The organism is Halorussus amylolyticus (assembly GCF_004143485.2).
Lineage (GTDB): Archaea > Halobacteriota > Halobacteria > Halobacteriales > Haladaptataceae > Halorussus > Halorussus amylolyticus.
In genome coordinates this window covers 170,917-281,524 of sequence record NZ_ML974130.1, presented here as the reverse complement: position 1 = coordinate 281,524, position 110,608 = coordinate 170,917, and the positions used below count along the sequence as shown (strand labels likewise).

General features: G+C 65.4%; 116 protein-coding genes, 1 tRNA gene and 2 pseudogenes (1 of these 119 cut by a window edge). 64 read left to right on the top strand and 55 right to left on the bottom strand.

What is annotated here, in order from left to right; genetic code table 11:
• The 3 genes from cca to EKH81_RS01420 all read left to right on the top strand — a co-directional run.
• Positions 1–1,050 carry the 3' portion of a CCA tRNA nucleotidyltransferase gene (gene cca, locus EKH81_RS01430; RefSeq protein ID WP_132058109.1) on the top strand. The gene continues 354 nt to the left of window position 1, outside the view, so only the last 1,050 of its 1,404 coding nucleotides appear in the window; its start codon lies beyond the left edge, outside the window; it ends in the stop codon at positions 1,048–1,050.
• A gap of 511 nt (positions 1,051–1,561) precedes the next feature.
• Complete coding sequence (locus EKH81_RS01425) at positions 1,562–2,464, top strand: cation diffusion facilitator family transporter (RefSeq protein WP_132058110.1); 903 nt, start codon at positions 1,562–1,564, stop codon at positions 2,462–2,464.
• 27 nt (positions 2,465–2,491) lie between these two features.
• On the top strand, positions 2,492–3,529 hold the full coding sequence (locus EKH81_RS01420; protein WP_238392092.1) for a matrixin family metalloprotease: 1,038 nt from the start codon (positions 2,492–2,494) through the stop codon (positions 3,527–3,529).
• A gap of 105 nt (positions 3,530–3,634) precedes the next feature.
• On the opposite strand, the gene EKH81_RS01415 is transcribed toward EKH81_RS01420, so the two are convergent.
• Both EKH81_RS01415 and EKH81_RS01410 read right to left on the bottom strand, forming a co-directional pair.
• Positions 3,635–4,732 carry an aminopeptidase gene (locus EKH81_RS01415; protein ID WP_132058112.1) on the bottom strand — a complete coding sequence of 366 codons (1,098 nt, stop codon included), beginning with the start codon at positions 4,730–4,732 and terminating at the stop codon, positions 3,635–3,637.
• Between the two features lie 85 nt (positions 4,733–4,817).
• On the bottom strand, positions 4,818–5,324 hold the full coding sequence (locus EKH81_RS01410) for a DUF7344 domain-containing protein (RefSeq protein WP_162224337.1): 507 nt from the start codon (positions 5,322–5,324) through the stop codon (positions 4,818–4,820).
• On the opposite strand from EKH81_RS01410, the gene EKH81_RS01405 reads away from it, so the two are divergent.
• On the top strand, positions 5,316–5,501 hold the full coding sequence (locus EKH81_RS01405) for a hypothetical protein (RefSeq protein ID WP_162224336.1): 186 nt from the start codon (positions 5,316–5,318) through the stop codon (positions 5,499–5,501). The two genes, EKH81_RS01410 and EKH81_RS01405, sit on opposite strands and share 9 nt — an antisense overlap.
• A gap of 251 nt (positions 5,502–5,752) precedes the next feature.
• On the opposite strand, the gene EKH81_RS01400 is transcribed toward EKH81_RS01405, so the two are convergent.
• The 3 genes from EKH81_RS01400 to EKH81_RS01390 all read right to left on the bottom strand — a co-directional run bounded on the left by EKH81_RS01400 (position 5,753) and on the right by EKH81_RS01390 (position 10,114).
• Positions 5,753–8,428, bottom strand: a complete 2,676-nt coding sequence (locus EKH81_RS01400; RefSeq protein ID WP_132058114.1) for a valine--tRNA ligase — start codon at positions 8,426–8,428, stop codon at positions 5,753–5,755.
• Between the two features lie 484 nt (positions 8,429–8,912).
• Positions 8,913–9,749: a hypothetical protein gene (locus tag EKH81_RS01395; protein WP_132058115.1), complete on the bottom strand. Its 837-nt coding sequence runs from the start codon at positions 9,747–9,749 to the stop codon at positions 8,913–8,915.
• 134 nt (positions 9,750–9,883) lie between these two features.
• Positions 9,884–10,114, bottom strand: a complete 231-nt coding sequence (locus tag EKH81_RS01390; protein WP_132058116.1) for a type II toxin-antitoxin system HicB family antitoxin — start codon at positions 10,112–10,114, stop codon at positions 9,884–9,886.
• 133 nt (positions 10,115–10,247) lie between these two features.
• Here EKH81_RS01390 and gnd point away from each other — a divergent pair, with 133 nt between their 5' ends.
• Positions 10,248–11,153 carry a phosphogluconate dehydrogenase (NAD(+)-dependent, decarboxylating) gene (gene gnd, locus EKH81_RS01385; protein WP_132058117.1) on the top strand — a complete coding sequence of 302 codons (906 nt, stop codon included), beginning with the start codon at positions 10,248–10,250 and terminating at the stop codon, positions 11,151–11,153.
• A 38-nt stretch (positions 11,154–11,191) separates the two neighbouring features.
• On the opposite strand, the gene EKH81_RS01380 is transcribed toward gnd, so the two are convergent.
• Positions 11,192–11,806 carry a DJ-1/PfpI family protein gene (locus EKH81_RS01380; RefSeq protein WP_132058118.1) on the bottom strand — a complete coding sequence of 205 codons (615 nt, stop codon included), beginning with the start codon at positions 11,804–11,806 and terminating at the stop codon, positions 11,192–11,194.
• A 156-nt stretch (positions 11,807–11,962) separates the two neighbouring features.
• Here EKH81_RS01380 and EKH81_RS01375 point away from each other — a divergent pair, with 156 nt between their 5' ends.
• From EKH81_RS01375 to EKH81_RS01365, 3 genes are all read left to right on the top strand, one after another.
• Positions 11,963–12,262 carry a DUF7562 family protein gene (locus EKH81_RS01375; RefSeq protein WP_132058119.1) on the top strand — a complete coding sequence of 100 codons (300 nt, stop codon included), beginning with the start codon at positions 11,963–11,965 and terminating at the stop codon, positions 12,260–12,262.
• An 89-nt stretch (positions 12,263–12,351) separates the two neighbouring features.
• Positions 12,352–13,632, top strand: coding sequence for a ribonuclease catalytic domain-containing protein (locus tag EKH81_RS01370; RefSeq protein ID WP_132058120.1), 1,281 nt, complete (start codon positions 12,352–12,354; stop codon positions 13,630–13,632).
• A gap of 75 nt (positions 13,633–13,707) precedes the next feature.
• Positions 13,708–14,985, top strand: a complete 1,278-nt coding sequence (locus tag EKH81_RS01365) for a hybrid sensor histidine kinase/response regulator (RefSeq protein WP_132058121.1) — start codon at positions 13,708–13,710, stop codon at positions 14,983–14,985.
• 14 nt (positions 14,986–14,999) lie between these two features.
• On the opposite strand, the gene EKH81_RS01360 is transcribed toward EKH81_RS01365, so the two are convergent.
• Positions 15,000–15,491, bottom strand: coding sequence for a GNAT family N-acetyltransferase (locus EKH81_RS01360; RefSeq protein WP_132058122.1), 492 nt, complete (start codon positions 15,489–15,491; stop codon positions 15,000–15,002).
• Positions 15,492–15,568: 77 nt separating this feature from the next.
• On the opposite strand from EKH81_RS01360, the gene EKH81_RS01355 reads away from it, so the two are divergent.
• On the top strand, positions 15,569–16,195 hold the full coding sequence (locus EKH81_RS01355; RefSeq protein WP_132058123.1) for a uracil-DNA glycosylase: 627 nt from the start codon (positions 15,569–15,571) through the stop codon (positions 16,193–16,195).
• A 23-nt stretch (positions 16,196–16,218) separates the two neighbouring features.
• On the opposite strand, the gene EKH81_RS01350 is transcribed toward EKH81_RS01355, so the two are convergent.
• Positions 16,219–16,749: an NUDIX hydrolase gene (locus EKH81_RS01350; RefSeq protein ID WP_132058124.1), complete on the bottom strand. Its 531-nt coding sequence runs from the start codon at positions 16,747–16,749 to the stop codon at positions 16,219–16,221.
• A gap of 392 nt (positions 16,750–17,141) precedes the next feature.
• Here EKH81_RS01350 and EKH81_RS01345 point away from each other — a divergent pair, with 392 nt between their 5' ends.
• Positions 17,142–17,693, top strand: a complete 552-nt coding sequence (locus tag EKH81_RS01345) for a DUF1684 domain-containing protein (RefSeq protein ID WP_132058125.1) — start codon at positions 17,142–17,144, stop codon at positions 17,691–17,693.
• Positions 17,694–17,741: 48 nt separating this feature from the next.
• Here the strand turns inward: EKH81_RS01345 and EKH81_RS01340 are convergent, their stop codons facing one another.
• The 3 genes from EKH81_RS01340 to EKH81_RS01330 all read right to left on the bottom strand — a co-directional run bounded on the left by EKH81_RS01340 (position 17,742) and on the right by EKH81_RS01330 (position 20,614).
• Complete coding sequence (locus EKH81_RS01340; RefSeq protein WP_132058126.1) at positions 17,742–18,986, bottom strand: cation:proton antiporter; 1,245 nt, start codon at positions 18,984–18,986, stop codon at positions 17,742–17,744.
• Positions 18,987–19,424: 438 nt separating this feature from the next.
• Positions 19,425–19,892 (bottom strand): Lrp/AsnC family transcriptional regulator, encoded by a 468-nt coding sequence (locus EKH81_RS01335; protein WP_132058128.1) that lies wholly within the window; start codon positions 19,890–19,892, stop codon positions 19,425–19,427.
• A gap of 41 nt (positions 19,893–19,933) precedes the next feature.
• Positions 19,934–20,614, bottom strand: a complete 681-nt coding sequence (locus tag EKH81_RS01330; RefSeq protein WP_132058129.1) for a class I SAM-dependent methyltransferase — start codon at positions 20,612–20,614, stop codon at positions 19,934–19,936.
• A gap of 424 nt (positions 20,615–21,038) precedes the next feature.
• Between EKH81_RS01330 and EKH81_RS01325 the strand changes: the two genes are divergently transcribed.
• Both EKH81_RS01325 and EKH81_RS01320 read left to right on the top strand, forming a co-directional pair.
• Entirely contained in the window at positions 21,039–21,479 is a 441-nt protein-coding gene (locus EKH81_RS01325; protein WP_132058130.1) for a DUF2391 family protein, read from the top strand.
• 85 nt (positions 21,480–21,564) lie between these two features.
• Positions 21,565–22,152, top strand: a complete 588-nt coding sequence (locus tag EKH81_RS01320) for a DUF7090 family protein (RefSeq protein ID WP_132058131.1) — start codon at positions 21,565–21,567, stop codon at positions 22,150–22,152.
• A 363-nt stretch (positions 22,153–22,515) separates the two neighbouring features.
• On the opposite strand, the gene EKH81_RS01315 is transcribed toward EKH81_RS01320, so the two are convergent.
• Positions 22,516–22,625 (bottom strand) — tRNA-Lys (locus EKH81_RS01315).
• A 105-nt stretch (positions 22,626–22,730) separates the two neighbouring features.
• Between EKH81_RS01315 and EKH81_RS01310 the strand changes: the two genes are divergently transcribed.
• Complete coding sequence (locus EKH81_RS01310; RefSeq protein ID WP_132058132.1) at positions 22,731–23,996, top strand: ArgE/DapE family deacylase; 1,266 nt, start codon at positions 22,731–22,733, stop codon at positions 23,994–23,996.
• Here the strand turns inward: EKH81_RS01310 and EKH81_RS01305 are convergent.
• A complete protein-coding gene (locus EKH81_RS01305; RefSeq protein ID WP_132058133.1) occupies positions 23,988–24,653 on the bottom strand; it encodes a DUF7119 family protein in 666 nt (221 codons plus the stop codon). The genes EKH81_RS01310 and EKH81_RS01305 overlap by 9 nt on opposite strands.
• Positions 24,654–24,797: 144 nt before the next feature.
• On the opposite strand from EKH81_RS01305, the gene pepF reads away from it, so the two are divergent.
• The 3 genes from pepF to pan2 all read left to right on the top strand — a co-directional run bounded on the left by pepF (position 24,798) and on the right by pan2 (position 29,753).
• Entirely contained in the window at positions 24,798–26,588 is a 1,791-nt protein-coding gene (gene pepF, locus EKH81_RS01300; RefSeq protein ID WP_132058134.1) for an oligoendopeptidase F, read from the top strand.
• A gap of 130 nt (positions 26,589–26,718) precedes the next feature.
• Complete coding sequence (locus EKH81_RS01295; protein WP_202935029.1) at positions 26,719–28,431, top strand: methyl-accepting chemotaxis protein; 1,713 nt, start codon at positions 26,719–26,721, stop codon at positions 28,429–28,431.
• An 83-nt stretch (positions 28,432–28,514) separates the two neighbouring features.
• Positions 28,515–29,753: a proteasome-activating nucleotidase Pan2 gene (pan2, locus tag EKH81_RS01290; protein ID WP_132058135.1), complete on the top strand. Its 1,239-nt coding sequence runs from the start codon at positions 28,515–28,517 to the stop codon at positions 29,751–29,753.
• A 106-nt stretch (positions 29,754–29,859) separates the two neighbouring features.
• On the opposite strand, the gene EKH81_RS01285 is transcribed toward pan2, so the two are convergent.
• Positions 29,860–31,371 carry an Hvo_1808 family surface protein gene (locus EKH81_RS01285; RefSeq protein WP_132058136.1) on the bottom strand — a complete coding sequence of 504 codons (1,512 nt, stop codon included), beginning with the start codon at positions 31,369–31,371 and terminating at the stop codon, positions 29,860–29,862.
• 142 nt (positions 31,372–31,513) lie between these two features.
• On the opposite strand from EKH81_RS01285, the gene EKH81_RS01280 reads away from it, so the two are divergent.
• Together EKH81_RS01280 and EKH81_RS01275 are read left to right on the top strand one after the other, a co-directional pair.
• On the top strand, positions 31,514–32,086 hold the full coding sequence (locus EKH81_RS01280; RefSeq protein ID WP_132058137.1) for a cysteine hydrolase family protein: 573 nt from the start codon (positions 31,514–31,516) through the stop codon (positions 32,084–32,086).
• 108 nt (positions 32,087–32,194) lie between these two features.
• The gene (locus tag EKH81_RS01275) at positions 32,195–33,340 is read left to right on the top strand and encodes an outer membrane protein assembly factor BamB family protein (protein ID WP_132058138.1); all 1,146 of its coding nucleotides are present in this window, start codon (positions 32,195–32,197) and stop codon (positions 33,338–33,340) included.
• Here the strand turns inward: EKH81_RS01275 and EKH81_RS01270 are convergent.
• From EKH81_RS01270 to EKH81_RS01255, 4 genes are read right to left on the bottom strand one after another with little or no spacing between them, the layout of a single operon-like run.
• Positions 33,321–34,571 (bottom strand): outer membrane protein assembly factor BamB family protein, encoded by a 1,251-nt coding sequence (locus tag EKH81_RS01270; protein WP_132058139.1) that lies wholly within the window; start codon positions 34,569–34,571, stop codon positions 33,321–33,323. The genes EKH81_RS01275 and EKH81_RS01270 overlap by 20 nt on opposite strands.
• Positions 34,568–35,113, bottom strand: coding sequence for a PH domain-containing protein (locus tag EKH81_RS01265; protein ID WP_162224335.1), 546 nt, complete (start codon positions 35,111–35,113; stop codon positions 34,568–34,570). The genes EKH81_RS01270 and EKH81_RS01265 overlap by 4 nt, the downstream gene beginning before the upstream one ends.
• A 19-nt stretch (positions 35,114–35,132) precedes the next feature.
• Positions 35,133–35,930, bottom strand: a complete 798-nt coding sequence (locus EKH81_RS01260; protein ID WP_132058141.1) for a hypothetical protein — start codon at positions 35,928–35,930, stop codon at positions 35,133–35,135.
• Between the two features lie 55 nt (positions 35,931–35,985).
• On the bottom strand, positions 35,986–36,894 hold the full coding sequence (locus tag EKH81_RS01255; RefSeq protein ID WP_132058142.1) for a DUF8155 domain-containing protein: 909 nt from the start codon (positions 36,892–36,894) through the stop codon (positions 35,986–35,988).
• A gap of 54 nt (positions 36,895–36,948) precedes the next feature.
• Between EKH81_RS01255 and EKH81_RS01250 the strand changes: the two genes are divergently transcribed.
• The 4 genes and pseudogenes from EKH81_RS01250 (at position 36,949) to EKH81_RS01240 (ending at position 38,852) form a co-directional block, all read left to right on the top strand.
• The gene (locus EKH81_RS01250; RefSeq protein ID WP_132058143.1) at positions 36,949–37,638 is read left to right on the top strand and encodes a lipoate--protein ligase family protein; all 690 of its coding nucleotides are present in this window, start codon (positions 36,949–36,951) and stop codon (positions 37,636–37,638) included.
• Positions 37,639–37,710: 72 nt separating this feature from the next.
• Positions 37,711–37,905: pseudogene (gene samp2 / locus EKH81_RS19530) on the top strand (ubiquitin-like small modifier protein SAMP2); the annotation flags it as partial.
• A complete protein-coding gene (locus EKH81_RS01245; RefSeq protein ID WP_238392112.1) occupies positions 37,882–38,463 on the top strand; it encodes a peroxiredoxin family protein in 582 nt (193 codons plus the stop codon). The pseudogene samp2 and the gene EKH81_RS01245, both read left to right, overlap by 24 nt.
• Complete coding sequence (locus EKH81_RS01240; RefSeq protein ID WP_132058144.1) at positions 38,460–38,852, top strand: GNAT family N-acetyltransferase; 393 nt, start codon at positions 38,460–38,462, stop codon at positions 38,850–38,852. The genes EKH81_RS01245 and EKH81_RS01240 overlap by 4 nt, the downstream gene beginning before the upstream one ends.
• Here EKH81_RS01240 and EKH81_RS01235 read toward each other — a convergent pair whose 3' ends face one another.
• Together EKH81_RS01235 and EKH81_RS01230 are read right to left on the bottom strand one after the other, a co-directional pair.
• Entirely contained in the window at positions 38,853–40,235 is a 1,383-nt protein-coding gene (locus tag EKH81_RS01235) for a phosphoglucomutase/phosphomannomutase family protein (protein WP_132058145.1), read from the bottom strand.
• 43 nt (positions 40,236–40,278) lie between these two features.
• Entirely contained in the window at positions 40,279–40,938 is a 660-nt protein-coding gene (locus EKH81_RS01230; RefSeq protein WP_132058146.1) for a helix-turn-helix domain-containing protein, read from the bottom strand.
• Positions 40,939–41,021: 83 nt separating this feature from the next.
• Between EKH81_RS01230 and EKH81_RS01225 the strand changes: the two genes are divergently transcribed.
• A complete protein-coding gene (locus EKH81_RS01225; RefSeq protein WP_132058147.1) occupies positions 41,022–42,335 on the top strand; it encodes a cytochrome P450 in 1,314 nt (437 codons plus the stop codon).
• Positions 42,336–42,417: 82 nt separating this feature from the next.
• Complete coding sequence (locus EKH81_RS01220) at positions 42,418–42,987, top strand: NADPH-dependent FMN reductase (protein WP_132058148.1); 570 nt, start codon at positions 42,418–42,420, stop codon at positions 42,985–42,987.
• A 75-nt stretch (positions 42,988–43,062) separates the two neighbouring features.
• Here the strand turns inward: EKH81_RS01220 and EKH81_RS01215 are convergent, their stop codons facing one another.
• The 3 genes from EKH81_RS01215 to larB form a co-directional block, all read right to left on the bottom strand.
• Positions 43,063–43,311 carry a GIY-YIG nuclease family protein gene (locus EKH81_RS01215; protein WP_132058149.1) on the bottom strand — a complete coding sequence of 83 codons (249 nt, stop codon included), beginning with the start codon at positions 43,309–43,311 and terminating at the stop codon, positions 43,063–43,065.
• 59 nt (positions 43,312–43,370) lie between these two features.
• Positions 43,371–43,520 (bottom strand): DUF7563 family protein, encoded by a 150-nt coding sequence (locus EKH81_RS19985; RefSeq protein ID WP_449405099.1) that lies wholly within the window; start codon positions 43,518–43,520, stop codon positions 43,371–43,373.
• A gap of 198 nt (positions 43,521–43,718) precedes the next feature.
• Positions 43,719–44,501 (bottom strand): nickel pincer cofactor biosynthesis protein LarB, encoded by a 783-nt coding sequence (larB, locus tag EKH81_RS01210; RefSeq protein WP_132058150.1) that lies wholly within the window; start codon positions 44,499–44,501, stop codon positions 43,719–43,721.
• Between the two features lie 192 nt (positions 44,502–44,693).
• Here larB and EKH81_RS01205 point away from each other — a divergent pair, with 192 nt between their 5' ends.
• Positions 44,694–44,861 carry a DUF1931 family protein gene (locus EKH81_RS01205; protein WP_132058151.1) on the top strand — a complete coding sequence of 56 codons (168 nt, stop codon included), beginning with the start codon at positions 44,694–44,696 and terminating at the stop codon, positions 44,859–44,861.
• A 114-nt stretch (positions 44,862–44,975) separates the two neighbouring features.
• Here the strand turns inward: EKH81_RS01205 and rpiA are convergent, their stop codons facing one another.
• Positions 44,976–45,662, bottom strand: coding sequence for a ribose-5-phosphate isomerase RpiA (rpiA, locus tag EKH81_RS01200; RefSeq protein ID WP_132058152.1), 687 nt, complete (start codon positions 45,660–45,662; stop codon positions 44,976–44,978).
• A gap of 114 nt (positions 45,663–45,776) precedes the next feature.
• On the opposite strand from rpiA, the gene EKH81_RS01195 reads away from it, so the two are divergent.
• The 5 genes from EKH81_RS01195 (at position 45,777) to EKH81_RS01175 (ending at position 49,265) form a co-directional block, all read left to right on the top strand.
• Positions 45,777–46,535, top strand: coding sequence for an ABC transporter ATP-binding protein (locus EKH81_RS01195; protein WP_132058153.1), 759 nt, complete (start codon positions 45,777–45,779; stop codon positions 46,533–46,535).
• A complete protein-coding gene (locus EKH81_RS01190) occupies positions 46,535–47,776 on the top strand; it encodes an ABC transporter permease (RefSeq protein WP_132058154.1) in 1,242 nt (413 codons plus the stop codon). The genes EKH81_RS01195 and EKH81_RS01190 overlap by 1 nt, the downstream gene beginning before the upstream one ends.
• A 519-nt stretch (positions 47,777–48,295) precedes the next feature.
• Positions 48,296–48,655, top strand: coding sequence for a MarR family transcriptional regulator (locus EKH81_RS01185; RefSeq protein ID WP_132058155.1), 360 nt, complete (start codon positions 48,296–48,298; stop codon positions 48,653–48,655).
• A complete protein-coding gene (locus EKH81_RS19810; protein WP_132058156.1) occupies positions 48,652–48,993 on the top strand; it encodes a PemK-like protein in 342 nt (113 codons plus the stop codon). Before EKH81_RS01185 ends, EKH81_RS19810 begins: the two co-directional genes overlap by 4 nt.
• Before the next feature lie 5 nt (positions 48,994–48,998).
• Complete coding sequence (locus EKH81_RS01175; protein ID WP_132058157.1) at positions 48,999–49,265, top strand: DUF7718 family protein; 267 nt, start codon at positions 48,999–49,001, stop codon at positions 49,263–49,265.
• On the opposite strand, the gene EKH81_RS01170 is transcribed toward EKH81_RS01175, so the two are convergent.
• From EKH81_RS01170 to EKH81_RS01155, 4 genes are all read right to left on the bottom strand, one after another.
• Positions 49,262–50,395 carry an ORC1-type DNA replication protein gene (locus EKH81_RS01170; protein WP_132058158.1) on the bottom strand — a complete coding sequence of 378 codons (1,134 nt, stop codon included), beginning with the start codon at positions 50,393–50,395 and terminating at the stop codon, positions 49,262–49,264. The genes EKH81_RS01175 and EKH81_RS01170 overlap by 4 nt on opposite strands.
• Positions 50,396–50,483: 88 nt before the next feature.
• Positions 50,484–50,642 (bottom strand): DUF1059 domain-containing protein, encoded by a 159-nt coding sequence (locus EKH81_RS01165; protein WP_132058159.1) that lies wholly within the window; start codon positions 50,640–50,642, stop codon positions 50,484–50,486.
• Positions 50,643–50,740: 98 nt separating this feature from the next.
• The gene (locus EKH81_RS01160) at positions 50,741–52,777 is read right to left on the bottom strand and encodes a helix-hairpin-helix domain-containing protein (protein ID WP_132058160.1); all 2,037 of its coding nucleotides are present in this window, start codon (positions 52,775–52,777) and stop codon (positions 50,741–50,743) included.
• Between the two features lie 57 nt (positions 52,778–52,834).
• A complete protein-coding gene (locus EKH81_RS01155; protein WP_132058161.1) occupies positions 52,835–53,116 on the bottom strand; it encodes a hypothetical protein in 282 nt (93 codons plus the stop codon).
• A 224-nt stretch (positions 53,117–53,340) separates the two neighbouring features.
• Here EKH81_RS01155 and EKH81_RS01150 point away from each other — a divergent pair, with 224 nt between their 5' ends.
• Both EKH81_RS01150 and larE read left to right on the top strand, forming a co-directional pair.
• Positions 53,341–53,589: a winged helix-turn-helix domain-containing protein gene (locus EKH81_RS01150; RefSeq protein ID WP_132058162.1), complete on the top strand. Its 249-nt coding sequence runs from the start codon at positions 53,341–53,343 to the stop codon at positions 53,587–53,589.
• Positions 53,590–53,664: 75 nt separating this feature from the next.
• Complete coding sequence (gene larE / locus EKH81_RS01145; RefSeq protein WP_132058163.1) at positions 53,665–54,561, top strand: ATP-dependent sacrificial sulfur transferase LarE; 897 nt, start codon at positions 53,665–53,667, stop codon at positions 54,559–54,561.
• A gap of 331 nt (positions 54,562–54,892) precedes the next feature.
• Here the strand turns inward: larE and tatC are convergent, their stop codons facing one another.
• Positions 54,893–55,732 (bottom strand): twin-arginine translocase subunit TatC, encoded by an 840-nt coding sequence (tatC, locus tag EKH81_RS01140; RefSeq protein WP_132058164.1) that lies wholly within the window; start codon positions 55,730–55,732, stop codon positions 54,893–54,895.
• A gap of 211 nt (positions 55,733–55,943) precedes the next feature.
• Between tatC and EKH81_RS01135 the strand changes: the two genes are divergently transcribed.
• The 5 genes from EKH81_RS01135 to EKH81_RS01115 all read left to right on the top strand — a co-directional run bounded on the left by EKH81_RS01135 (position 55,944) and on the right by EKH81_RS01115 (position 60,412).
• Positions 55,944–58,178 carry a twin-arginine translocase subunit TatC gene (locus tag EKH81_RS01135; RefSeq protein ID WP_132058165.1) on the top strand — a complete coding sequence of 745 codons (2,235 nt, stop codon included), beginning with the start codon at positions 55,944–55,946 and terminating at the stop codon, positions 58,176–58,178.
• A 72-nt stretch (positions 58,179–58,250) separates the two neighbouring features.
• Entirely contained in the window at positions 58,251–58,628 is a 378-nt protein-coding gene (locus tag EKH81_RS01130; RefSeq protein WP_132058166.1) for a DUF6176 family protein, read from the top strand.
• Positions 58,629–58,690: 62 nt separating this feature from the next.
• Complete coding sequence (locus EKH81_RS01125) at positions 58,691–58,864, top strand: ribbon-helix-helix domain-containing protein (RefSeq protein ID WP_132058167.1); 174 nt, start codon at positions 58,691–58,693, stop codon at positions 58,862–58,864.
• Complete coding sequence (locus EKH81_RS01120; protein WP_132058168.1) at positions 58,857–59,588, top strand: queuosine precursor transporter; 732 nt, start codon at positions 58,857–58,859, stop codon at positions 59,586–59,588. Before EKH81_RS01125 ends, EKH81_RS01120 begins: the two co-directional genes overlap by 8 nt.
• Before the next feature lie 59 nt (positions 59,589–59,647).
• Entirely contained in the window at positions 59,648–60,412 is a 765-nt protein-coding gene (locus EKH81_RS01115) for a DUF7537 family lipoprotein (RefSeq protein ID WP_132058169.1), read from the top strand.
• 1 nt (position 60,413) lies between these two features.
• Here the strand turns inward: EKH81_RS01115 and EKH81_RS01110 are convergent, their stop codons facing one another.
• Positions 60,414–61,172, bottom strand: a complete 759-nt coding sequence (locus tag EKH81_RS01110) for a 23S rRNA (uridine(2552)-2'-O)-methyltransferase (RefSeq protein WP_132058170.1) — start codon at positions 61,170–61,172, stop codon at positions 60,414–60,416.
• Positions 61,173–61,448: 276 nt separating this feature from the next.
• Here EKH81_RS01110 and EKH81_RS01105 point away from each other — a divergent pair, with 276 nt between their 5' ends.
• From EKH81_RS01105 to EKH81_RS01075, 7 genes are all read left to right on the top strand, one after another.
• Positions 61,449–62,468, top strand: coding sequence for an ABC transporter substrate-binding protein (locus EKH81_RS01105; RefSeq protein ID WP_132058171.1), 1,020 nt, complete (start codon positions 61,449–61,451; stop codon positions 62,466–62,468).
• A 30-nt stretch (positions 62,469–62,498) separates the two neighbouring features.
• Complete coding sequence (locus EKH81_RS01100; protein WP_132058172.1) at positions 62,499–63,221, top strand: ABC transporter permease; 723 nt, start codon at positions 62,499–62,501, stop codon at positions 63,219–63,221.
• Positions 63,222–63,399: 178 nt separating this feature from the next.
• Positions 63,400–64,101 carry an ABC transporter ATP-binding protein gene (locus EKH81_RS01095; protein WP_394352033.1) on the top strand — a complete coding sequence of 234 codons (702 nt, stop codon included), beginning with the start codon at positions 63,400–63,402 and terminating at the stop codon, positions 64,099–64,101.
• 3 nt (positions 64,102–64,104) lie between these two features.
• The gene (locus EKH81_RS01090) at positions 64,105–64,878 is read left to right on the top strand and encodes a TOBE domain-containing protein (protein ID WP_132058173.1); all 774 of its coding nucleotides are present in this window, start codon (positions 64,105–64,107) and stop codon (positions 64,876–64,878) included.
• Positions 64,879–64,955: 77 nt separating this feature from the next.
• Positions 64,956–65,699, top strand: coding sequence for a DNA polymerase sliding clamp (locus EKH81_RS01085; protein ID WP_132058174.1), 744 nt, complete (start codon positions 64,956–64,958; stop codon positions 65,697–65,699).
• A gap of 65 nt (positions 65,700–65,764) precedes the next feature.
• Entirely contained in the window at positions 65,765–65,995 is a 231-nt protein-coding gene (locus EKH81_RS01080) for a DUF7317 family protein (RefSeq protein WP_132058175.1), read from the top strand.
• Positions 65,970–66,512 (top strand): PIN domain-containing protein, encoded by a 543-nt coding sequence (locus tag EKH81_RS01075; RefSeq protein WP_132058176.1) that lies wholly within the window; start codon positions 65,970–65,972, stop codon positions 66,510–66,512. The genes EKH81_RS01080 and EKH81_RS01075 overlap by 26 nt, the downstream gene beginning before the upstream one ends.
• On the opposite strand, the gene EKH81_RS01070 is transcribed toward EKH81_RS01075, so the two are convergent.
• Positions 66,509–67,099, bottom strand: a complete 591-nt coding sequence (locus tag EKH81_RS01070; RefSeq protein WP_132058177.1) for a DUF7474 family protein — start codon at positions 67,097–67,099, stop codon at positions 66,509–66,511. The genes EKH81_RS01075 and EKH81_RS01070 overlap by 4 nt on opposite strands.
• Before the next feature lie 599 nt (positions 67,100–67,698).
• Here EKH81_RS01070 and EKH81_RS01065 point away from each other — a divergent pair.
• From EKH81_RS01065 to hisH (EKH81_RS01050), 4 genes are all read left to right on the top strand, one after another.
• Positions 67,699–68,220, top strand: coding sequence for a DUF367 family protein (locus EKH81_RS01065; protein ID WP_132058178.1), 522 nt, complete (start codon positions 67,699–67,701; stop codon positions 68,218–68,220).
• Between the two features lie 59 nt (positions 68,221–68,279).
• Positions 68,280–68,429: a 50S ribosomal protein L40e gene (locus EKH81_RS01060; RefSeq protein WP_132058179.1), complete on the top strand. Its 150-nt coding sequence runs from the start codon at positions 68,280–68,282 to the stop codon at positions 68,427–68,429.
• Between the two features lie 69 nt (positions 68,430–68,498).
• Positions 68,499–69,005 carry a cupin domain-containing protein gene (locus EKH81_RS01055; RefSeq protein ID WP_132058180.1) on the top strand — a complete coding sequence of 169 codons (507 nt, stop codon included), beginning with the start codon at positions 68,499–68,501 and terminating at the stop codon, positions 69,003–69,005.
• A 105-nt stretch (positions 69,006–69,110) separates the two neighbouring features.
• Entirely contained in the window at positions 69,111–69,749 is a 639-nt protein-coding gene (gene hisH / locus EKH81_RS01050; protein ID WP_132058181.1) for an imidazole glycerol phosphate synthase subunit HisH, read from the top strand.
• 15 nt (positions 69,750–69,764) lie between these two features.
• Here hisH (EKH81_RS01050) and EKH81_RS01045 read toward each other — a convergent pair whose 3' ends face one another.
• A complete protein-coding gene (locus tag EKH81_RS01045; protein WP_132058182.1) occupies positions 69,765–70,373 on the bottom strand; it encodes an MBL fold metallo-hydrolase in 609 nt (202 codons plus the stop codon).
• 84 nt (positions 70,374–70,457) lie between these two features.
• Between EKH81_RS01045 and EKH81_RS01040 the strand changes: the two genes are divergently transcribed.
• From EKH81_RS01040 to EKH81_RS01030, 3 genes are all read left to right on the top strand, one after another.
• Positions 70,458–70,646: a DUF5786 family protein gene (locus tag EKH81_RS01040; protein ID WP_132058183.1), complete on the top strand. Its 189-nt coding sequence runs from the start codon at positions 70,458–70,460 to the stop codon at positions 70,644–70,646.
• Between the two features lies 1 nt (position 70,647).
• A complete protein-coding gene (locus EKH81_RS01035; RefSeq protein ID WP_132058184.1) occupies positions 70,648–71,208 on the top strand; it encodes an endonuclease dU in 561 nt (186 codons plus the stop codon).
• 280 nt (positions 71,209–71,488) lie between these two features.
• Positions 71,489–72,079, top strand: a complete 591-nt coding sequence (locus EKH81_RS01030; protein WP_132058185.1) for a uracil-DNA glycosylase — start codon at positions 71,489–71,491, stop codon at positions 72,077–72,079.
• A 49-nt stretch (positions 72,080–72,128) separates the two neighbouring features.
• Here the strand turns inward: EKH81_RS01030 and EKH81_RS01025 are convergent, their stop codons facing one another.
• From EKH81_RS01025 to EKH81_RS01010, 4 genes are all read right to left on the bottom strand, one after another.
• Complete coding sequence (locus tag EKH81_RS01025; protein WP_132058186.1) at positions 72,129–74,213, bottom strand: outer membrane protein assembly factor BamB family protein; 2,085 nt, start codon at positions 74,211–74,213, stop codon at positions 72,129–72,131.
• Between the two features lie 110 nt (positions 74,214–74,323).
• Positions 74,324–75,256, bottom strand: a complete 933-nt coding sequence (phnE, locus tag EKH81_RS01020; RefSeq protein WP_368407694.1) for a phosphonate ABC transporter, permease protein PhnE — start codon at positions 75,254–75,256, stop codon at positions 74,324–74,326.
• On the bottom strand, positions 75,253–76,068 hold the full coding sequence (gene phnC, locus EKH81_RS01015; protein ID WP_132058188.1) for a phosphonate ABC transporter ATP-binding protein: 816 nt from the start codon (positions 76,066–76,068) through the stop codon (positions 75,253–75,255). Before phnC ends, phnE begins: the two co-directional genes overlap by 4 nt.
• A 52-nt stretch (positions 76,069–76,120) precedes the next feature.
• Positions 76,121–77,104, bottom strand: coding sequence for a PhnD/SsuA/transferrin family substrate-binding protein (locus tag EKH81_RS01010; protein WP_132058189.1), 984 nt, complete (start codon positions 77,102–77,104; stop codon positions 76,121–76,123).
• Positions 77,105–77,264: 160 nt separating this feature from the next.
• Between EKH81_RS01010 and hisH (EKH81_RS01005) the strand changes: the two genes are divergently transcribed.
• On the top strand, positions 77,265–77,930 hold the full coding sequence (gene hisH / locus EKH81_RS01005) for an imidazole glycerol phosphate synthase subunit HisH (RefSeq protein ID WP_132058190.1): 666 nt from the start codon (positions 77,265–77,267) through the stop codon (positions 77,928–77,930).
• A 23-nt stretch (positions 77,931–77,953) separates the two neighbouring features.
• On the opposite strand, the gene EKH81_RS01000 is transcribed toward hisH (EKH81_RS01005), so the two are convergent.
• From EKH81_RS01000 to ahaH, 10 genes are all read right to left on the bottom strand, one after another.
• Positions 77,954–78,349, bottom strand: a complete 396-nt coding sequence (locus tag EKH81_RS01000) for a DUF6276 family protein (protein WP_132058191.1) — start codon at positions 78,347–78,349, stop codon at positions 77,954–77,956.
• 65 nt (positions 78,350–78,414) lie between these two features.
• A complete protein-coding gene (locus EKH81_RS00995) occupies positions 78,415–79,101 on the bottom strand; it encodes a V-type ATP synthase subunit D (protein WP_132058192.1) in 687 nt (228 codons plus the stop codon).
• A 139-nt stretch (positions 79,102–79,240) separates the two neighbouring features.
• Positions 79,241–80,665, bottom strand: a complete 1,425-nt coding sequence (locus EKH81_RS00990) for an ATP synthase subunit B (RefSeq protein WP_132058193.1) — start codon at positions 80,663–80,665, stop codon at positions 79,241–79,243.
• 2 nt (positions 80,666–80,667) lie between these two features.
• Positions 80,668–82,428 carry an ATP synthase subunit A gene (locus EKH81_RS00985; protein WP_132058194.1) on the bottom strand — a complete coding sequence of 587 codons (1,761 nt, stop codon included), beginning with the start codon at positions 82,426–82,428 and terminating at the stop codon, positions 80,668–80,670.
• Positions 82,425–82,766: a V-type ATP synthase subunit F gene (locus EKH81_RS00980; RefSeq protein WP_132058195.1), complete on the bottom strand. Its 342-nt coding sequence runs from the start codon at positions 82,764–82,766 to the stop codon at positions 82,425–82,427. The genes EKH81_RS00985 and EKH81_RS00980 overlap by 4 nt, the downstream gene beginning before the upstream one ends.
• A complete protein-coding gene (locus tag EKH81_RS00975; protein WP_132058196.1) occupies positions 82,763–83,824 on the bottom strand; it encodes a V-type ATP synthase subunit C in 1,062 nt (353 codons plus the stop codon). The genes EKH81_RS00980 and EKH81_RS00975 overlap by 4 nt, the downstream gene beginning before the upstream one ends.
• On the bottom strand, positions 83,821–84,402 hold the full coding sequence (locus EKH81_RS00970; RefSeq protein WP_132058197.1) for a V-type ATP synthase subunit E: 582 nt from the start codon (positions 84,400–84,402) through the stop codon (positions 83,821–83,823). Before EKH81_RS00970 ends, EKH81_RS00975 begins: the two co-directional genes overlap by 4 nt.
• Before the next feature lie 23 nt (positions 84,403–84,425).
• Positions 84,426–84,707 (bottom strand): F0F1 ATP synthase subunit C, encoded by a 282-nt coding sequence (locus tag EKH81_RS00965; protein WP_132058198.1) that lies wholly within the window; start codon positions 84,705–84,707, stop codon positions 84,426–84,428.
• Between the two features lie 193 nt (positions 84,708–84,900).
• Positions 84,901–87,069: a V-type ATP synthase subunit I gene (locus EKH81_RS00960; protein ID WP_132058199.1), complete on the bottom strand. Its 2,169-nt coding sequence runs from the start codon at positions 87,067–87,069 to the stop codon at positions 84,901–84,903.
• Positions 87,056–87,388 carry an ATP synthase archaeal subunit H gene (gene ahaH, locus EKH81_RS00955; protein ID WP_132058200.1) on the bottom strand — a complete coding sequence of 111 codons (333 nt, stop codon included), beginning with the start codon at positions 87,386–87,388 and terminating at the stop codon, positions 87,056–87,058. The genes EKH81_RS00960 and ahaH overlap by 14 nt, the downstream gene beginning before the upstream one ends.
• A gap of 349 nt (positions 87,389–87,737) precedes the next feature.
• Here ahaH and EKH81_RS00950 point away from each other — a divergent pair, with 349 nt between their 5' ends.
• Entirely contained in the window at positions 87,738–88,361 is a 624-nt protein-coding gene (locus EKH81_RS00950) for a methyltransferase domain-containing protein (protein ID WP_132058201.1), read from the top strand.
• A 255-nt stretch (positions 88,362–88,616) separates the two neighbouring features.
• On the opposite strand, the gene EKH81_RS00945 is transcribed toward EKH81_RS00950, so the two are convergent.
• Both EKH81_RS00945 and EKH81_RS00940 read right to left on the bottom strand, forming a co-directional pair.
• Positions 88,617–89,078: a type IV pilin N-terminal domain-containing protein gene (locus EKH81_RS00945; protein ID WP_132058202.1), complete on the bottom strand. Its 462-nt coding sequence runs from the start codon at positions 89,076–89,078 to the stop codon at positions 88,617–88,619.
• Positions 89,079–89,105: 27 nt separating this feature from the next.
• Positions 89,106–90,416 carry a DUF7094 domain-containing protein gene (locus tag EKH81_RS00940; RefSeq protein WP_132058203.1) on the bottom strand — a complete coding sequence of 437 codons (1,311 nt, stop codon included), beginning with the start codon at positions 90,414–90,416 and terminating at the stop codon, positions 89,106–89,108.
• 154 nt (positions 90,417–90,570) lie between these two features.
• On the opposite strand from EKH81_RS00940, the gene EKH81_RS00935 reads away from it, so the two are divergent.
• From EKH81_RS00935 to EKH81_RS00915, 5 genes are all read left to right on the top strand, one after another.
• Positions 90,571–91,752, top strand: coding sequence for a helix-turn-helix transcriptional regulator (locus EKH81_RS00935; RefSeq protein ID WP_132058204.1), 1,182 nt, complete (start codon positions 90,571–90,573; stop codon positions 91,750–91,752).
• A gap of 102 nt (positions 91,753–91,854) precedes the next feature.
• Entirely contained in the window at positions 91,855–92,646 is a 792-nt protein-coding gene (locus EKH81_RS00930; RefSeq protein WP_132058205.1) for an electron transfer flavoprotein subunit beta/FixA family protein, read from the top strand.
• Positions 92,643–93,593 carry an electron transfer flavoprotein subunit alpha/FixB family protein gene (locus EKH81_RS00925; protein ID WP_132058206.1) on the top strand — a complete coding sequence of 317 codons (951 nt, stop codon included), beginning with the start codon at positions 92,643–92,645 and terminating at the stop codon, positions 93,591–93,593. The genes EKH81_RS00930 and EKH81_RS00925 overlap by 4 nt, the downstream gene beginning before the upstream one ends.
• Positions 93,594–93,823: 230 nt before the next feature.
• The gene (locus tag EKH81_RS00920; protein ID WP_132058207.1) at positions 93,824–95,107 is read left to right on the top strand and encodes a S8 family serine peptidase; all 1,284 of its coding nucleotides are present in this window, start codon (positions 93,824–93,826) and stop codon (positions 95,105–95,107) included.
• A gap of 63 nt (positions 95,108–95,170) precedes the next feature.
• Entirely contained in the window at positions 95,171–95,785 is a 615-nt protein-coding gene (locus EKH81_RS00915; protein ID WP_132058208.1) for an ArsR/SmtB family transcription factor, read from the top strand.
• 31 nt (positions 95,786–95,816) lie between these two features.
• On the opposite strand, the gene EKH81_RS00910 is transcribed toward EKH81_RS00915, so the two are convergent.
• A complete protein-coding gene (locus tag EKH81_RS00910; protein ID WP_132058209.1) occupies positions 95,817–97,088 on the bottom strand; it encodes a BGTF surface domain-containing protein in 1,272 nt (423 codons plus the stop codon).
• Between the two features lie 216 nt (positions 97,089–97,304).
• Here EKH81_RS00910 and EKH81_RS00905 point away from each other — a divergent pair, with 216 nt between their 5' ends.
• Positions 97,305–98,147 (top strand): polyprenyl synthetase family protein, encoded by an 843-nt coding sequence (locus EKH81_RS00905; RefSeq protein ID WP_132058210.1) that lies wholly within the window; start codon positions 97,305–97,307, stop codon positions 98,145–98,147.
• 43 nt (positions 98,148–98,190) lie between these two features.
• Here the strand turns inward: EKH81_RS00905 and EKH81_RS00900 are convergent, their stop codons facing one another.
• Both EKH81_RS00900 and EKH81_RS00895 read right to left on the bottom strand, forming a co-directional pair.
• Positions 98,191–99,285, bottom strand: a complete 1,095-nt coding sequence (locus EKH81_RS00900; protein ID WP_132058211.1) for a DUF373 family protein — start codon at positions 99,283–99,285, stop codon at positions 98,191–98,193.
• Positions 99,286–99,572: 287 nt separating this feature from the next.
• Positions 99,573–100,319: a hypothetical protein gene (locus EKH81_RS00895; RefSeq protein ID WP_132058212.1), complete on the bottom strand. Its 747-nt coding sequence runs from the start codon at positions 100,317–100,319 to the stop codon at positions 99,573–99,575.
• Between the two features lie 140 nt (positions 100,320–100,459).
• On the opposite strand from EKH81_RS00895, the gene EKH81_RS00890 reads away from it, so the two are divergent.
• The 3 genes from EKH81_RS00890 to EKH81_RS19705 all read left to right on the top strand — a co-directional run bounded on the left by EKH81_RS00890 (position 100,460) and on the right by EKH81_RS19705 (position 102,485).
• Entirely contained in the window at positions 100,460–101,452 is a 993-nt protein-coding gene (locus tag EKH81_RS00890) for a radical SAM protein (protein ID WP_132058213.1), read from the top strand.
• Positions 101,453–101,678: 226 nt separating this feature from the next.
• Entirely contained in the window at positions 101,679–102,263 is a 585-nt protein-coding gene (locus EKH81_RS00885; RefSeq protein ID WP_132058214.1) for an NUDIX hydrolase, read from the top strand.
• 99 nt (positions 102,264–102,362) lie between these two features.
• Positions 102,363–102,485, top strand: coding sequence for a hypothetical protein (locus EKH81_RS19705; RefSeq protein WP_274380457.1), 123 nt, complete (start codon positions 102,363–102,365; stop codon positions 102,483–102,485).
• A gap of 3 nt (positions 102,486–102,488) precedes the next feature.
• Here EKH81_RS19705 and prf1 read toward each other — a convergent pair whose 3' ends face one another.
• The gene (gene prf1 / locus EKH81_RS00880) at positions 102,489–103,730 is read right to left on the bottom strand and encodes a peptide chain release factor aRF-1 (RefSeq protein ID WP_132058215.1); all 1,242 of its coding nucleotides are present in this window, start codon (positions 103,728–103,730) and stop codon (positions 102,489–102,491) included.
• A gap of 466 nt (positions 103,731–104,196) precedes the next feature.
• Between prf1 and minD the strand changes: the two genes are divergently transcribed.
• Both minD and EKH81_RS19700 read left to right on the top strand, forming a co-directional pair.
• The gene (gene minD, locus EKH81_RS00875) at positions 104,197–105,783 is read left to right on the top strand and encodes a cell division ATPase MinD (protein ID WP_132058216.1); all 1,587 of its coding nucleotides are present in this window, start codon (positions 104,197–104,199) and stop codon (positions 105,781–105,783) included.
• A gap of 41 nt (positions 105,784–105,824) precedes the next feature.
• Positions 105,825–105,959 carry a hypothetical protein gene (locus tag EKH81_RS19700; RefSeq protein ID WP_274380456.1) on the top strand — a complete coding sequence of 45 codons (135 nt, stop codon included), beginning with the start codon at positions 105,825–105,827 and terminating at the stop codon, positions 105,957–105,959.
• A 16-nt stretch (positions 105,960–105,975) separates the two neighbouring features.
• On the opposite strand, the gene argS is transcribed toward EKH81_RS19700, so the two are convergent.
• From argS to solA, 3 genes and pseudogenes are all read right to left on the bottom strand, one after another.
• Positions 105,976–107,748 (bottom strand): arginine--tRNA ligase, encoded by a 1,773-nt coding sequence (gene argS / locus EKH81_RS19525; protein WP_132058217.1) that lies wholly within the window; start codon positions 107,746–107,748, stop codon positions 105,976–105,978.
• A gap of 245 nt (positions 107,749–107,993) precedes the next feature.
• Positions 107,994–109,208, bottom strand: a pseudogene (locus tag EKH81_RS00865) (outer membrane protein assembly factor BamB family protein); the annotation flags it as partial.
• 125 nt (positions 109,209–109,333) lie between these two features.
• On the bottom strand, positions 109,334–110,467 hold the full coding sequence (solA, locus tag EKH81_RS00860; protein ID WP_132059347.1) for an N-methyl-L-tryptophan oxidase: 1,134 nt from the start codon (positions 110,465–110,467) through the stop codon (positions 109,334–109,336).
• Positions 110,468–110,608 lie beyond the last annotated feature (141 nt).

Sequence of the window (110,608 nt, the reverse complement as noted above, 5' to 3'; positions counted from 1 at the left end):
GACGTTGACCTCGTGCCGTGCTATCGACTCGACTCGGCGACCGACATCCAGTCGGCGGTGGACCGCACGCCGTTCCACAACGACTACGTGGCCGAGCGTCTCCGCTCGGAATCAGCCTCCGATTCGGATGTGGATTCGAGCCCCGACGCGGGCCTCGCTGGGGAGGTCCGACTGTTCAAACAGTTTCTGAAGGGCATCGGCGCGTACGGGAGCGACCTCCGGACGCGGGGCTTCTCGGGCTACCTGACCGAACTCCTCGTCCTCGAACACGGCGGCTTCCGCGAGACCGTCGAGGCCGCGGCCGACTGGCACCCGCCGGTTCGCTTCGACCCGGAGGACCACGGGCGAGCCGAGTTCGACGACCCGCTCGTGGTCATCGACCCGACCGACCCCGAGCGCAACGTCGCCGCGGTCTGTTCGCCAGAGAAGGTCGCCACCCTCCAACACTACGCTCGCGAACTGCTCGAAGCGCCACGCGAGGACCTCTTTTTCCCCGAGCCGACCGACCCACTCTCTGCTGACGGCGTTCGCGACCACGTCCGGACCCGGGGCACCACGCCGGTCGCGGTGCGATTCGACGCGCCCGACATCGTCGAGGACCAACTCTACCCCCAACTCCGGAAGTCTCTCTCGGGGATTCGGGACGCGCTCGACCGCCGGGGATTCGACGTGCTGCGGGCGGCGGCGTTCGCCGACGACTCCGCGGTGGTGCTCGCGGAACTCGAAGTCGCCGAGCGCCCCGCAGTCGAGCGCCACGAGGGGCCGCCGGTCCACGTCCGCCAGCACGCCGCGGGCTTCTACGGGAAGTACGCCGATTCGGACGACTACGGCCCGTTCATCGACGGGGAGCGGTACGTCGTGGAGCGCGACCGGGAGTTCGAGAGCGCAGTTGACTTTCTGGAGAGCGAGGCCATCTTCGACGCGGCGCTCGGCGTCCGGGTCGAGAGGGCGCTCGAAGACGGCTACGAGGTGCTGGTCGGCGACGAGGTGGGGGAGTTGGCCGGTGAGTTCGGGGTGGAACTCGCGGAGTATTTCGACCCGAAGCCGTGAGCGAGTGGGGTGTTGGGGTTCGCCTGGTTTGGACGTGTCAGGGGGACTGCGAACCGGGTGACTCACCGCAAGACGGTGACGCTAGCTACTCCCGGTACATTTGAAACCGCACCGCGACCGCCCTGCACCGCCCCGCGCCCCCGTGCCTCCCCGCGTGCGCTTGCGCCCTCGTGAGGGCGCAAGCGCGGCGCGTCCCGTGGTCCGGTCGGCCTCCGAAAACGCCGTCCCCGTTCGGGCCTCGCGGTCGGATGCACCGCGCACCGGAGGTGCGCGCGTGGGGAGGTGTGGGGACCCTGGGGGATGAAGGGCGAAGGAGGCGCGAGCGACCGATAGGGAGCGAGCAACGACTGAGGGCTTCTTTTCATAGGTACCGGAAGTAGCTAGCTTCAGCCTGCCATTCATCCGTGTCATCGCTTCGACCTCGACTTCAGAACACATCCGATTATCCCAACCCCCTCGCCACGAGACCCAAGGCGACTCGCGTCGTAGTCCACCCGAATCAAATCCCGAAATGTCACACGACCACGCACACGACACCGGACTCCGGGCGCTCGCGGTGGCGCTCACTATCAACACCGTCTTCCTCGTCGTGGAAGTCGTCGGCGCGCTCTACGCCGACTCGCTCACCCTGCTCGCCGACGCGGTCCACATGCTGACCGACAGCGCCAGCCTCGGTCTCGCCCTGTTCGCGGCGTGGGTCACGGCCCGCCCCGCCGACGCCAAGCGGACCTACGGCTACCAGCGCGCCGAGGTCGTGGCGGCGTTCGTCAACGCCATCTTCCTGTTCGCGACCGTAGGGTACATCCTCTACGAGTCGGTCCAGCGATTTCAGGACCCGCGGCCGGTTCGCCCGCTGGTCGTGGTCGGCGTCGGCCTGCTCGGACTCGCCGCCAACCTCGCGGCGGCGTGGGTCCTGCGCGAGCGCCGCGACGTGCTGAACGTCGAGGGCGCGTTCGTCCACCTGCTCGCCGACGCGCTGGGGAGTGTGGCCGCGATTGGCGTCGGCATCGCGCTCGTCTTTACCGACCTGCTGATTCTCGACCCGCTGTTCGCGCTCGTCGTGTCGGGTCTCGTGATATACTCCGCGAAGGACCTGCTCGCCGACAGTCTCAACATCCTCCTGCAGGGGACCCCGCGGGGCGTGTCAGTTGCGGAAGTGACGGAGTACCTCCGGGACCTTCCGGGCGTTCTCGACGTTCACGACGTTCACGTCTGGGCACTGAGTTCGACTGACTACTCGCTGTCGGCCCACATCGTCGTCGCCGAGGACGCCGACCCCGACGAACTCCTCGGGGTGTGTCGGACCCGATTAGGTCGGGAGTTCGACATCGACCACGCGACGATACAGGTCGAGTCGGCGTCGTTCTCGCACGTCGCGGACTTCGACTGTTATCAAATAGACGGGAAACATTGATACAGAAGGCCGTCGTTCTCGGTTGTGATGTGGCGTCCACTCCTCGTCGCGGCGCTCCTCGTCCTCTCGGGGTGTGCGACGACCGGCCCGGAACTCGCCGATTCGACGACGGCCGCCGAATCCGGGGGCGATGCTCCAACCGACCGGGCGCTCACGCCGGAGGACGCCGACCCGTCGAACCCGTGGGGCGACTCGAATCTGACCGTCGCGGTCAACAACACCGCGAACGACTCGCGGAACTTCCACCCGCTCGTCGAAACCGCGCTCGACTTCTGGGCGAACAACAGCACGGAGTACGTCCCGTACTCGGTCGGCTACGACCTCGAACCGAACGCCTCCGACCCCGACATCGTGGTGCGGTTCGTCGAGCGAATCGACTCGTGTGCGAACGTGACCGACGCCGCGGGGTGCGCGCCGTTCGTCACGGCCGAGAGCGGCGTCTCCCCGCCGGTCAGCGTGGAGGTCGCCGAGTCGTACTCGAACGAGTCCACCCTGCTCATCCTCAAGCACGAACTCGGCCACACCCTCGGGCTGAATCACTCGGCCGAACCCCAGTCGGTGATGTCCCCGACTTCGCAACTCACGACCCTGCCCCGGCCCAACGCGACCGAGCGCGACCTGCCGTGGGACGATTCTAACTTCACGGTGTACGTCGCCGACGAAACGGCCGACGGCGACGCCGACCGACTCCGCGAGCAGGTCGGACGCGCGCTCGACTACTACGCCGGCGGCGCGAACGGCACCGTCCCGGCGAACGTCACCGCCGAGTTCGTGACCAACCGGACCGACGCCGACGTGGTAGTGAACGCCTCCGAGGAGCTATCGTGCAGGGAGGCCGAAACCGGGTCGTGCGGTGAGGTGCGGGGCACCGACCCCGACGGCGACGGCGCGCTCGAACAGTACGACGAACTGCACGTCACGCTCTCGGACGTGGACCCCGATGCGGTCGGGTGGCACGTCGGCTACTGGCTCGGCTACGGATTCGGCTTCGAGGACGAGTCGGAGTGGCCCGAACCGTTCCGAAACGCGACCGACGACGAGCGACAGGGTGAGTGGTGGGAGTGAGTCGGACCGTTCGCGCTCGTCCCGGACTCGGCGGTCGTCGCGGACTTGGCGCTCGTCGCGGGCGCAACTGCGCCCGCGACGACCGGCGTCCAGTTCCTTGCTGGGCTACCCCTCGAAGCCGTCCTCCCACCGGAACCGCCCGTTCCGCTGGACGACTTCGCCGTCGATTTCCAGTCGCGAATCCTCGCTCACGTCGGTAATCATATCGACGTGGACCGCCGATTGATTGCCCTCCTCGCCCTCCGGGAGGCAGGACCCGTACGCCCGGCCGACCGCGAGGTGGACGGTGTTGCCCATCTTCTCGTCGAAGAGGATGCTGTCGGTGAAGCGGTCGATGCCGCGGTTCATCCCGATGCCGAGTTCGCCGAGTCGGCGCGCGCCGTCGTCGGTCGCGAGGATGTCTCCGAGTGCCGACTCGCCGACTTCGGCCGACCAGTCCACGACCTCGCCGTCCTCGAAGGTCAGGTGAACGTCGCGGATTCGCGCGCCATTGTGTGTCATCGGCACGTCGAAGTGGACGGTTCCCTCGGGGTCTTCGGGCGCGGTGAACACCTCGCCCGACGGGAGATTGTGCGACCCGTAGGCGACCGACGCCGCGCTGTTGACCGCGGTTCGGTCCTCGATGGACATCGTGAGGTCGGTTCCCTCCTTGACGAGTCGGACCTCGCTCCCGGCGTCGAGGAGGTCCTTCATGTTCGCCATCTCGTCGGCCAGACTCTCCCAGTCCCGGAGGACGGCGTCGTAGACGAAGTCCTTGTACTCGGCGTAGCCCATGCCCGCCTGCTGAGCGTGTGCACGGGTGGGGTGTTGGGTCGCGACCCAGTCGGTGTCGAGTCGGGCGGCCTTGATTCCGGTTCGGGACTTCTTGTACGCCGACCGCCGCCCGCCCGGCACCGAGGCCTCCTCGGCGACGTTCGACTTGCCGCGGAGCGAGAGCACGCTGTCTGCGCGTTCGAGCATCGCCAACTCGAAGTCGGGGTCCTGCTCGAAATCGGCGTCGTGGCCCCGGAGGAACGCCGCCTCCACCTCGTCGGAGATGTAGGTCGCGAGGTAGTTCGCGCCGCGGTCGCCGAGACGCTCGGCGACCGCGACCGCGAGGTCGTGTGCGCCGTCGTCCACCCGAATTACCACGTCGTCGCCCGCCTCGATTCGCGCGCTCCAATCGACCAACACCTCGGCGTGGTCGTAGATTCGCTGGTCCATATCCCACCCTCGGAGCGGGCGGTGAAAACGGCGACGGTTCCCCGCGCCTCGTCGGCGGTCGAGCGAAAAATGCGCCAATCGAGGCTCAGTGCGCGAGCGTCTCCGGACCGGTGTACCGGACGAGCTTCGTCGCCCGGTCGAACTCGATTAGTCCGGTGTCTGAGAGAGCCGGGAGGAAGTGATGGTACAGATGAATTTTCACGTGGTCGCAGTCGGCGACAAACGAATTACGAGGGTCGCGAGCCAGCATCGTCGCGAGTTCGTCGAGCGAACAATCACCGCACTCTGCGACCGCTTCCACGGTCGCCCACTGGCGAGTGAGCGACTGCTCTTCCGCCCGGTCCCGGAGGAGTTCCGGGCCAGCAACGTCGGCGGAGCCAGTTCGGGCGTCGATGTCGTCGGTCGCTTCAGACTCCGAGGACCGAGAGTCGTCGTCCCGGTCGGACTCAACCGAGGATTCGGCGGCCACGCGCGTCCCGTGGAGTTGCGTGACCGCCGTCGCGAAGCCGACGACGCCGCCGACCATCGAGAGCACCGCCACGAGGAAGACGGGTTCGACCAGTCCGGCCCCCTCGAAGCGCCGGTGGAGCAAGACGAATCCCGCGACGCTGTCAGCGAAACGATGCCGCCGACGGTCCACCAGAGCGTGCGCCAGAGTTCGTCGGTCGTGAACTCCCCCGTCGCCAGCCAGAATGCGCCGTACATCAACGCTGCGGGGAGTGCAAAGGTGAGACCGTACTCGACGACCATCCACACCGGCGGGGAGTAGGTGTCGGCCATGAGTCTGACCGCGGCGACCACCCCGAGCGAGAGCGCGAGCAACGCGAGCAGGAGGGCGGGGGCTTCCACCCGGCGGTTCCCGTCGCGATTCGGTGGAGCGTACATTACACAATGTCTCGGGAGGGACTCGTATATGTCTATCCCTCTAAACTATCGTCGAAGGGCGACCGCAACCACGAAACGCCTGCACGCAGAGGCGCGCGAACGAGTACAACGCTTCGAAAATCGATGCCGATTCCGCTAGGGGAACACCAGAATCGTCGCCGAGTCGGTCTCGACCACTTCGACCTCCTCGCCGCCCTCGGCGCGATACTCCTCCTCGATTTCGACCGCGTCGCCGTCGATGGTCACCGTCTCGCCGTCGAGTTCGAGCGAGATTTCGCCCTCGATTTTCTTCTGGTTCTTCAACTGCGTGAAGTCCGACGACTCCAACGCCGCGACGACCTGTCCGGCCTTGTCGCGGAACTGCGGGCCGATGACGCTGTGGTCGGGGTCGACGCCGACCGGGACGAGTTCGACGTTCGGCGACCCGGTTTCGAGGTAGACCGGGGCGTTGACCGCCTCGCTCAGGTCGTAGGTGTCGTAGCCTCGGCCGTGGTCGGAGTAGACCTCGATGCGCTGCAAGTCGGCGTTGAGCGCCATCCCCTCGTCGGACTTCCACGCCCGGACCGTGCTGGCGACTTCGGCGATAACGTCGCCTTTCGCCTCGGCGTCCTCGTCCTCGATGCCGAAGTCGGCGTCGGGCCACGGCGCGACGTGGACGCTCCCCTCGGTGCCGGGCAGGTGGTGGTACACCTCCTCGGCGAAGTGGGGGGAGAACGGCGCGAGCATGCGCATCGACGCCGAGACCGCGGTGTAGAGCGCGTGACGCGCGGCGTCTCGCTCGCCGGGGCGACCCTCGTAGAGCCGCCCCTTCACGAGTTCGAGGTAGTCGTCGGCCAAGTCCTCCCAGACGAACTCCCGGAGTTTGCGGAGCGCCGAGTCGAAGCGGTACTCGCGCATGTCGGCCTCGACTTCTTCGATTGTGCTGGCGAGCTTCGTCAGAATCCACTTGTCGGCGTCCCGGTACGCCGGAGCCGAAATATCGGGCGTGGACTCGTCGAAGTGGCCCGACGAGAACTGGAAGATGTTCCAGCACTTGGTGAGGAATCTGGATGCCGACTTGACCTCCTTCCACTGGAACTGGATGTCGCTTCCCGGTTGGCCGCCGAGCGCGAGCGCCTGGCGAACCGAATCGGCGCTGTACTCCGCGACCGCCTCCTCGGGGCCGACGGCGTTACCGCGGGACTTGCTCATCTTGTGGCCGTCGTCGCCGAACACCATGCCGTTGACGAGCGCCTCGTCCCACGGAATCTCGTCTTCGAGCGCGGTGACCCGGAGGAGGGTGTAGAACGCCCACGTCCGGATGATGTCGTGGCCCTGCTCGCGGAGCGTGGTCGGCGTGAACTCCTCGTCGGGCCACCCCTGGACGTGCATCGGCGAGATGGACGAGTCCATCCACGTGTCCATCACGTCGGTCTCTCCCTCCCAGTTCTCGGCACCGCATTCGGGACAGCTTCCGACTTCGGGGTCTTGCTCGGTCGGGTCGAGCGGGAGTTCCTCGATTTCGGCGACGTGGACGTGGTCGCACTCGCGGCAGAACCACGCCGGAATCGGGGTCGCGAAGACGCGCTGGCGGGAGATGACCCAGTCCCACTCCATCCCCTCGGTCCAGTCTTCGAGGCGGTCGTACATGTGGTCGGGAATCCACTCGACCTGCTCTGCCTTCTCCAGAATCTCGTCCTGTCGGACCTCCACGAACCACTGCTCCTTGCTCAGGATTTCGATGGGCGTGTCGCACCGCCAGCACGCGCCGACCGACTGGTCGGTGGGTTCGGTGTCTTCGAGGTAGCCCGCCTCGTCCAAGTCCTCGGCGATGGTCGCCTTCGCCTCCTCGACGGTCAGGCCCTCGTACTCGCCCGCGAGTTCGCCGAGGCGGCCGTCCTCGGTGAACACCGGCCGGAGGTCGAGGTCGTGTTCGGCCCACCAGGTCACGTCCTGCTTGTCGCCGAACGTGCAAATCATGACCGCGCCGGTCCCGAAGTCGCCGTCAACGTCGTCGTCGGCGAGAAGTTCGACCTCTTGGCCGAACAGCGGGACCTCGAAGGTGTCGCCGATTCGGTCCGAGTATCGCTCGTCGTCGGGGTCCACGGCCATCCCGACGCAGGCCGCGAGCAGTTCGGGGCGGGTCGTCGCGATTTCGATGTCATCGGACGACGTCCGATTGCTCGACGAGCTTTGCTCGTCGGTGTCGTCGTTGTCCACGCCGGAGAAGGTGATGTAGTGGAGCGTGCCCTCGCGGTCGATGTTCTCGACCTCGGCGTCCGCAATCGCGGTCTCGCACCGCGGACACCAGTTCACGGGGTGCTCGTCGCGGTAGACGTAGCTTTCCTCGCCCTCGCCCGCCTCCATCTCCACGAACGACTGCTGGGTCTTCGCCCAGTACTCGCTGTCCATCGTCCGGTACTCCGCCGACCAGTCCTGCGAGAAGCCGAGCGCGTGCATCGTGTCCTTCATGCTGTCGATGCGTCGCTCGGACAGTTCGACGCAGAGGTCGCGGAACTCCTCGCGGGGCACGTCGGTCCGGTGGATGTCCTCTTCCTCCTCGACTTTCACCTCGGTCGGCAGGCCGTGGCAGTCCCATCCCTGCGGGAAGAGGACTTCCTCGCCGAGCAGGCGGTGGAATCGCGCCGCGAAGTCCATGTAGCTCCAGCCGAGCGCGTGGCCGATGTGGAGCTGGCCGGTGGGGTACGGCGGCGGGGTGTCGATGACGTAGTCGGGTTCGCCCTCGTGGTAGTACACCTCCGACTCGCGCCACTCTTCTTGCCACTTCGGTTCGACTGTCTCGGGGTCGTAGCTGTCGGGAACGTCGGTCATGATGGAAGTGTAGCTGACTCTATCGGTGGAAAGTTGGTCCGTCGAGAAAGACGCGCCGCTGCGCTGAACTGTTCAACGTACTACCGACGCGGTCAGCCTCATACGACAACGGAATCGGGCGGGACTGATAAAGGTTCTCGTTGTAGAAGAGAGTTCAGTGGCCATATTTTCAGAATCGAATCTAAGGAGACGAGTGCCATCTCTGTACGCCGTTACAGTAGGGAGAAAAGCGCTCCTCTCTGACCACGGGGTAGATCACCGGTACACTTAATAAGTAAGTAATTATTATAAGGAGGTAGTGGCGTTGGAGTGTCAGTTCGAGCCAAGCAACGCCCAACTCCCGTCCCGACACTCCAAAACGGGTGACAGTATGAAGGAAAAAGCACTCAAAATCATGCAGCAGGATGTCAAGGAAAATCGTGCTGCGTACACCAAAATGGCTGAAGCTGAATCGACCGGTCGTGACGAACAGTAAGTGTTACTCTTATCCCTGCTTCCGTGCCGCATCGAGCGCATTCCCTAACCTTGTAGTCGAATGTTTGTGTACCGAAGTCGGTTCTAAGTCGAAGAAGAGGTTACGGAAGTGGCGGTGCCAGAGGTGATAGAGTTCGTCTTTCTCCCACAGAGTATCGAACCGAACATCAACCACGAAGTTTCGAATGAACTTCGCTTTGAGTATCGTTCGGTTGATTTCGTGACCCGGCCATTCGTCCGGAGCCGAGATATCGTTGAGGTATAGGAGTGCTCGAAGACTCCCCATCGCAGTACGGTGATTTGCATCCGGAAAAAAGTGGAGACCAGAGATAGCTCGCACCCAGTGCGCACACTGTTGCACCAGCGGTTCCTGCCGTGGGAATTCACGAAGTACTCGGTCAACGTCTCGCTCCGAGACGTTTCCAATCCGTCGTTTCGTGATACGACGCGAATTTTGGACTAATCCGTACTGGTCTACTTCGTCCTCGTACCGTTCGAAATTGAATGCGATTATCGTCTCGGCGTCAATGCCGTCAACATCGGTGATGCGGTCGTCGTCCCTTTGCCACCGTGGGGCGATACGTGATAACTCGACTGGTAGGTCGCCGTCGGTTTCGGGGAGGTCGAGTTCACCGCCGACATGTTTTCGCCCCCGTTGTGTTAATTCGTACACGTCGTGAGTGACCTGTTGGAGGAGTCCACAATCACGGAGTTGCCTGCACTGGAGTCGGATGACGTTTTCTCGACGACGGCTTTCCGCAATGTCGCGAGGGGCCGCAGGCTCACAATTAGACAGCCACTCCAAAAGCTCGGTATCCGTGAGGAATGCCTGCTCCGGAGAGTCCATCATCAGTACTCAGCCAACCAACTGTTTCAATCTTTTCGACTTCCGTTCGATTAGCGTCTCTTGTGAAGTGGACGGTCACAGCTCTCGTTTCGCTCGTATCGGGCCTCTACCGGAGAAATCGCGCGTCGGCACAGTTAGGTATCGAACCACGGCGCGTCCGATTCGGGTGCGGGCGTATCCTCGTTGCGCGCTTGCTCGGTGAGTTCGACCGCCTCATCGAGATTGTCGAGAGCCGCGCGACGAGTTTCGCCTTGGCTCGCAACGCCGGTCTGCTCGTCTATTGCCGACCACCATCCGTCGTCTTCCTCGATAAGCCGAATTTCCCGCTGCGGGTCGTCGGGGTCCCGCCGAGCGGAAGTAGCCATACTGTCTACAGTTTCGGGTGGAACGGTGATAAGAGTGTTCATGACCGGAATCAGTGCTTTCGGGGGAGAGGATTCTCGCGAAAACGACCGCGAAACCGCAACCCCTACCTTCGCCCCCGAACCACCCTTCCCCATGCAACTGGGCGTCATCGGACTGGGCCGGATGGGCCGCATCGTCGTGGACCGAACGATAGCCGAGGGTCACGACATCGTGGCCTTCGATTTGGACGAGCAGGCCGTCGCGAACGCCGCGGACGCGGGCGCGACCCCCGCCGACTCCGTGGTGGACCTCGCCGAGAAACTCGGCGACGAGAAGCGCATCTGGCTGATGGTCCCTGCCGGAGCGCCGGTCGATGCCGCCTTGGACGACCTCGAATCCCATCTCTCCGAGCAGGACATCGTCGTGGACGGCGGCAACTCCCACTTCGAGGACTCCACCCGACGCGCTGAAGGAACCTCGGCGGCGTACCTCGATTGTGGCACCTCCGGCGGTCCGGCAGGGGCGGAACTCGGCTTCTCGCTGATGGTCGGCGGCCCGGAGTGGGCCTACGACGAGATGTGCCCCGTCTTCGACGCGGTGGCGACCGGACCGGCAGGCCACAACCGTATGGGTCCCGCGGGGTCGGGCCACTACGTCAAGATGGTCCACAACGGCGTCGAGTACGCGCTGATGCAGACCTACGGCGAGGGCTTCGAACTCCTCGCTGAGGGCCGGTACGACCTCGACTTGGAGAACGTGGCCCGGACGTGGAACAACGGCGCGGTCATCCGGTCGTGGTTGCTCGAACTCTGCGAGGAGGCGTTCCGCGAGGAGGGCACCGACCTCGGAGACGTTGACGACTACATCGCTGGCGGTTCGACGGGGACGTGGACCGTCCAAGAGGCCTTGGAGCAGGAGGTTCCCCTCCCGCTCATCTATCAGGCGCTCTCGGAGCGATTCGGGTCGCGTGCGCCCGAGGAGGGCCGATTCTCGCGACGACTCGCGAATCGGCTTCGATACGGCTTCGGGCGGCACGAGGTCGCCCGGCGCGAGGAGTAGTCCCGCGAGCGAAGCGCGAGGAGTAGCCGTCCGAACTCTTAGGAGTTTGACCCGTACACGTCCTCCCGGTAGTCGTATTCGATTCGAGTCGCCATCTCCTCCGCCATCTCCTCGCCGCAGAGTCGCTCGACCAAGTGGAGCGCCAAATCTATCCCCGAGGTCACGCCGCCCGCAGTCAGCACGTCGCCGTCGTCCACGACGCGGGCGTCCACGACCTCGGCGTCGGTCTCCCGGAGGTCCGAGACCGCGCTGGCGTGGGTGACGGCGGGCCGACCGTCGAGAATCCCGGCCTCCGCCAGCAACATTCCGCCGGTGCAGACCGCCGCGAGTTCGACGCCGCGCTCGTGGAGGTCCGCGAGCGCGGCGGGCAGGTCGCCCTTCTGCGCCTCGGCCCACGCGCTCGCCTCGGGCGTCCGGGCGCTCCACCCGCCGCCCGGAACCACGACGATGTCGGGGTCCGCGTCGGCAAGGGTGCCGTCCACGCCGATTCGGAGGCCGTGGGCCGCGGTCACGGTGTCTGTCGGGTCGAGCGTCCGGATACTCACGTCGAGGTCACAGCCTCGACCGGCGGCCGACGACAGGACTTCGTACGGTCCCACGGCGTCCATCTCGTCGAAGCCGTCGTAGACGACGACCGCGATTCTGGTGGTCATGGTGGTCTCCTCGGGAGGTGAAGCCAAAAGCGTGTGGTCCGCGGAAATCGCCGGGACGGCGGCGAGTAAGCCCGCGTTACTTTCGTGTTTCGAATCTCCGAACGTATCTGGCCGATTACCAAAAACAGCAAGTAACGCCGGAGCGTGGGAGGGAGTATGTGGGGAACCCGGAGGAGCCGGGGAAACGACTCGGTAGACTGCATCGCGTGCGGCGACACCATCGCTCGGTCGGACGCCCGCGAGTACGACAAAGAGGGCGACCGCTGGGACCGGAAGGGCAAGTCGTTCGAGCATCTCTGCAAGGCGTGTCACACCGACCTCTGTCACCAACCGCGAGACGAACTGGAGAGCCTACTGGTGGACATCGAGGCCGGAGAGCTAACCGAAGTGGAGTTTCTCGCGCGCTACGCGCGGGCGGTCGAGGAACGATACGGGCGACTCGACCACGAGCGGTAGGCCCGCGCTACTCGCCTTCGTACGGCCGCCGCGACTCGTCCGCGAACTGACCCGACACGACTAACTACTCGTCGCCGTTACGTTTCTGTATGACGAGCGACGCCCAGGCCGAGGCCGGAACCGCGGAGGGCCAAGGTCCAGTCGAGATTTCCCCTGAATTGGCCGACCGACTCGAAGACAAGCGCGAAGACCTCTTCGAGAAGTTCGAGATTCGCGACGGATTTCCCCAAGCAGTGCTGACGGAGGCCGAGAAGCGAACCGAGAACGTCGAACAGGACATACAGGACGAACTCGAAGAGCGCCGCGACCTCCGGGACATGACGACGTGGACGACCGACCCCATCGACGCCCAGGACTTCGACGACGCCATCTCCATCGAGGAGCGCGACGACGAGTACGTCCTCTGGGTCCACATCGCCGACGTGACCCACTACGTCAATCCCGAGACCAACATGTGGGCAGAAGCCGTCGAGCGAGGTAACACCGTCTACCTCCCGTCGTACACCGTCCACATGCTCCCGCCGGTGCTGGCCGAGACCGTCTGCTCACTCGTCCCCGAGGAAGATAGACTGGCGCACACCGTGGAGATGCACCTCGACAAGGAGCATCTGGGCTACGAAAACATCGAGATTTACAAGTCGGTCATCCGGAGCGACGAGCGACTCACGTACTCGCAGGCCGAGAACCGAATCGACGACGAGGACGCGCCGCTCCACGAGGACAACGCGCTCGCGTTCGAGGTCGCAGACCGGATGCACGAACAGCGCAAGGAGGAGGGGAGCCTCGTCCTCAACCCCCGGCGGGACCGCGCCCACACCATCATCGAGGAGTGCATGCTGAAGGCCAACAAGGCCGTCACGCACGAACTCATGTGGAATCGGGGCGTCGAGGCGATGTACCGGGTCCACCCGCAGCCGACGCCCGACGAGTGGGGCGAGGCGCTGCAGGAGATTCAGGAACTCGACGGCGTCTCGATTCCGGGCGAGGCGTGGGACGACCCCCGAAAGGCGGTCAACGCCACGCTCGAAGACGCGCCCGCACGCCAACTCGACAAGATTCAGTGGGCCGTGATGAAGGTGATGCCGCGCGCGAAGTACATGAACGACCCCTTCGGCGGCCACCACGCGCTCAACTTCGAGATTTACGGCCACTTCACGAGTCCCATCCGACGGCTCTCGGACCTCATCAACCACTGGATAGTGTACACCAACGACGTGCCCGAGGACCTCGTGGCGCTCTGTGACCGCGCGAGCGACAAGCAGGCCGACGCCGAGGCGTGCGAGCGCGAGTACAAGCAGTACCTCCAAGAGGTCGGTCTCGACCCCGCGGCGGTCAACAACCGCGGCATCGAAATCGTCGAGGACGACTGACTCGACGAGCAGTTTTGAGACCGGAGACAGTAGTCGGAAACTTTATACGATATTTCGCTATGTTTACGGACGACGATGAACAATCGGAAGCGAGTCCTCGTCGTCGACGACGAGCCGGGTCTCGCGGAGTTGGCGGCGGAGTATCTCGAACGAGTCGGTGACGGGATGAGCGTCCGAGCCGTGACGAACGCGACCGACGGGCTCGCGCTCGTCCGGAACACCGAATTCGATTGCGTCGTTTCCGACTACAACATGCCGGAGACCAACGGTCTGGAGTTTCTCGAAGCGGTTCGCGAGGAGTACCCGAGGCTCCCGTTCATCCTCTACACCGGGAAGGGGAGCGAGGAGATTGCGAGCGAGGCGATTTCGGCGGGCGTGACCGACTACCTCCAGAAGCAGACCGGCACCGACCACTACGAGGTGTTGGCGAACCGAATCGACAACGCGGTGTCGGAGAACCGCGCGCGAGTCGAACTTCGGGAGACGCGCGAGCGAATCGAAGCGCTTCACCAGACCGCGGCCCGCGCGGCCACCTGCTCGGACCGGACGCCGCTCTGCCAGCTCGCGGTCGCGGCCGCCGAGGAGATTCTGGCGTTCGACATCTGCGACATCAGCCTGTGCGAGGGCGACCGACTCGTACCCAAAGCCGTCTCGAAGGGCGTCCCGACCGACGGCTTCTACCGCTCGACGCCAACCGAGACCGACGAGAGCGTGGCGGCCCGAGCGTATCGGGCGGGCGAGACCGTTCGAATCGACGACCTCAGGGATTGCAATTTCGCTCCGGCGGAGTCCGACTATCGCTCGACGCTGACGGTTCCAATCGACGACCACGGCGTATTTCAGGCGGTGTCTCGAACCGTCGACGGCTTCGACGCCCGCGACCGCGAACTCGCCGAACTCCTGTTGGCTCACGTCGGGGCCGCGCTCGACCGCATCGAATCCGAGGCGCGACTCCGCGACGAGCGCGATAAGTTCGCCACGCTCTTCGAAAACATCCCGCACGCCGTCTGCGTGGGTCGGTTCAGGGACGACGACCCCGTCATCCGCGAAGCGAACCCCCGGTTCGGGGAGGTGTTCGGGTGGGACATCGACGAAATCGAAGACGCGCCCATCGACGACCTCATCGTTCCGGACACGGAGGAGGCGAAGTCCGAGGCCGAAGCGGTCAACGAACGGATGCGCGAGGGCGAACAGGTCACGAGGGAGGTCCGGCGGGTCACCGACGAGGGTCTGCGGGACTTCCTCCTCCACACGGTTCGGACCCCGAGCGACGACGCCGACGGCTTCGTCATCTACACCGACATCACCGAGCGAAAGCGTCTCGAACGCGAACTCGCCGCCGAGCGCGAGTGACCGAGTCGGACCGCCTACAGTTCCTTCTCGCGGACGTACTCCTCGAACTCCACGCCGAACAGTTCCTCGTCGGTCTCCGAGACGACCTCGTACCCCCGCTTCTCGTAGAACGCGTTTCCGACCTCGTTGTCGGCGATGACCGCGAGTCTGAGACGCTCTTGGTCCCCGCCGCGGAGCCACGACTCGATTTCGGCGAGCATCTCGGAGCCGATTCGCTCGCCCCAGCGGCCGGGGTGGACGTAGATTCGGGGGAACCACGCCGGACCGTCGTCATCGCGGACGGCCTGCGCGAATCCGACCGGGGCGTCCGCGTCCGCGACCAGAAATCGGGCGTCGTCGCGGGAGATGGACTCGCGGAGACCTTCGACACCGTACCAATCGTCCACGACCGAATCGACCGCCTCCTCCCCGAGAATGTCGTCGTAGGCGGCGTGCCACGACGCGCGGGCGATTCGGCGAATCGCCCGCGCGTCGTCGGGGGTCGCGTCTCGAATCTCGAACGCCATGCCGTCGAATTGTCCGGAGCGTGTCAAATAGCTTTCGCGAGCGTGAGATTCAGGCCCACGCGCCACCGAGGACGGGTATGGCCGAGTTCCCCGACCCGGATTCGCGAAACGCGCTCGAACCCGGATGCGACCGGTGTCCCGCGCTCGCGGCGTGCCGCGAGCGCATCGCGTGGGGCAACGGCGCACACGACGCCGACGTGATGGTCGTTGGCGAAGCGCCCGCCTTCGGCGACCCGGACGCAGAGCAGTGGCGCGGCGGCAACTGGACCGGGATGGCGTACACCTCGCTCCACTCGGGTCGGACGGTGAGAGACGTGTTCGCCGACGCCGGATTCGCCGGGAACTGCTACTTCACGAACGCGGTGAAGTGCTTTCCAGCGGTCGAAGACGACCCGGAGACGAACCGCGAACCCACCGCCGAGGAGCGCGCGAACTGCCGGACCCACCTCCGAACCGAAATTCGGCAGGTGGACCCCGCGATGGTGGCGACGACCGGCACGCACGCTACGCGCTCGGTGCTGGGCGAGGAGGCTCCGGAGTCGTTCCTCGATTCGGTTCTCGACCCGGTCGAGACCTCGGATTTCGACGCCGTCGTCCTCCCGCTGGTCCACCCCTCGTATCAGAACGTCTGGCTCCCGCGACTCGGCTACACCCGCGAGGAGTACGCGGCCGCGATTCGGGACCGAATCGCGGCCGTGGTGTGAGCGCAGTGCAGGCCCGGTGTGAGCTACAACAGACCCTCTCGCTCCGCGAGCAGGAGCGCCTCGATGGTCGCGTCGTTGGCGGGGTCGGCGCGCGCCGCGTCGAGGGCGTCCTCGACCGGAAGCGAGCGGACCGTGATGAACTCGTTGCTGTCCAGTTTTCGCTCGACAGGGGTCAGCCCCTCGGCGAAGACGATACCGCGCTCGTGGCGGAGGACGCCGGTCGAGCAGTAGAAATCCTCCAGCAGGCTGACCCCCGCGGGGTCGAAGCCGGTCTCCTCGCGGAGTTCGCGCGCTCCCGCGGTCGTGTAGGATTCGCCGTCCTCTACGATTCCGGCGGGGCACTCCAGACACGTCTCGCGGATGGCCGGGCGGTACTGCTCGACGAAGACGACCCGCCCGTCGGTGACGGCGACCACGACCACCGCGGGAGGGAGTTCGGCCCAGTAGTACTTTTTCGTCGAGCCGTCGGGCTGTTCGACGAGGTCGTAGCCGCCGGTGTACCACCCGGTCTCGTACTCCGTGACGGATTCGATGAGTCGCCAGTCGTCGGTCATGTGCGAGGTGTCGGCGCGAGCGACGTAAAGCGTGGCTATCGAATTTCGAAGGGTGTCGTTCGGTGAGACGGCCGCCGAGAATCGGCCGATGACACACTCCACCGAAAATCAGCAAGCGCAGCCAACAGCGGGGTGGGAATGAAAGGGGCCGTCCGGTCGCGCCCGAAGGGCGTGGTCGTCTGCGCGGGCCACTATTTCGCGCGCGCAGAACTGCGCGCGCGAAATATCCCGCTCAGCGACCGCGAGCGGACGGGGGCTTTCGGAGAGTTCAGTATCTCAGTTGCTTTCAGCGTCGCGACTCAACAGGAACGAGTGGGTGTTCCGGAACACTCGGGAGTTTTCGCCAGCGAGTCATGCAAACCGTTACCCGGCGCGAGCGAGTACCGCCACGCATGACCGACGCCGAGAGCTTCGACGCCGAGTCGTGGCGCGACGAACTCCAGTCCCACCGTCGAGAGAAGGACGACTTCTTCGCCGACCACCCGCAGTCGCCGATTCCGCCGGGCGAGCGCGAGGACTTCGAGCGCCTCGATTACTTCGACCCCGACCCCGACTACCGCGTGAGCGCCACGGTCGAGGTCCACGACGACCCCGACCCGGTGGAGATGGACGTGAGCGCGGGCGTGCCACAGCGATACCTCCGGGTGGCGACCCTCCACTTCGAAATCGAGGGCGAGGAGTACGAACTCGCGGGGTACAGCCGAGAGGACCACGAGGGGCTGTTCGTCCCCTTCCGCGACAAGACGACGGGCCAGCAGACCTACGAGGGAGGGCGGTACATGGAGTTCGAGACCGACGAGGAGTTGGAAGACGGCGCGGAGATGGTCCTCGATTTCAACCTCGCGTACTCGCCGTTCTGCGCGTACAGCGAGACGTTCGCCTGCCCGCTCCCGCCCGAGGAGAACTGGCTGGAGACCGAGATTTTGGCGGGCGAGAAAGCGTAATCGTCTTCGAACGAGCGATTTCCGGCGGTTGAACCGCCGGACGCGGTCTTACGCTTCCACGTCCGGAGTCTCGGCGTCGTCCATCTGGACCAGTTCGCCGACGCTCTCCAGCCAATCGACGCCCCACTTCATCGTGACCGGGACGAGCGCGGTGGTCAGGATGGCGAGGAACACCAGAATCGAGAACAACTGTTGGTTGATGATGCCCGCGCTCAGGCCGATGGAGGCGATGATTATCTCGACGGTGCCGCGGCCGTTCATGCCGAGACCCACGACGAACCCCTCGCGTGAGGTGAGGTCGGTCGGGAGCGAGAACAGCCACGACCCGAAGATTTTGCCGACGAACGCGATTGCGGTCAGGAGCGCGAGCAGGCCGAGGTCCTCCGAGAACACCGACAGCGAGAGGTCGAACGCCACCGTGACGAAGAAAATCGGCGCGAAGAAACCGATTGCGAGGTCGTAGATGACGTCGTACACCTGGTCGTAGAGCGCGGGTTCGAGGTCGGCCTGCCGGAGGAACAGACCGGCGATGAAGCCGCCGATAATCATGTGGAGACCCGCGAGGTCCGCGAGGTACGCGAACAGGAGCGCGACCACCATCGCGACGGTGAACGCCGAGGTCCGGTCCACGAAGCCGTAGTGTTCGCGGAGTTTCTCGAAGCGAGTCCAGACGACGGGGAGGAATCGGTCGCCGATGACCAGCGCGACCGCGAAGAACGCGAGCGCCTTGCCCGCGATTTCGGCGATGGCTATCGGTTCGACCGACCCGGCCTCGATGAAGCCGATGACGCCCGCGAACACGACCAGCACGCCCACGTCGGAGATGAGCGCGCCGCCGAGCAACACCCCGGCGATGCGGGTGTCGAGCAGGTCGAGGTCCACGAGGATGCGCGACTTGGTCGCCAGCGACGTGGCGGCCATCGCGATGCCGATGAACAGCGAGGGTCCGACCGCCAGACCGAGACTCGCCCCGGCGGCGTACCCGAGTCCGAACGGAACCACGAAGCCGCCGAGCGCGATTAACAGCGACTTGGTTCCCAACTCGAACAGGTCGTGGATGTCCACCTCCATCCCGACGTAGAGCATCAGCAGGAACACGCCGAGTTCGGCGAGGATGTCGAGTTCCTCCGCAGGGTGGAGCAGGCCGAGCAGCGGCGGCCCGAACACGATTCCCGCGAGGAGTTCGCCCATCAGTGCGGGGTAGCCGAGTCGCTCGGAGAACGCCCCGAACACCCACGCCAGCGCGAGGACGAGCAGGAGATTCAGGATGTCGAAGCCGACGGCTTCTACCATCAGGTCGTCACCTCCGTTCGATTCGGGGGTCGGTCGTCGGGCAGTTCAGCGGCGGCTACCGTTTTGTGTTCGTACATAGCTGGGAAAGTCACGGTTCGGCGTTTCGGTCGGTCGTCGGGAGAGAATTTCGCGCACCGTCGGAGTCGGTGACGCGTTCAAAACGGTGCATGGAGAGTAGTTTCGTAGCGAGTAAATTCATGCTGTCGGCCCCGGCGACAGCGGCCTCGACGACGGACTCTCCGTCCGCGAGGCTCCGACGCGTGCTGATATCGGTCATCTGTCACCGAGTCGAGTGTGTCGTTCGGGTGGTCGTTTCCCCATTACGACCGAGGGTAGCTCCCGATACGACATAAAGACTGTCATAAAATCCCGAAACGAGAATTAAACTCCTTTAATATCCCGATTCGTTCTGTCAGCTTCGGGAACCGAGTCCGGTCGTCACTCCGAACAGTCGAATCGCTGGTACGACTGGGTGTACTCGTTGCGGATGAGTTCTTCTTCGACGACTTCGAGACCGAGTTCGTTCAGGTCCTGACCGATCCGGCTCAAGTCGTCGTGGTCGGTGCCGACGACGCTGACGTGGACGTTCTGCTCGCCGGTCATTATCTCGCGGACCGCGACCACGCCCGAAACGTCGAGCGCCTCGCGGGCGAGGGTCTCGCGCTCTGGCATCGGCGCGGTACAGAGGATGATGGTGTGGAGCGGATAGCCCGCGAGTTCGTAATCGATGTCGAGCGGGTAGCCTCTGATGACGTCGCAGTCTTCGAGTTGTCGGATGCGATTTCGGACCGTGCTCGCGGCCACGTCCATCTGTTCGGCGATGGTGCTCGCGGAGGTGTGTCGGGCGTTTCCCTGGAGTTCGTGGAGGATAAATTCGTCCAGCTCGTCCAAATCCTCGGTGCGCATACACCCATCTCGTGAGTCGAAAATACGAGTAGTTTCGGGTCTCAGGGCGCGACCCCGACCGTCAACAGCGTGCCGAACTCCCGGTATCGCTCGACCATCGCCTCTCGGGTCTCCCAGCTATCGGTCGGGAACTCGGTCTCGTCGGGAATCTCGGTTTCGCGGTCGGGGATGTTGTCCTGCTCGGCGACGTGAAGCCCCGCATCGCGGAACGCCTCGCGGTACTCGGTTGCCGACCACCGGGTCATCTCCACGTCGATGTTCTCCTGCCAGCCGTGCGAGTGGACGTTCTCCTCGTAGTAATTCACGGCACAGAAGAAGGTGCCGCCGGGTCGGAGGATGCGCGCGATTTCGCGCAGAGTCTCGGTCGGGTCGTTGGCGTAGTAGAACGCCTCCATGGTGAACGCGTGGTCCACGCTGTCGTCGGCGAACGGGAGGTGGTCGAAGTCGCCGACCAGAAAGCCCACGTCCGAATCGTCGGTGTACCCGCGGGCGTTTCGCGCCATCTCGGGCGAGCCGTCGAGTCCGTACGCCCGACCGGCGCGCTTGGTGTCCCGGAGCCCGCGAGCGGCGTACCCGCTCCCGGTGCCCAAATCGAGGACGGTTTGGCCCTCCTCGACCGGCATCCGGGCCAGCACGTACTTGGCGGTGTGCCAGTGGCGGTCTTCCATGCCCTTGTCGCGGCCATCCGCGGCCCAGTCGTCGAATTCCTCGCGAACGCTCATGCTCGCGGGGAGGCGCGCGAGGAACTAAACGAGTTCGGAACGACCGCCCGCCGTCTCGGCGGGCGGTCGTTCCGAGTCGGCCGGTGACACAGTCAACCGAAATCGGCCGGTGACACAGTCAACCGAAATCGGCCGGTGACACAGTCAACCGAAATCGGCCGGTGACGCGAACCACGGGTGGGAATGAAAGGGGCCGCCCGGTCGCGGGCCGAAGGCCTGTGGTCGCCTCAGCGGCCTCTATCCGAGGCGAACGCCGAAGGCGTGAGCCGAGGATATGTCGCTGAGCGACCGCGACCGGGCGGGGGCTTTCGAGGTAGTCACTGCGGTACTTTCTGCCGTGGTCACGAAGCGCCCTTCGAATCCCCTTCCAAGACGAATCCCCCATAGCAGGAGCCTTTTATCTACGGGGTGTATCACGTCGGGTATGGTCGGTCGGAAAAAGCGGTTCGCAGTGGCGGACTCCGCCCAGCAGATAGTCGGCGGGTTCCTGCTCGCGGGACCGTTCGTCGTGACCGAGGAGGTGTGGGCGCTGGCGAGCGACATGACTACCCTGCAGGCGCTCTCGACGGTTCTCATCGTCTTTCTCATCGGCTACGGCGCGCTCTACAAGGCCGACGACGACCGCGACCCCGACCGAGAATCCGAGGTCGCGGGCATCCCGACCCGATTTATCTCGCTCATGCTGGTGTCGTACGGGTCGGTCGCCATCCTCACGCTCGCGTTCGGCGCGCCCGACACCTTCATCGCGGAGACGTACGACGCGAGCGAGCCTACCATGACGACCGTCACGACCACGCTGAAGGCCATCAGCGTCGGCGCGGTGTTCAGCGTGGTCGGTGCGGCGACCGCCGACAGCGTGTTCTGAACGCCCGGCACTCCCCCGCCGCGAACTGGTTTCTCGCCACGGTTGACCCGTATTCTTAAGTCGCGTCCCTGTCTTATCCGTCGGTATGGACTATCGACTCGCCATCGAGAACGCCCCCGACTCGATACCCGGTGGCACGGGAATCCTGCTCCTCCATCCGAGCACCGGAGAGACCGACCGAATCGACACCGACTTCCTCAAGACCGACACCGACCGCTTCCTCGTCATCTCGACGCGGACCACCGCGCGCGAGGTCAAACAGAAACTCGACCACTACGACGTGGACGAGAACAACGCCGAAATCCTCGACACCCTCAGCATCGAGCGCGGCTACTCCCGGCGCAGCACCGACCACGTCCACTACGTCTCCTCGCCCGACGACTTGGACGGCGTCCTCGAAATCACCCGGAAGTTCCTCGAATCGAGCGACGGCAAGCGCCGCATCAGTCTCGACTCCATCACCGAGATGGCCTACTACGCCGACGAGTCCCGCGTTCGAGACCTCATCCGCGAGATTCTCGCGCTGTTGGACGAGGAGGACGCTGTCGGCCTGTTCCACCTCTCGAAGGGCGTCCACGACGAGACCCACGTCGAGAAGTTCATGGGCCTGTTCGACGCCATCGTTGACTTGGACCGAGACGGGAACGTGACGACGGACTTCGAGAAGGTCTGACGGCTTCTTCGCAGATGTACGGACGAGCAAATCGGCGAGCGCCGCGGCGCTCGCCGATTTGCTGGTGGGAAGTGACGGGCTAGAAGGGGTTTGAACGACGCCGAGACGTTCCTGCGCACTGCGTTGTGCGGGCGTGCGACTCGTCTACTTCGAATCCTCCTGCGTTCGAATTTGCGCCTCACGAATTTGCGAGCAGACAAGCTGCTCGCAGTCGAGTTCGGCGCAAAAGTACGGGCCGGGAGGGATTTGAGCCGAAGCAAGACGGTCCGGGATGCTCGCTTCGCCTGCGTTTCCGGGCGTGCGACTTGCAGGGTTCAAATCCTCCCACTATCGTTTTCACTGCTCACTTCGTTCGCAGGAAAACGGGCCGGGAGGGATTTGAACCCCCGGCCGTCTGGTCTCTTCCACAACCACCCGAAATTCGATTGGCTGTGTTAAAAGCCAGACGCTCTGCCTAACTGAGCTACCGGCCCTTGATTCTACTTGTGGACGGCCAAGGTTAAACGTTTACCATTTCCCGGGACAGTCGGCGGCTCCACGTCGCAAGATTTACGCCGGTGTCTTTGGTTCTCACTCCCATGGGAGAGTTCTCTGCCGAACACGATTCCGACATGCGAGAGTTCGTTGAAGATTTCCTCCAATTCGACACCACCGGAGGAAACGAATTGCCCGCACAAGAGTGGCTCCGCGGACGGCTCACGGACTTGGGATTCGAAACGTACGAGTGGACCGGAGACGCCGAGCTGCTGGCCGACCACCCCTCGTTTCCGGACGACCCCGACGAGATTCCGGTCTCCGACCGGCCGAGCGTCGGCGGCGTGCTGGAGTTCGGCGACCCCGAGGCGGGCCGAACGCTCGTGCTGAACGGCCACATCGACGTAGTCCCGGCCGCGCGTGAATCGTGGTCGAGCGACCCCTTCGAACCGACGTGGCGCGAGGAAGACGGAACCGAGACGCTCACCGCCCGCGGCGCGGCCGACATGAAGTGCGGACTCGCGGCGTGCATCTTCGCCGCCAAGCACCTCCGCGATTCTGACCCGGACCTCGACGGTCGCATCGCGGTCGAAGCGGTCGTGGACGAGGAGGCCGGTGGCATCGGCGCGGCGTCGTCGGCGCTGTCGAATCCCTTCCCCTTCGAGCGCGACGCGGCCATCATCGCCGAACCGACCGAACTCCGGCCCATCGTCGCCTCCGAGGGGTCCGTGATGAAGCGCCTCCACCTGACCGGGCGGTCGGCTCACGCCGCCTCTCGGTGGGAAGGCGTAGACGTGCTCCCGAAGTTCGAGCGAATCCGCCGGGCGTTCATGGACCTCGAAGCCGAGCGCGACGACGCGATAGACCACCCGCTCTACGAGGAGTTCCCAGTCAAGGTGCCCGTGGTCGTGGGTCGGGTCGAGGCGGGCGACTGGGCCTCGTCGGTCCCGTCGGAACTCACCGCCGAGATGCGAATCGGGGTCGCGCCGGGCGAGACCGTAGACGAGGTCGAAGCCCAGTTCGAGGACCGACTCGCCGAAATCGCGGCCGACGACGAGTGGCTGACCGAGCATCCGCCGGAGTTCGAGCGGTTCTCGGTCCAGTTCGAGCCGTCGGAAATCTCGGGCGACGAACCCGTGGTGAACGCCGTCCAGCGCGCGATGGCGACCCACGACCTGCCGAACGCCGAGCCGCGAGGTGCGACCTACGGCGCGGACGCGCGCCACTACATCGATGCCGGAATCCCGACGGTCATGTTCGGGCCGGGAACCGTGGACCAGGCTCACTTCCCCGACGAACACATCGACTGGTCGGAGGTGCTGACCGGTGGAGAAGTGCTGGCAGACGCGGCGAAGGAGTTCTTAGGATAGCCACGCCTCTAACGCCTCGTCAACGACTTCTCCCGGTTCTTTCCCTTCCAGCGCGGCCGCCCGGCGGAGTTCCCGGTAGGTGCCGGCCGGGAGCGAGAGTTCGAGTTCGCCGGGCGTCACGCCGTGGTCGGCCAGCGCGGACTCGACCGGCGTACCGCCGTTGACCGCGCTCGCGACCGCTCGGACCTCCCGGACAGTGAGGCCGCCGTCGAGGACCGCCCACGCGAGTTGGAAGCGGTCTTCACCGTCCACGCGGGCGATGTGCTTCGCGGCGGTCGGCGCGACGTACCCCATCGCGACGTAGCGCCGGATGGACTGGGGCAGGTCGTGAACTCTGGCCCACTTTCGGATGAACGCGACCGTCACGCCCTCGCCCGCGCGCTCGGCCGCCCGCTTGTACGACCCCTCGCCGCGGACGAGCGCGGCGCACGCCGCCGCGCCCCGGAGCATGTAGACGTTGTCGGCTCCGCCAGCGGTGTTCTCGGCGAACTGGCTCACGGTTTCGGCGGCCTCCGCGAGGCTGTCGGGGTCGCTCGGGTCGAACGCCTTGGCCCGCGCGGCGTTCCGGCCGGTGACGGTCTCGTCGCCGCGGACCACCGGCTGACCCACCGGCGATTCGCGGTCGGTCGGCGGGCCGTTTCGTCCGTCGTGACTCATCGCTCGGACACTGGCGGGCCGAACGCAAAAAGCCGTGGGTCGGGGCGAGTGTTCGGGAGGCGAGAATCGAGTGGGGCCATAATCGAGTCGTGGCGCGCCACCGAATAACAAAAGCTTACACGAAGCCGTTCCTAATTCGACAGTATGAGTTCGGTTCCCGAGCGGTCGGAGATAGATGCCGAGTACAAGTGGGACTTAGAGAGCATCTACGCGACCGACGACGAGTGGGAGGCGGCCTACGACGCCGTCGAGGAGCAGATAGACGAACTGGCGTCCTACGAGGGGCAAGCCACCGACGACGGCGAGACGCTGCTGTCGGTGCTCGAACTCCGGGACGAAGTGATGCGCGAGGTGAGCATGATAGCCTCGTACGCCAGAATGCGGAAGGACGAGGACACCACCGACCAGCAGTATCAGGCGCTCGAAGGGCGGGCGATGTCGCTATCGTCGGACGCGAGCAGCGCCGCGAGCTTCATCGGGCCGGAGATTCAGCGCCTCGACCGCGAGGCGGTCGAGCGGATGGTCGAATCGACCGACGGACTCGAAGAGTACGACCACTACCTCGACGACGTGCTTCGGATGGCCGACCACACGCGCTCGGCGGAGGTCGAGAACGTGCTAGCGGAACTCGGCGAGGTGACCGGCGCGTCGGGTGACATCTACGGCATGCTGATGAACGCCGACCTCGAATTCCCGACGGTCGAAAAGCCCGACGGCGAGGCGGTCGAGATAACTCAGAGCAACTTCACTACGCTCCAGAAGAACCCCGACCGGGAGTTCCGACAGACGGTGTACGAGGAGTTCTACGACGGACTCGGCGAGGTCCACAACACCATTGGCACCGCGTACAAGAACAACGTGAAGGCCGACGTGCAGTTGGCCCGGATTCACAATTACGAGACCGCGCGCGAGGCCGCGATGGACGGGCCGAACATCCCGACCGAGGTGTACGATAATCTCGTGGAGACGGTCCGTGACAACCTCGACAAACTCCACCGCCACGCCGAACTCAAACGCGAGAGCCTCGGCGTCGAGGAGCTTCGGATGTGGGACCTCTACATGCCCATGACCGAGACCGAGACGCCCGACGTGGAGTACGAGACCGCGACCGACCACGTGGTCGAGTCGCTCGGTACCCTGGGCGAAGACTACCAGAATCGGGTCGCCGAGGGCCTCGAATCGAAGTGGGTGGACGTGTACGAGACGCAGAACAAGCGAGCGGGCGCGTACAGCGGCGGCACGTACGACACCCAGCCGTTCATCCTGCTGAACTGGCAGGACGATATCTCCTCGATGTTCACGCTGGCCCACGAACTCGGCCACTCGCTCCACTCCCAACTCACCAGCGAGAATCAGCCCTACGTCTACGGGAGCTACGAAATCTTCGTCGCGGAGGTCGCCAGTACGGTCAACGAGACCCTGCTGACCAACCACCTGCTCGAAACCGTCGAGGACCCCACGTTCCGGCGACACGTCCTCAACGAGTACCTCGAACGCTTCCGCTCGACGCTGTACCGCCAGACCATGTTCGCCGACTTCGAGCACCAGGCCCATCAGGTGGTCGAGGAGGGCGGCGCGCTGACGCCCGAGACGGCCGACGAGATTTACGGCGACCTCAAGACGGAGTTCTACGAACCCGCGGTCGTGGACGACCGCATCGCCCGCGAGTGGTCTCGAATCCCGCACTTCTTCCGAAGTTACTACGTCTACCAGTACAGCACGGGCATCAGCGCGGCGGTCGCGCTCGCCGACCGAATTCTGGAGGAGGGCGAGCCAGCGGTCGAGGACTACCTCGAATTCCTCTCCAGCGGGTCGCGACAGTACCCGCTCGAACTCCTCGAAATCGCGGGCGTCGATATGTCCTCGCCCGAACCCATCCAGCGCGCGCTCGACGTGTACGACGAGTACCTCGACGAGATGGCCGCGCTCGTCTGAGCGCGGCCGTCTCGTCGAGGTCGGTCGGGTCTCGTTCCAGTCGCGTTTGTATTTGCTCGTGGCCATCCCCGTTTTCAGTTCGTGAGAAAACGTACCTCGGTTTAATTAGGGGTCGTGTGAATCACCGAGTATGAGCCAAACACTTCGCTCGAAGTACGAGGACGCGCTGTGGTGGTCGATGGACCGTCTCGGCGTGACCGAATCGGTCGAACGAAAGGTGGTCGCGGCGGTTGCCATCCAGTTTTCGGTCACGGTGGCGTTCGCGGCGCTCCCGTTTCTGGTCGGGAGTTTCGCGCGAGTCGTGCTCACAATCGGACTCCTCGCGCTGTCGGTGGTCGCGTTCGTGAACACCGTCCTCATCGCGAGACGCGACCTCGTGGAGCCGATTCTGGCGCTCGACCGCGGCGCGGACGCAATCGCCAGCGGCGACCTCGACGCGCCGCTTCCCGAGACCGACCAGAGCGACGAACTCGGCCACCTCGTGGGGTCGTTCGCCGACATGCGGGCGTACCTCGACGTGGTGGCCGACCAAGCCGACGCGCTCTCCCGACAGGCGTTCGACGACCCCGCGCTCGACCGCGAGGTGCCCGGCGAGTTCGGCGCGGCGCTCGACCGGATGGCCGAGAGCCTCAAGCGGTACACCGCCGACCTCGAAGCCACGACCGCCGACCTCGAAGCCACGACCGCCGACCTCGAACGCCGGTCCGAGCATCTACAGGCGCTCGTGGAGGCGTTCGCCGACGCGACCGAGCGCGCGGGCGACGGCGACCTGACCGCGGCCATCGACCCCGCGGTCGCCGAGGAAGACGCCCACGAGGAGGTCGTGGCGAACTACAACGCGCTGGTCGAGACCCTCGGCGAGACGATGGCCGAACTCGCGACGTTCGCCGACGAGGTGGCGGCCGCGAGCGAGCGCGCCGAGACCGACGTGCGCGAGGTCAGCGAGGCCAGCGACGAGGTCGCCGGAGCGGTCGGCGAGATTTCGGAGGGCGCGGCCGAGCAGACCGAGCGCCTCGACGAGGTGGTGGCCGAGATGAGCACGCTGTCGGCGACCGTCGAGGAAATCGCGGCCTCGGCCGACGAGGTGGCGAAGACCGCGGGCACCGCGGCCAACCGCGCCGAGTCGGGCCGGAACGCCGCGCGCGAGGCGGTCGCAGAACTCGACCGAGTCGAGGACGGCATCGAGCGGGCGGCCGAATCGGTCGAGGCGCTGGCGAGCGACATCGAGGAAATCGACCAAGTCGCGTCGTTCATCGACGAGGTGGCGACCGAGACGAACCTCCTCGCGCTCAACGCGTCGGTCGAGGCCGCGCGAGCGGGCGAGCGCGGCGACGGGTTCGGCGTGGTCGCCGACGAGGTGAAGAACCTCGCCGAGGACACCGGCGAGGCCGCCGACGAGATAACGGACCGAATCGACGCGATACAGGACCGGTCGGCCGAGACGGTCGCCGACGTGCGAGAGACTCGCGAGCAGGTGTCCCACAGCGTCGAAACCGTCGAGGCGGCGCTCGACGACTTCGAAGACATCGCGGACGTGGTGACCGACGTGGACGCGAGCGTCCACGAGATAAGCGACGCGACCGACCAGCAGGCCGAATCGGCGACCGACGTGGTCACGATGGTCGAGGAGGTCGCGGCCATCAGCGAGGAGACTACCGCGGAGTCCGAGACCGCGGCGGCCGCGAGCGACCAGCAGGCGACGTCGCTCTCGACGGTCTCCGAGCAGTTGGTGTCGCTGTCGGCGAAGGCCGACCAACTCGACGCCCGACTCGGGTCGTTCACGCTTCCGGATGCCGATTCGGCGGCGACCACGGCGGGTCCGAACCCCACCCGCGCCGATTGACCCGAACGAAACACTTTTTTGCGGGAGAACGACCGAGACCCAAAGGCACTTTTAAGACGGTGGCCTATAGGTGAACAACAAGAATGTCGCGTAGCTCACCTGTCCCCGACCACCCGACACTCGAACTCGACCCCGAAATGAGCGAGGGCGAGCGGCTCGCGGCGCTTCGCGAGCACTTCTCACGAGTCGTGAGCGTCAACGATGCTCTCGAAGACCGCCTCGACGCCGCCCGCGAGCGCAGGCGCGGCCTGCGCGAGGAAGTCGATAGGCTCGAACGCGAGAACGAGACGCTCAAGACCACCTCGCTGTACGTCGCGACCGCCGAGGAACTCACCGACGACGGCGTCATCATCAAACAGCACGGCAACAATCAGGAGGTGCTGACCGAGGTGTCCCCGCGCCTGCGCGACACGATAGAGTCGGGCGACCGAGTCGCGGTCAACGACTCGTTCACGGTCCAGACCGTCCTCGACTCCGAGAAGGACGCCCGCGCGCAGGCAATGGAGATAGACGAATCGCCCGGGGTGACCTACGACGACATCGGCGGTCTCGAAGAACAGACCCGCGAGGTGCGCGAAGCGGTCGAACAGCCGCTCGAAAACCCCGAGCAGTTCGAGACCGTGGGCATCGACCCGCCGAGCGGCGTCCTGCTCCACGGCCCGCCCGGCACCGGCAAGACGATGCTGGCGAAGGCCGTCGCCAACCGGACCGACGCCACCTTCATCAAGATGGCGGGGTCCGAACTCGTCCAGAAGTTCATCGGCGAGGGCGCGAAGCTGGTCCGGGACCTGTTCGAACTCGCGGCCGAGCGCGAGCCCGCCATCGTCTTCATCGACGAAATCGACGCCGTGGCGTCCAAGCGCACCGACTCGAAGACCTCCGGCGACGCCGAGGTTCAGCGCACGATGATGCAACTCCTCTCGGAGATGGACGGCTTCGAGGACCGCGGCGAGATTCGCATCATCGCCGCCACGAATCGCTTCGACATGCTCGACTCGGCCATCCTCCGGCCCGGCCGGTTCGACCGCCTCATCGAGGTTCCCAAGCCGAACGCCGAGGCGCGTCGGAAGATTCTCGACATCCACACCCGCGACATGAGCGTCGCCGACGACGTGGACTTCGACCGACTCGCGAAGGACACCGACGGCTACAGCGGCGCGCACATCGAGAGCCTGACGACCGAAGCCGGGATGTTCGCCATCCGCGACGGTCGCACCGAGGTCGTGGACGCCGACTTCCGAGACGCCATCGAAAAGCTGGACGAGGGCGACGACGATACCGGCATCGTGACCGAAGGCTCGCTTCCGAGCTACGCGTACTGAGTTCCGAGCGACGCCCATTAAAAGAATCCACAGTCGCAGGTCGAGTCTGTTTTTCGAAGGTCGAATCCGTTTTCCGTTTCGAGCGAAAGGAAAAAGATGAGCCGCGCTACTCGGACGCCGCGTCCTCGTGAACGCCCGAAAGCGCCTCGACGGTCGGGGCGTTCACGATGGTCACCGTGTCGCCGTCCTGCTGGACGTAGAAGGCGTCACCGAACTCGCCCTCGATGCGCCACGTGTTCTCGCGGCCGTCCACTTGCGTCGCGTCGTTGAAGTTCAGGAGTCGTTCGTACCCCTCGACGAACTCCCCGGCGTCCTGCTCGGAGTCCCAGACCGACTGCCAGACGTAGCCCGTCTCGTTCTCGTCGGTGGCGTCGTTGGTGTAGACGAATAGCTTGTCGCCGTCCCAGCCGTCAGAGGGCGTGCTGTTGTAGTTCAGCGGGTCGATAGTTCGGAGTTCGCCGCTCGACTGGTCGACGTTGAAGAAGTCCTGGGCGGGGATGACCTGCGACTCGCCCCCGGACTTGTAGTAGGGGTACATGAGCATCGAGAAGATGCCCGCCTCGCCGACGCTCGCGTAGTCGGGTCGGCCGTCGACGCTCAGCCGGTCCCACGACTCGCCCGACGCGTCTTCGACGCGGAACTCGGTCGGCGAGTCGTCGCCGAACTTGTCGGGGTGGATTATCTGCTCGGTGCTCTCGGGCTGGTTCTCGTAGAGGTCGTTGACCGCGTCCCAGCCGCCCTCGCGGTGGACGCCCCGAACGAACGCCGGGCCGTCACTGTAGGGCTGGAACTTCAGGATGTACGGACCCATGTTGGCGAGTCCCTCGCCGGACTGCTGTTGAGGGGTCGGGGTGAGACAGTCGCCACCCCACTCGTCGCCACACCGCTGTTCGTAGAGATAATCGACGTAGTTACCGTCGCCCTCGATGAGGCCGTCCTTGGCGTTGTGGAGTTCGCGAGTGGACTGATTGAACGAATCGAAGTCGAAGTGCTGGTCCTGCAGCGCGTGGAACAGCTCCTGAGACAGCGTGATTTCGTTGAGTTCGGGCGTCTCGGAGTTCTCCGAGACCACCACGATTCGCTCCTCGGCGGGACTGTAGAAGCCGCCGATTGCCGACCCGGAGTTGCTGTTCTGGACGCCGATGGAGTCGGTCGATTCGTTGATCATGAACAGGGCTTCGAACTTGGTGTTGTCGAACACCCTCCGGTGGTCCGGAACCGACTGACCCTGCTGTTCCTCGCGGAACTCCTCGCGGGTCTGTATCTCGACCGGGACTCGGTCGTCGAATTCGAGACCGCGGACCTGCTCGACGCGGGCCATCGACCGCGAGACGACCTTCTCCAACTCGGTGTCGTTCAGGCCGTCCTCGGGCGTGACGTTGATGGTCTCGTTGTACCAGATGCCGTCCTCCCATCCGAGGACGTCGGAATCGGGGTCGTCGGGTTTGTTCACCGCAGACTGTTCTCCCCCGGAGTCGGTCGAGTCCGAATCGGTGTCGGACTGGCCCGGCGCGTCGGTCGCACCGGTCGTGTCCGCCGTCGTGCCCGCGCCGGGTGCCTGTGAGCACCCCGCGACGACGAGCATGAGCGCGACCGCGATTGCTAGGCTTGCACGCATTCGTGTAACTATCATGTAGGACCACTGGGTCAAAAAGGTCTTGAAAGAAACCTGAGACTCCGAGAGATTCGTTATCCGGCGACCGGGGTGATTCGCCGGATGACGAAAAAACGTTTTTTCACCCCGGGCCGTAGACTCGCGCATGAATTTCGACCCGAAATCCACCGCAGTCGTCGTCGTGGACGTTCAGAACGGCTTCTGTCACCCCGACGGGAGCCTCTACGCGCCCGCCAGCGAGGACGCCGTCCGAGACGTGGCCGACGTGGTCTCGACCGCGCGCGACGCGGGCGCGTCGGTCGTGTACACCCGCGACGTGCATCCGCCCGAGCAGTTCGAGGGCAACCACTACTACGACGAGTTCGCGCGCTGGGGCGAACACGTCCTCGAAGACTCGTGGGAGGCCGAACTCCACGACGACCTCGACGTGCGCGAGACCGACCACGTGGTCGAGAAGCACACCTACGACGCCTTCTATCGGACCGATTTGGAGGGGTATCTCGACGCGCACAAAATCGACGACCTCCTCATCTGCGGCACGCTGGCGAACGTCTGCGTCCTCCACACCGCCGGAAGCGCGGGCCTCCGGGACTACCGACCGGTGCTAATCGAGGACGCCATCGGCTACATCGAGGAGAGTCACAAAGAGTACGCGGTCGAGCATTCGGACTGGCTGTTCGGCGAGACGACGACGAAGGGCGAAATCGAGTTCGAGTAGCGCTGGTGGACACATCCCGGTCTCGCGTCTCCAGTCGCCCCCTCCGTCCGTTCCAGTCGTTTCGGGAACCAGTAAATATACTTACAGTGAGTCTCAACCGCGAATCAGATGCGCCGAAGACGACTGCTCGCCGTGACCGCCCTGTCGGCACTCGGCGGCTGTCTCCGCCTGACTGACGCCGACGAAACCGGGACGGAAACCGCCGACGACTCGGAGACGACCGGACCAACCGACGACGACGCGTCGGACGACACGACGACGAGCGACTCACCGGGGGTCCTCTCGGTCGACTCGACGTGGCTGTGGTCGGACCGGCCTTCGACTACCGCGATGGGTGAGGACGTGCTCTACGTCGGAACGGGGTCGGACGTGACCGCGCTCGACCCCGAGTCCGGCGACGAGCGGTGGACTGCGACCACCGACTCGTCGGTCAGAGAAGTCGCGCCGACCGACGACGGCGTGGTCGCTGTCGGCGCGGCATCCGACGGCGACGAGGATACCGGAGTCGTCTCGACGGTCGGCGACGGAGAGGTCCGCGAGCGCACCGAGGTTGACCGACCGCTCCGGTCGGTGACGGTCGGCAACGAGGCAGTTCTCGCGGGCGTCTACGGGACTTCGTCCGACCGCGAGGGACCAATCCTGTTCGCGTTCGACCGCGAGGGCCTCGAAGGCAGATGGGACGCGAGTCAGTTCTCCGAGGACAGCGTCGACGGCATCACCATCGCCGACGGCACCGTGTTCGTCGGCTACGCCAATCACTTCGCGACATATTCCCTCGACGATGGCTCGGAGGGCACCTCGACGGACTGGGGGATTAGCGGGCGTCCGCTCGTAGAAGACGGCGTCGCGTATCTCACGGCCCACGAGGGACTCCGTGTGCTCGACGTCGCCAGCGGAATAGAGGAGTGGAACTTCGAGAACAGACGCCTCCACACCGCGCCGACGCTGGCCGACGGGACCCTGTACGTCGGCGGCTTCGACGGCCTCTACGCGGTCGAGGCGGACGGCTCGAACGGTCGGAAGCTGGTCGACACCGGCGAAGAGACGTACGTCACGACTCCGCCGGAGTTCCACGCGGGCTACGTCTGGATTCTCACGGTCGAGAACCGACTCCTTGCGGTCGAACCGACCCACGAGGAGGTGCTGTTCGAGACGGAACTCGACGGTGAAGGCAAGTGGCTCGCCAGTTCCGACGACGTTCTCTACGTCGAACACGACCGGGGCGTCGAGGCGTTTACGGTCGAGACACCGTGAACGCCAACACGCGGTCGTCGAGGAACGCGACCAATCGGTCGCCAGCGGCGACCGTCCGCTCGGTCCGGGCGGGCAGTTGCTCGCGGTACACCGTCTCGCCGGTCTCGACGTCGAGACCGTGGAGGACATCGGTGTCCTGCGTGGCGACCCACACCACGTCCCCGACGACTGCTGGCGAGTACCGAACCGGTTCGGGGAGTTCGACCGACCACAGACCGTCACCGCCGACTTCGGTGGCGTGGACGTTCGGGCCGACCGTGAGGTAGACGACGTCGCCGTCGAACACGGGTCCCGAGACGTGCGAGACGACGTTCGTCTCCCGCTCGACCTCGTGGGACCACTCGCTCTCGCCGGTCTCGGGGTCGAGGCGGACGAGCCCGCGGTCGGTGTCGACAAAGAACAGCGACCCGTCTCGGACCACGGGGTCGGTGTCGGGTGCGAGTTGCCAGTTCCCTTGCCACGCCCACTCGCCGGTCTCGGGGTCGAGGGCTCCGAACTGGTAGTCGAACCCGCCGAGGTAGGCGGTGCCGTCCGCGAGGACGCCGCCGGTGTAGTAGCCGTCCTCGACGCTCGACGACCACGAGACGTCGTACCCGTCCCGCGAGAGGCCGTAGAGGCGGTCCTCGCCTTCGTCGTGGTAGGTGGTCCCGAAGACCACGGTGTCGTCGGTGGTCAGCGGCGGGCCGACCGTCGGCGACTGGTCGGCGTCAAAGACGGACTCTGCGGACCCCGATTCGGCGTCGACGGCGTACAGCGCGCCGTCGCTTTCGGTTCTCTCTCCCACGCCAGCGTAGAGGGTCCGGCCGGCCAGCGAGAGCGAGCGCGTCCGGTACGGTGCCGAGACCGTCCAGCGCTCAGAGCCATCGGCGACGTTCAGCGCGAGCAGTCCCAAGTCACTCGTCTGGTCGCGGTCGGCGACGTACAGCACGTCGTCGTCGAGGACGTGCTCGCCCGGTTCGAAGTGCTGGCTCCACTGGGGGTCCAACTCGACGTCCCACTCCGGGGTCGTCTCGGTCGTCTCGGTCGTCGAGTCGGGTTGCTCGGTGTCGGTCGGCGCGTCCTCGCCGGTCGTGGTGTCGTCGTCCGACTGGGTCTCCCGAGTGGTCGTACCCTCCCCGGTCGCCGTCAGCCGGAGACAGCCCGAGGAAGCAACGAGCGAGCCGACCGTTGCGAGGACGTCGCGACGACGGACGACGCACGAACCGTCTCGGGACATCGAGTCGTCGCTCATTGCTCGACTAAGGTACTGACGTCGTCGTACAACGAATGCGGGCTCGTGACGTTCTCCAGTTCGATGGCACCCAGCCCCTGATTCAGCGAGATGGTACCGTAGCCGAGCAACTTCTGGACCCTGCTCTGGCGTAGTTCGTGGCTCCGAACCTTCGAGACGGGAACCGTGCGTTGCCACGTCCGGAAGAACAGTTCGTACTGGCGCGTGATGGTGTCCTCATCGACGACGTACTTGGTCTGCCGGAGCACGTACACTCGGGCCAGGAACCGAAGAATGCCCAGTAACGTCAGCAGCCCCACGGCCTGAATCACGACGTTCGCCACTTGCGGACCGCCGACCAGATCGGTGTTGGTCCAGATAGCCGCGATCACTCCGACCCCGAGCACCGTCACGACGCCGAGCCAGATTAGCGTCGGCCGAACCGTCGGGTGAGTCCGTATCGGTGTCGAGACCGTCTTCCGCTCCGACTCCGGCGTCGTCGCGCCGCTCTCTGCGTCGGTCGGTACGTCTTCGTCGCGCGTGTCGGGTGTTTGGGCGCTCATAGTGTCGAAGTGGAAGGCGTCACGGTACGGGAACGGTGGAGACGGTGTACGTGAGTATCGACGCTCCGATGTAGACGACCGGTGAGAGGGCCACCGCGATGACCACGAGTAGTCCGTCGGTCCGGCTCGCCCCATGATTGATGCGCGCACCGAGGTACAGCGAGTAGAGGTAGTACGCGACAAGAACGGCGAGAACCGCCAGGACCGACTGCCCGTGTGGGGTGAGCTGACCGAATTCGAGAGAACCGGGTCGCCCGCCGGGGAGTCCGAGGTCCGCACCGAACCAGTCGATGACCGCGTAGATGAACGTCTTCTGGAGATCGACGACCAGGGTTCGGGCCGCCGTCACGCCCGACGTGGTCGAGAGATACCAGACCACGGTGAAGATTCCGGCGAGGTACGCGCTCGTGCTGTAGATGACCGCGTACGCTGACCGAAGGACCCCGCTCGACTGGAGCGTCAATACCATCGAAACGTGGACGCTCAGCAACGTCAGCGCCGTCGCGGCCAACAGGAACAGCGAGTTCTGAGCGAACGCGTACAGGAGCTCCCACGCCTCGGGAGTACCGAGCCCGGCCAGCGCGCCCTCGAACCACGGTGGCATCGCGGGGACGTTCTGTCGGCCGAAGCCCGCGACGGTGAGTGGCCCGGCGTACGCCGCGAGATTGACCACGTAGACGACGACCAGTTGTCGGAACTGCCGGAGCTGATTCAACACGGAGCCCTGTCGCTCGCGGACGGTTCGTGCCTCGACGAGCGACGCTGGTCGGAACACCGCGTCGTACAGCCCGGAGACCACGTTAACCGTCCGTGACATGCTACGGTTAGCAACCGTCGGGAATACAATATAAAATTTTTCAAAGATGTCCGGGTCACGCCGGGGGGGTCTGCGCCTCGAAGCGCACCTCGACTTCCTCGCCAACCGTGAATTCCGCGTCGGGACACACCAATTTCGCGCCGAACGACGCTCGTCGCGAACAGCACAGCGAAATCCCGGTAATCGGCGTCCCGTTCGCCAGCACGGTCACGTCGTCCCACGCGACGGTTCGGCCTTCTGCGACCCCTACCTGCCGACCCGCGAGCGAGACCGCGGCGGCCGCCGCGGTCTCGCTCGCGTCGTTCGACTCCTCGCCGAGAGTGTCACCGCCGAGAACGCCGCCGCCGTCGTAGTGCGGAAGCCCGCCGTCCAGTACTTCCCCTTCCTCGCACGCGATTCCGGCGAACCGCTCGCCGGGCGCGGGGTGGTCGGGCGAATCGAGGACGACGTAGGTGTCGGCGCGCTCGACCACGACCCCGGCCCCGTCCCACAGAACTGGCTCGACTTCGACGCCCGCCTCGACCCGAAGCGACCCCGACGCTCGATAGGGGTCGGCGTCGCGCTCCCGAAAGCCGAGGTGGATGTGATTATCGACCCACGGCGCGAAGAAGCCCGACCGGACCATCTCTCCGAGCGAGTCGCCGACCCGGACTCGGTCGCCGGGTTCGACACCAGGTTCGACGTGGAGCATCCGCGCGAGGTGGTCGCCGGTGTCCACCACGATGAGGTGGTCGTTCGCAACGGCGTAGGGTTTCGGCGGCGCGGAGACGGTCCGGGTGGCGACGACCTCGCCCGCGACCGGACTCGGCGCGTCGTCGGAGTTGACGGCATCGTCGCTGTCGGGAGCGTCGTCGGTCTGCGGATACAGGTCGATTGCACACCCCTCGTCGTGGGCGACGTAGGGGGAGTTGTACAGCGAGAACCGGGGGTAGCGTTCGAGCACCCCCGCGGGAACGACGACCATCGCTCGCACTTCGAACCCCGGTGGATTTAGGTACTCCGGATGCAACCCCCGGATATGCGCGTACTCCGCGGGCGGGCGGACTCGCCGAACGCCGACCGGAACGCCACCGCCGCGATGCTCGAACGGACCGCGGCGACCGGCGAGGCCGCGATTCGGGTGTGGCGACCCCACCGACAGCTCGCGTTCGGGCGGCGCGACTCGCGGGCCGACGGCTACGACGTCGCCAAGCGAGTCGCTCGCGCCACCGGCTTCGACCCGGTCGAGCGGTCTGTCGGCGGGCGGGCGGTCGCGTACACCGGCAACACGGTCGCGTTCGCCCACGCGGTCCCGCTCGACGACATGCGGGTCGGGATGGACGAACGCTACGACGAGACCACCAGAGCCGTCCAGCGCGCGCTCTGGCGGCTCGGCGTGCCCGCGCTCCGGGGCGAACCCGAGGCGAGTTTCTGTGCGGGCGACTACTCGCTCCAGCGCGACGGCAAACTGGTCGGAGTCGCCCAGCGCGTGCGGAAGAACGCGGCGCTCGTCTCGGGCGTCGTGGTGGTCCGCGACCACGAGGAAATCGCGGACGTTCTCGACCCGGTGTACGCCGCGCTCGACGTGCCCTTCGACCGGGGTTCGGTCGGGAGCGTCGAGAAGGCCGGCGGCGACGCCGACCCCGAGACGGTCGTCCGAACCGTCGAGGAACTGCTCGTCGGCGACCGGGACACCGAGGTCGTCGCGGTCGGTGACCGCGACGACTGACCGCCGAAGCGGTCGGCGACGGGGAATCTCGGCCCCGACACGCTTACCACCTGCGGCGCGGAAACTCATCCCATGAACGTCACCGTCGAGGTCGTCGGCGAGGGGAGCCACGACCTCGAAGTCGAGGACGCGACCTACGCCGACCTGCTCGCGGCGGTGGACCTCAGCCCCCACGAGGTGTCGGTGATGGTGGACGGCCGCCCCGTGCCGGAGGACCAGCCGGTCGAAGCCGACCACGTCAAAGTGCTTCGGCTCATCAAGGGCGGGAGCGACGAGGCGGACGCCGGGCCGATACCCGAGTTCGACCGCGAACGCCGGGGTCTCGGCGTCTCGGCTCTCGACTTCGAACTCCCGAACGCCGGAGCGGGTCCCGACCCGGTCGTTCTCTCGGACCTCGCCGCCGACCCGGACAACGACGCCATCGTCGTCTTCTTCCACCGCGACTACCGCTGCCGGAACTGCCGCGAGCAGGTCGAGGAGGTCGCCGACCGCTACGGGGAGTTCCGGGACCGCGACGCCGCGGTCGTGTCGGTCCTGCCCGAACCGAAGGCGAAGGCCGAGAAGTGGCAGAAGAAGTTCCACCTCCCGTTCGCGCTCGCCGCCGACGAGGAGAAGTCGGTCGCCGACCAGTACGGCCAACCGACGCGATTCGGCGCGCTCGGGAAGCGACTCGACATCGTGGGACGGATGCCCGAGACCGCGATTCTCGACGCCCGCGACGGGCTCGAACTGTTCGCCGTCCACCGCGGCGACAAGCCCGCCGACCGACCATCGACGGACGACGTGCTGGCGATGGTGGACCGAATGCTCGAAGCCGACGAATGAGCGTCGGGATTCGCGAAGCGACCCCGGACGATTCGCTCGGCGTGCGTCGCGTTCTCGACGCCGCGATGCTCGACGTTCGGGACGACCTCGAAACCCGAATCGAGACCGGCGACGTGCTGGTCGCCGCGGAGGGCGGGCCGATTCTGGGCGCGCTCGTCCTCGTGCCCCGAACCGACGGCGCGCGCGTGGACGCGGTGGCGGTCAGGCGCGCGCGCCGCGGGCGGGGTCTTGGCACCCGACTCGTCCAAGCGGCCGCCGAGCGTGTCGCTCGGCGGCCGCTGGTTGCGGAGTTCGACCCGAGCGTGCGACCGTTCTACGAATCGTTGGGATTCGAGGTTTCGTCGGTCGGCGAGGGGCGACTTCGCGGCGTCTTCGAAGTCGAGACGTAGCTACACCAGCGGTTCGACCAGTTCCCGACCCGCCTCCAGCAGCGCCGCGACGCGCTCGGCGCTCCCCGCTTCGGCGTAGACGCGCATCTTCGGTTCCGTGCCGCTCGGCCGGACGAGGAGCCACGAACCGTCGTCGAGCAGAATCTTGAAGCCGTCCGTAGTGTTCACGTCCTCGACGTGTTCGCCCGCCACCTCGTCCGGAAGTTCGGCTTCCAACTCCGAGAGGACGCGCTGTTTTTGGTCGTCGGGACAATCGACGCTGACCTTGTCCTGATGTATCTCACCGAACTCGCTCAGGAGGCCGTCCACCCGGTCGTCGTAGGAGCGTTCGCTCTCGACCGCCCCGGCGAGCAGGGCCATCAGCACGCCGTCCTTCTCGCGGTTGTGGCCCCGGATGGAGAAGCCACCGGACTCCTCGCCGCCGATGAGGGCGTCGTAGTCGCCCATCGCCTCGGCGACCCACTTGTAGCCGACCGCGGTCTCGACGACCTCCTCGCCGTGGGCCTCGGCCACGCGGTCCACGAGGAAGGTGGTCGAGACGGTCCGAACCGCGGGACCGGAGTCGTCTTCGAGCAGGTAGTCGTACGTCGCGGCGAAAAAGAGGTTCTCGTCGAGGAAGCCCCGCTCGGGCGTGACGAGCGCGATTCGGTCGGCGTCGCCGTCGTTGGCGATACCGAGGTCGGCGTCGCCTCCGCGGACCGCCTCGACGAGACCCTGTAGATTCTCGGCGCTCGGTTCGGGGTTAGTGCCGCCGAACTCGGCGTCTTGCTCGCACCGCAGGCGCTCGACGTCGGCCCCGGCGCGTTCGAGGAGTTGGTCGGTGAATCCTCGGCCCGACCCGTGCATCGCGTCGTAGACGACTTCGAGACCGTCCAGGTCGGCATCGACGAGGTCGAACAGGTGCTCGGCGTAGGGTTCGAGCAGGTCCTCCTCGCGGACGCTCCCCTGCTCGTCCTCGGAGAGCGCGCGGGGTTCGGCGATTCGCGCCATTATTTCGTCGGTGACTTCAGGGAGCGCGGGTGCGGCGTCGTGGGGAAAGAACTTCACGCCGTTGTAGTTCGGGGGGTTGTGGCTGGCCGACACCACCAGTGCGCCCGCGAGGTCGCGGTCGGCGACGGTCCACACGGCCAGCGGCGTCGGGCAGTCCCGGGGCGGAATCAGGGCGTCGAAGCCGTTGGCGGCCAGCACGCGACACAGTTCCTCGGCGAACCCCCGCGAGGTCTCGCGGGCGTCGTAGCCGACCGCGACGGTTCCCCCGTCGCGGTCTTCGACCTCTCTGAGGTAGTCGGCGACCGCCTGTCCCACCATCCGGACGCGAGGGGCGGTGAACTCGTCCAACGTCGCTCGCCAGCCGTCGGTTCCGAACGAAATCGGCGTCTCCATATCCGGCCAATCGCTTCCCCCGGCGAAAAAACCACCGCGTGCGTCACCGCCCGCGGGCGAACTGTCCAAACACCCGCGACTCTATCTTTCGGAGGTGTTCGCCCACCGTGCCGGGCGACACGCCGAGTTCGCCGGCGAGGTCCTCGTGGGTCGCCCGCCGCGGGTCCTCGTAGTAGCCCAGTTCGAGCGCGACCTCCAACACCTCCCGCTGGCGCTCGGTGAGGCGGGCGAACAGGTCGTCTGCTCGCGGCGGGCGCTCGCCGGTCTCGAGCAGTTCGACCTCGTAGGCGTCGGTGTCGGCTGGTATCGCATCGGTGAACGCGCCCTCGTCACCGACGAAGGTCATCTCGCGCGTCCCGCCCGGAAGCGCCTCGATGGGCATCTCTATCATCAGTTCCGAGTCGCGGAGCGCGGTCAGCGTGCGTCTGATTCGGTCGTTCGGCTCGAAGTGGACGTAGGCGTACCAGCTACCCTCCTCCCCGGTGACGGCGTAATCGTGGACGAACTCGCTCTCGTCGAGGAGTCGCTCGTAGCGGTCCTGGTCGCCGCTCGCTTCGGCGAGCAACAGGCCGGTGCCGTCGTCCAGTAACTCGAAGCGATGGATTCGCTCGCGCGTGACGCCCTCGACCTCCGCGAGGCGCTCGCCGAGCGGGTGTTCGCCCGCGCCCTCGGTCGGCGTGACTCGGACTCGTGCGTACCGCATGCCTCGGCGTACGCTTGTCACTTATAAAGAAGCCGTGGATTCGCGGCAGTAGAGTCAGGGCCGACCGGTCCCTATCGTTACGTATGACGACGCAAACGCCACCGGGACCGCGCGGCCTGCCCGTGGTCGGCAACACCCACCAGTGGGCCCGCGACCCCTGCGACTTCCGGGAGCGATGCGCCGACGAGTACGGCCGGGTCGTCAACTACGAGATAATCGGCTGGGACGCCTACATGTTGACCGACCCCGACGACGTGAAGCGGGTGCTGGAGGACACCGACACCTTCCCGAAGCACGACGACAGCACCGACAGGCTCCGGGAAATCGTCGGCGACGGCCTCCTCACCAGCGAGGGCGACCGTTGGGAACGCCAGCACGAGGCCATTCAGCCGGCGTTCTACATGAGCCACATCCGCAACTACGCGGACATCATGGTGTCGCGGACGGAGGACACCGTCGAGCGCTGGCGCGACGGCGGGACCGTGGACCTACGCGAGGAGATGATGCGCACGACACTGGAGATACTGGTCGAGGCGATGTTCGGCGAGGACATCGACCTCGAAGCACGAGGCATCTACGACGCGGTTGAGGCGATGCAGGAACCCCTCCGGCCCCGGAACCAGCCGGTGACGTTCCTCGCGCCCGACTGGGCGCCCGTCCCCTTCCTCCGGCGGGCGAACCGCGCCAAGGACCACCTCGAAGCGCAGGTCTACGACATTCTCGACGAGCGTCGGCGCGGTGACGCCGACCGCGAGGACCTGCTGTCGATGTTGCTGGACGCGGACGCGGGGATGGACGACGAGCAGATACGCGACGAGATGCTGACCTTCCTCTTCGCGGGTCACGAGACTACCGCGCTCACGCTGACGTACGTCTGGGACCTCCTGTCGCGGAACCCCGACGCGGAGGCGCGACTCCGCGAGGAACTCGACGAGGTCGTGGACGGGCGGCCGACAGTCGAGGACGTATTCGAGTTCGAGTACGTCGACGCCGTCGTGAAGGAGGCGATGCGCCTCTACCCGCCAGCCCACGAAATTCGACGCGAACCCGCCAAGGACGTGACGTTCGGTGACTACGCGGTGCCGGAGGGGTCGCTTCTCGTCCTGCCGACGTGGGTCCTCCACCGTGACGACCGATTCTGGGACGACCCCGAGGCGTTCCGACCGGAGCGGTGGCTGGAAGCCGACCGCGACCGACCCGAGTACGCCTACTTTCCGTTCGGTGGCGGCCCCCGCCGGTGCATCGGTCGGCAGTTCGCCATGGTGGAGGCCCAACTCGCGGTCGCCACGGTGGCCCGCGACTGGACGTTCGACCGACGCTACGACGACCTCGACCTCTCGGCGGCGGTCACGCTCCAACCGAAGGGCGAGGTGCCCGTGCGGACAGAGCGCCGTTGACGTTCGTCCGGTTTGTATCTAGATTTTTACAAAAATCGGGTTCCGGAAAGGGTTTTCGTCGTCAGGGCCTACTCACCGAGTAATGGAATCCACGCCGACCGTCGTCGCGCTCGCGGGGAGCATGCGCGACGGAAGCTACACCCGAACCGCCCTCCGCCACGCGCTCGACGCCGCCGAAGCCGAAGGTGCCGAGACCGAACTCCTCGACGTGCGCGAGTACGACCTCCCGATGTTCGACCCCGACGAGGACGAACCGCCCGAAGCGACCGAATTCAAGCGCGAGATTCGGGAGGCGGACTCGGTCATCTGGGGAAGCCCGGTCTACCACGGGTCGTACTCCGCGGCGTTCCGGAACGTCCACGACTACTGCGGGTGGGACGAGTACGAGGACACCACGGTTGGCCTGCTGGTCTCGGCCGGTGGCGGGTCGTTCGGGAGCACGCTCGACCACATGCGCGTGACCGCCCGCGGCGTGCATGCGTGGGTCCTCCCCCATCAGGTCGGCATCCGAAACGCCCGCGACAAAATCGAGGACGGCGAAATCGTGGACGAGGGCATCAAAGACCGGGTGCGAAAGCTCGGCGAGCAGATGGTGGAGTACGCGTTCATCGAGCCTCGCATCTCCTCCGAGCGGGCCGAAGCCGACGATTAGCCGCGAACAACGAGGAGCCGAGCGCAGGAAGGGACTGAGCGCGCCGAGGGCCGAAGCCGACGAGTAGCCGTCCGGCTACTCGTCGGCGACTACTCGCTCTTTCTCCGGGCGCGAGAGCTGTTTGAGTTCGTACTCCCGAGACATCGCCGCGGATTTCGAGTCGAATCGCTCGGTGTGAACGAGTTCGACCGGCGTGCGCCCGCGGGTGTACTTCGCGCCCTCGCCGCGGTCGTGTTCGCGGACCCGGCGCTGTACGTCGGTCGTGTAGCCCGTATAAAAGCTGCCGTCGTCACATTCGATGACGTACACCCAGTGGACCGTCACGCCTGACAGGCTTCGCGCGGTGTGGTTCAGTCCTTCGGTTTCCCGCCCGAGTAGGTGGACTATGCGTTTCTCGCGCGTTGACGCGCGGCCTCTGCGATTCCAGCGTTCGCCGAACAGCCCGGACACGCTCTGACGTGGCCGTTCGCGTCGGCGAACACCCGTGCGAACCGTTCGGAGACGTGCGCGCCACAGTGGTCACACTTTGGCATGTTCACAACTGGCAGGGACACTGCCAGTGTCCAAATCTTTGTCCCCCATCACCAAAAGTGCTTCCAAAAACCGACGCCAATTTTTTAGAGTAGAAAGTAATTTTTGTTGAATCAGAACTCCTGCCGGGTGCGCGGCGAGGCGCGGACCGGCGAGACCGTCTCACTGGAGTACAATCGCGCGCTCGAACCGTCGGCGACTCACTCGTCGCCCGCGCCCTCCCGAGACTTCGCGCCGACGGCACGAGCGACGAGTCCGGCCTGTGCGCCGGCCACGAATCCGGCATCGACGTTCACGACCGACAGGACGGTACAGGACTGCAACATCCCCGAGAGCGCGGCCTCGCCGTCGCCGCCGTGGCCGTAGCCAGTCGAGACCGGCAGGCCGACGACGGGCGTGTCTACCAAGCCAGCGACGACGGTCGGGAGCGCGCCCTCCCGGCCCGCCGCCACCACCAGCACGTCGGCGTCTCTGAGGCCGTCGAGTTGGTCCACGATGCGGGTCAGCGCGGCCACGCCCACGTCCTCGACGCGCTCGACGGTCGCGCCCATCTCGGCGGCGATGACAGCGGCCTCGCCCGCCGGAACCGCGTCGCTCGTGCCCGCAGTCACCACGCCGACCGTGGCATCGACGTCGGGAGTCTCGAACGAGGGGGCGTGAGCCACGACCACGCCCGACCGGTCGTGGACCGTCACCTCGGCGTTCGGGAAGTCGGTCGCGAGGCGGTCGCGGACCGCGGCCTGGTGGTCGGCGTCGGTCCGGGTCGCGATTGCCCGGCCGGTGGTCTCGACCGCGGTAGCGGCGAGCGCCCCGACTTCCTCGGGCGTCTTGCCGTCGCCTAGAATCGCCTCGGGGACGCCGCGGCGCGTCTCGCGCGCCGCGTCGAATCGTCCGGCCTCTCCGGTGGCGTAGCCCGCGAGCGACGCCTCGGCCTCCTCGACGCTCACCTCTCCCGTCGCGACTGCTTCGAGTAGTTCACGCATACTGGGGTGTGGACGCTCTACGTATTCCTACCCTGCGACTCCGAGTCCGCGAGTTCGACCGGACGGCACACAACTGACTCGTATTTATAGTTTTCGGCCACCTGCGTAGATGTCGGTGGACCACGCCACGTGCCGCCGTTCGCATTCGAATTTGGGAAGCTTTATTAGGAGTCGGCGGAAACTCCAACTCGTATGGCAGACCTCATCGTCAAAGCCGCTGTCAAGGACGCACTGGACGACAAGAACGTGGCGTCGGACTTCTACGACGCACTCGACGAGCGCGTCGAAGACATCCTCGACGACGCGGCCCGCCGCGCCGAGGCCAACGACCGAAAGACCGTCCAGCCGCGCGACCTGTAAACTGGACTACCCGCTTTTATTTTATCGACGCCACGTCGCACAGCCGACGGCTTCGCGCTCGCAGCGCGAAGCCGTCGGAATCTCGTTCGCGCCGAACGCTCCAGAACCCCGTCCTCAGAACCGTCTGACTTCGACGCCGTCGTCGGTGCCGACGTGAATCTCGTCGGCCATCCCAACGAACAGGCCGTGTTCGACCGCGCCCGGAATCGCAGAGAGGTCGGCCGCGAGCTCGGCCGGTCGGTCGATTTCGCCGAACGCGCAGTCGAGGACGAGGTTCCCGTTGTCGGTCACGACCGGGCCGTCCTTGCGCTCGGCTTCGCGGAGCGCGGGGTCGCCCCCGAGCGCGCGCACGTCGTCGGCCGCGGTCGTCCGAGCGTCGGGGAGCACCTCGACCGGAATCGGGTGGTCGAGCCGTCCGGCGGCCTTGCTCGGGTCGGCGACCACGAGGAGCCTGTCGGCCGCGGCATCGACCACCTTCTCGCGGGCGTGAGCCGCGCCGCCGCCCTTCACGAGGTGCGGGCCGGAGAACTGGTCCGCGCCGTCGATGGCGAGGTCCACACCGTTCACCTCGTCGAGCGCGACGAGCGGGACCCCGGCCTCCTTCGCTAGCTCTCGGGACTGGAACGAGGTCGGGACGCCGCGCACGTCGAGACCGCTATCGGCCGCCCGCCCGATGGCGCGAATCGCGTGGGCCGCGGTCGAGCCGGTGCCGAGGCCGACCACCGCACCGTCTTCGACGGCGTCGGCCGCGCTCTCGCCCGCCGCGCGCTTGGCTCGGTCGCTTCCGCCGGTCGTCTTCATGGTCGCGACTGGGCGCTCCGAGGTGAAAAGTGTGGCCGAACCCGACCCAACGACACGTTTCCGCCCGCAACGGACGCCACCGTTTTGAACGTCCCCCGCGTACCTCGGGTGACAATGGCTGCCAGCCACTCGGACGCCGGGCCGGAGACGACGACCGACAGCGAGGACGCGGTGTCGCTCCGCGACGTGCGAAAGACGTACTACCTCGGCGAGCCGGTCCACGCGCTCGACGGTGTCTCGCTCTCGATTCATCGAGGGTCGTACACCGCGGTCATGGGACCGAGCGGGTCGGGCAAGAGCACGCTCCTGAATCTCATCGGGTGTCTCGACACCGCCTCGGAGGGGCAGGTGTTCGTCAACGGCAAGGAGGTGTCGGCGCTCTCCGAGCGCGACCGCACGCGGGTCCGGGGCGACGAAATCGGCTTCGTGTTCCAGACGTTCAACCTCATGCCGAAGCTCACCGCCGCAGAGAACGTCGCGCTCCCGCTCGTCTTTCAGGGCGTCTCGCGGAGCAAACGCAAAAGTCACGCCGAGAGCGTCCTCGACGAAGTCGGACTCGGCGACCGGACCGGCCACAGGCCGAACGAGCTCTCGGGCGGCCAGCGCCAGCGGGTCGCCATCGCTCGCGCGCTCGTAACCGACCCCGCCATCATTCTCGCAGACGAGCCGACCGGTAACCTCGACAGCGAGACCGGCAGGCAAATCATGGGGCTGTTCCAGCGACTCCACGACGAGGGCAACACCATCCTGATGGTGACCCACGAGCGCCACATCGCCGAACACGCAGAGCGCGTGATTCACGTCCTCGACGGGACGATAGAGCGCATCGAGGAGATAGAGTCCCCCCGCCGGGTCGAAATCGAAGCCTTCTGATGGAGTTCCTCGAAAGCGTCCGACTCAGTTGGCGCGCCATTCGAAGCCACAAACTCCGGTCGGTGCTGACCACGCTCGGCATCATCATCGGCGTCGGCGCGGTCATCACCTTCGTCACGCTCGGCGCGAGCCTGCAGGCCGACATCCTCGGACAGGTCGGAGCCGAGCGCACGCCGAACGTCTACGTCTGGTCGGGTCCAGAGGGGCAGAACGCCGGGCCGGGCGCGGGCGCTCAGCCGGTGTTCACCGAGCGCGACCTCACGGAACTCCGAAACGTCGCGGGCGTCTCGGCGGTCGTTCCGCGCGGAATCGTCCCCACCGCGGCAGTCTCGTCCGGGGGTGACACGGTGGCACAGCGCCAAGTCATCGCCACCTCGCCCGCCTCCTTCGACTCGGCGACGTTCGTCTCGGGTCGGGCGTTCGAGCAGGGCGAGCGCGAGGTCGTGTTGAACGAGCAGGCCGCGCGACTGTTCGAGTCGCAGGCCACCGTCGGCGACGAGGTCACCCTGCGACTCGCCTCCGGGGAGTCGGCCGACGCCGAGGTGGTCGGCCTGCTGAACTCATCGTCGGGCGGGGGGCCGTTCGAGGGGTTCGACTCCCAACCGCTGGTGTTCGTGCCGACCGACCCCTTCTACGACACCACCATCGAGAGTCCCGCGACCGGCGAAACCCAACGCGTCTACCCCACCGTGACCGTGGTCGCCAACGACTTCGGCGCGGTCGCCGAGGTGCAGGAGTCGGTTCGGGCGTACCTCGCCGACGAGTCGGACGCCGCGAGCCTCGCGCCCGGCGACTACGAGTTCTCGGTCCGGACCGACCAGGACCTGGTGGACCAACTCGAAGAACTGCTCGACACCCTCACCAACTTCGTGACCGGCATCGCGGTCATCTCGCTCGTGGTGGGGTCCATCGGCATCGCGAACATCATGCTCGTCTCCGTGACCGAGCGAACCCGCGAAATCGGCATCATGAAGGCCGTCGGCGCGCAGAACCGCGACGTGCTCCAGTTGTTCCTGCTCGAAGCCGTGATGCTCGGGGTCCTCGGCGCGGTCGCGGGCACGCCGGTCGGCGTCCTCGGGGCGTACGCCGCCGCGGAGTACATCGGTCTCAGCCTCGTCTTCCCGCTGGAGTGGTTCGCCATCGCGGTCGGCGTTGGCGTGCTCGTCGGGGTTCTCGCTGGACTGTACCCGGCGTGGAACGCCGCGCGGACAGACCCCATCGACGCGCTCCGGTACGAGTGAGACGGCGTCGAACGTCTTTTCAAAGAGGTAAACCGCAAGCCGGCCAGTTCGCTAACCGTTTCCGCCACACCACCCACCGCTCGGCCGAAAACTGGCTACAAACCTTCGCCTTCGCATGGAATCAGCTACTTTGAACACTGCCAACGGTACTGTTCAGATTGGCGTGTTGGAACTGAGACCACGTCCTCGAAATCCCTCGGTCGCTCGACTCCCGCGGCTCGCTGCGCGCGTCGCTCCGTTCAGTCGCTGTCGTGCTTACACCGGAAGATGTCGCTTCGCTCGTCTTCCGGGCCTTCGGTCACTTCGTTCCCGAAGACGTCGCCGGGGTTCGTCGAGCGCCGGGAGAGCGAAGCTCTCCCGAGGTCACGCGAGCACCGCGAGCGTGACCGACCTCGCCCTTTCAGTCCACCAGGCCGGCCAAGGGATTGATTCATCGAGCGCAACGGTCGTTGACCGCGCTTATCTGAACACTGCCAACATCCCAAACAGCTATGGAACAACGGTACCAACACTACTTCTATGTCGAGTGGCACCATCGATATCGACGAGTTCGAGAACGCCAGCGACGACGAATTCGAGGAGCAGAACGATACCGAGCGAATCGTGTTGTTCCTCGATGAGAACGACGACCGTGCGTGGAAGGCAGCGACGATTGCCGAGCAACTTGAGTTGGATACGGACGCCGTCAGTGCGATTCTCTCGCGACTGAAGGAACGCGGTCTCGTACGGCACAAGCGCCCTTACTGGGCGATTACTAACGATGAGGAACGGCTCCGATCAGCGTACCGGCTTCACCAGCACCACCAGACCGCAGACGAGCAGTACGGCGAGGAGTATCTTGAGGCGTTGAAAACTGACGAGATGGAGGAAGTGCAGTGACCGCGTTCGGTGAACTAGAGCGTGGTGACATCATCTGGGGAACTGACCCGCTCTCAGACAAAGGTCGCCCGATGCTCATTCTGGGAACGCCTCGGTTCCCGAACCACGGCTTGCAACTTATTACGGTCTTGGTCTCCACGAAGACCTATCACGAGGAGTCACTCACGCTCCGAGACGACGATTACCAAGGCGAGCCACTCGGGGAACGAAGTCACGTCCTCCCGTGGGCGCTCGCGACTCTCAACAGTGCTACAGAAGTAGAACTCCATATGACCTCCCTCATCGACGAACGTACCGCAGATGTGGCGAGACAACTGAGTGGCTACATCTCTTCCTGAGTAAAATGTACTGCTGCCAACGGCGTCACCGACAAGCAGCTACTCTGAACACTTCCCGAGAGTTCGGAGTTATCGTTCATTGCGCTGACCCCGGCACGGGTCCCAACGTCGAAATCGCTCGCATCGACACCGCCCACGGGCACGTCCATATCGACACGCTCTATCGCCGGGACGAGCCGAAAGAGCCACTCGACGTGAGTCTCTGGGAAGCCGTAGCCCGACTCAAAAACGACTGGCGGCGCTACGCCGAGAGCCACGAACGCAACCGCTAGCTCCCTTCCAGCCGATTCAGCACAGCGTCGGGTTCGTATCGGAGCGAGAGCTGGCGCGACCGACCGCGACCCTCGACGTTGGTGTAGGTCGCGTCGATGATGTCGAGCTGGTCGAGCTTGTTGATGATTTCGGAGTAGCGAGTGTAGCCGAGTCCGGTCTCCTCGTGGAAGGCGTCGTACACGTCGCCCGCGCGCTCGCCGTCGTGGCGGGCGATGACTTCGAGGAGTTGGATTTCGCTGTCGTTGAGCGCCCGGAGGCTGTGGCTGAGGTGGACGTACTTCGACTTCTCGTAGGCGTCCTCCACGTCGTCGATGCTGACGGTTCGACTCGCGCGCATCTCGGCGTTCAGGCCCGCGCGCCTGAGCAGGTCGATGCCGACCCGGAGGTCGCCGCTCTCGGCCGTGAGTCGGGCCACCTCGTCCAGCACGTCCGCGGTGACGACGCCCTCGTGGAAGCCGCGGTCGGCGCGCTCGCCGAGGATGTCGGCGATTTCCTCGGTGTCGTACACCGGGAAGTACACCTCCTCGGGTCGGAACACGCTCTGGACCCGACCGTCGAGTTCCTCGATGACGTCGAGGTTGAGGTCCGACGAGACCACGATGACGCCGATTTTCGCGCCCGAGTGGGCCTCGTGGGCGCGCAGGAGCGAGTAGAGCGTGTCGGACGCCTCGCCCTCGTAGAACAGGTAGTTCACGTCGTCGAGCGCGACCACCAGCACCTCGTCGTCCTCGACCAGTTTCTCGGTTATCTGGCGGAACAGCTTCTTGAACGAGATGCCCGACGAGGGCGGTTCGTACTCGAAGATGCCCTCGAACACCCGCGAGAACACCGAGTAGCGCGTCGAATCGACCTGACAGTTGACGCGTACCGTCCGCACGTCGGTCTGGGCCGAAAGCTCGCCGAACAGTTTCTGGACCGCGGTGGTCTTGCCGGTGCCGGGCGGGCCGCGGGAGATGACGTTCAGCGGACGCGACCCGCGCGCGGCGGGTCGGAGCGCGTACTTCAGGCTCTCCATCTGGCTCTCCCGGTGGGCGAACGTCTCGGGGACGTAGTCTATCTCGAAGACGTGTTCGTCGCGGAACACCGACTCGTCCCACGAGAGCATCCCCTCCTCGGGGTCGTCTGCCATCACTTTCACCACGCTCGTCCAGCTACTTAACCTTTCGGCAGGTGAGAAATATCGGCGGTTCGGCGGGGTCAGACCCGCGTTTTCGAGTTCACGTCTGTTTAATCTCGCTCTCGATGTCGTTTCGGTCCATCGACATGCCGTGTTTGTTCTGGGCGTGCTGTTCGACCATGTTCACGACTTCGTTCTGGTCGTTCGCGCGGACCATGAAGTCGCAGCCGCTTTGTTGACATCCGAATTCGTGAGCCATACGTTCCCCCTCCCCGGGGTGACCCGACCGACACCGCCCGACGAAATAACTACTTTGGCCCGAGAGCGCATCAGCCAGCGTCCGACCGCGCCGCCGACTCAGAACTTCTCGAGCAGTCGGTCGTAGAAGCCCGACTCGTCGCCCTCCGAGAGCTTTTCCACGATGAGTTCCGGCGTCGAGCGCGCGAGGTGGTCTTTGACCGGCGACCGATTCACCACGAGTTCGCCGTCCGCCAGTCCCTCGGCCTCGATGCCGTCCACCGCCACTTCGTAGTCGGCCACCTCCCGAATCTCGCTCGCGAGGTGCGAGACGAACACCCCGGTCACGTCCTCTCCGCGGAGTTCCTCCAAGATGCCCGCGATGATTTTGGCGCTCGCGCCGGGTTCGGTGATGCTTTCGAGTTCGTCCACGAGGACGAGTCTGTCCCCGCTTCCGTCGGTCTGCTCGCCGCCGTTCGTGAGTCCGGCGAACTCCCGGAGCGTAGTCTCGAACGCGCCCGCGTCGAGGGTTCCCTGCGTCTTCTCGTGGTAGTGGAGTTCCCCGAATCGCTCCAGTCGGACTCTCTCGGCGGGCACGGGCAGACCCATGTGGGCCAGAATCGTGACGACCGCTACGAGGTCGAGCGTCGAGGTCTTCCCGCCGCTGTTGACCCCCGAGAGGAGCGCCACGCCCGAGACGCCGTACTCGACCGGCTCAACGTCCTCGAAGGCCACGTCGAGCAGGGGTGAGCGTCCGCCTTCGATTTCGAAGCCCGCGCGGAACTCCGTTCGGCGTGCCTCCGACTCGGTTTCCGAGTCGGAGACATCGACGAACTCGGGCATCGTGCAGTCGAAATCGGCGGCGAACTGCGCGACTGCCAACTCCACGTCCAACTCCAGCGCGGTCCGGACCAGTTCCTCGGCCGCGTCGCGGCGGTCGGCGAGGTCGGCGGCGAGTTCACGCTTCCGGCGGGCCGCCCGGCGGTCCTTCGCGGCCACGAGGTCCTCGCGGAGCCGCGAGATGGCGTCCTCGTCGCGTTCGACCGGAAACGTCGGCTCCTCGGGAAACGCCCGGCGCGCGACCTCGCGCTCGCCCGAATCGAGGTCGAGCGACTCCGCGAGGTGGTCGCGGGCCTCGGCGATGGCGGCGGCGTACTCGTCGCTGAGTTCGCGCGAGAGGAGCGAGTCCACGCCCGCGCCCTGCTCGACCAGCGAGAGGAGGTCAGACCCCTCGACGGTCACGTCCTGCTCCTCGATGGCGTCCCGGAGGTGGTCGTTCGCCACGCTCTCGGCGGTCGAAACCGCGGCGTCGAGGTCGTCGATGGCGCGAGTCAGCCGGTCGAGTTCGTCGTCGCCCACCACGGTTCCGTCCGAGTCCACGCGTTCGAGCGCCGAATCGAGCGCGTCGAGGTCGAGCGGCGGGTCGATGCCCGCGGCGCGGTGGACCCGCGCCGCGGCCCGCAGGCTCTCGCGGTTGGCCGCGAAGAAGGCGAGCGACCGCTCGGGGACCACGTCGGCGGGTCGTTCCAGCGCGTCGGGTTCGACTCGCACGTCGCCCTCGACGCTCACGCCCGCGAACGCCTCGTCGAGCGCGACCACGGTCGAGTAGCCACGCGCGAGGTCGGCGAGGTCGCGGGCGTCCTCGACCACCTCGACGCTGAGTTCCGGGATTTCGCGCTGTGCCGCGGAGTATCGCTCCGCGTCGGTGGTCGCCAGACACCGGTCCCGAACCGTCACGTCGCGGGGGTCGGCGAGCGGCGTCACGTCGGCGAGCGCGGCCAGCACCTCCTCGTCCGGTTCGCGCTCGATTGCGGTCGCTGTGAACTCGCGGACCTCCTCGATTCGGGACGCCACGCCGCTCGGATAGAGGGTTTCGACCCGCTTCTCGCCGTAGCTCGTGACGGTTCGGTCCTTCAGCAGGCTCAACACGTCGCGGTAGAGTTCGTCGGCGCGGTCGGTCGCCAGAAAGCCGCCGGGGTCGTCGTGGCGCTCGCGAACCGCGGCCCGCGCGATGGACGCCGCCCGGCCCTCGGTGATGCCGGTGACGCTCGCGAGTTCGGCCACGTCGCCCGATTCGAGCGCGGCCTCGGGGTCGTCCAACTCCGCGAGCGCCGCCGCCGTCTTCGACCCGACGCCGGGTATCGCCTCCAACTCCATTCGGGGCGTAGTACCGACTCTTAGGATAAAAACGTTCGTAGCGTGTGCGGTCGAGATTCAGTCTCGGAGACCCCACGGAAGGTCGCCGCCGCGATCCTCGATGTACTCTTTTGCGTCTTCAATGCCGGTCAAACGGACGTTGTCCCTGCTTCCACCGTAGCCTTCGAGTGGCGCTTTCGGGTCGCGAATCATGTCTCGAATCAGGTCCTCTGCACGGCCTTGGTCGCTCGTAGCGACCCAATTTTTCACGGTTTCGACCTGCTTCTTGTGGCTACCAGTGACTCTGTTACGTGCGAGCTTCCGTATAATCTTAAGACGTATTTTATCATCTCTGACCATTCTCTTGTGCGTGACTGATACCTACGTCGCATTTATACTTGTTGGAACTATTCGACAGTGAAGCAGTGTATAGGGCATAAGAAAACAGTATTTTCACCACAATCATTAAGTAGAAGGCGTGAATCTAGTTGTATAACATGAGTACCCAAAAAGCGAAAGATGAATTCGGAGAGGCTCCAGCAGAGGATACTATTTTAACGGATGTCCTCGGTCCTCACGCCAAAGTGAAAATTCTGACCGTGTTAATTGGCGAAAGCGACCACGACCTCAATCCGACCGACATCTCGCGTCTCGCAGGCATCGACCGAAGCACGTTCTACGAACATATCGACGACCTCGTGGCCTACGACATCGTGGAGGAGACGCGGACGGTCGGCAACAGCCAGATGTACCAAATCAACCGCGACAACCCCGCCGCCGAAGACCTCGCGCAGTTCGAGTGGGATTTGCTCGACTACATTCCCGAGGAGTAGGGTCGGTCGTCGCTCGCCGGTTCGCTTCTAGCGCAGGTCAATGCGCTTTTCCCCCGTCCGCTCCAAGCGCCGACTATGTCCACAGTCGAGGCGAAAGCGGAGGCGGTTCGGGCTGACCTCGCCGAGCGCGACGGCGTGGTAGTCGCGTTCTCTGGCGGCGTGGATTCGAGCGTCGTCGCGGCGCTCGCCCACGACGCGCTCGGCGACGACGCGGTGGCGTGTACCGCCAAGAGCGAGACGCTCCCCGCGGCCGAACTCGAAGACGCGAATCGGGTCGCCGAGGAAATCGGCATCCGGCACGAAATCGTCTCGTTCTCCGAACTCGACGACCCGAACTTCGTCGTCAACGACGACGACCGGTGTTACCACTGCCGGACGATGCGTCTCGGGAAGATGTTCGAGACCGCCGAACGCCTCGGGATTCCGGTCGTCTGCGACGGCACGAACGCCAGCGACGCAGACGGCGGCCACCGACCCGGACTCCGGGCGGTCGAGGAACTCGACGCCTACTCGCCGCTGCTCGCTCACGACATCACGAAGGACGAGGTTCGGGAGTTAGCGGACCGGTACGGTCTCTCGGTGGCTGACAAGCCTTCGATGGCGTGTCTCTCCTCGCGGATTCCCACGGGACTCGAAGTCACCGAGGACAAACTCTCGCGGGTCGAGCAGGCCGAAACCCTCCTCCGGCAGTGGGGCTTCTCGCAGTTCCGGGTGCGCGACCACGACGGCCTCGCCCGCATCGAGGTCGGGCGCGACGAACTCGACGCCGCACTGAATCCCGACTTCGTGGCGGCGGCCCGCGACCACCTGACCGACGCCGGATTCGACCACGTGACCCTCGACCTCCACGGCTACGAGACGGGGAGCGTGAGTCCCGACGGAGACGACGGGAGCGAACGAGACGAGAGCGGGTCGGACGACGAGCCACTGGTGGAGAACGTTTTCGACGCCGACTACCCCACCGCGGAGTAGTCAGCCGCCAGCGACGGCCAGCGACCGCGCCGACTCGGCGCGGTCGCTGGCCGTCGCTGTGTATTGTTCGGTACGGTCGCTGTACGTTGTTCGGTACGGTCGCTGTACGTTGTTCGGTACGGTCGCTGTTCGCTCGGGGTCGTAGAAAGTGGCATGGGCGTTCGCACCCAGGGTGGCAGTTTGCTGGCACGCGAACTGCGATGTATAGCTGCTGGCACGCGAGCTAGTGGCAGGCGCGAACGCTACTTCACCGTAGGAGTTCCGCACGGTTAGTTATACGGCGATTACGTCGCGGGAAAGCTCTCGTTGACTGGGAGGTTCGCGCCGGTCGTCAGCGACCGGTCCACTTGAGGAGGAGCAGCGTCCCCTCGAACAGCAGTATCATCGTCGCGGTGACGAGGATGGGAGCCATCCCGGTCGGGTCGGGCGTGAACAGGAACGAGACGCCGAGGAACGCGCCCCAGAACAGCAGACGGCGGTCGGCGAGCCACTGGCGGGTAGTCAGCCCCATCATGATGGCGAGCATGATGAGCAGCGGAATCTGGAACACGACGGCGAGATAGCCCATCAACATCAGGATGAGGTTGAACGTCTTCGAGAGGCCGAACGCGAGAATCGCCACGTCGTCGGTGTAGTAGATGAAGTAGGTGAAAATCGCGGGCAGGACGAGGAAGTACGCGAAGCTCACGCCCACGAACGCCAGCACGAGACTGGTGGGCACCGCCGCGAGGTAGTACCGGCGCTCGTGAGGGTAGAGACCGGGTTTCATGAACAGGTAGGTCTGGTAGACCATGATGGGGAGCGCGAAGATGACGCCCGCGAGGCTGGCGACCTTGAGTTCGGTCAGCACCAGCGCCAGCGGGTGGTAAATCCGGGGGCGAGCCTCGGGACCGACCTCCTCCAGCGGGATGATGTGATACCAGAGGAAGTTGATGACCTCCTCGCCGAACGGGAGCGCGATGGCGGTGATGCCCCCCGCGACGACGATGACGACCGCGAGCCGCTTTATCATCTCCTCGATGTGCTCGGTCAGCGGCATCTCCTCGTCTTCGAGCGGCTCGGTCGGGTCCGACGGCGGCTCGGCTGGCTCGGGGTCCCGCACCGAGTCGCGCGTCCCGTCGCTCGTGGCGGGCGAGAGGTTGTTGGCGGTCGCCTCCGGTTCGTCAGCCATTCAGTCGGTCTAAGCGCCGGGTGTATTATAGGTCTTATGTGAGCGGCCGAGCCGAACGATTCGGTAATATCCGCGTAATCCCGCAGCACATTTTATTACTCGCTCGATTTCGAGAATAGAGGCCGGTCGGGCCGAGATTCGACGCCGACAGGCCCGTTTGCTGACGCAACGAGAAGATTGATAACTACGACACGGCTACCACGCCCAAGGAATGTCCGGAACTGGAAGTAGCATCGTGGACGAGGACACCGCCCGCGCCGTCAACAGCGGCCGCGAAACCATCGGTGCGGTGCTCTCGACCGCCCAAGACCACCTTCGAAAGGTGTTCATCGTCTTCCTGCTGGGCTTTTTAGGCTGTTTCTACGCACTTCGCGGCGTCGGTTGGCCGTTCCTCGAAGAGGTCACGAAGGCCCAGATGTCCGAGGAAGTCGCCGACAGCATCAACATCGTCGCGGTGACGCCGTTCGACGTGATTTTGCTCCAAGCGAAGATAGGCGTCATCGCCGGAATCATCCTCGCGTTCCCCGTGCTGCTCTACTACGCCCGCGACTCGTTCCGCGACCGGTCGTGGTATCCCGAATCACCCATCGCCCGGTGGAAGCTCGCGGTGCTCGGCCTGCTCGCGCTCGGTCTGTTCGGCGGCGGCATCCTCTACGGCTACGCCGTTTTCTTCCCGCTGATGTTCCAGTTCCTCGCGGACAACGCGCTCACCGCGGGGTTCCAGACCAACTACTCCATCGTGAAGTGGACCGAGTTCATCCTCTTTCTCTCGCTGTCGTTCGGGCTGGCCGCGGAGCTTCCGCTCGCGATGAGCAGTCTGGGATACACCGGCATCGTCCCCTACGAGACGTTCCGCGACAAGTGGCGCTACGCCATCATGGGCATCTTCGTCTTCGGAGCGCTCGCGTCGCCGCCCGACCCGTTCACTCAGATAATGTGGGCGACGCCGCTCATCCTGCTCTACGTCTTCAGTCTCTACCTCACTAAGCTCGTCGTGACGCTCAAGCGCGGCAACGAGCGCATCAGCGTTCGCGGCGTGATTCGCGACGACTGGATTCGCATCTTCGGGTTCCCGGCGCTCGTCTTCGTCGGCGTCCGGATGGCGCTGACCGGCGGCGGTCGCGACTACGTGAACGGCCAGCTTCCGGCGGCGTACCAGCTTCCGCCAATCGAGTCGGTCGTCGGACTGCCGCGCACCCAGTCCGTGCTGGCTGTCGCCGGAGGTGTGGCGGTCGCGACGTTCGTGCTGGCGACCCTCTACTACGTGTTCAAAGCCCTCGACGACGTGGGCACCGGGCCGGAGCCGAGGCGCTCGGGCGCACCCGCCGAAATCGACATCGAGAACCTCGACGCGGGCGCGGTTCGGGCCGCCCCGCCCGAGGTGTTCGAGGAGATGGGCGAAGACGAGGCGGTGGACTACGCCCGGCAGGCGATGGACGACGACGAGGCCGAGAAGGCTCAAGCCATCCTCGACCGGTGGGACGAATTCAACCCCGACGAGGAGGCCGACGAATCGGACGCCGACGAAGCCACCGAGGCGGAAGCGCAGGACGGTGACGAGGACGAGGAGGCGACGTTCCCGCGCGAATCCGAGACCGAGGAGTCCGAGAACGTCATGCAGAGCACCGCCGCGGGCATGGCCGACGCGTTCACCGAGGACGAGACGACCGAGGAGGACATCGGCGGGTGGTACTACGACATCCGGTTCATCCTCGAAAGCCTCACCTCGAAGATGTTCTGGCTGGTGGGCATCTTCATGGCGGTCCTCGCCGCGGTGTTCACGTTCCTCTACACCGGCGGCATCGGCGACATCCGGCAGGACTTCCTCGAACGACTCCCCGCCGAAGTCCGGCCCGAACCCGGTTCGGGCGAGGAGATACTCAACATCGTCGTGCTCCACCCGGTCGAGGCGCTCATCTTCGAGGTCAAGATTTCGACCCTGCTCGCGGCCATCGCGATTCTCCCAGTCGTGCTCTACTGGGCGTGGCCCGCGATGAAAGAACGCGGTCTGGCGGGCGGCGACCGCCGGGTGTTCGGTCTCTGGGCGGGCACCATCGCGGTCGGTCTGGTCGCGGGGAGCGCGCTCGGCTACTCGCTGGTCGCGCCGAGCGTCATCTCGTGGCTGGTCGCCGACGCGACCCGCGCCGAGATGATAATCTCCTACCGAGTCAGCAACTTCTTCTGGCTCGTGTTCTTCACTACCGCGGGCATCGGCCTGCTGGCCGACGTACCGCTCACGATGTGGCTGTTCGAGCGCGGCGGCATCGTCTCGTTCGAGGCGATGAAGGACCGCTGGCGCGAAGTCACCATCGCGGTGTTCGCGGCCGCCGGGTTCCTGACTCCCGATAGCCTCTACACGATGTTCCTCATCGCCATCCCGCTCTCGCTGGCGTATCTCGTCGGCCTCGGCGGCCTGTGGGTCGTGACGCTCGGCGGACGGCGGTAGGACCCGAGTAGCGGTTCTTCTCCGAGTCGAAGATGCAAGAATTTCAAGTGTTTTGCGAGGATAGCGTAGCGTATGGCGGACACGTTCGTGCGAAAACAGCGAATTCAGTCGGGGAAGACCGAGCGACTTCGAGAGTTGCTCGCCGAGATGACCGAGGAGGCACGCGCCGACGAGGACGGAGTCCTCGAAATCTGGGAGGGCGAAAGCCTCCACACGCTGTCGCTGTTCATCGAACGGACCGACGACGCCGACTACCTCGTGTGGTACATCGAGGCCGACGATATCGACCAACTCATCGAGTTTCGACAGAATTCGACCCATCCGCTTCACGACATCGAAGACGAGATGATGGCGGCGGTGCTCGAAGGCCCCGAGAGCGTCACAGAGTACGAGCCAGTCTTCCACGGCGTGAACCCCAATCGGCCGCAGGAGTTCGTCGCTCGACAGTAAACGTGCGCCACGAGCGGCGACTGTCGAATAGTTTAACCCACCTCCGGAGATAATACCCGGGTATGACCAAGATAAGCGTGGAAGTGCCCGACGAACTCCTCGCCGACCTCGACGAACACGTCGGCGACGACGGGAAGTTCGTGAACCGGAGCGAGGCAGTTCGGGCGTCGGTCCGGAAGATGCTCGACGTGCTCGACGAGATAGACGAGCGTCACGGGAGACTGGAGAATGAGTGACGCCTACGCGGAGACGGTCGATTCGCTTCCGGTGGGGCGGGTCGCGCTCATCGGCCTGTTCATCACCGCGCTCGTGGTGGCCCAACTCACCGCCTCGAAGCTCCTCGCGTTCTCGATTCCGGTGTCGCTCCCGTTCACCGGGAACTCGCTCGCGATGCCCGGCGCGGCGCTCGCGTACGCGCTGACGTTCTTCGCGTCGGACTGCTACTCCGAGCTGTACGGTCCGACCGAGGCCCGGAAGGTGGTCCACGTCGGCTTCGCGATGAACTTCGTCCTGCTCGTGCTCGTGTGGTCCACCATCGCCGCGCCCGCCGCGCCCTTCAGTCAGGTGGACCCCGCGACGTTCGAAAGCGTCCTCGGCGCGAGCACCGACATCGTGGTCGCCAGCCTGCTCGCGTACCTCGTGAGCCAGAACTGGGACGTGTTCGCGTTTCACAAGATTCGGGAGTACACGGACGGCGCGCACCTCTGGGCGCGCAACGTCGGTTCGACGGCGTCGAGCCAACTCATAGACACTCTCATCTTCGTCGGCGTCGGGTTCGCGCTGATGCCCGCGCTTCGGGGCGGAAGCCCGCAGGCGCTCGACGCGTTGCTCGCGCTCGTCGTCGGTCAGTACGTCCTCAAGCTCCTCATCGCGGTAGCGGACACGCCGTTCGTCTACGCGGTCGTGGGCTACCTGCGCTCGCGCGGCTACGTCCCGACCGCGCCCGCCTCGGCGAACTGAGTCGCAGGACTCGAACCGACTCCGACACCTCTTTGCCCTTCCGTGATTCGACGTGAGACGTGCAACGCAATGCCCTCCTGCTATTGGCCGTCAGTGCTCTCGTCGTGCTCGCGGGATGCACCGGCGCGCTCCCCGGCGGGACCGACGAACCGACCACGGACGACATGGAGTACCCCGACGGCGTCTCGGAGACCGGAACCAACCTCACGGCGCTCACGCAGGCCCACGCCGACGCGCTCGACGAGAGTAGCTTCACACTCGGCGTCGATTCGACCCAGAACACGTCGATGGGGAACCAATCGGTCGCGATGACCGCCGCGGTCAGCGACGACCGCGAACAGATGCGCGCGAACGTCTCCGCGGCGGGCCAGCAGAGCGAGATGTATCTGACCGAAAACACCCAGTACACTCGAATAAGCGCGGGCGGCCAGACTCAGTACGACGCGAGCGAGCGCACCTCGGACGGCGCGCAATTCGTCCCGCAGTCGTACTCCGGCGCGACGTACGTCGACCAGTTCGGCGGCGAGACCGCGGCGAACTTCACGCCGACCGACGTTCGCGAAATCGACGGCACGACGCTCATTGTCCTCGAAGCCGACGGGAGCAACGTCTCGGCTCCCGAGGGCGCGAGCTTCGCGGACTACAACGCGACGATGCTCGTGGACGAGCAGGGCGTCATCCACAGCTTCGAGGTGTCGCTAGAGAGCGAGCAGAACGGAGCCTCGGCGAACGTCTCGTTCGCGATGAACGTCTCGGACGTGAACGAGACGACGGTCGAAGAGCCGTCGTGGCTCGACGAGGCGAAGAATCAGACGGGCGAATAACTCAGACGACTTCCGCGAACCCGAATCGCGGCTTGACCTCGGTGACGCTGACCTCGACAGTTTCTCCCTCCTCGACGTCGGAGACGAACAGCGTATAGTCCTCGACCTTGGCGACGCCGTCGCCCTCCGAGCCGATGTCCACGATTTCGACTTCGAGTTCGTCGCCCTCGCGGACCGGCGCGGTCAGCCGACCCTTCGCGACCAGATACACCTCCGAGGAGGAATCGCGCGAGGCGTCGGGGCTCATCGTCCGGACGTACTGGAACTCCTCGTCCATCTCCTCGCGGAGGGGTTGGAGGTCCTGTCCTTCGAACACCTTCACCACCAAATCGCCGCCCGAATCGAGTACGTCGAGCGCCGTCTCGAACGCTTGACGAGCGAGGTGGACCGACCGGGCGTGGTCCACGCTGTACTCGCCGGTCATGTTCGGGGCCATGTCCGAGAGGACCACGTCCACCGAGTCGCCCGCGAGGTCGCGGACCTCCGCTTTCGTCTCCTCGTCGGTCATGTCGCCCCGAACCGTCTCCACGCCGTCGATTGGGTCGATACGCTGGAGGTCCACGCCGATGACGGTGCCGCCCTCGCCGACCTCCTCGGCCGCGACCTGGAGCCAGCCGCCGGGGGCGGCTCCGAGGTCCACGACCGTCTTCTCGTCGTGGAGGAGGTGTTCCTCACGGTCGAGCTGTTTGAGCTTGTAGGCGGCGCGAGAGCGGTAGCCCTCCTGCTTCGACTTGTTGTAGTAGTGGTCCTTGTGGCTCATTTACTTGGGATAGCGTAGCCGTTCGCGCTCCTTACGCGCTTCGTTTGTGCGATTCCCGACGCGCTCGGTCCGCTCCGGTTCGGACCACCTGGCAATCCGCAAGTGGCGAACGTAACCGAATCAGCTAACGCGTCCAGACATGCGGAGATAGCCGAGGAACTACACTGTCGTTCGACTACCTCCATCTACCGTATTTGTATCGTACGCGTTCTGCAACCTATTTCGGTTACGCCGCCACGCCAAGATTTATTAGCCGACTCCACCACCGTTATTCACATGGCGATACAACGCCGTCGGTTCCTACGGGGTGCAGGCGTCGCGGCGGCGCTCGGACTCGCGGGGTGTGTCAGCAGCAACCCCCTCAGCCAGAGCGACGAGTCCGGAGACGAGACCGAATCACAGCAGTCTCCGGAAATCGGCGACGACGAACTCACGCTCGCCACGACCACCAGCACGTACGACACCGGCCTTCTCGACGAACTCCACCCGCCGTTCGAGGAGGCGTTCGGCATCACCGTCAAGACGCTCGCGAAGGGCACCGGCGCGTCCATCCGAACCGCGGAGGACGGCGACGCCGACGTAATCTTGGTCCACGCTCGCGGCGCGGAGGACGAGTTCCTCCAAGAGGGCTACGGCGTGAATCGGCGCGACGTGATGTTCAACGACTTCGTCGTCGCCGGGTCGGAAGACGACCCGGCCGGAATCGAAGGGATGGAGAGCGCCACCGACGCGTTCGCCGCGATTGCGAACTCGGGCGAGACGTTCGTCTCGCGCGGCGACGACTCGGGTACGAACAAGAAGGAACTCGCGGTCTGGGACGAGTCGGGCGTCGAACCCGGCGGCGAGTGGTATCAAGAAGTCGGGAAAGGGATGGGCGACACGCTGGTCCAGACGAACCAAATCGGCGGCTACACCATCGCCGACCGGGGGACGTACCTCTCGATGCGGGACGAAATCGACCTCGCGATTCTCGTGCAGGGACCGCTCGAAGGCGGGCCGACCATTCTGAAAAATCCGTACGGCGTGATTCCGGTCAACCCCGAGGTACACGGGAACGCAAACTACGAGGCCGCGATGGCGTACGTCGGCTTCCTCACGAGTCCGCGCGGGCAGGACATTATCGACAGCTACACCGAGAACGGTTCCCAGTTGTTCTTCCCGAGCGCGCTGGGCGAGGAGGCGAACTTCGGCCAGTACGTCCCGCAAGGCTACTCCGCCGAGCAGGCCGACTCGCTCTCGAAGCGCGACCGCCAGTTCCTTTACTGGGTGGACACACACGTTTCGAACGACTACTGACAAGATTCGCTCTCCGACTCACCGACCACCATGTTCCCCCTAACCGCGACACTCCCCGACGCGAGTTGGACGTACTTCTTCAGCATCGTCGCCGTCTCGCTCTACGTCAGCGGTCTCGCCGTCGCGGTGAGTACGCTCGTGAGCCTGCCGGTCGCGCTCGGCATCGGCTTCTCGGAGTTCCCGGGCAAGCGCGCGGTCACGGCCGTCATCAACACCGGGATGGGCTTTCCGAGCGTGGTCGTGGGCCTGCTGGTCCTGCTGGTCGTCTCGAATCAGGGACCGCTCGGCGACCTCGACCTCGCGTTCACGCCGGAGGCGATGGTTCTGTCGCAGTTCGTGCTCGCCACGCCCGTCATCACGAGCATCACGCTCTCGGCGGTCGAGGGCGTCGGCGACGACGTTCGAGACGCGGCGTTCGGACTCGGCGGCACCGACGCCGACGTGGCACTCGTCGTCATCAAGGAAGCCAGATACGGCATCGTGACCGCGGTGCTGGCGGGATTCGGGCGGGCCATCAGCGAGGTCGGGTCCATCCTCATCGTCGGCGGGAACATCGTCTACAGCGACGGCACCTCCTACACCCGGACCCTGACGACCGCGATTACGGTCGAGGCCCGGCAGGGGCGGTACGAGGCGGGTCTCGTCCTCGGAGCGGTCCTGCTCGTCCTCGTCCTCGGGGTGAACTGGCTCGGGTCGTGGATTCGGAGTCGGGGGCGCGGCCGCGCGAGCGGCGGCGGGAGGCGGTCGCCGTGAGCCTGACCGCTGAGGAAATCGGATTCGGTTACGGGGAGAGAAGTACGGAGAGCGAATTCGAGGGGCGGGGGGGGGGGGCTGGCGCCCCCCCGCCCCCCCCCCCCCCCCCGACGCCGACGGGTCGGGGTTCTCGGGCGAATCACCAGTTTCCGACGCGTCGCTGTTCGCGGACGTGTCGCTGTCGGTGTCGCCGGGCGAGGTCGTCACCGTCGTCGGTCCCTCCGGAGTTGGCAAGACGACCCTGCTCCGCCTGCTGGCGCTGTTCCGACCGCCCGACGAGGGGACGATTTCGTGGGACGGCGACGACGCGTGGGCGCTCTCGGACCGAGAGCGCCTCGCGGTTCGGCGGCGGGTCGCCACCGTGTTTCAGGAGCCGTCGCTGTTCAACGCGAGCGTCGAGCGAAACGCCGAGTACGGGCTTCGAGTCCGACGACCGTGGTCCGACCGGATTCGGGACGCGATTTCGGGTGCAATCGGCGTCTCGGACGCGTCGCGACGCGTCCGAGACGCGCTCGAAACCGTGGGTCTCGAATCTCTCCGCGACCAGAACGCGCTGTCGCTGTCGGGCGGCGAGGCCCAGCGAGTCGCGTTTGCGCGAGCGCTCGCGGTCGAACCCGACGTGCTACTGCTCGACGAACCCTCCTCGAACCTCGACCCGCGGAACACGGCGGTCCTCGAAGACGCCATCGCCGACGCCCGCGACCGCGGCGTGGGCGTCGTGGTCGCGACCCACGACATGAATCAGGCCGAGCGCATCTCCGACCGGGTGGCGGTCCTGCTCGACGGGACGATTATCGAGACCGGACCGCCCGAGCAGGTGTTCGAGAGCCCGGCCGACGACAGAACGCGAAGGTTCGTAACCGGGGAGCTCGTCTACTGAGCCATGGAGAGTCCGAAGCGCGAGTTCGAAGCCCAACTGGCGGCGGGCGACACCACCTTCGACGCCCGCGACGAGGCGCTTCTCCGGGCGATTCTCGACGCCGAATCGCTCAACGCCGCGGCGAGCGAACTCGGCCGGTCGTACGCCCACGCCCACCGGCGACTGGGCGACCTCGAAGACGCCTTCGGCCCGCTGGTGGAGCGAACCCGCGGCGGCACCGACGGCGGCGGGAGCCGACTCACGCCGAACGCCCGCGAACTCCTCGCGAAGTTCGAACGCCTTCGAGCCGAGTTCTCCGGGCTGACGAGCGCGGACGAGAACGTCCTCGCGGGCGAGGTGGTCGAACGCGACGGCGAACTCGCGGTCGTCTCGACCGACGCGGGGGAGGTTCACGCGCTCGTGTTGACCGAACGCGAGCGGGTGCAGGTCACGATTCGGGCCGACGCCGTGACGCTCCACGCGACGGGCGAGGTTCCCGACGAGACGGCGACGAGCGCCCGAAATCGACTCCCCGGCGAGGTGGTCGGCGTCTCGGTCGGCGAGACGGTCGGCCGGGTCGCGGTGGACGTGGGATTCGACGAACCACTGATAGCGCTCGTCACGCTCACGAGCGTCGAGCGACTCGCCCTCGAACCCGAAGCCGAGGTGGTCGCGTCGTTCAAGGCGACCGCGACGCGCGCGACCGCCGGGGCCGGGGAGTCGAAGACCGAGGGCACGGAGGCCGAGGACGGTGGGGCGGAGAGTAACGACGACGTAACGCGACGCCGACGCGGGTAATCGTCGATTCTCGCGCTCGCTCGCGTGCGCGCACGAACGGGTGTTTTTTATGCTGGGGGTTCGTAGCAATCGCCAAGATGTTTAAGGCTATCGTGAGCGCTAACACGCTCCGGGATGCTATCGATTCCGTGAGCGTGCTGGTGGACGAGTGCAAAATCCACCTCGAAGAGGACGGCCTCGCCATCCGCGCCGTCGACCCCGCGAACGTCGGGATGGTGGACCTCGAACTCTCTTCGGAGGCCTTCGAATCCTACGAAGCCGACGGCGGCATCATCGGCGTGAACCTCGACCGTCTCGACGACATCGCGGGGATGGCGAGCGGCGACGAGCCGATTCACCTCGAACTCGACGAGGAGACCCGGAAGCTCCACATCCAAATCGACGGGCTGGAGTACACCCTCGCGCTCATCGACCCCGACTCCATTCGACAGGAGCCCGACATCCCGGACCTCGACCTCCCGGCCGAAATCGTGGTCGAGGGCGCGGACATCGACCGCTCGGTCAAGGCCGCCGACATGGTGAGCGACCACATCGCGCTCGCGGTGAACGCCGACGACGAGACGTTCGTCGTGGAGGCAGAGGGCGACACCGACGACGTGCGCCTCGAACTCGACCGCGAGGACCTCATCGACCTCACCGCGGGCGACGCTCGGTCGCTGTTCAGCCTTGATTACCTCAAGGACATGGACAAGGCCATCCCGGCCAACGCCGAGGTCACGGTCGAACTCGGCGAGGAGTTCCCGGTCAAGCTTCACTTCGACATCGCGGAGGGGCAGGGCAACGTCACCTTCATGCTGGCTCCGCGGATTCAGAGCGACTGACGACTCCTCGCGTCGTTTTTCTCGGCCCCCTCAAATTCATACGTGAAGAGGGACAACGTTCAGTCATGTCGCTGGATTCACGCAGTTCGGACTCCGTAAACACCGACCTCGCCACCACAGTCGGTCTCTACGCGCTCGGGGAGCTAACTCTCGGGGAGGCCGCCGACCGCGCAGAGGTCTCCGAGATTCGAATGCAGGAGATTCTCGCGGAAGCAGGCGTCGAGCTACGACTCGGACCGGAGACGAAGGACGAGGCACGGAGAGAGGTCGATGTCGCCCGACGAGCAACCGAGTGAGGGACCGACGCCGATACTCTTCGATACGACCGTCCTCTCGAACTACGCTCGGAGTCGCTCGATGGAGTGGCTCGTCCGCACAATCTCGATTCCCGTCACCGTCCCCGCCGTCGAACGAGAGCTAAAACGTGGACGAAAAGAGGGGTACGAGTACCTTCAGTCGGCGCTCGACCGGGCGAGTCACGTCGAGACCGTCCCCGACGGTCCCGCAAACGAACTGTCTGTCGTGGAACCGCCGTCGACGGTGGACGTACCGGAATCGGTGTCGAAACTCGACGTTGGCGAAGCCCACGCACTGCGTGGTACGTGGCCGAATCGGATACTCGCGACCGACGACCTCGACGCGAGACGACTCGCGAGAGACTGCGATGTCGCCGTCACCGGTTCGGTCGGGATTCTTGTGGATGGTGTCGAGCGCGACGAACTTCCGATGGACGTGGCTGACGAATGGCTCGAAACGTGGCGCGAAGCGGGGTATCGGTCGCCGGTCGAGAGCGTTACGGAAATACTCGATTAGAGATTCCGGTCGATGACCGCCTTCGCGGCCTCGGCCTTCTCCTTCCAGCCGTATCCAGCCTCGTAGACGTGGCGCTTGCGATTGACCAGTTCCTCGGGCGAACTCTCCTCGAAGCCCCCGCGAGTCCACGTCCCGGTGTTCTGAAGCCAGTCCACGACGCGCTCTCTGGTCTCGTCCCACGACAGGCCGACCATCTCGTACCACGCTATCATGGCGAAGACGGCGTTGTCGTGGGCACCCGGCACCGACCCCTTCTCGGCGACGGTCTTGATGGGTTCGATGGTGGGGTCGGTGACGTGTTCTTTGTACTCCTCGGCGGTCAGAAGCTGGAGTCCGCCGTCGCCGGTCTCCATCACGCGCTGTTCGCGCTGGAGGCGGTCGAACGCAGCCTGATGGAGTTTGTCCCACGTCCCGTGGGCCGACTCTCGGAGGTCGTCGGCCCCACGGGGACCGCCCGAGAGGACCGCGATGACATCGGTGTAGGCCTTCTCGATGTCGGCCCACTGCTCGCCCTCGAAACGGCAGTCGGGGCCGTGGAGATTGCTCGTCGTCCGGCAGTCGGGACAGGGGTAGTCGAACCGCGGCACACCACAGTAGTTTTCGTCGGAGTACAAAATTGGTCTGATTCTGAATCGAACGGTTTCGTGAGTCTGTCGGGTGTTCGTGAGTCTGTCGGGTGTTCGTGAGTCCGACTGAAACCGTGACCACTACTTACACGGTACCTAGGAGAAACCGCACCGCAACCGCGACAGCCACACGCCTCCCCAACCGATTCGCTCACTCCTTTCAGTCGTTCACTCATCCCTCGCGCGCTTTGGGCGCGCCACGGGGGCGCGCCAGCGCGCGCCGGGCGGCCGGTCCACCGGAAAATCGGTCCGGTGGACCAGTCCACGGAGCTACGCCCGGAGAACCATCCGCCGGGAGGGACTGAAAGGGGCCGGGCGCTCGCGTTTACCTTGGTCGTCTGCGGGACCGCTATCCGCGCGGGCTGTGCGGAGAGCGCGGATATGTCCCGCAGCGACCGCGAGCGTCCGGGGGCTTTCTAAAACTTCATTGCTATTCTCGTGTCGATTCGCGGCGAGCGTCCGGGGGCTTTCTGGCCGTTCTTCGCTGTCTTTTTCCTGCGCTCACCTCTCGTTCGTTCCCTCCGAGCGACTTTTCAAGCCGATACACCTACTCCCCATCAGTGAAGCTTCACGTCCGGTACGAGGGCGACGACGACCCCGACAAGTGTACGGCCCGAAAGCTCGCGCGCTTCGACCTCGCCGAACTCCACCGCTCGGCCCGCGCGACGCCCTACGGAATCGTACTGAATCCCCACGCCGAGCGGGCGCTCTCACCGGCCGACCGCGCCGAGACCGACACGCTCGTCGCGCTCGACTGCTCGTGGGAGACCGCCGGGCGGGCGATGTTCGAGATGTCGGGCGTCCACCGCGCGCTCCCGTTCCTCGTCGCGGCCAACCCCGTCAACTACGGCAAGCCGTTTCAGTTGAACACCGTCGAGGCGTTCGCCGCGGCGCTCACGATTCTGGGCGAGCGCGAGCAGGCCGAGGAGATTCTGTCCAAGTTCCGATGGGGCGAGACGTTCCTCGAACTCAACGCCGAACCCCTCCGGCGGTACGCCGCCTGCGAGGACTCGACCGAGGTGGTCGAAGTTCAGGGGGAGTACCTCGACGCCGGGAACGCAGAGGACGAGGAGGAGTCGTAAATTGAGAAGCGACGCGGCGACTCGGTAAGGTTTAAACGCGGTGGCGGCCAATCGGCGGTATGGCCAGTTTCGAGAAGGCGGAAGCCCGGACCCTCGACAAGATGATTTGCATGCGGTGTAACGCCCGCAACCCGAAGAACGCCGACAACTGCCGGAAGTGCGGCTACGGCAAACTCCGACCCAAGAGCAAGGAACCCCGAAACGCCTGATTTCGCGTTTCGACTCCGCGCTCGCTTCGTTCCGAATAGTTACTTCTGTTTTCACTGCGTAGCGCCGGTATGGCATCCGATTCCGACGATTCCCGGGTCGTCTCCGAGGACGACTTCGAGTGGACGACCACCGAGCGCGGCGACACCGAGTTCCGCCGCAAGCAGTTGGGCCGGGCCGCCGGGAGCGAGGAGTTGGGGTGTAGCCTCTACGAACTCCCGCCCGGCAAGGCGGCGTGGCCCTACCACTTCCACACCGGCAATGAGGAGGCGGTGTACGTCCTCTCGGGTTCGGGTACGGTCCGGACCCCCGACGGCGAGACGACCCTCTCGCCGGGCACTTACGTCGCGCTCCCGGCGGGCGAGGACGGCGCACACCGAATTCGAAACGACGGCGACGACCCCCTCCGGTATCTCGCGGTCTCGACGATGAACGACCCCGACGTGATGGGCTACCCCGACTCGGGCAAGGTGGGCGTCCACGCGGGAGCGCCGCCGGGCGGTCCGACCGAGGAGCGAGTCTTCTCGGCGTACTTCCGAGAGGCCGACGCAGTGGACTACTGGGAGGGCGAGGACTGAGACGGAAACGGTGAGAGTCGAGACGGAGAAGGCGAAACCCAAGACGGAGAAGGCGAGAATGGTGCGGAGGGATAGAGCCAAATGGCTCTCGGCCCGAGAGTGCGTATGAACGTCACCATCATCGACTACGGAGTCGGGAACCTCCGAAGCCTCCGGCGGGGCCTCGAACGTGCCGACGCGACCGTCTCGGTTTCGGACGACCCCGACGAAATCGCGAACGCTGAGGCGCTCGTCCTGCCCGGTGTGGGCGCGTTCGAGGAGTGCATGCGAAATCTGGAGCCGTTTCGGGACGTGCTACTCGAAGCTGCCGAGGACACCCCGATTCTCGGCATCTGCGTCGGGCTACAGCTTATGTTCACCGAGAGCGAGGAGGGCGCGCCCGAGGGCGAGACCATCGACGGACTCGACCTGATTCCGGGCCGAGTCGAGCGACTTCTGAGCGACGTGAAGGTGCCACAGATGGGGTGGAACGAACTCACCGTCGAGCGCGACCACCCGCTCGCCGACGGCATCGACGACGGCGACTACGCCTACTTCGTCCACTCGTACTGCTCTCCTGCCGACGACGCCGCAGTCGCGACCTGCGACTACGGCTTCGAGTTCGCGGCGATAGCCGCGAACGAGACGGGCAACGTGATGGGAACCCAGTTCCACCCCGAGAAGAGCGGCGAGACCGGGCTGAAAATTCTGCGGAACTTCGTGCGGTACGCCGAAGCGTATCGGCCTGCTGCCACTGCTGACTGACTCTCGCTTCTCCAATTACTCCGGATATTTCGGTTCGCGGCGCTCGGCGCGCTCTAAGGCGCGCTCGATTACTCCGCGCACGTCCCCGTGGAATTCGTCGCCGTGTCCGGCGTACATGTGTTCCACCCCGTCGGGAAGTCGGCTCAGAATCGTCCGAATGCTCTCGATTTCTCGCTCGCGCGACTGGCCCTGCATGTCGGTCCGGCCGAAACTCCCTCCCTCGAACGCGCCGTCGCTGTACACCACCACGTCGCCGCTGAAGATGGTCGTCTCCGAGACGAACGCGAGGTGGTCGTCGGCGTGGCCCGGCGAGTAAATCGCCTCGAACGTCTCGTCGCCGATTTCGAGGGTGTCGCCGTCGGTGAGCGCTCGGGTCCTGTGCGGGTGGTCGTCGTAGCACAGCAGTTCGGGGTCGAAGGCGTCGAGGACCGAGTCGAGTTCCGCGACGTGGTCGCCGTGCTGGTGGGTCAACACGACGGCGTCGATGTCCGCGACGTGGTCGCGGACCGCGTCCACGACGCCCGGCATGCTCCCGGCATCGACCAACACGGTCCGGTCGCCGACCGCGAGATACGCGTTGCAGGTGAACGTCTCGGCGTCGGCGGTCACGTTGTGGATTTGCACACTGGACTGTTTCACCCCACCTCTCAAAAGCTTGACGGGCGGGCGGGAAGCTTTAGTGAACGGCGGTCGTACTGTTCAGTAGCCATGGGATTTGGGAGCTACGACGAGTCCGAACAGGACAATCAGGAGTACGACGCCGACCTCGACGACGACACCGGCGTCTCCACCGAGGAGAACTCCCACGAAGGTTCTGTGGACTTCGAAATCGGCGCGTCGAACGACGAACTCCTCGACCGCCTGCAAGACATCAAAGACGACGAGAACGAGACCTGACGTGAAACCCGGCGTTCGTGCGCTGGGCCTCGCCGAGTCGTACCGGGGGACACACCTGAGCACGCTCGGCGGTGCGGTCGTCAGGGCGAGCCGAGTCGCCGACGGCTTCGCCTACGAGACCTGCACCGTCGGGGGTCTCGACGCCACCGACGCCGCAATCGACCTTTTTCGAGACCTCGACCGTGAGGATGTGAGATACGTCTTCGTCGCTGGCATCGCGCTGGCGTGGTACAACGTCGTGGACCTCCGGCGACTCGCGGCCGAAATCGATCGGCCGGTGATTTCGGTTACGTTCGAGGCGAGTCCGGGTCTCCGCGAGGCGCTCGACGCCGAATTCGACGGCGACGACCTCGAAGGCCGACTCGACATCTTCGACGCCCAACCGCCCCGCGAGCGCCTCCGAATCAACGACGAGACCGTTTTCGTGCGCTCGGTCGGCGTCGAGGCGAGCGAGGCGAGAGACGTCGTGCGCGCGTTCGCGCCCGAAGGCGGGCGACCCGAACCGCTCCGAGTCGCCCGACTCGCGGCGCGGGCCGCGGACGACTTTCGGCGTGAGGGGTGACTAGAAGGAGTGGACATGCAAAGATTCATTCCCATCGTGGCGCGCGGAATCGCGGCCGCAGGCCGCGATTCTCGCGCGAGGGACGAGGACCGCAACGAAGTGAGGACCGCAGTCGGTTGGGGAGGGCGTGGTGCGGTTCTCATAGGTACCGGGAGTAGCTAGCTAAAACGACTAGCTAGCTATAACGGTCGTTTTGATTGCGACTACCGCAGCGTCTCCCACATTCACACACCAAACTGAAGGCCGCCGATTCTTAATACGCCGCCCGCAAACACCCGATATGGACAACATGGACGGTCTCGAAGTCACCGACTGCACGCGGTGTCCCGACCTCGTCGAGAGCAGGAGCCGAATCGTCAACGGCACCGGCCCGGCGGACGCCGACATGCTGTTCGTCGGCGAGGGACCCGGCGAGCAGGAGGACGCCGAGGGCGAACCGTTCGTCGGCCGAAGCGGGTCGATACTCGACGACAAACTCCGCGAGAAGGGACTCGCCCGCGCCGACGTGCGAATCACGAACTGCGTGCGGTGTCGCCCGCCCGAGAACCGCGACCCCACCGCCGAGGAACTCGAACACTGCCGAGGGTACCTCGAAGCCGAAATCGAACTCGTGGACCCCGACGTCATCGTGACGCTCGGGAAGGTGCCGAGCGAACACCTCCTCGACCGCGACGTGGCCGTCACGTCGGAAGCGGGGTCGGTCGAGCGCGCGACCCTCGGCGGCGCGGCGCGCGAGGTCCTCGTCTGCGTCCACCCCGCCGCGACCCTCTACGACCGGAGCCAAGCGGGGACGTTCGACGCCGCAATCGAGAAGGCGGCGACAATAGCTGGCGACGGCGCGAGCGGACAGTCGCAACTCGGCGATTTCTGATTGTGACGTTCGACGGCTTCTAACGACCGCGACGTTCCACAACTTGCGATTACCTGTCGAGCGCGGCCCACCGGAACCGGTCGTCGAACGCGAGCGCCGAGTCGTACCGGTCGGCCGGGTCGGGCGCGAGCGCCCGCGCGAGGACCGTCGCCACCGTAGAATCGAGTCGAGAGCTATCGACGCTCGCGGGCGCGCTCCCGGCCGACGGGAGCGCGCCCGCGAGCAAGTGGTGTGCGAGCGCGCCGAGTCGGTACACGTCGCCGGAGATATCGGGGCCGTCTCGGGTGTCGGAATCAGCCGACTCCGTCTCCGGCGGCGCGTAGGGGTCCGAATCGCCGCGCGCGTCGGCGAGCGCGTCCGCGAGGAACCACCCGCCGACCCGGACGGTCGGGGTTCCGTCCTGCGCTTCGAGGAAGACGTGCCGGGGTGCGAGTCGGCCGTGGACGACGCCCTCGCGGTGGGCCGCGTGGAGCGCCCGCGCGGTCGCCGACGCCGCCTCGACTCGCGCCGAGTGCCCGACCGGCCACGAGTCGGCCAGCGACCCCGCCGGGCAGTAGGGCGTCTCGAACCACGGGGAGGGGTCGCTCCCGGACGCCCGAATCGGAAGGACGCCGTCGGCGTCGAGGTCGGCCCACCGCTCGACCGCCGACTCGAACGCCGACCGGTAGCTGTCGTCGGTCAGGCGCGTCTCGGCGACCAGCGCCGGGCCGTCCGGCGTTCGAACCCGTTTCAGGTGGGTCTCGGTGACCGGCCCGCCGCCGAGGCGTTCGAGGCGACCGAATTCGATGGCGTCGTCGTCGGCAGGTCTCTCGCGAGCGAGTCGGCGATAGCCCGCGGCGAGCAGGCCCGCGCCGCCGAGCCCCGCGAGTCCGAGACCGACCGGCGAGGCGAGCGCGCGACCCACCGTCGCAATCGGCGCGCTGGCGACCGGCGACGGGCGGACGATTGCGTACAGCGACCCGTCGTACGTGCCAGCGAACGCGAGGTCGCCCGCGGTCTCGGCCCAGAGGGTTGGGTCGCCGCTGTCGAGCGCCCACCGCTCGCGGCCGGTCGCGGCGTCGAATACGCGCATTCCGGTTTCGTCGACCACGTAGGCCAGACCGTCGGTCACGGCCCCCCAGTAGGAGTGGGCTTGCTCGGTGTCGAACCGCCACCGCTCGCGGCCGGTCGCGGCGTCCCGAGCCACGAACTCACCGTCCGTGACCGTCGCGTACACCCCAGCGTCCGCGAGGAGGTTTCCGGGTTCCGCGACCGGCTCGAGACCGGTTCCGGCCGAGTCGGCCGTCCAGCGCGTCTCGCCGGTGCCGATGTCGATTGCGACCGCGGGGTCGCCCCAGACGTACACCGCGTCGTCGCCGATTACGGTGGTCGCGGGTGCCACGTTCGTGGCGTCGAGCCGCGCCGTCCAGCGTCTCGACCCGTCGGTCGCGCCGACCCCGCGGACGCGTTCGGCCGACACGCCGACGACGACGCCGTTTCGGACCGCGAGGCTTTGGAGGTCGCCCCGAATCGAGGCGCGCCAGCGCTCGTCGCCGCCGTCGCGGTCGAGCGCCGATATTCCGTCGCGTCCGCCGACGTAGATGCGCTCGCTGTCGAGGACGGGCGCAGTGACCACGTCGCCGCCCGCCACGTCTGCCGTCCACCGGGGTTCGCCGGTGTCGGGGTCGAGCGCCGACACCGCCCGACGGCCGACGCTGAACACCGCGTCGTCGGCGACGACGGTGTTCGACCTGCCGCGTTCTTGCTCGCGTCGCCACTGCTGGCTCCCGTCGGTCGCGTCGAGCGCCCGAAGCCAGTCGTTGCCGTCGAGGTAGACGACGCCGTCGGCGACTTGGGGGACTATCGGGCGGTCGTCCACCGTCCGCTCCCACAGCACGTTGCCCGAGCGCTCGTCGAGCGCGTACACCGCGTGGGTCGGGAGTTCGTTCGACCCGCGCTCGCGCCCGACCGTGAAAACCCGACCATCGGCTCTGTGGGGCGGATACACCGTCGTATTGGTCCCGGCGTCGAACGTCCAGCGAATCGCGTGGTCGGTTCGGATTCCGGGGACGCTCGCGGCGGGGGTCGTGAGCAAGCCTGACCCACCCGCCGCTCCGAGGAGGAACTGTCGCCGACTCGCTCCCCGACGGTTCATACCTTCGAAGGGGGACGCGGGCCTCTTGGCGTTTCGGGTGAGAGACGAGGTCGGTCCGCAAGAGGGATAGAACCGCACCGCAGGGCGCAAAAAAGAACGCGGCGGTCAGGTCACTTGCCGAGCGACTCGGCCATCCGCTGGGGGAAGCCCTTGAGGAGTTCGAGGATGCCCATCGGCTCCTCGTCGGCCCGGATGTACGACCGCACACGCTGGCTGAATATCTCGACCGAGATGATGAGCGTCAGGATGACGAGGATGGTCGCCATCATGTTCGTGAACTGGAACAGTCGCTGCTGGGTCGAGAGCACCTGTCCGAGACCGCCGCCGCCGATGATACCGAGCGTGACCGCGATGCGGACGTTTATCTCGAAGATGTACAGCGTCCACGCGATGAACGGCGTGTGGACCTGCGAGAGCATCCCGAACGAGATGACCTGCAGGCGATTCGCGCCGGTGGTCTCGATGGCCTCGATGGGACCGTCCTCTACCTCTTCGAGTTCGTCGGTGTAGAGACGACCGAGGTTGCCGATGGTGTCGGTCGCTATCGCCATCGTCGCGGTGAACGGCGAGACGCCGCCGAGCGGCACGTAGATGAGCGCCCACACCAGCGCCGGGATGGCGCGAATCGTGGACATGACGCCCCGGAAGATGAAGTTGAACGGGAACGGCGTCACGCGGCCCGACCCGAGCACGCCGAACAGCAGCGCGAGCGGGAAGCCGAGAATCGTTCCGGCGAAGCCCATCGCGAGGGTGATTCCGGCCTGACTGAACAGATTCCGCTCGTCGATGAAGTCCCAGTACTGCCACACGTCGAGGAACGGAATCCCGTAGACGGTCGTCTGAGGGAAGTACTGGTCGAGCGCATCGAGGAACTGGGGACCGTAGCGGATGAGTTCACCCACCGAGAACCCGACGCGAACGAGCGCCTGGAAGAACAGCGACATCACGACGACGAACAGCACCAGCGCGATGGTCACTCGAATCCGGCGCTTGCGCCGGATGTTCTGATACCGGTCGATGACCTGCTGGGAGACGTCCATCAGCCCATCACCTCGTCGGTCGAATCCGCAGTCGAACTCGCGTCCGTCGCGTCGCTCGCGTCCGCGAAGTCGTCCTCGTCGGCGGTGAGTCGGTCTACGTCCACCGTGTCGTAAATCTTGTCCACGACTTCGAGCGAGAAGTCCTCGGCGTAGCCGTCGAACACCTTCTGGCCGTCCTTCAGACCGATGAACCGCTGGCCGAACTGTCTGGCGAGGTTGACCTGGTGGAGGCTGACCACCGTCGTCAGATTTCGCTCTTGGGCCGCCGCGAGTAGATACCCCATCACCTGCTGGGAGCTACCGGGGTCGAGGCTCGCGACCGGTTCGTCGGCGAGCAGCGTGTTCGGCTCCTGAACGAGCGCACGTGCGATGCCGACCCGCTGTTGCTGGCCGCCGCTCATCTGGCGAGCGCGCTGGCGCGCCTCGTCGAGCAAGCCCACGGTTTCGAGCGCGTCGAGCGCGCGGTACTTTTCGTCCGTGTCGTTGAGTTGGAACACGCTCCGGAGAAAGCTCGTTCGCTGGAGCGACCCGGTCAGCGCGTTGGCGTACGCGCTCATCTGCCCGATGATGTTGTGTTGCTGGAAAATCATCGCGATGTCCGGATGCGGTTCGGAAATCTCGGTCTCGCCGATGGTTATCGTTCCCGCGGTCGGCTTCGTCAGCCCGTTCATGCACCGGAGAAGCGTTGATTTCCCCGAACCGGAGGCACCCAAGACGACGACGAACTCGCCCTCGGGAATCTCGAAGCTCACGTCCTCGAGCGCCTGGGTATCCCCGAATCGTTTGCTTAAATTTTCGACGCTAATATAAGTCATCAGTGGTGTTTGTGCGGTAGTCGGTAAGAATCGTTTGGATTCGGCCGGGCGATTAGGCGTCGGCGATGTCGGCGAATTCGAGACCGAGCGAATCCATCACGTTCGCGATGGGGTCGTAGTCGTCAACCGAACCCTCGACGAGTCCGGTGAACCACAGCGGTTCCTCGGCGTCGGGGTCCACGATGTCGTCCTCTTCGACTTCGAGGAGCGCGGTTTCGATGTCGTCTTTGAGCGAGTCGTCCCAGTTCGACCGGGACACGATGGGCGCACGCGGGATGGGGTCAGACTCGGCGAGGAGCTGGAGTTCCTCGTCTGCGCTGCCAGCGTTGTCGGCTTCGGCCGAAATCTCCATGAACTGGTCGGAGAACTGGTCCGCCGGAACGTGGGGCGTGGAGACGAACGCACCGGTGCCCGCGGCGTGAACGTCGTCGCGGTTCATCAGCGTCTGGAGCGCGGTGTCGTGGTCGGAGTGTTCGGCCTCGAAGTTCTCGGGGTCGCCGTCGGGGGCGCTTCCGGTTTCGAGGCCCGCCTCGCTGAGCATGTACAGCGGGAACAGGCTCCCGCTCACCGAGAGTCGGTCGCTGAGACCGATGACGTTCCCCTCGATGTCCGAAAGCTCCTCGATGTCGCTGTCGGGCGTCGTCGTGATGAGCGAGAAGTATCGCTCCGCGCCGTACGCCACGCGGATGCCGACGATGTCCATCTGGTCGGGGGCCGCGATGACGCCGCTCGGCGAGATGTCGGCGAGTTCGGCCTGCTCGTTTCGGATGGCCTCAACCGTCGCGGTGTAGCTGTCGGCCTCGGTCGCCTCGATAGTCGCGTCGGTTTCCGATTCGAGGTAATCGAACAGCGGCGCGTACTGCTCCATCATATCGACCGACCCCTCGGCCGGGTTCAGAATCATCCGGACCTCGTTATCACCGCCGCCACTGCCGGTTAGTTCGCCGATACAGCCAGCGAGGCTGGCCGTTCCTGTGACGCCCGCTGCTCTCAAGAAGGTTCTCCGGTCCGCTACCGTTCCGTCGCGGTCGAACATGGTTGGTACTATCTTTGGCGTTATTTATGATTTTCTATGTTATTAGCATAGCAGTATATAGCAATCGGGGAACACAAAACCGTGACAACGCGAGACGACGCCGACCGGCGCAGTTGCCCGGAGGGAAAGGAACTTCTCCGAGCCACTCCCACGTACGAGTATGAGTACACAGCGCGCGAGCGAGCGCGAGCGCGGCGAGGCGGCGTCGGTCGTAGTCGTGGACTACGGACTGGGGAATCTGCGGAGCGTCACGCGCGGTCTCGAACGCGCCGGGGCGAACGTCGAGGTCAGCGACGACCCCGCGACGTTCGCGTCGGCCGACGGCATCGTCCTGCCGGGCGTCGGCGCGTTCCGCGAAGGCGTCGAGAACGCCGGACCGTACCGCGAACCGCTCCTCGACGCGGCCGAGAGCGGGACGCCCGTGTTCGGCATCTGCCTCGGCATGCAGATGCTGCTCACGTCGAGCGAGGAGGCCGAGCGAACCGGCGAGGCCGACGCCCGCGGACTCGACCTGATTCCGGGCACCAACCTCCGGTTCGCCGAGGGTCAGAAGGTCCCCCACATGGGATGGAATCGACTGTCAGTGAAGCGCGACCACCCGCTCGTCGAGGGCGTCGATGGGGAGTACGCCTACTTCGTCCACTCGTACTACGCGGTGCCCGACGACGAGAACGCGACCGTGGCGACCACCGAGTACGAGGTGGAGTTCCCTGCAATCGTCGCCGACGAGACCGGGACCGTCTTCGGAACCCAGTTCCACCCCGAGAAGAGCGGCGAGACCGGCCTGCAGATTCTGCGGAACTTCGTGAGCATCTGCACCGAGTAGCGCTACTCGTAGAGCGACCGTCGCTACTCGTAGAGCAACTGCTCGACTTGCGTTCGCCGCCGGTCCACGTCGAACGACGGTTCCACGTCGGGGTCGGCCGCGAGGCGGTCGATGACGAGGAGCGGGTCCGAACCCCCGCGCTCGACCCGCTCTAGCAAGGCCGAAATCTCCGACCGGTAGAGTGCGAGCGAGTCGAGCAAGCCGACCGCGAGCGCCATCGCCGCGCCGGTCTCACCGGTCGGAAACGAGTGGCTTATCTCGGTGAAATCGGGGCGGTCGCCGGGCGCGTCGTCGGCGGGTTCGAGCGCGAGACACCGAGTGCAAATCGTCACGGCGTCGGTCTCGTCGGGGAGATACGCCCGGAGGTCGGTCGGGACGGCGAACGCGAGTCGGTCGCCGCCACACCTCGGACAGGCCATAGTCGAGACTCGGTCGCGGGGGTGAAAAGCGTGCGGAGAAAACGGCGTTGAGAAAAACCCGGATATCAGTCGGCGGTGACCGTCTCGACTTCCTCGGCGTCGGCCGCCGCGCGCTCTTCTTTCTCCTCTTCTTCCTTCTTGGCCTTGATTTTCTTGAGACGGAAAATCTCCTCGCGTTCCTGCTCTTCGAGCTTCTGCTCGATGTAGTCCTTGTTCGAGTAGAGTTCGGGCAGGAGCTTGAACTCCAGCGCGTTCACCCGGCGCTTCGTGGTCTCGATTTCGGTCAGCATCTTCTTCATCGCGGTCTCGACCTCCGCGGCGAGGATGATGCTTTCGAGGAGTTCCTCGTAGGCCTCGGCGGCCTCGTCGATGCGGGCGCTCGTCCCGAGGACGCCGTAGCCGCGCTCGTCGAGTCCCTTCCGAACCTTGCTCGACTCGATTTGAGGCACGACGACGCCCATGATGTTCTTCGACTCGGTCGTGATTTCGGGGTGTTCTTTGAGCGCGGCGGCCGCACCTCGCACCGCGACGTCGCCCTCCATCGCGCGAGCCATGTTGATGGTCTGCTGGGCGCGGTCGTAGTTGGCCTCCAGGCCAGAGCGCACGTCCTGTGCCTGGTCGAGGATGTCCATGAACTCCATGATGAGACCGTCACGCTTCTTTTCGAGCGTGTCGTGACCCCGCTCGGAGAGGTCGATGCGGTCGTCTATCTGCATCAACTCTTTCCGAGTGGGTTTAACGTCCTTCGCCATCTTGAGGGAAGGTTGTAGTTCGAGGGGGTTAACCTTTTTCAGTCGGCACGGCGCTCGGACGAGAGTTCGAACGCCGAGAGCCGCGTCGCTGGCCGTCGGGAACGCAGGGGACAAAATGTAGAACGCGGAACCGAAACGCTCAGTCCGCCGCGACTTCTTCTGCCGTCTCGGACTCGGCGTCCTCGGGGTAGTACGTCTCGATGAACTCCTCGTCGATACGGTTGAGTTCCTGCTTGGGAAGCCCGCCGAGCAGGTCCCAGCCGATGCCGAGCGTCTCCTCGATGCTTCGATTCGTCTCGGAGCCTTGGTCCACGAACTCGGTCTCGAACCGGTCCGCGAAGTCGAGGTACTTGTTGTCGAGTTCCGAGAGCGCCTCGCGACCGACGATGTTCACGAGGTCGCGCAGGTCCTCACCGCGCGCGTAGGCGGCGAACAGCTGGTTCGCGACGTCCTCGTGGTCCTCGCGGGTGAAGCCCTCGCCGATACCGTCGTCCATCAGCCGCGACAGGCTCGGGAGCACGTCGATGGGCGGCTCGATACCCTGGCTGTTGAGGTCGCGGTCGATGTAGATTTGACCCTCGGTGATGTAGCCGGTGAGGTCCGGAATCGGGTGGGTGTCGTCGTCGCCGGGCATCGTGAGGATGGGGAGCTGCGTGACCGACCCCTCGCGTCCCTCGATACGACCGGCGCGCTCGTAGAGCTGGGCGAGGTCGGTGTACATGTAACCGGGGTAGCCCCGGCGACCGGGCACCTCCTCACGCGCTGCACCGATTTCACGGAGCGCCTCGCAGTAGTTGGTCATGTCCGTGAGGATGACCAGCACGTGGTAGCCCTTCTCGAATGCGAGATACTCCGCGGTCGTCAGCGCCATCCGGGGCGTGACCGTCCGCTCGACCGCGGGGTCGTCCGCGAGGTTCATGAAGACGACCGAGCGTTCGAGCGCGCCCGTGCGCTCGAAGTCGTCCATGAACTCGTTGGCCTCCTCGGCGGTGATTCCCATCGCGCCGAAGATGACTGCGAACTCCGAACCCTCGTCGTCGTCGCCTTCTTCCTCTTCGGGAACGCTCGCCTGTCGCGCAATCTGGAGCGCGAGGTCGTTGTGCGGCAGTCCGGACCCCGAGAAGATGGGGAGCTTCTGTCCGCGAATCAGCGTGTTCATGCCGTCGATGGCCGACACGCCGGTCTGGATGAACTCCTGGGGGTACTCGCGAGCGTAGGGGTTGATTGCCGCGCCGACGATGTCGTGGCGGTCGTCGGGGACGATTTCGGGGCCGCCGTCGATGGGCTGGCCGGAACCGTCGAGGACGCGTCCGAGCAGGTCCTCGGTGACGGGCATCTTGAGCGTCTCGCCGAGGAATCGGACCGACGACTTCCGGTCGATGCCTTCGGTTCCCTCGAACACCTGAATGGCGACGAGACCGCTGCTGGATTCGAGCACCTGTCCGCGCTTGGTGTCGCCGTTGGGCGTCTCGATTTCGACGATTTCGTCGTACCCGATGGGCTCGTCTACCTCGGCGAACACCAGCGGACCGCTGATTTCGGTGATAGTCTGGTATTCTTTCATTGTTAGTATTTCTCCCGAAGCTGTTCCGCGATGGAGTCTTCGAGGTCGGAGATGTACTCCTCCCAGTCGTCCTGCACGCCCATGCGGTTGAGTCGCGGGGCGGCGTCGATGTCCTGAATCTCCTCGACCGGAACGCCGGCTTCGAGCGCGTCGAACGCCTCGTCGTTGAACGTCTCGATTGCGCCGAGCATCGCGTAGGTCTTCTCCGGGGAGCAGAAGGTGTCAACGTCGTGGAACGCGTTCTGCTGGAGCCACGACTCGCGGATGTAGCGCGCGACTTCGAGCGTCAACTGCTGGTCTTCGGGCAGGGCGTCCTTGCCGACGAGCTGGACGATTTCCTGGAGTTCGCCCTCCTCGTCGAGCACGTCCACGGCCCACTGACGCCGGTCGGGGAAGTTCTCGTCCACGTTCTCCACGTACCACGGGTCGAGCTGGTCGGTGTACAGCGAGTACGACTCGTTCCAGTTGATGGACGGGAAGTGGCGTCGTTCCGCGAGGTCGGCATCGAGCGCCCAGAACGTCTTCACGATACGCAGGGTGTTCTGGGTGACAGGCTCGGAGAAGTCGCCGCCCGGCGGGCTGACCGCGCCGATTGCGGAAACCGACCCTTCGCTCCCGTTGAGGTTGCGGAACTTTCCGGCGCGCTCGTAGAACTCCGAGAGGCGCGCGGCGAGATAGGCCGGGTAGCCCTCCTCGCCGGGCATCTCTTCGAGCCGCGAGGAAATCTCGCGCATCGCCTCGGCCCACCGCGAGGTGGAGTCGGCCATCAACGCCACGTCGTACCCCATGTCGCGGTAGTACTCCGCGATGGTGATGCCGGTGTACACGCAGGATTCGCGCGCCGCCACGGGCATGTTCGACGTGTTCGCGATGAGGCACGTCCGGCTCATCAGCGGCTTCCCGGTCATCGGGTCTTCGAGTTCCGGGAAGTCGTCGATGACTTCGGTCATCTCGTTGCCGCGCTCGCCACAGCCGACGTAGACGACGATGTCCGCGTCGGCCCACTTCGCGAGCTGGTGCTGCGTGACGGTCTTCCCGGACCCGAACGGTCCCGGAATCGCGGCCGTGCCACCCTTCGCGATGGGGAACAGGCCGTCGAGGATGCGCTGGCCGGAGACGAGCGGGGTTCGCGGCGTCTCCTTCTCCTTGGCGGGACGGGCCTCGCGGACCGGCCACTCCTGGCGCATCTGAATCTCCTCGCCGTTGTCGAGTTCGACGACCGTCTCGGTAACGGCGAAGTTGCCGCCGTCCACCGAGACGACTTCGCCGCCCTCGTAGTCCGGCGGGACCATCACTTTGTGCTCGATACTCTCGGTCTCGGGAACCGTGCCGACGATGTCGCCCGGCGCGACGTCGTCGCCTTCCTCAACCGTGGGTTCGAACTCCCACGTCTTTTCGAGGTCGATGCCCGGCGCGTCGACCCCGCGGTCGAGGAACGCGCCCATCTGGTCTTCGAGGACCGCGAGCGGGCGCTGGACGCCGTCGTAGATGGAGTCCAGCATGCCGGGACCCAGGTCAACAGACAGGGGTTCGCCCGTGTTCTCGACCGGTTCGCCCGGCGCGACGTTCGAGGTCTCCTCGTACACCTGCAGCGTCGTCAGATTCCCCTCGATTTCGATGACCTCACCCATCAGCCCTTCGTCGCCGACGTACACCACGTCGTTCATCCGGGCGTCGAGGTCAGTGGCGGTCACGACCGGTCCACTTACGCTCTCGATGACGCCGTCCTCGCGGACCGCGTCGGTTTCGGTTGCTTGGCTCATTCGTTGTCACCTTGTTCGTCTTCGTCCATAAGGTCGATTCCTATCGCGCGCTTGATTTTCTCGCGGAGTCCGCCGCTCCCCGCGCCGCCACCGATGGAGACCATGGTGGGTTCGACGCTGGTCTCGACCTCGTTTCGCACTTGGCGCGAGAGGTGGTCGAGGTCGTCGTCGTGCATCACGACGATGCCGATTTCCTCGTCGCCGAGGACGCGAGTCACCGCGTCGTCGAGCTCCTCGTCCTTCTGGTCGTCCGGGACGTTCTCGAACTTCCGGACGCCAGCGAGGCGGAACCCCGTGGTGAACTCCGGACTACCGACGACTGCGATTTCCTGGCTCATAGCATCACCAGTTCGGTCTCTATCTCGTCTTGGCTCAGTCCCGCCTCGCGGCCGCGAGCGACCGCGCGGATGTTCTCGACCTCGCGCTCCTTCGCGAGGATATACGACAGCACGGGACAAATCGATATCGGGAACACGTGCGAGAGGCGGTCGGAGTACTCCATGAGCGCCGCGTCGAGCGCGTGCTCGAACTCGATGAGGCTGTCTGCGTCTTCGAGTCGGTCGAGCGCGTCGGCGAGGTCGTCGCCGTACGTGCTGTCCCGGATGTACGTCACGAGTTCGTCGAGGCTCCCCGAGAGCTGCTGGAGTTCGGACGCGCCGAACAGGTCGCCGCCCTCGATGAAGTACTCGTCGGGGTCGATGTCCGCACCGCTTCGCGCGATGCGAAGGACGTTACGCACGTTCCTGAAATCGATTTCCGCGCGCAGGAAGTCGGCGTACAGCTGATTCGCACGGTTGTCCGTGTCGCTGACGCCGCCGATGAGTCCCTCGTAGTACGTGCGGTCGACCGCGTTCTCCATCGGAATCAGGACGCCCGTCTCCTCGTAATCGGCGAACGCCTCGGTGAGGCTGTCGCCGTACCGCGTGCCTTCGAGGAGTTCGACGGCCTCCTCGATGGACCCGGCCTCCGCGAGTCGGTCGAGGAATCGTCGGTCGAACTCGCCCGCGTAGATGAAGTCCTCCGCGATGGTCTCGCTGTCGGCTCCGGAGTACAGACCCCGGATGACCGTCTTGACGTTCCACGCGTCGAACTTCCGGAGGTACCTCGCGATGAGGGTGTAGAGCCGTCCGTCGGCCCACTGGAGAAGGTCCTCGAAGTGCTTGGCGAGGTTGCGGTTCAGCGCGTACTCGATGAGGTCCACGCCCGAGTATCGCGCGCCGAGCGCGTTGATTTCGGTCTCGTACTCGGTCTCCTCCATGTACCGAGAAATCTCGCCGGGACCCATCCGGAGGAGCTTCCGATAGTCCTCCTCGTCGAACAGCTTCGCTCGTCGCGCCTTGACGCGCGCGGTGACGTACTCGTAGTTCGACGTTCCTTCCGTCTCTTTCACACTCATTGGTCGAAGAGCCGGGTACTGATGTCCTGGAGGTGGTCGTCCCAGACGGTCTCCAGTACCGAGTCGAACGTGTTGTTCACGCGAAGCCGGGACTCGTCGCTCTCCACGACGACGCCGCCGAAGCAGTCGTACTCTCCGGCGTACTCGTAGCCGTCGTAGTCGCTCACGATGTCGGTCAACAGCTCGTCGTCGTCGGGCTTGCCGTAGACCCGAACCGTGTCGCCGTCGTCGAACTCCTCGGCGGCCGCGTCGAGGAGCGCACGCGTCAGCTCCTCGCGCTCGTCGCCGTCGAGGGTCTCGACGTACTCTTCGACCTGCTCGCGAACGTCGCTCAGCACGTCACGACGCGCTTCGAGGCGCTTCTGCTTGGCTTCCAGCTTCGCGCTGGAGAGCTTCTGCTCACGCTCTTGGGAGATTGTCTGTTCGGTCTCCCGCTCCTGCTCCGCGAGTATCTCCTCGGCGTCGCTCTCGGCCTCGGAGACGATGTCGGCGGCGCGCTCGTCGCCCTCCGAACGTATCTCCTGCGCGCGCTCGCGGGCTTCGTTTCGAATATCCTCAACTACCGTGTCCAAACTCATTGATGAAGAGGGAAAGGGGGTGGTTATCCGACGAGGAACACGACGACCAGTGCCAGGATGACGAGCGTCTCGGGCAGGACCGTCATGATGAGACCCGTACCGAAGAGGCTCTCGTCCTCGGCGATTGCGCCGATGGCGGCGCTACCGATACCGCGCTCCGCGTATCCTGCACCGAGCGCCGCGAGACCGACCGCGAGGGCCGCCATCCCGTTCTCGGTAATCGCCTGAAGCGGGGTCAGCGCTTCGAGTCCGCTCTGTGCAAACAGTACACTGACTTCGACCATCGCGAGTATAACATCGAACATAGTTTCTGGTATCTCCTATTGCTCTCGTAACCGGACAGTCGTATTTCCCGCTACTGCCATCATAAAGCTTCCCAAAAGAGTTGGTCGAATCGGCGTCTCGCGCCGCCAGAATCGGGGTTTGTGCTACCAGATGCCAAGCTACGGGGACTCGAAACAGGTGTTCTCGAACGCTCGGGGAAAAGAAAATTGACGTTCAGTCTTGGGTGGTGTGCGTCCGTTCGTAGCCGAACGGTTCGTACTCCTCGCCGCCGCCCTCGTAGAACTTCCCGAAGAATTCGACGTATTCGAGACGGACCGCCTGCAGTCCGGCGCTCGTGATACCGAGCGCGAGCACCAGCAGGTGGCCGAGGACGAGCACCAGCAGGCCACCGAGTACCCCCGCGATGCCCGAGTGCATCAGTCCGGGGAACATGATGGTCGCACCCTCGTAGTGGTCGAGGGCGTACTGCGGCCCGTAGTTGATGAGGAAGTGCCACTCCTCTCCACTGCCCGTATCGACGGCGTATACGCCGAAGAACAGGAGATTGACCACGAAGGCCATCCCCGCCTTGGCGAGCAGGACCGCGGCAATCCGAGTGTACGAGAGCGCGTCCGAGAGGACGCTCAGACTCTCCAGCGCCCCGATGACGAGACCGGGACCACCGAGGTGCTTGACTTCACCCGCGACGTAGAGGAGGAATCCGACCCCGCCGACTGCGAGACCGACGTTACCGATGGCGGGTGAAAAGCCAGCGAATCCGAAGGCGAACGGGTCGCCGTTGAAGATGGTGAAGAGGAAGTCCGGCTTCGTCCCGCTGGCCTGCGTGCTGAATATCCACGTCCAGACGCCAGCGAACAGCATGACCCACGACCCGCTTTCGAGGACCGCCTCGACGGGGTCGTGACCGACTTCCTCGATGAAGCCGAAGACGTACCCGATGGTCATGTGGAGGAGTCCGAGCAGTATCGAGACGACCATCCACGTCAGCGCGAAGCTCTCGCCGACCGGCTGGAGTCCCTTCTCGATTGGCGGGTGGCCGCCCCAGACCCACTCGCCGAGCTGGTGTAAGCCGAATATCTCGCCGTAGAGCACGCCGAACAGCGCGGTGAACCCACCGGCCCACAGCGCGATGCCGCCAAGACTGTTGATGGCGTCGCTGTCGAAACTACTGTACAGCCAGTAGCCGACCCCCATGTAGAGGATACCGTAGCCGAGGTCGCCAATCATGAACCCGAAGAACGCCGGGAACGTCAGAAACAGGACGACCGTCGGGTCGAATTCGTCGTACTTCGGTCGGTTGATAGTCTCGACCAAAAGTTCGAACGGTTTGACAGCGCCGGGGTTGTCCTGCACGACCGGCGGCTGGTCGTCCATCGTCGTGGCGTGACCGCCGTCGGTCGCGACCGCCTCCTCGGAGACCGTGCCCGTGCTGTGTGCGTGACCGTGCTCGGTGTACTCGGCGCGTTCGAGTTCGTCCACCTCGACGTGGTCGCCGACCGCGTCGCCGAGTGCGCTCGCCAGTTCGGTGTATCGCTCGGTCGGAATCCAGCCCTCGGCGACGAAGGCGTTGTCGGTGGTCGCGAAGTTGAGCGGCGCTTCGGCCTTCTGTACGTCGATGCTCAGCTTCTCCTCGGCCGCGAGCAGGAAGCCAGCGGTGTCGAGCTTGAGGTTGTGGAGTTCGGTTTCGAGCGAGTCGAGCTTCGAATCGAGCTTCTGGCGCTCGTGTTCGAGCTCCTCGACGTACTCGCTCGGGCTTCCCTCTGCGTCGGGAATCTCGAACGCCGCGAAGTCCACGCCGACGAGCGCATCGCCGAGCGCGTCGTCCGCGTCACCGCCGGGATACGCGAAGATTGCGACCGTGCCGTCGGCGGAAAACAGCTCGAACTCTCGGAGTTCGTCGGCGGCCGCGAGCGTCTCGCGAATCTCCTCGGCGTCGCCCTCGCCGACCGCGACTTCGAGGCTGTCGTAGCCCGAGAGCAGGTCGAGGTCGATGCCGAGGCTGGCGAACGGCTGCATCGAATCGAGTCGCTCCTCCACGTCGCGGAGGTCGTTCTCGACGTCGGTTCGCCGGTCGTCGAGTTCGTTGACCTCGCTCCGGACGGATTCGAGTTCGTCTTCGAGGGCTTCGTCGGTGACGATGCGGCTCGGTCCGGCGTCCTCGGCGTCCAAGTCGAGGATGCTTTCGAGCGAGCGCACCGTGACGAGCTTGTCGGACGCGGTTTCGGCACCCTCGATTGGGTCGCCGGGTTCGAAGCCCTCCCACGAGCCGTCGTAGTCGTTCAGGTGAACCAGATTCAGGTCGTGGACGGTCTCGATAACGTCGTCCATGACGGCTCGCGAGCCTGTCACGGACACCTTGCTCATTCGTTCAGGTCTGAGCATGCACCGCCTCCTTGAACAGGTCTACGACGTACTCGGTCACGTCCTCCTCGTTCTCCCGAGCCGACGATTCGAGTGCGTCGCGCTGTTGCTCGCCCTCGGCGAGAATCTCCTCGCGCTCGGCCTCGATTTCTTCGCGAACCTCGGAGACGCGCTGTTCGTGGCGTTCGGCGGCCTCCGCCTCGGCTTTGCGCCGAATCTCCTCGGCTTCCTCCCGGGCGTCGGAGATGCGCTGGTCGCGCTCCTCCTCGGCCTCGGCGACGATATCGTCGGCCTCACTCTCGGCCTCCTTGATTCGTTCGAGAACCTCTGGCCTCGGCATACTAATCACGCGAAAGTTGCGGGAGCGTCTATAAACTACTTGCGGAACGACCCAACCTTTTGCTGCGCTCCGGGTCAGCCGCTGGCGGACCCTTCTCTGGCAAAACGTTGATGAAAAACACCGTCAGAGCAAAGCTCTGACGAGCCGTCGGTCGCTCCGCTCCCGACGATACAGCGTCACCTCCTCGGTCGTTCGGTCGAGGCGGCAAAGCCGCCTCTTGGTCACATCCCTCAAAGGTTCCTTGATCCTTTCGCTCCTCGCTCGCGGTAGAACCGCTGGTACGCTCCGTGGGTCACCCGACCGCGCGAAATGGCAGGATTATTTGGCGAGCGCGCCCGAAGTGCGACCAATGGGTATCCTCGAAGACAAGAGCCGGGCGCGGCTGTTCTACAAGTACCTCTCGAAGGTGTACGACACCGTCAACCCCTTCATCTGGAACGAGGAGATGCGAACCGAGGCGCTCGCGATGCTCGACATCGACGAGGACGACCGGGTGCTCGACGTTGGCTGCGGCACCGGCTTCGCCACCGAAGGCCTGCTCGAACACACCGAAAACGTCCACGGACTCGACCAGAGCGTCCACCAGCTCGAAAAGGCGTGGGCGAAACTCGGCAAGCACGACCCCGTGAGCTTCTACCGCGGGGACGCAGAGCGCCTCCCGTTCAAGGACGACACCTTCGACGTGGTGTGGTCGTCGGGGTCCATCGAGTACTGGCCCGACCCGGTCGCCACCCTCCGGGACCTCCGCAGAGTCGTCAAACCCGGCGGGAAGGTGTTGGTCGTCGGCCCGAACTACCCGAAGTCCACCGTGATGCAGAAACTCGCCGACGCCATCATGCTGTTCTACGACCGCGAGGAGGCCGACCGGATGTTCCGCGAGGCGGGGTACGTCGATATCGAGCACCGCGAGATGGGGCCGTCGTACGACCCCGATATCGCAATTACCACTGTCGCGAGCGACCCCGAGGAGTAGACAGCGAGCGAACGAATGTGAGCGAGCGCACCAGCTATCGTACCGCGAGCGAACGAATGTGAGCGAGCGGCCTTTTTTGGTCCAGATTTTTTCGAGGAGCGGTGCCACAGCGGCCGAGCGAAGTGAGGCCGTGAGGACACCCGACGACGAAAAAAGGTGGGATAGGGACCGTCGTACGACCCCGATATCGCAATTACCACTGTCGCGCGCGACCCCGAGGAGTAGACAGCGATTCTGCGGCGAGCCGAAGCGAATTCACGCAGTTTCGTCCACCTCCGCGACGACCGCGTTCTCGACGACAATTTTTACCGTGACGTGCGCGCCCGGCGCGAGCGCGGGGTCGTTCGTCTCCGCCACGCGGAAGCTCGCGCGCTCGCCCGCTTCCCAGGTCGAATCCGTCGCGGTATTGAACGGGCCCGTCGGTCCCGATTTGAAGTCGCGCGCGGAGAAGAACGGAACCGGGGGTTGCGTATCGAGCGGGGTGCCGTCGATGCGAACGCGAAGCGATAGCTCGCGCACGTCGAGCGAATCGCCCGCGCGGTGAACGAACGTGAGTTCGTTCGCGTCGGCGTCGATTCGCAAGTCCAGCGCCGCCGTAGGCGGATTCGACGGCGGCGTCACTCCGAGCGCGAACGTCCCGACGACGCCCGCGAGAACCGCGGTTACGACGAGCAGGCAGACGACACCGAGGACCGGAGAGAGCGCGCGACCTGACACGCCGAGGGTTGGTCCCGGCTTGTGCCTTCAATCTTCGGACGTGGTCGCTTCGAGCGCGACCGGCGCGACGTCCACCTCGACCGTCGCGCCCTCGTACGTCGCGCTGACGCGGAACTGTTCGGAGGGTCCGAGAGTCCAGACGACGCCGTCGTCGCCGGTTTGGATGGTGTATTCGTCGTCGACCGTCACCTCGCCGTCGAGTGGTTCGCCGGTCTCGTTCGCGAGTTCGACGCGGAGCGGCCCGCCCGCGTAGGTTCGGTTCACGGTGAGCGTGACGTTCTCATCGCCGAATTGACTCGTCGTCGTGTTCCGGACGCCGGGACCCGGCGGAAGCGACTGGGTGCCCGAGAGGCTCTTGTACTGTACCTCGCGGTACACTTCCTCGGTCCCGGTATCGACGTACGCGGTCAGGTTCCCGTGAGAGTGCTCGTAGGAGTATTCGACCATCTGGAGCGACGAGTAGGCGCTGTGACTCGCAATCGGCGAATTGTTGAGTACCCACGGGTACTGCGGCCGAATGACCTGGTTCTCGGCCTCTTCGCGCGAGAGCGGCGACCCAGAGCCGAGGTCGCGGTTGTCGGGGCGGTACGCTTCCCGAACGTACTGCCGGTCGGTAATCATCGTCAGTACGACGCCGGATTCGGCGGTTTGAACGTAGATTCGAGGGGAGTCGGTCGCTCCCTGTAGCGTCTTGGCGACTCGGTCTCGAACCGGTCCTTCGAGAGAGATGAGCTTGCCGCCGAGCGTCCGCTCGATGTTCGGCATCGCGAAGTTCGGGACCTCACGAACCCGGTCGCGAAGCACCCGAATCGAGGTTCGAATCTCGTCCGCTTCGGCGTCTATCTGCCCGAGGGTCCGGACGTACTGGTTCGCGGTAATCGAGCCGTTCGAGAACTCGCTCGCGGCGCGTCGTTCTCTGGTTTCGAGCGAGATGATTCGGTTTTCGAGTTGGTAGCGGTACTGATTTAGAATCCGTTTTTCGGCTTCGTTACTGCCGGCGTTGTCCAGTCGCTGGTCGAGCGTTTTCACGTCGAGGTCCGACCGAAACTCGCCGTTGTCGGCTTCGAGCGAGTCGCCGAGCGAAACCGACGGGGAGTCGAACTCGGCGCGGTCCGGTTCCGTTCCGAGCGTCAACACTGCGGTCGTGTTTCCGCTTATCGCCGGGCGGGCGGTGTCCAACGCTGCAGTATCGGTCTCCGTCGCGTTCGTGGAGACCGGCGCGTCCGTCGTGACCGCGGGGTTCTGCTCGGCGGGTCCGGTGGGCGCGGACGCCTGCATCGCGACCGCACCGGGGGAGAGGGCGAGCAGTAACGCCAGCATAACGGGGGCGAATCGCATTTCGTGTCGGTACTCGCACCGCACCATTAAAATACATGCGGATGTGTGAAGACGAGAGATAAGCGACGAGAGCGTCCGAGACGTTTCAAGAAGCGCGCTGACGTTTTATCCCCGGATGGAAAGTATTTTCTTGTCGGCGCGTTCACGCGATTGTATGCGGTGGTTTGCCGCCCTCCTCGTTACCCTCCTCGTCGTCGGCTCCGCGACCGGAGTCGGTGTCGGCCAGCAGGCCGACCAGCACCAGCGCACGGACGTTCCCCGCGAAGTCGGGGTCCCGAGCGTTGAGCAGGTCGAAACGCCGAACGGTTCGACGCCGAACGGAACGGAGTCCGAACAGATACGCGAAACCGGAACGACCATACACATCTCGCTCCAGCAGACCGGGGACGCACGCTGGGACGTCACGGCCCGGTTCCCGTTACAGAGCGACAACGAAACCGCGGCGTTCCGCCAGCTCGCGTCCGAGTACGAGAACGGCGAGACCGACACCGGATTCTCCCCTGAAACCTTCGAGCGCGTGGCGGAGCGCACGACTGCCGACAGGGACATGGAGATTCGGGGAGCGAATCGGTCGGGACAGTTGCTCGAAAACGGGACGCTCGGGACGCTGACCCTGACGTTCACGTGGACGAACTTTTCCAGCACTGATGGCGACCAACTCCACCTCGGCGACGCGTTCGAGACCGAATCGGGAACGTGGCTCCCGGAGCTGTCGGACGGACAGACCCTGATACTCGAAGGGCCGTCGAACTACTTCATCACCAGGGCACCCGCAGGCCACAACGACAATCAGATTCGGTACGAAGGGCCGAGGGAGTTCGACCCGGACGACTTCCGAGTGACCTTTACGCTCGCGAACCCCGAGCCGAACACGACTCCCGGAGACGTGAACGGCGGGGAGTTCCCGAACATCTCGGGCGTCCCCGGACTCGTCGTGCTCCTGCTCGTCGTCGCCGGCGGCGCGGGCGCGTACGCGTGGAGACGCCGCGACGACCGCGACGTGACCGAGGTGCCGGACGCCGCGGTGGACACACCGCCCGCGAGGCCGAGCGCCGAGACAGACGCGAGCGCCGACCCCCCGGACGATGATGCGGACGGCGCGGACGACGAGACCGACGTGGAGCTACTCAGCGACGAGGAGCGCGTCCTCCGCCTGCTTCGGAGCAACGACGGTCGGATGAAGCAGGCCGACATCGTGAACGAGACGAACTGGTCGAACGCGAAAGTGTCCCAGCTCCTCTCGAAGATGGACGACAGCGACGACGTGAACAAGCTCCGCATCGGCAGAGAGAACCTCATTACGCTCCCCGACGAAGACGTGACCGACATGGAGTGATGCCGTCGGCCGTACTTTCTCGGGGTTCGGAACGCCGAAAACCGTCGGCACGATGTCGCTCGTTTCGAAAACGTTTACCCCCGCGCCGGAGACCCATCCTGTATGAAGGTCTTGGTGACAGTGAAAGAGGTCGCCGAAGTCGCTGACGACTTCGAGATAGCCGGAACCGAGGTAGACGAGCGCTACCTCGAATACGACCTGAACGAGTGGGACGACTACGCGGTCGAGGAGGCCGTCCAGCTGAAGGAGGACGGTCCGGCCGACGAGGTCGTGACCGTCACCATCGGTCCCGAGCGCGCCGAGGAGACCATCCGAATGGCACTGGCGAAGGGCGCTGACCGCGCAGTTCGCGTTTGGGACGACGCCCTCGAAGACGTGGACATGCTCGACGTGGAGACGAAGACGAACCTTCTCGCGGCGGTCGTCGAGGAGGAGGACCCCGACCTCATCCTGACCGGCGTCCAGTCGGGCGACGACGCGCTCGGCGCGACCGGCGTCTCGTTGGCCGACCAACTCGGCTTCCAGTGGGGCGCGGTCGTCAACGCGCTCGACTTCGACGCCGACGCAGGCGTCGCCTCGGTCCACCGCGAACTCGAAGGCGGCGTCGAGGAACTGACCGACATCGAGATTCCCGCGGTCCTCACGATTCAGACGGGTATCAACGAACCCCGGTACGCGAGCCTCCGGGGCATCCGACAGGCCCAGAGCAAGGAAATCGCGGCCAAGACGCTCGGCGACATCGGTCTCGACGCCGGAGCGGTCGAGAGCGACCTCACCCTAACATCCATGTACGAACCCGAGAGCGAGAGCGACGCCACCATCTTCGAGGGTGACGCGGGCGAGACGGCCGGGCAGTTGGCTGAAGTGCTTCGCGAGAAGGGGGTGGCAGAATGAGTGACGTTCTCGCCGTCACCGAACACCGCCGCGGAGAGCTTCGGGACGTGAGCTACGAGGTCATCACGGCCGGACGCGAACTCGCCGACGCGACCGGCGGCGACCTCCATCTGGCGGTCATCAGCGGCGACACCGAACGATTCGCCGAGGACCTCGACCGCGAAGGCGTCGATTACATCCACACCGTCTCGGACGGCGAGGAGTTCAACCACGACGTGTACGTCCAAGCCATCGAGGCGCTCCACGCCGAACTCGACCCCGAGGTCGTGGTGATGCCCAACAGCGTCAACGGACTCGACTACGCGCCCGCGGTGGCGAACCGACTCGACCTCCCGCTCGCGACCGACGCGGTTGGGATGGAGTACGACGGCGGTCTCACCGTCACCCGCGAGATGTACGGCTCGAAGGTCGAGACCGCAGTCGAGGTCGGCGGCGACCAGCAGGCGGTCACCGTCCGGGGCGCGGAGTGGCCCGCCGCGGAGGGCGTCGGCGACGCCGAGATTTCGGCGTTCGACGTGGACATCGACACCGACGCGGGTTCGACCGTCACCGGCTTCGAGGAGGTCGGCGGCGGCGACGTGGACATCAGCGAAGCCGACTTCATCGTCTCCATCGGCCGCGGCATCGAGGAGGAGGAGAACCTCGACCTCATCCGCGACCTCGTGGAGGCGACCGACGCGACGCTCGCCTCCTCGCGACCCATCGTGGACAACGGCTGGCTTCCGAAGAATCGGCAGGTCGGCCAGTCCGGCAAGGTCGTCACGCCGACCGTCTACCTCGCCATCGGCATCTCGGGCGCGGTCCAGCACGTCGCGGGCATGAAGGGCGCGGACAACATCATCGCGGTCAACACCGACCCGAACGCGCCCATCTTCGACATCGCCGACTACGGTATCGTCGGTGACCTGTTCGAGGTCGTTCCGGAACTCATCGAGCAGTTCAGTTAGAATCCTCGCGGTTTTTGATTTCTTCGTGAGCGAAGCGAACGGAGACCCGTCAGAGTCGCCTCTGACGATGCCACTTTTTACGTGAGCGAGGTCTGCGGGAGCGAAGTGAGTCTTCCGGTGCGAACGAGCGTGAGAGGCGGGCGCGCGGCGGGGGCGCGCGCCCCCCCCCGGCCCCAGACCCCCCGCGGGTGTGGGAAGCCGGACACGACAGGGGGGCCCCCCCCCCCAGGATGGACGACGGAACGCGGACTACGCTGACGGTGGTCGCGGTGGGGGTGTTCGCCCTCGCCGCGGGCATCGGCCTCCTCGCTACGTCGCTGTCGGTCGGCAGTCCGTCGTCGGCACCCGACGGCGTCCACGGAGTCGGTCCCGACGTGTCGAGACTCCACGCCGCGGGCGCCACCGGCGAAAACGTGACCGTCGGCGTCGTGGACGTGACGGGGTTCGACACCTCGACCGACGCGCTCGACGGCCGGGTCACCGAAGCCAGAGCGTTCGACGGGAGCGAGAACGTCCAGAACGGCGGTCACAACGCCCACGGGACGGCCGCGGCCGAGACCGTCGCCCGGGTCGCGCCTGACGCCGACATCCACGTCGCGACGTTCGACTCCTCGGACGGCTACCGACGCGCAGTCGAGTGGCTCGTCGCCGAGGAAGTCGACGTCGTGGTCGCACCGGTATCGTTCTACGGCAAACCCGGCGACGGAAGTTCGTCGGTGGCGAGAGTCGCCGCGGACGCCACCCGTGAGGGAGTCGTGTTCGTCTCGCCCGCTGGGAACGTCGCTCGCGGTCACTGGGTAGGTCCGTATCGGAACGTCGAGAACGGCACGCTCGCGTTCGGGAAGAGCGCGCGCAACTACCTCAGGGGCGACCGGCGTGAGGTGACCGTCTGGCTGTCGTGGGACGACGACGGCGTCGGGCGGGACTTTACCGCGGAACTCTACTGGACCGACGGGACCGAGAGCAGGCTGGTCGCCCGGTCGCTCCCGTACGCCGACGACGGGGTGGCGAACGAGCGCATCGTCGCCAGCGTCGAGTCGGGTACCTACTTCGTCGTCGTTCGCGGGCCGAACGAGTCGACCGGAACCCGACTCGAACTGACGTCACCGACTCACGACCTCCAGTACGTCGTTCCCAACGGGAGCGTGGTCGCCCCCGCGAGCGCGCCCGAGGTGTTCACGGTCGGCGCGTACGACGAGCGAACCGGCCGCGCCGAGTCGTTCAGTTCCCGCGGCCCCACGCCCGACGGGCGAAACGGCGTCGACGTCGTCGCACCGAACCGGCCCGCCGTCGCCCCCGACGGATTCACGGGGTCGTCCGCCGCGGCGGCCTACGCGGGCGGAGTCGCCGCACTCGTCCTCGACGTTCAACCGGGGCTCTCGCCCGAGGGAGTCGAGCGTCGCCTCGAACGGAGCGCGCGGGACCTCGGGGAGGACGGCACCGACCCAGTTGCGGGCCACGGCCGCATCGCGCCCGACCGGGCGCTCGGAGTGGCGCGAAATGCGACCGATTAAACCGGGATTTAAGCTATGGACAGGACTTAGTGGCGCTTGTCCGAAGGTGACAACGAGAGAACCATGTCGGGGCTCATCGACCGTCTACAGGACCGGACCGTCCGCGGAAACGAACAGCTCCGGGTACTCGACGTCGGGAACGCCGAGACCGACGCCGTCCTCGACGCGCTCAGTCCTGAGACCCGCCGGGAGGTGTACCGAACCCTGTTCGAGTCGCCCGGCACGCCGTCCGAAATCGCCGACCGCATCGATACGTCGGTCCAGAACATCCACTATCACCTCTCGACGCTGGAGGAAGCGGAACTGATAGCGCCGGTCGATACTCGCTACTCGGAGAAGGGTAACGAGATGACGGTCTACGCGCCCGCAACCGACCCGCTCGTGCTAGTGGGTGACGGTGAAATCCGACCGCAGGTCCAGCGGTCGCTGGCCGACGTGGTCGGCGGACTCGGTATCCTCGCCGCGGCGAGTCTGCTGGTTCAGCGTGGTGCCGAGCGACTCGCCAGTCCGGCCATCGGCCGAACCGATACGGTCGGTCCGGCCAGCCCGGGAGCGGACGCCGAGCCCGCTCGGGAGGCGCTGGCGTGGCTCGTGTTCGACCTTGCCGAACCGGGCGTGGTCTTCTTCTGTGGTTGTCTCCTTGTCGTCGCCGTCGTCGCGCTCGCGACCGAGCGATAAGGAGGTCCGGGCGGTCCCGGACGGTGCGCGTTCAGTACCGGAACAGGCCGAGCAGGACGGCGATGCCGACGACGGCGAGGACGCCTCCGAGCGCGATGGTGCCGAGGCCGCTGACGAGCCGGTTCTCTGACTCGGTGGAGTCGGAGACGTTTGCGTCGGTGGCGTTCGTCCGCTCGTCGAGAGTCGTCCCCCTCACGCAGTCGGCGCAGGCGACTCGCCCGGTGCCAGACCACAGTTCGGTTCCCCCCTGGGTGACCTGAACGTCCAACCGTTGGCCCGGAACGTTGCTCATGTCGAAGGTCGCCTCGAACGTCCCCCGGTCGGTGACTGTCACCGTTGTCGACCAGTAGTCCTGTTCGGATTCGACGTTGACAGTGAGGTCCGTGCCGGGCATTACGTCGGTCTCGCCCCGAATCGTCTGGTTCGGTTCGGGGTCGAGGACCAGTTCTCCGTCGGCGGGACCGACGCGGGTCCCCTTCTGGGAGACGTCCTCCGAGGACTCGTCCGTCTCGGCCTCGTAGACGACGAGCTTACCCTTCTCGGCGAGGTCGGCGGAGGTGTTCGAACCCCGGTAGAGCCGCACGTCGTACGCTCCGATTGCGAGCGGGTCGTCGAGCGAGGTTTCGTCGGTGGCTTCGACCGTCCGCTCCTCGTCACCGTCTTCGACGCCGAGAGTCGGTTCGTCGGTTCCCGCCCGGTCGGTGTGGAACAGCACCGTCGCGCGCCCGTCGCCGTCGGTGTCCCGTATCGTTCCGTTCACGACGTAGTTGGAACTCGGGCCGCCAACCGAGACGGCGAGCGTCTCGGCGTCACCGAATCGGACGTCGATGGACGCCGTCCGGTTCTGTGAGACTTCCGTGACAGAATCCACTAGCGAAGCGTCGTCCGCGTCCGAATCCCCGGACTCGTTCTCGCACCCGCGCAAACACTCCACCGACGCGGAGGTCCTCAAGAGCTCCGTCTCGTCGTCGATTACGGAGACCTCGAGTTCCGTGCCGGGAGACACGCCGCTGAGGTCGAAGGTGGCCTCGAACGTGCCCTGCTCGGAGACAGTCGTGGTCGTAGACATGAAGTTCGAATCGCCTTCCATCTGGACTTTGAGTTCGGTGCCGGGCGCTACGTCGGTCTCGCCGTGAATCGTCTGGTTCGGTTCGGGGGACAGAACGGGGTCGTAGCCGTCGGGACCGATAGTGGTGTCGTCCGAATCGGCCGTGGCCGCGTCGGCACCGACGACGCCCAGCGCGGGTGCGCTCGCCAGGAGGACGGCGAACGCCGCGACCGTCAGCGTCCTGCACAAGGCCATCAGCGCCTCACCTCTCTCGGGAACCGGTTTCGGTGGATGGAGGGAAACGATACGATGTCTCCAGTCGCGATAGTCGGGGACATACGGGTCGAGAGACGAGCCACTGCCAAAAAGATGTCACGTTAGCTTAACTCCGGGTTTTAGCTACGGGCGTCGAGCCCCGTCGGTTCCGACGTATCGTCACCTACTTTTCCGACCGGCCCTCAATCCCGAGCAATGGAATACGCCGAGTCCCGGCGGGCGCTGGTCGAGGACCGCCTCGAAGCGGTCCTCGACCGGGTTGAACCCACCGAACTCGCGGACGAAGTTCGGCACGTCGCGCTGTCGGGGGGCAAGCGGGTTCGCCCGACCGTGACGGTGCTGGCGTGCGAGGCCGCCGGAGGGAGCGCCGAGGACGCCGTGGATTTCGCGGTGGGCGTCGAACTCGTCCACGACGCGTCGCTAGTCGTCGACGACATCATCGACAGGTCGGACGTGCGACGCGGGAACGCGAGCGCGTGGGCCGAGTTCGGACACAGTTCCGCAATCATCGCGAGCGACGGCCTGCTCGGCGAGGCGTTCGAACTGTTCTCGCCCGACCCGCGCGCGATGGAGACCGTGGCCGACGCGATGGTCGAACTCGGCGAGGGCGAGGCGACGGAGTTGGTCGCCCGGCCGACGAACGAGGCGGAGTACATGGAACTGGCGCGTCGGAAGACCGGCGCGCTGTTCCGCGCGGCCGCGGAACTGGGCGCGCTCGCGGCCGACGCCGACCCCACGACGGTCGAGGCGTTCGGCGAGTACGCCGAGAAGGTGGGCATCGCGTTCCAGATTCGCGACGACGTGCTCGACGCGACCGCCGACGCCGACGACCTCGGCAAGCCGACCGGCCACGACGCCGAGATGGGCCGACCCTCCATTGTGCGAGTGACTGAACTTGACGCCGAGGAGGCCGACGAACTGGCTCGCGAGGAGTCCGAAGCGGCGCTCGCGGCGCTGGAGCGCGCGGGAACGCCCGACTCGACCGCGACCGACTACCTCGAAGACCTCGCGGCGTTCGTCGTGAATCGGACGCACTAGCCGGACGAGTTCGTCGAAGCGTCAATTGGCCGATTTCGGGGACTCACTGGCCGACCTGTTCTGCCTGTCGAGACTTCCGGGACTCCGCAATCGCGAAGGTGAGCGTGCTGGTGAGTCCGAGCAGCGTCCCGGCCGTGAGCATCGCGGCGAGATACGTCAGCGTTCCGCGTCCGATGAAGTAGGCGCTGACGGCGTGGAGGACGACCGCGATTGCGAGGACGTAGAACGGCGCGTTCAGGTAGCGCCACCGGAAGCGGTCGGCGAGATACTCGTCGGTAATCTGACCGAGGCTAGTCGTGATGCCCGCGGCGGTGAACCACGTCACGGCTCCGTAGACGAGCGCCGCCAGCACTTGCAGGGGACCTACCGGGTCGCCCATATCTGCCTGGACCGTCTCCAGCATCGCGACGCCCCGAACCCCGCCGATGACCAGCAGGGCCGTCGCGACGACGTAGGTGATGAGCGTCACCCGGCCCGCGTAGAGACCGTTTCGCACTTTCTCTGCCGACCGGTCGAGCAGGCGCTCGACGCCCAATCCCCGACCGAGGACGTACAGGCCGAGGAGTCCGGAGGTGAACCCGAACACCGCCGCGCCGGGAAGGCCGGCCCAATCCGAGATGACCGCCATCGGGTAGATGAGCAGCAGGATACCGAGCGGGACGAGGATGGTCCCGCGAGTCTCGGGGTCGTCGAGCACCTGCTTCATCGTGTAGTACATCGATTCGAGGTCCTGTGCCTGCCGGACGACCACCCGGCGAACGCCGTCAATCGGCACCCGCGACCGAATGACTGGGATGACGCTCTCGTCCTGTGCGCCGTCGGTCACGATAATCGCGCGAATCTCCTCGCTGGTCGAGAGGCTGGCGAGCACCTCGTCCACCTCCTCGCCGACCGCTCGGTTCGCGGCGATGTCGCTCCCTTCGAGACCGGTGACGACCGCGACTTCGACCGCCTCGTCGTCGATGCGGTCGGCGAGGTGGACGCCCTCGAACAGCACGTTCACGTCGCTGTCCTCGGGGTCTGCGGTCGCGAGCGCCACCGCGGCCTCCTCGACGTTGTCGCGACCGACCACGGGGGTGTCGAACGCCGTCTTCCGACCGAGGTCGTCGTCGAGGTCCACGCAGAGGACCAGCAGCATTGGCCGGGGGTACGGGTCGGGGGTTTAACTTCTTTCGGGACGCCCGGAGGAGGTCGGAATCGGGCTGAGTCGAGTGACTGCGGTCCGGGAGAAATACAAGTGATGTTCGGAGAGCGAGGGAGTACCGGGAGTGTTACTCGTCGTCTTCAGACGACTCACGCGATTCTTTTCGTCCGTGGCGGGTGAAGTGTCGGCTCAGCCACTTCGGTCCCTTGTAGAGGCGTTCGGACATTGGTCTGGTACGCGCAAATTCGGTCAGGGTACACATAATTGTTTGGCAACCGTCGCTACGCTCTCATCGCAAGCAAAACGCCGACAGCACCGAAAAGGACTCCGAGAACTAACAGCAGTTGTGTATAAAAGATGTACCGCCCGTTGTCCTGCAGAATGGCTCTATTTTCGGAGATTGCCGCTCGACGTTTCTCCAGCAATCGGAGATAGATAGCAGACTTCGAACCGTGGGTTGCCAAAATACGAGAGACATCTTCGGGTCGTGGTCCCGCCCGACCGTCAGAAACAGTGTAAGTGAATATGCCCGCAATTACTGACCCGATTACCAGGACTCCACCGGCCTTCATCCAGATGTTCACGGGAATTGGACGCGACGTGATTTGTGCAGCGGAAGCGATTACACCGAGAAGGATGACCTGAACTCGAACGGTCCGAAGGGCTTTGTCGTCGATGTCTGCCAACGTTTCTAACTGATTGTCGAGAACGAACTGTAGTTGAGCGAGCGCCGTAGAGAGGACATCCGCGTCCTGCAATGTGTAGTCCATCGTATCGAATTTTCGCAGTTTGTCCTCGTCTTCTGTGTCAGGCTTACCGGTGGGTGTGAGATACACGGCGACGTAAATCAGCACAAAAAGAACGATAGTCGAGATGAAGACAGGTCTCCAAAAATCGAGAGTTGCCTCAAGTGTGCGGTCGGTATCAGCGTACGCGTATCGTACTGTGTCGAAGACACCGAGAAGTCTGAACAGAACCGAAACAATAGCTCCGAGGAATAGAGACAATACTCCAGATTTTAGACTCATTATCCCCACCTTGATAATCTAATAGTATAAAATTTGATTTTGAGTCGTTGAACGGAGTGGCTTACGCCGGAAAGAAAGAAGTGAACGTCGAAATCGTTCCGTGCGCTTTTTGAAGCGTGAGAGGGTAGAACGCGTAACGAATGATTTCGAAGGGCTGCGAACAGTGCGCCGAAGGGGGGAAGATGGTGCTGTTCGTCTACGGCTACTGCGACCAGCGGGACTGCTTCTACTGCCCGCTCGGCGAGAACCGCAAGAACGTGACTGACGTGTACGCAAACGAGCGCAAGGTCGAGTCCGACGAGGACGTGATTACCGAGGCCAAGCGCATGGACGCGCTGGGAACCTCCATCACGGGCGGTGAACCCCAGGAGGCGATGGCGAAGACCTGCCGATACCTCTCGCTTCTCAAAGACGAGTTCGGCGAGGACCACCACACCCACCTCTACACCGGTATCACGGGCGGCCGGGAGAACATGCGCCGACTCTCGGAGGCCGGACTCGACGAGATTCGGTTCCACCCGCCGCTCGAACTGTGGGGCGAGATGCACGGCACCGAGTGGGAGGAGATTCTGTACATCGCCCGCGAGGAGGGCCTGACCCCCGCGTTCGAGATTCCGGGCATCCGGGCCGAACAGGAGTTCCTCGACTTTCTGGACGAGGGCGCGGCGGAGTTCTGCAACGTCAACGAGTTCGAGATGAGCGACGGCAACTTCCGGCGGATGCAGGAGAAGGGCTACGAACTCCAGGACGGCCACATGAGCGCGGTCGAGGGGTCGAAGGAGATTCTCGATTCGATGGGCGACCACGAACGGGTGTACTTCTGCACGTCCGTCTTCAAAGACGCCGCACAGCACCGGAATCGGATGAAGCGGATGGCCCGGAACATCCGCCGGGAGTTCGACGAAGTGACCGACGACGGCACGCTCGTCTACGGCAAGACGTGGGAGACCGAACAGCGACTCCGGAAACTCGGCGTCCCCGAGGAGTTCTACTCGGTCAAGTCCGACCACGTCGAACTCGCGTGGTGGCTCCTCGAAGAGATGGTCGCGGAGGGCGACGTGGAGACGGGCGAAATCGTCGAGCAGTACCCGACCTACGACGGGCAAGTGGTCGAGCGGACGCCGCTGGCCTGATTCTTTTGCGAGCGAACGCAGTGAGCGAGCGGCCGAGCGACGACCAACGGGAGGAGCGACGGCTTTTGGTCCAGCTTTTGCCAACGAGCGAACGAGCGAAGCGAGAGAGCGAGTGCAGGAAAAGGTGGTCGTGGTAGGTGGTCGAGCGGACGCCGCTGGCGTGACTTTTCGGCGAGATTAGTTCGAACTGGCAGGGATTATAGTGCTATAGCTGTCAATTTCTTGTATGAGTGAGCAAATCTACACCGAAGTCCGCCGAGAGGTGCTAGAGCGCGCCGAGGAGGTCCTCTCCGGCGTCGAATCGAGATGGAGCGAGGTTCCGCGACTCGACCCGCTCGTCGTCTCGCCGCTCCCGCATCAGGAACCGTCGTTCCCCGAGAGCGTCGAGGAGTTCTTCGACCGATTCTACCGCTACGCTGCCGGGGCAGCCGTCACCGACGATGCGGGCCGACTCCTCTGCGTGTACAGTCCCGTGCGCGAGGAGTGGGAGACGCCTGGCGGTGCCGGAGACCCCGGCGAGAAACCGGCGGAGACAGCTCGGAGGGAGACGCACGAGGAGACCGGTGTCGAGTGTGAGCTGACTGGCGTCTTGCACACTCGAATGATGGAAATCGACCTCGGAGCGCCCGAACTGCTGCCGGTGCCCGTCGTGGAGTTCACCGGCCGTCCTGTCGGCGGGGCGGCGCTGACCGACGCCGAGATTAAGGCCCACGACGAGATATCCGACCTCGCGTGGTTCGGTGCTGATGAACTACCGACCGAGATACGGGAGTATGACCAGAAGCACGACCACCTTCAGTCGTTGGCTTAGAACTGGTGAGCGCGAGCCGAATCAGCACCGGAAAAACACCGACTCCGGGCGACGACCGCGGACCGTGGCTTTTTCCGTCCGGATTGTCAAATGCCGGATATGGACGCCGAGACGAGTCTCTGTCCGACGTGTGGGTGGACCGGACGACAGTCGGAGTTGGACGGCGAAGAAGGAGAGTACGCCTGTCCGATTTGCGACACCGACATCGAAATCGTGGAGTGAGCGTTAGACGCCCGTCGAGTAGCGGAGAATCCCCGCGACGCCGCCGAACGCCGACAGAAGCTGTTCGCCTTTCTCGAAGTCCGTGGAGATGAACTTCGTCTCGGTGCCGCGCTGGTCGGCGATGTTCATCAGGAACTCGATGGCGTCCTCGCGCTCCTGTACTTCGGCTTCGGCCCCGTTCTCGCAGGTGTGTTCGGGCGTGGATTTCCGGCGGTCCACGAACTCGAACTCCTCCTTGTCGCCACAGTCGTACACCACCACGTCCTTGCGGAGGTCTTCGGAAAGCAGGAGGCGGTCCACCGACCCCATCACGAGGTTCTTGCGAGTCGGCTCGAACCCGTAGGTGGCTCGGTCGCCCTCGTGAAGCTGTTTGAAGAACGTCTCCATCTCGTTCTTGTCCTTCATCACCTCGGCGTCGGCGAGGGCGTCCTCGGCGTTGTCCACGAGGTCGTAGAGGCCCGACTCGTCGGTGTAGGACACGTCGAACTTCCCGAGGACCTTCTGTTGAATCTCGTGGTGGAGGTAGTCGCCGTCGAGGAACTCGTCTTTCGTCGGCGAGGGACCGCCGACGAGGATGCCGTCGATGTCGCCGCGCTCGGGCACGAACAGGTCGTTCGCCATCTCGGCGACCTCCTGATAGAAGTTGTCGATGGCTTCGAGTCGGAGGCGGGCGAACCGCTGGGCTGACTGGCCACCCTTTCGCTGTTTGCCCGGCACGAGCGACGACGCCGACTTGACCGGTTCGACGCGCTTGCCCCGGAGCCATCCGACGTTGGCCTCGCGGCGGTCGAGGACGACGAGACCGTACAGCCCCTTGTCGGCCAGCATCATTTCGAGCGGTTCGGTCAGGAACGCCGAATCGCAGTGGTACCGGAACGACTCGATTGGCTGTGGCGGGTCCTCCAGCACCTTCGTCACCATGTCGGTTCGGCCGCCGCCGCTGTCGATTGCGCCGCTGAAGATGACCAGTCCGTTTTCCGGCGGGAACGTGTCGTAGTAGCGCAGGCGGTCCTTGATGGACGTGAGCGCGTCCTGCACGTTGGTCCGGGTCTGCTTGGACTTGATGTTGCTCGCTTCGCTGTGCTCTTGGGTGACGTGGGCGACCACGTCGCTGATTTGCTTTTCCGGGGGAATGTAGATTGTTACGAGCTGGGTCCCCGACCCCTCGTAGTCTCTGAGGTCCTCGATGACCTTTCGGAACTCGTATTTCTTCCGGTCGGACTGCTCGCCCTCCTGCTCACTCATTGTCTGGTTCTAGGCCGTCCAGAGGGTAAGTAACCTTTGACCTTTGGGTCGAGGTGAGATTTCATCCATTTGGTCACGCCCTTCTGAGTACTAGAATTAGTGAAGACTTCGAAAGCCCCCGCCCGGTACGAAACAACACGACCACGGCGACAGTGACCACTTCGAAAGCCCCCGCCCGGTCGCGTTCAGTCCCACCCTTGTAGATGGTATCACCGAGCGTTTCCAGTTGAGGGTGTCACCGGGCGTTCCCGGTTGAAGGCGTCACTCAGCTACGCGAATCGGTAGCGCAGGGTCGCACGCTCGCGTGCGACCCTGCGCGCCCGGCCCGGACCGGGCGCGTGAGACCGAGAGCGTCTTGCGCGCGTCCGACGCACGCCGTGCGATTCGCCCGAACCGTCGCCAAACTGTCGGGTTCGACGGAGTAATTTTATATGCGTATCACGGTTCGGTTGGGACAACGAGTACCATGTCCGACACGGTTTACGCGATAGCGAGCGGGAAAGGAGGTGTCGGAAAGACGACGACCGCCATCAACCTCGGCGCGATGCTGGCCGACCGGGGCCACTCGGTCGTCGTGGTGGACACCGACCTCGGAATGGCGAACCTCGCGGGCTTCCTCGATTTCGAGGTCGAGTCGCCGACCCTCCACGAGGTGCTGGCCGACGAGGCGACCGCCGAGGAGGCCGTCTACGAAGCGCCGGGCGGCATCGACGTGCTTCCGAGCGCGACCGACATCGAAGCGTTCGCCAAGTCGAATCCCGCGGCGCTCGGCGGCGTCGTCGCCGCGCTCCGCGAGCAGTACGATTACGTCCTGCTCGACACGGGTGCGGGCGTGAGCTACGACAGCCTCGTCCCGCTGGCGCTCGCCGACAGAGTCCTGCTCGTCGCCACCCCGGACGTTGCATCGGTGAGAGACACCGCGAAGACCGGCGAACTCGCCGAGCGCGTCGGAAGCGAGGTCACGGGCGCGGTGCTAACCCAGCGCGGGAGCAACATCCTCAACGCCGACGACGTGGAATCGACGCTCGGAACGGACGTGCTCGCGGTCGTCCCCTCCGACGAGGCCGTCCCGATGGGTATCGACGCCGGGCGGCCCCTCGCGGCGTTCGCGCCGAACGCGCCCGCAGGACAGGCCTACCGCGAACTCGCCGCGGTCGTGACCGGCGACGCGGACCCCGACCCCGAACTCGGACTCGGCGACGAGGAAAGCGACGAAACGCCCGACGAGGACGCCGAGCGAGTGACACCCGAGAGCTTGACCGAGAGCGTCGAGTCCGACTTCATTCCGGAATCAGAGTCGGAGAGTGACTCGATTCCGGCGGACCCGCTCGCCGGGGCCGAAGTCGCCGAGAACGTCCGAGACGCGGTTAAATCGGGCGACGACTCCGAGGGCCTCCTCGGGGGCGAACTCGCGAAGGCGGCCGACGAAATCCGGCGGGAAGCGTCGGCCACCGACTCGGCCGACGAGACCCCGGAGGCTTCGAGCGCGTCACCGGACGAGTCCGGCGGCGCGACGGACGGATTGGACGACGACACCGGTGTCGAGTCCGCCCCCAACCCGGTCGAATCCGAGACCGACGAACCCGAAACCGACGAATCAGGGACCGACGAACCCCGGAGCGTGGACGACCTCATCGAGGAGCACATCAGCGACGAGCGACTCGGCAGCGGACCGGATTCGCTCGACGAGGAGGAGTCCGACGACCCGCTCGCTGAATCCGGAAACGACCCGCTCGCAGGACCCGAAAGCGACCCGCTCGCAGGGACCGACGACGACTCGGACGAGACCCCGGTGTCGAACGCCGCGGACCCGTTCGGGGAAGACACCGACCCGCGCGAAAGCGAGTCGAACGCCGCCGAAGCGCCGAGTCCGGCGCACGACGAGGCGTCGAGCGCGGTTCCGTTCGAAGGGAGCCAGTCCGACCCCGAGAGCGCGACGGGCGAGTCGGAGCGAACGACATCGCCGAGTCGCGAGGACGACGACGAATCCGGGACGAGCGAGGAGTCGAAACGTCGCGGCGTGTTGGGTCGTCTCGGGTCGCTGTTCAAGTAGGGTCGGCAACAACTAAGGACCTCCGGAGCCGCAGATAGTTTATGGCAGAAGACACGTCAGTTTCGTTCTGGTGGATACTCCTGTTCGCGCTGTTGACACTCGGCATCGGCGCGGGCGCGATACTGTTCGTCGGCGGCGACCTTCTGGGGTCGTCCGCGTTCGTCGTCGCGGGATAGGACGTCCGAAAGGGAACTACATCGACCGCGGCGCTGCCACGCCCAGTACGCCCAGCGCGTTGCCGACCGCGTGCTTGGCGGCCGCGACGAGGGCGAGACGCGCGTCGCGCAGGTCGTCGTCCACGTCGTCGGCCAGAACCGGACACTCCCGATAGAAGCGGTTGAACGTCTCGGCGAACTCCCGGGTGTACGTGGCGACGACGTGGGGTTCGAGGTCCGCGGCGGCCTCCTCGATTACGGCCGGGAAGCGCGCGACGACTTCGAGGAGTTCGCGCTCGGCGTCGGTTTCGAGCAGGGACGCGTCGAACTCCGCCGAGAGGGCGTCGGGGGCGTCCGAGCTAATCCCTGCTTCCTCCAGAATCCCGCAGGTCCGGGCGTGAACGTACTGGACGTAGGGCGCGCTCTGAGCTTCGAAGTCGAGCGCGCGGTCCCACTCGAAGGTGATGGCCTTCGTGGGCTGTTTCGAGACGATATCGTATCGGACCGCGCCGATACCGACCTGCTCGGCGATACGCGAGACGTCCTCTTCGGTCAGGTCGTCGTCGCGGATGCGGTCATCGAGCCGATTTTCGACCTCCTCGCGGGCGCGCTCGACGGCCTCGTCGAGCAGGTCGTCCAAGTCGATTCCGGTGCCTGCGCGCGTGGACATCTTCCCTTCGGGGAGATTGACGTAGGAGTAGATGACCTGCCGGAGTTTGTCGGTGTCGTTGCCGAGCAGGTCGAGCGTGGCGTTCATCTGTTCGGCCTGTAGCTTGTGGTCCTCTCCGAGGACCGTGACCGCGCGGTCGTAGTTGTCGAACTTCCACTCGTGGTGGGCGAGGTCGCGGGTCGCGTAGAGGGTGGTGCCGTCCGACCGGAGGAACACGAAGTTCTTCTCGATGCCGTACTCGTCGAGTTCGAGCTGCCACGCGTCTTCCTCGTACACCGCCTCGTCGGACGCTTTCAGGCGCTCGACCACGTCGTCCACCGACCCGTCGCGCATGAATCTGGACTCCTTGACGAACTCGTCGAACGCGGCGGGGAGGCGTTCGAGGCTCTCGCGCATCCCGCCCAGGACCGTGTCCACGACCTCGCGGACGCGCTCGAAGGTCTCCTCGTCGCCGTCCTCCAGTCCCTGCATGATGGCCTGAATCTCGTCCTCGGCGGCCTCCACCTCGTCGGGGTCGGCGGTCTCCAGAAAATCGTTGCCCTTCCGGTAGTAGCGCACGAGGTCGTAGTCGGCCTTCTCGCGGTCGGGTTGGGGGAGGTCGTCCTCGTCGAACGTCTCGTAGGCCCACGTGAACACCGCCATCTGGCGGCCCGCGTCGTTGACGTAGTAGTGGCGCTCCACGTCGTGACCCGCGAAGTCGAGGATGCGCGCCACCGAGTCGCCGACGATGGGGTTTCGCGCGCGTCCGACGTGGACCGGACCGGTCGGGTTCGCGGAGGTGTGTTCGACCACGACGCGCTCACCCGAGGGTTCGAGTCGGCCGAAGTCTTCGGACTGGGCCTGCTCGACGGTGCCCTCGTAGTAGGCGTCGCTCGGCAGGAAGTTCACGTACGGTCCCTGTGCCGAGGCGGCTTCGACGTACTCGTAGTCGCCCGCGTCGATTTCGTCGGCTATCTGTCCGGCGACCTGTGGCGGCGGTGCGCCGACCTCGCTCGCGAGCCGAAACGCCGCGCTCGATGCCAACACGGCCTCGACGCCCTCCGGCGGGTCCTCGACACCGAGGTCGTCGGTCGGGAGGTCGAGCGCTTCGAGTGCGGAGACGAGCGCCGCCTCCACGTCGTCGCGGAACTGGAGATACATGTTACCCGTTGGTTTTCGACCGGCGGGTAAATGGGTTTCTGAAGCGTGTGCGTCTTTCTGGGGGTTCGGCTACTCCCGGTCGTGGGGCGGCGGCCCCGCGCGCCCGGGCCAAACCCCCCACCACCCCCCCCCCCCCCCGCGACCAACAGGCCGCCCAGAAGCCCGCCGGGCGCGACCGAGGGGCCGAAACGCCCGGCGAGTCGCTTCGCCGTCGCTCCGGAGGACGCCGGGTCCGAGAGCGCTCGTACCGTCCCATCGGCGGCGGCGGCGTACACGGTTCCCCCGGAAACGAGGTGGGAAGTCAACGGTCCGTCGCCCTCGAACGTCCATCGAACCGCTCCCTTGGACGGCGAGAGCGCGGTCACCCGTCTCGGAGTGTCGTCCGGTCGCGTCGTCGCCACGCCGTGGTCCGGAACCGCGAGCACGGTTCCCGCCTCGATGTTCGACCGCCAGCGTTGCCGCCCGTCCGACGCGTCGACGGCGTACAGGTCGTCGTCGGTGTGGACGAACACCGTTTCTCCGGAGGCCCAGAAGTACCACCGAAGCCGGTCGTCGGCCGAGAACCGCCACCGCTCGGTACCGTCGTCGGGGGAGAGCGCGAGGAGGTCGGTGCCGTCGGCCACGTACACCGCCTGCTCGGTGACGACGCCGGGGAAGGCGAAGTAGCTCGCGTCGAGCGAGACGCTCCACGCCGCGGTCCCCGACGGTTCCGAGACGGCGTGGAGCGCGTCGTCTCTGGGAGCCCACGCGAACACGGTCGCGTCGTCGTCCCCCGAGTCCGGAGATGCGTCCCCGACCGGAAGCCGTTCGACCGGTTCGATTCGGGAGTACGAGCGGTCGGTCTCGTCGTGGGGAACGTCGAGGCTCCAGCGTTCGTCGCCGTCGGCGGCCGAGACCGCGTGGAGCGCCCCCTCGGCGGTGCCGACGTACACCGAATCCGACCGGACGAGTATCTCGTTCGCGAGCGCGTCCGGAGGGTCGAACGACCACACCGAGTCGGTTCGTTCGACCGACACCGCCGACACGTCCCCGTCGGCGACGTACACGCGACCGTCCCGAACGACCGGTTCGGAGGCGTCGCCCTCGCCGTCGAGCGGAACGTCGAACGACTGCTCGCCGTCGGCGCGCCGACGAACCGACACGCGCTCGGAGTCGAACGTGCAGACGGCCGACTCGCCGACGGCCCGTTCGCTCACGAACGGGGATTCGGTCGAGGTTTCGACCCGCCAGTTTTGCGACCCGCGAGACGCGGAAACGGCCGAGAGCGAACGGTCTCCGGAAAAGTACAGGTCGCCGTCAGCGACCGCGCGGAGGGACGGTCCGCTCTCGGTGCGTATCGACCACTCGGTTTCGGGCCGGGCGACGAACGGCCACGACCCCGAGAGGTCGGTGAAGGAGGGGACGAACGAAAGCGAGGCGGCGGTAGCGAACTCCCGTCTGGTGAACGTGGAATCGGTCATTTTGGGTAGGAGATTGTGTCAAACATCCCATCTATTCCATAAATAATTTGCGTCTGAGATACTTCGGATTTATGCGCCGTTTTCGGTTCTCGGGAAGAGTGGAAGCGACCCCCACCGAACTCAGCTCACAACCGCCCGTCGATTCGATGCACGTCGATTGGGAGGTCGGTGTCGCCCATTTCTGCGAAGTCCGCCAGCGCCTCGCCGACGACGCTGGCGAACTTGAATCCGTGACCGGTGAAGCCCGCGGCGAACGACACGTGGGGGTACTCCGGATGCGTGTCGAGGTAGAAGTGGCCGTCGAGCGAATTGGTCACGATGCACGAGGCGAGTCGCATCGTCGGTCCCGCCGCGCCGGGGAAGTGCGCCTCGGCGAGGGGTCGCAGGCGTCGTTCGTCTTCCAGAGTAGGTTCGGTCTGCCAGTCGTCGGGGTCGATGTCCTCGGGGGATTCGGGCGACCGGCCGAACTTGAACCCCGGTCGCTCGTACTCGGGGAAGCCGTAGAAGCTTCCCTCGGGAACGTCCACGCTGAAGACGGGGAACGTCTCGGGCGTGAAGTGGTCGGGTTCGTCGGGCGAGAGCCACGCCATGACTCGGCGCTGAGGCGTCAGCGCCCCCGAGAGCAGGTCGAGGTGTTCGGCGGCCCACGCGCCGGTCGCCACGACGAGCGAGTCGGCCTCGTAGGTGTCGCGGTCGGTGCGGACTCGGACACCGTCTTCTCGGGGTTCCCAGTCGAGGACGCGCTCGCGAGCGCGGACGGTCCCGCCGTGGACGTGAGCGCGGTTCACGAACGTCGAGATTGCTCGCTCGCACGCGAGAAAGCCCCCGTCGGGTTGGTAGACCCCGCGATAGTCGTCCGGGAGGCGGTAGCCCGGAAACCGCTCGCCGAGTTGGGCGCCGGTCAGGAGTTCGTACGGCACGTCGTTCTCCTCACAGGACTCGACGGCGTCGGCGACCTTCGGCCCGTCGGCGGGACCGGCGTGGACCGACCCCGTTGTCGTGAGTAGCTCCGCGCCCGACTCGGCTTCGAGGTCGCGCCAGCGCTCGCGCGCTCGGCGCGCGAGCGGGACGTACTCGGGGTGTTCGGGCTGCGTGAGTCGGAATATTCGGGTGTCGCCGTGCGAGGACCCGCGCGCGTGGGGAACGTCGTAGCGTTCGATTCCGAGAACGTCGAGACCCCGCTTCGCGAGGTGGTAGACCGCCGAACTCCCCATGCCGCCGACCCCGAGAACGATTGTGTCGTACGTGTTCCGCGTCATCAGGGCACAAGATGTCGGGAGGGTCGAAAACACCTTCGCATCGGACAGGACGGCGTCTCCGCTCGAAGCGGCCGCGCTCGGAGACTGGCAGTCGCCAGTCTCCCAGCGCGCCCGGGGTACCAACCCATTTTGCAGCCGGTT

Coding starts and splice junctions, on each gene's coding strand:
- EKH81_RS01425 (WP_132058110.1), top strand. CDS start 1,562: ATGTCACACGACCACGCACACGACACCGGACTCCGGGCGCTCGCGGTG.
- EKH81_RS01420 (WP_238392092.1), top strand. CDS start 2,492: ATGTGGCGTCCACTCCTCGTCGCGGCGCTCCTCGTCCTCTCGGGGTGT.
- EKH81_RS01415 (WP_132058112.1), bottom strand. CDS start 4,732: ATGGACCAGCGAATCTACGACCACGCCGAGGTGTTGGTCGATTGGAGC.
- EKH81_RS01400 (WP_132058114.1), bottom strand. CDS start 8,428: ATGACCGACGTTCCCGACAGCTACGACCCCGAGACAGTCGAACCGAAG.
- EKH81_RS01395 (WP_132058115.1), bottom strand. CDS start 9,749: ATGGACTCTCCGGAGCAGGCATTCCTCACGGATACCGAGCTTTTGGAG.
- EKH81_RS01390 (WP_132058116.1), bottom strand. CDS start 10,114: ATGGCTACTTCCGCTCGGCGGGACCCCGACGACCCGCAGCGGGAAATT.
- gnd (WP_132058117.1), top strand. CDS start 10,248: ATGCAACTGGGCGTCATCGGACTGGGCCGGATGGGCCGCATCGTCGTG.
- EKH81_RS01380 (WP_132058118.1), bottom strand. CDS start 11,806: ATGACCACCAGAATCGCGGTCGTCGTCTACGACGGCTTCGACGAGATG.
- EKH81_RS01375 (WP_132058119.1), top strand. CDS start 11,963: ATGTGGGGAACCCGGAGGAGCCGGGGAAACGACTCGGTAGACTGCATC.
- EKH81_RS01370 (WP_132058120.1), top strand. CDS start 12,352: ATGACGAGCGACGCCCAGGCCGAGGCCGGAACCGCGGAGGGCCAAGGT.
- EKH81_RS01365 (WP_132058121.1), top strand. CDS start 13,708: ATGAACAATCGGAAGCGAGTCCTCGTCGTCGACGACGAGCCGGGTCTC.
- EKH81_RS01360 (WP_132058122.1), bottom strand. CDS start 15,491: ATGGCGTTCGAGATTCGAGACGCGACCCCCGACGACGCGCGGGCGATT.
- EKH81_RS01355 (WP_132058123.1), top strand. CDS start 15,569: ATGGCCGAGTTCCCCGACCCGGATTCGCGAAACGCGCTCGAACCCGGA.
- EKH81_RS01350 (WP_132058124.1), bottom strand. CDS start 16,749: ATGACCGACGACTGGCGACTCATCGAATCCGTCACGGAGTACGAGACC.
- EKH81_RS01345 (WP_132058125.1), top strand. CDS start 17,142: ATGACCGACGCCGAGAGCTTCGACGCCGAGTCGTGGCGCGACGAACTC.
- EKH81_RS01340 (WP_132058126.1), bottom strand. CDS start 18,986: ATGGTAGAAGCCGTCGGCTTCGACATCCTGAATCTCCTGCTCGTCCTC.
- EKH81_RS01335 (WP_132058128.1), bottom strand. CDS start 19,892: ATGCGCACCGAGGATTTGGACGAGCTGGACGAATTTATCCTCCACGAA.
- EKH81_RS01330 (WP_132058129.1), bottom strand. CDS start 20,614: ATGAGCGTTCGCGAGGAATTCGACGACTGGGCCGCGGATGGCCGCGAC.
- EKH81_RS01325 (WP_132058130.1), top strand. CDS start 21,039: ATGGTCGGTCGGAAAAAGCGGTTCGCAGTGGCGGACTCCGCCCAGCAG.
- EKH81_RS01320 (WP_132058131.1), top strand. CDS start 21,565: ATGGACTATCGACTCGCCATCGAGAACGCCCCCGACTCGATACCCGGT.
- EKH81_RS01310 (WP_132058132.1), top strand. CDS start 22,731: ATGGGAGAGTTCTCTGCCGAACACGATTCCGACATGCGAGAGTTCGTT.
- EKH81_RS01305 (WP_132058133.1), bottom strand. CDS start 24,653: ATGAGTCACGACGGACGAAACGGCCCGCCGACCGACCGCGAATCGCCG.
- pepF (WP_132058134.1), top strand. CDS start 24,798: ATGAGTTCGGTTCCCGAGCGGTCGGAGATAGATGCCGAGTACAAGTGG.
- EKH81_RS01295 (WP_202935029.1), top strand. CDS start 26,719: ATGAGCCAAACACTTCGCTCGAAGTACGAGGACGCGCTGTGGTGGTCG.
- pan2 (WP_132058135.1), top strand. CDS start 28,515: ATGTCGCGTAGCTCACCTGTCCCCGACCACCCGACACTCGAACTCGAC.
- EKH81_RS01285 (WP_132058136.1), bottom strand. CDS start 31,371: ATGCGTGCAAGCCTAGCAATCGCGGTCGCGCTCATGCTCGTCGTCGCG.
- EKH81_RS01280 (WP_132058137.1), top strand. CDS start 31,514: ATGAATTTCGACCCGAAATCCACCGCAGTCGTCGTCGTGGACGTTCAG.
- EKH81_RS01275 (WP_132058138.1), top strand. CDS start 32,195: ATGCGCCGAAGACGACTGCTCGCCGTGACCGCCCTGTCGGCACTCGGC.
- EKH81_RS01270 (WP_132058139.1), bottom strand. CDS start 34,571: ATGAGCGACGACTCGATGTCCCGAGACGGTTCGTGCGTCGTCCGTCGT.
- EKH81_RS01265 (WP_162224335.1), bottom strand. CDS start 35,113: ATGAGCGCCCAAACACCCGACACGCGCGACGAAGACGTACCGACCGAC.
- EKH81_RS01260 (WP_132058141.1), bottom strand. CDS start 35,930: ATGTCACGGACGGTTAACGTGGTCTCCGGGCTGTACGACGCGGTGTTC.
- EKH81_RS01255 (WP_132058142.1), bottom strand. CDS start 36,894: ATGGTCGTCGTTCCCGCGGGGGTGCTCGAACGCTACCCCCGGTTCTCG.
- EKH81_RS01250 (WP_132058143.1), top strand. CDS start 36,949: ATGCGCGTACTCCGCGGGCGGGCGGACTCGCCGAACGCCGACCGGAAC.
- EKH81_RS01240 (WP_132058144.1), top strand. CDS start 38,460: ATGAGCGTCGGGATTCGCGAAGCGACCCCGGACGATTCGCTCGGCGTG.
- EKH81_RS01235 (WP_132058145.1), bottom strand. CDS start 40,235: ATGGAGACGCCGATTTCGTTCGGAACCGACGGCTGGCGAGCGACGTTG.
- EKH81_RS01230 (WP_132058146.1), bottom strand. CDS start 40,938: ATGCGGTACGCACGAGTCCGAGTCACGCCGACCGAGGGCGCGGGCGAA.
- EKH81_RS01225 (WP_132058147.1), top strand. CDS start 41,022: ATGACGACGCAAACGCCACCGGGACCGCGCGGCCTGCCCGTGGTCGGC.
- EKH81_RS01220 (WP_132058148.1), top strand. CDS start 42,418: ATGGAATCCACGCCGACCGTCGTCGCGCTCGCGGGGAGCATGCGCGAC.
- EKH81_RS19985 (WP_449405099.1), bottom strand. CDS start 43,520: ATGCCAAAGTGTGACCACTGTGGCGCGCACGTCTCCGAACGGTTCGCA.
- larB (WP_132058150.1), bottom strand. CDS start 44,501: ATGCGTGAACTACTCGAAGCAGTCGCGACGGGAGAGGTGAGCGTCGAG.
- EKH81_RS01205 (WP_132058151.1), top strand. CDS start 44,694: ATGGCAGACCTCATCGTCAAAGCCGCTGTCAAGGACGCACTGGACGAC.
- rpiA (WP_132058152.1), bottom strand. CDS start 45,662: ATGAAGACGACCGGCGGAAGCGACCGAGCCAAGCGCGCGGCGGGCGAG.
- EKH81_RS01195 (WP_132058153.1), top strand. CDS start 45,777: ATGGCTGCCAGCCACTCGGACGCCGGGCCGGAGACGACGACCGACAGC.
- EKH81_RS01190 (WP_132058154.1), top strand. CDS start 46,535: ATGGAGTTCCTCGAAAGCGTCCGACTCAGTTGGCGCGCCATTCGAAGC.
- EKH81_RS01185 (WP_132058155.1), top strand. CDS start 48,296: ATGTCGAGTGGCACCATCGATATCGACGAGTTCGAGAACGCCAGCGAC.
- EKH81_RS01175 (WP_132058157.1), top strand. CDS start 48,999: ATGTACTGCTGCCAACGGCGTCACCGACAAGCAGCTACTCTGAACACT.
- EKH81_RS01170 (WP_132058158.1), bottom strand. CDS start 50,395: ATGGCAGACGACCCCGAGGAGGGGATGCTCTCGTGGGACGAGTCGGTG.
- EKH81_RS01165 (WP_132058159.1), bottom strand. CDS start 50,642: ATGGCTCACGAATTCGGATGTCAACAAAGCGGCTGCGACTTCATGGTC.
- EKH81_RS01160 (WP_132058160.1), bottom strand. CDS start 52,777: ATGGAGTTGGAGGCGATACCCGGCGTCGGGTCGAAGACGGCGGCGGCG.
- EKH81_RS01155 (WP_132058161.1), bottom strand. CDS start 53,116: ATGGTCAGAGATGATAAAATACGTCTTAAGATTATACGGAAGCTCGCA.
- larE (WP_132058163.1), top strand. CDS start 53,665: ATGTCCACAGTCGAGGCGAAAGCGGAGGCGGTTCGGGCTGACCTCGCC.
- tatC (WP_132058164.1), bottom strand. CDS start 55,732: ATGGCTGACGAACCGGAGGCGACCGCCAACAACCTCTCGCCCGCCACG.
- EKH81_RS01135 (WP_132058165.1), top strand. CDS start 55,944: ATGTCCGGAACTGGAAGTAGCATCGTGGACGAGGACACCGCCCGCGCC.
- EKH81_RS01130 (WP_132058166.1), top strand. CDS start 58,251: ATGGCGGACACGTTCGTGCGAAAACAGCGAATTCAGTCGGGGAAGACC.
- EKH81_RS01125 (WP_132058167.1), top strand. CDS start 58,691: ATGACCAAGATAAGCGTGGAAGTGCCCGACGAACTCCTCGCCGACCTC.
- EKH81_RS01120 (WP_132058168.1), top strand. CDS start 58,857: ATGAGTGACGCCTACGCGGAGACGGTCGATTCGCTTCCGGTGGGGCGG.
- EKH81_RS01110 (WP_132058170.1), bottom strand. CDS start 61,172: ATGAGCCACAAGGACCACTACTACAACAAGTCGAAGCAGGAGGGCTAC.
- EKH81_RS01105 (WP_132058171.1), top strand. CDS start 61,449: ATGGCGATACAACGCCGTCGGTTCCTACGGGGTGCAGGCGTCGCGGCG.
- EKH81_RS01100 (WP_132058172.1), top strand. CDS start 62,499: ATGTTCCCCCTAACCGCGACACTCCCCGACGCGAGTTGGACGTACTTC.
- EKH81_RS01090 (WP_132058173.1), top strand. CDS start 64,105: ATGGAGAGTCCGAAGCGCGAGTTCGAAGCCCAACTGGCGGCGGGCGAC.
- EKH81_RS01085 (WP_132058174.1), top strand. CDS start 64,956: ATGTTTAAGGCTATCGTGAGCGCTAACACGCTCCGGGATGCTATCGAT.
- EKH81_RS01080 (WP_132058175.1), top strand. CDS start 65,765: ATGTCGCTGGATTCACGCAGTTCGGACTCCGTAAACACCGACCTCGCC.
- EKH81_RS01075 (WP_132058176.1), top strand. CDS start 65,970: ATGTCGCCCGACGAGCAACCGAGTGAGGGACCGACGCCGATACTCTTC.
- EKH81_RS01060 (WP_132058179.1), top strand. CDS start 68,280: ATGGCCAGTTTCGAGAAGGCGGAAGCCCGGACCCTCGACAAGATGATT.
- EKH81_RS01055 (WP_132058180.1), top strand. CDS start 68,499: ATGGCATCCGATTCCGACGATTCCCGGGTCGTCTCCGAGGACGACTTC.
- hisH (WP_132058181.1), top strand. CDS start 69,111: ATGAACGTCACCATCATCGACTACGGAGTCGGGAACCTCCGAAGCCTC.
- EKH81_RS01040 (WP_132058183.1), top strand. CDS start 70,458: ATGGGATTTGGGAGCTACGACGAGTCCGAACAGGACAATCAGGAGTAC.
- EKH81_RS01030 (WP_132058185.1), top strand. CDS start 71,489: ATGGACAACATGGACGGTCTCGAAGTCACCGACTGCACGCGGTGTCCC.
- EKH81_RS01025 (WP_132058186.1), bottom strand. CDS start 74,213: ATGAACCGTCGGGGAGCGAGTCGGCGACAGTTCCTCCTCGGAGCGGCG.
- phnC (WP_132058188.1), bottom strand. CDS start 76,068: ATGACTTATATTAGCGTCGAAAATTTAAGCAAACGATTCGGGGATACC.
- EKH81_RS01010 (WP_132058189.1), bottom strand. CDS start 77,104: ATGTTCGACCGCGACGGAACGGTAGCGGACCGGAGAACCTTCTTGAGA.
- hisH (WP_132058190.1), top strand. CDS start 77,265: ATGAGTACACAGCGCGCGAGCGAGCGCGAGCGCGGCGAGGCGGCGTCG.
- EKH81_RS01000 (WP_132058191.1), bottom strand. CDS start 78,349: ATGGCCTGTCCGAGGTGTGGCGGCGACCGACTCGCGTTCGCCGTCCCG.
- EKH81_RS00995 (WP_132058192.1), bottom strand. CDS start 79,101: ATGGCGAAGGACGTTAAACCCACTCGGAAAGAGTTGATGCAGATAGAC.
- EKH81_RS00990 (WP_132058193.1), bottom strand. CDS start 80,665: ATGAAAGAATACCAGACTATCACCGAAATCAGCGGTCCGCTGGTGTTC.
- EKH81_RS00985 (WP_132058194.1), bottom strand. CDS start 82,428: ATGAGCCAAGCAACCGAAACCGACGCGGTCCGCGAGGACGGCGTCATC.
- EKH81_RS00980 (WP_132058195.1), bottom strand. CDS start 82,766: ATGAGCCAGGAAATCGCAGTCGTCGGTAGTCCGGAGTTCACCACGGGG.
- EKH81_RS00975 (WP_132058196.1), bottom strand. CDS start 83,824: ATGAGTGTGAAAGAGACGGAAGGAACGTCGAACTACGAGTACGTCACC.
- EKH81_RS00970 (WP_132058197.1), bottom strand. CDS start 84,402: ATGAGTTTGGACACGGTAGTTGAGGATATTCGAAACGAAGCCCGCGAG.
- EKH81_RS00965 (WP_132058198.1), bottom strand. CDS start 84,707: ATGTTCGATGTTATACTCGCGATGGTCGAAGTCAGTGTACTGTTTGCA.
- EKH81_RS00960 (WP_132058199.1), bottom strand. CDS start 87,069: ATGCTCAGACCTGAACGAATGAGCAAGGTGTCCGTGACAGGCTCGCGA.
- ahaH (WP_132058200.1), bottom strand. CDS start 87,388: ATGCCGAGGCCAGAGGTTCTCGAACGAATCAAGGAGGCCGAGAGTGAG.
- EKH81_RS00950 (WP_132058201.1), top strand. CDS start 87,738: ATGGGTATCCTCGAAGACAAGAGCCGGGCGCGGCTGTTCTACAAGTAC.
- EKH81_RS00940 (WP_132058203.1), bottom strand. CDS start 90,416: ATGCGATTCGCCCCCGTTATGCTGGCGTTACTGCTCGCCCTCTCCCCC.
- EKH81_RS00935 (WP_132058204.1), top strand. CDS start 90,571: ATGCGGTGGTTTGCCGCCCTCCTCGTTACCCTCCTCGTCGTCGGCTCC.
- EKH81_RS00930 (WP_132058205.1), top strand. CDS start 91,855: ATGAAGGTCTTGGTGACAGTGAAAGAGGTCGCCGAAGTCGCTGACGAC.
- EKH81_RS00925 (WP_132058206.1), top strand. CDS start 92,643: ATGAGTGACGTTCTCGCCGTCACCGAACACCGCCGCGGAGAGCTTCGG.
- EKH81_RS00920 (WP_132058207.1), top strand. CDS start 93,824: ATGGACGACGGAACGCGGACTACGCTGACGGTGGTCGCGGTGGGGGTG.
- EKH81_RS00915 (WP_132058208.1), top strand. CDS start 95,171: ATGTCGGGGCTCATCGACCGTCTACAGGACCGGACCGTCCGCGGAAAC.
- EKH81_RS00910 (WP_132058209.1), bottom strand. CDS start 97,088: ATGGCCTTGTGCAGGACGCTGACGGTCGCGGCGTTCGCCGTCCTCCTG.
- EKH81_RS00905 (WP_132058210.1), top strand. CDS start 97,305: ATGGAATACGCCGAGTCCCGGCGGGCGCTGGTCGAGGACCGCCTCGAA.
- EKH81_RS00900 (WP_132058211.1), bottom strand. CDS start 99,285: ATGCTGCTGGTCCTCTGCGTGGACCTCGACGACGACCTCGGTCGGAAG.
- EKH81_RS00895 (WP_132058212.1), bottom strand. CDS start 100,319: ATGAGTCTAAAATCTGGAGTATTGTCTCTATTCCTCGGAGCTATTGTT.
- EKH81_RS00890 (WP_132058213.1), top strand. CDS start 100,460: ATGATTTCGAAGGGCTGCGAACAGTGCGCCGAAGGGGGGAAGATGGTG.
- EKH81_RS00885 (WP_132058214.1), top strand. CDS start 101,679: ATGAGTGAGCAAATCTACACCGAAGTCCGCCGAGAGGTGCTAGAGCGC.
- EKH81_RS19705 (WP_274380457.1), top strand. CDS start 102,363: ATGGACGCCGAGACGAGTCTCTGTCCGACGTGTGGGTGGACCGGACGA.
- prf1 (WP_132058215.1), bottom strand. CDS start 103,730: ATGAGTGAGCAGGAGGGCGAGCAGTCCGACCGGAAGAAATACGAGTTC.
- minD (WP_132058216.1), top strand. CDS start 104,197: ATGTCCGACACGGTTTACGCGATAGCGAGCGGGAAAGGAGGTGTCGGA.
- EKH81_RS19700 (WP_274380456.1), top strand. CDS start 105,825: ATGGCAGAAGACACGTCAGTTTCGTTCTGGTGGATACTCCTGTTCGCG.
- argS (WP_132058217.1), bottom strand. CDS start 107,748: ATGTATCTCCAGTTCCGCGACGACGTGGAGGCGGCGCTCGTCTCCGCA.
- solA (WP_132059347.1), bottom strand. CDS start 110,467: ATGACGCGGAACACGTACGACACAATCGTTCTCGGGGTCGGCGGCATG.